The sequence below is a fragment of the Streptomyces yerevanensis genome (assembly GCF_000716805.1).
Lineage (GTDB): Bacteria > Actinomycetota > Actinomycetes > Streptomycetales > Streptomycetaceae > Streptomyces > Streptomyces flaveus.
The window spans coordinates 1-114,277 of record NZ_JNWJ01000045.1; the positions used below are offsets into that span (position 1 = coordinate 1).

The window sequence follows — 114,277 nt, forward strand, 5'->3', positions numbered from 1 at the left end:
TCGCGATCCTCGCTCTCGGCCTGGTCGCCCTGGTGCGCTGGCTCGGCTCCGGACGGCAGGGCTCCCTGCTGTCGGTCGAGAACACGGCAGGGGTCGCCAACCCCGGAGGCGAGACCGTATGACCACCGCCACCGCTCAGCTGACCGCCGCCACCGCTCAGCGGCACCTGCTGCTGAACATGACCGCCAACGGTTCGCTCGGCCCCGAGGGCGAGGACCTCCTCGTCGTCCAGCGGGGGGAGGGCCCGTACGTCGACGACGCGGACGGCAGGCGCTACATCGACGGCCTGTCGGGGCTGTACTGCTGCCAGCTCGGCTACTCCTACGGCCCCGAGTTCGCCGAGGCCGCCGAACGGCAACTGCGCGAGCTGTGCTACAGCCCGCTGTGGACCGGCTCCGCGCATCCGTCGGCGATCGAACTCGCCGAGCGGCTGTCCCGGATCGCCCCCGTGGACATCGAGCACACCTTCTTCTCGAGCGGCGGCGCCGAAGCCGTCGAGACCGCCTGGAAGATCGCCCGCCGCTACCACGCGCTGCGCGGCGAGCCGGGCCGCACCAAGGCCATCGCCCGGCGCGGCGCCTACCACGGGCTGACCATCGGCACCCTGTCGCTCACCGACGACCCGGGCCTGACGGAGCCGTACGGCCCGCCGGCGATCGACACCCGGTTCGTGTCGAACACCAACCGCTTCGGCCTCGCACCGGAGTACGCGGACGACGACCTGTACACGGCCCGGCTGCTCGCCGAACTGGAGGCCGCGATCCTGGCCGAGGGCCCGGAGACCGTCGCCATGCTCATCGCCGAGCCGGTGCAGAACCGCGGCGGCTGCATCACCCCGCCCAAGGGGTACTGGCCGGGTCTGCGGGCGCTGGCCGACCGGTACGGCTTCCTGCTCGTCGCCGACGAGGTGATCACGGCCTTCGGCCGGGTCGGCGAGTGGTTCGGCGGCGACCGCTACGGCGCCCGCCCGGACATCGTCACCGTCGCCAAGGGCATCACCGCCGGATACGCCCCCATGGGCGCAACTCTCGTCAGCAACCGCGTAGTTGACGTCATCAACCGGCCCGGCGCGGTCCTCAACCACGGCTACACCTTCGCCGGGCACCCGCTGAGCGCGGCCATCGCCCTGCGCAACCTGGAGATCATGGAGCGGGACCGGATCCTGGACAACGTCCACGGCCTCCAGGACCACCTCGCGAACCGCATGGCGTCCCTCACGGACCTGCCGATCGTCGGCGACGTCCGCGGCACCGGGTTCTTCTACTCCTGCGAACTCGTCGGCGACCTCGACGACGGCGGTTTCAGCGACCTTGCCCGGGCCGGCCTGATCGTCGACCTGATCCCGCGCAGGCTGCGCGAGGCGGGCCTCCTCGCCCGCGTCTACAACCGGTCCGCGCCGCTGGTCCAGATCGCGCCCCCGCTGATCAGCGACCGCGCCCTCCTGGACCGTATCGCCGACATCCTCGCGGTCACCCTCGCCGAGGCGTCTGCCCGCATCTGATCCGCATCTGATCCACGTATTCATGTATTGGGAAGGAACCCCATGTATTCCATCGGTCCGCTGACCGTCGCCCCCGGCGAGCGCGCCCAGGGCCTGATCCCGGTCGGCACCAGCAGCTACGGCGTGGAGCTCGGCATTCCGCTGATCGTCGTCAACGGCGTTCAGGACGGCCCGGTCCTGTGTGTGGACGCGGGCGTGCACGGCGACGAGTACGACGGCCAGGAGGCCATCCGGCGTGTGCTCGCCGAGATCGACCCGGCCACCCTGCGCGGCACCGTCGTCGGCATCCCCTGCCTGAACACCCCGGCCTTCGAGGCGGCCGCCCGTGCCAGCGGCATCGACCACCTCAACCTCAACCGGATCTTCCCCGGGGATGCGGAGGGCTCGTACTCCCAGCGGCTGGCCGCGACGTTCGTCGAGAAGGTCGTCCCCGCCGTCGATGCCGTGGTCGACCTGCACACCGGTGGTGCCTACGGCGAGATCGCCCCGCTGGTCATCCTCCAGGGCGGCTACGAGGACCTGGCCACCGACCTGGCGCTGGCGGCCGGTCACGAGCTGGTCTGGAAGGGCGGCAAGTGGGGCGGCACGGTCCGCCACCCCGTTCTCGCGGCAGGCAAGCCCGCCATCACCATCGAGGTCGGCGGCGGCACCTACCGCGAGGCCAATGTCGAGACGCACATGAACTCGATCCGCAACGTCCTGCGCAGCCTCGGCATGACCGACGGCGAGGCGGAGCTGCGGGACACCTACACCACCGTCTCCGGCACCTTCGCCCGCTCCGCCTCCGGCGGCTTCTTCGTCGCTCGCGCCGAGCCGGGAGAGAACTGCAAGGAAGGCGACCTGATCGCCACCATCACCGACCACTACGGCAACACGCTGGAAGAGGTCACCGCGCCGCAGGACGGCATCGTGCTCTGGGTCCGCCGGATCCGCACCGTCCGCCCCGGCGACGAAGTCGTCATCTTCGGTGAGGTCCTCGGAGAGATCCAGCCATGACCGACGAACTGCAGCTGACCGAGCTGCTCATCGACGGCAAGCAGGTCCCCGCCGCCGACGGCCGGTTCTTCACGGTCCTCGACCCCTCCGACGGGACGGCCATCGCCCAGGTGGCGCTGGCCGGCGAGGTGGACGTAAACCAGGCGGTGGCTGCCGCACGGGCGGCGTTCACCTCTCCCGAGTGGGCCGGGATGCGCGCCGCAGACCGGGGCCGGATCCTCTACCGGATCGCGGAGGCCATCCGCCACCAGGGCGAACGGCTGGCGCGTCTGGAGAGCCAGGACGTCGGCAAGCCGCTCCGCCAGGCGAAGGCCGATGTCGAAGCGGCGGCCCGCTACTTCGAGTTCTACGCGGGCGTCGCCGACAAGCTCGGCGGCACCACGATCCCCCTCGGGCCCGGCCTCATCGACTACACCGTTCGTGAGCCGATCGGCGTCTCCGGGCAGATCATCCCCTTCAACTACCCGCTGCAGAACACCGCGCGGGGTTCCGCCCCGGCACTGGCGGCGGGCTGCACGGTGGTGCTCAAGCCATCCCCGGAGGCGCCCCTCACCCCGCTGGAGGTCGCCCGGATCGCCCTGGAGTGCGGCCTTCCGCCGGGCGTCCTGAACGTCGTCCCCGGTGACGGCGAGACCGGCGCGGCCCTCGCCGGCCACCCGGACATCAACCAGGTCACCTTCACCGGCTCGGTGCCCACCGGCATCAAGGTCGCCCAGGCGGCCGCCGCCAACGTGGTGCCCTCCGTCACCGAGCTGGGCGGCAAGTCGCCGGTCGTCGTCTTCGCCGACGCCGACTTCGACCTGGCGCTCGGAGCCGTCGCCGCCTCGGCCTTCGGCAACGCCGGGCAGACCTGTTCGGCCGGTACGCGGCTGCTGCTCCAGCGCGGCGCCGAGGAGTTCCTCGAGAAGTTGGTCTCGCACGCCGCTTCCCTGCGCATCGGCCCCGGGCTCACCGACCCGGACATCGGCCCGCTCGTCGCCGCACGGCAGCGCGACCGGGTGCTGGGCTACCTGGACGTGGCCCGGCAGGAGGGCGCGACGGTCCGCGTCGGCGGCGCCCCATCGGACCCGGCCCTGGCCGACGGCTACTACGTCGAGCCGACCGTCCTCACGGGCCTGACCAACGACGCCCGGTGCGCCCGTGAGGAGATCTTCGGACCCGTCGTCACCGTCATCGAGTTCGACGACGCCGACGAGGCCCTGGACATCGCCAACGACAGCTCGTACGGCCTCGCTTCGTATGTCTGGACCCGGGACATCGACAAGGCGATGCGCCTGGCCGAGGGCATCCGGGCCGGCCAGGTCTACGTCAACGCCACCGGCGTCGGCACCGGCGTCGAGCTCCCCTTCGGCGGCTACAAGCACAGCGGCTGGGGCCGGGAGAAGGGCCTCGCAGCACTCGACAGCTACACGCAGACCAAGAACGTCTGCATCGGCTTCGGGAACCGGTCATGAGATACCGCACGCTCGGTGAACGCGGCCCGGCCGTCTCCGCGGTGGGCGTCGGCGGCAACAACTTCGGCTCCCGCCTCGACGAGGACGGCACGAAGGCCGTCGTCCACGCGGCCATCGACGCCGGGATCACGCTCTTCGACACCGCCGACATGTACGGCGGGTTCGGGGAGAGCGGCACCGGGCGCGGTGACGGCGAACGGCTCCTCGGTGCCGCCCTCAAGGGGCACCGCGACGAGGTCGTGCTGGCCACCAAGTTCGGTATGGAGATGGGCCGGGACGCGGACATGTACGGGCCGCGCGGGTCACGTGCCTACCTCCGGTACGCCGTAGAGGCGTCACTGCGCCGGCTCGGCACGGACCGGATCGATCTGTACCAGTACCACGAGCCGGACGGCGTCACTCCGCTGGAGGAGACGGTGGCCGCGCTCCGAGAGCTGGTCGACGAGGGCAAGATCCGGTACATCGGCTGCTCCAACCTCCCGGCCGAGGACCTCACCGACGCCTTCGTCTCCACCCAGGCGCGCTACCACCTGCTCGACCGCGGCGTGGAGCGGGACCTGATCCTGGCCTGCCTGCGCCATGGCGTCGGCCTGCTGCCGTACTACCCGCTGGCCAACGGCCTGCTCAGCGGCAAGTACCGGCGCGGCGAGCAGCCCCCACCCGGCAGCCGACTGTCCTGGCGGGAGGGCTGGCTCACCGACGCGGCCCTCGACAAGGTCGAGGCGCTCACCGCGTACGGCGTCGAACGCGGTCTGACCCTCCTCCAGGTCGCCGTGGGCGGACTGGCCGCGCTCCCCGCGGTCGGCTCGGTCATCTGCGGCGCCATGAACCCCGAACAGGTCGCCGCCAACGCGGCGGCGGCCGACTGGATCCCCGACGCGGCCGACCTGGCCGCACTGGACGCGATCGTCACCCCCGGCGAACGCGTCGTCTGAAGCCCCCACATCCTCTGGAAACCCGCGAAATAGAGGCTGAACACCATGCGAGAGATCGTCACCTTCGACGCCTACGCCACCCTCATCAACTTCGAACTCGGCCCCACGACCCTGAAGGTCCTCAAGGATCGGCTGGATCTGGACAACCTGGACGTCGACGAGTTCCTCGACGACTTCCGTGTCATGCGCTTCCAGGCCGTCCTGGAGGCCTACCGCCCGTACCACGAGATCCTGCACTCCAGCCTGCGCAACGCCATGCGTCTGCACGGCCTGGAGTATCGCGAGTCCGACGGTGACGCACTCGTCGAGGCCGTCCCCACCTTCGGCCCCTGGCCGGAGGTCCCGGACGCGCTGCGCGCCCTGAAGACCAAGTACGAGATCGCCATCATCTCCAACACCGACGACAACTTGATCGCGCGCAACGTCGAGAACATCGGCGTCGAGTTTGACTACGTCATCACCGCCCAGCAGGCCGGCGCCTACAAGCCGGACCGCCAGACCTTCGAGTACGCCTTCAAGACCATGGGCGTCGAGCCGTCCCAGGTCATCCACACCGCCCAGGGCTGGGAGTACGACCACATCCCGACCCGCGACCTCGGCCTGAAGCGCCGGGTGTGGATCAACCGCTACGGCCGCCTCGGCAGCGCCGACTACCAGCCGTACGACGAGCTGTCCGACATGTCGGGCCTGCCGGCGCTGCTCGGCTGCTGAGAACACCGGTACGACACGGACGATGTGAGGACGCACGCCATGAAGCAGATCCCCTACTGGCTCGACACCGCTCCCGCCCTGCCCGACCGGTCCGGAAAGGACCTGCCCGACGAGGCGGACGTAGTGGTCATCGGTGGCGGCCTCACCGGCCTGTCCACCGCCTACCACACCGCCCGCAAGGGCGCCCGGACCGTCCTTGTCGAGAAGGACAAGGTCGGCTCCGGCGCCTCCGGGCGCAACGGCAGCATGTGCACCCAGGGCATCACCATCAGCCCCGCCGAGGCGCGTAAGCGCTACGGCCAGGAGCGCGCACTCGAGCTGTACAACGCCTTCCGCGAGGCGGTCGACGTCGTCGAGGAGCTCACCCGCACCGAGAACATCGACTGCGACTTCAACCGCTCGGGGCGCCTCGGCGCGGTCTGCAAGCCCGGGCACTTCGACGGCCTGCGGGCCAAGCAGCGCGACCTGGCCGACAACTTCGGCCACGAGACGATCGTCCTGAGCAAGAGCGAACTGCGGGCCGAACTCGGCACGGACTACTACCACGGCGCCCTGCTCGACCCGCTCAGCGCGGGCCTGCACGTGGGCAAGTTCGTCGGTGGCCTGGCAGACGCCGCCGAGCGTGCCGGCGCCGAGATCCACGAGCGCAACGCCGCCACCGGCCTCACCCGCCTCCCCGGCGGCGGCTTCGTGGTGGAGACCATGAACGGCACCATCCGGGCCAAGCAGGTCATGGCGGCGACGGACGCCTACACCGACAAGTCGATGCCGTGGTTCCGCAAGCGGCTGATCAACGTCGGCAGCTTCATCATCGTCACCGAGCCGCTGGGGGAGGCACGCGCCAAGGAGCTGATCCCGAACGGCCGCCTGCTGGTCGCCCACAAGAATGTCGGCCACTACGTCCGCCTCACCCCGGACAACCGCCTCGCCTTCGGCGGCCGGGCCCGCTTCGCCCCCTCCAACCCGGCCTCCGACGTCAAGAGCGGCGACATCCTCAAGCGGGAGATGACGGAGATCTTCCCGCAGCTGGCCGGGACGCGGATCGACTACGTCTGGGGCGGCATGGTCGGCTTCTCCTGGGACCGCATCCCGCACGCGGGCGAGGTCAACGGCCTGTACTACTCCATGGGTTACTGCGGCCACGGCGTGCAGATGGCCACGTACATGGGCCGGGCGGTCGCCGAGATGATGGACGGCAAGCCGGAGGCCAACCCCCTGCGCGGCTTCGGCTTCCCGAAAGTGCCCGTCCCCTTCTACAACGGCACCCCCTGGTTCCTGCCGTTCGGCGGCGCCTACTACAAGGCCAAGGACCGACTGCGCTGAGGTGACGGTGCGGTGGTACGGCGGGGGCTTGCCGCGAAGTGGTCGCGGGAAGCCCCCGCCGTTCCTGTGACGATGGACCCGCCGACAGCGCCCGACCGGCCTTGACCTGCCGATCTGCCGTAGCGAAAAACCCGGTGCCCCGCCCGCGCCGAGTTACCTACACTCGCCGTGCAACGCGCGCTGCCACGACATGGCGGCGCGCCTCGTGATGAGCGAGACGAGTGAGGGGAGCCCGACCGTGCGGTACCGCACCGTTGTCGTCGTTCCCCGGTCGCTGTACGAGGTGATCCTCGTGTCTTCGGCTGCCCGGTGCCCGCTGCGCGGCCGGTACCGGATGACCGTGACGAACGCCTGACTCGGCACCACCTGACGCGGCAACGCCCGACTCGACGAGTCGGCTCGCACACCACCTCAACGCCTGGTCCCTGCCTGCCCGTTGCCGTCTCGACAGGCCAGTCTCCACAGGCTCGTTTCGTCCGGGAATCGCGCTGCCCCATTCTGGATCATCCCGAAAGGCCATGGGCCGTGCGCAACGACCTGCACCGTCAACTCACCAGTCCGCTCACCGCCGTTCGCAATCTGGGCATCCTCGCCCACGTCGACGCGGGGAAGACCACCATCACCGAGCGGATCCTGTACGCCACCGGAACCACCCACAAGCGGGGTGAGGTCCATGACGGCACGACCGTCACCGACTTCGACTCTCAGGAGCGCGATCGTGGCATCACCATCTTCGCCGCGGCGGTCAGCTGCGCCTGGGACGGCCACCGGATCAACCTGATCGACACTCCGGGCCATGTCGACTTCTCCGACGAGGTGGAACGCTCGCTGCGCGTGCTCGACGGCGCGATCGCGGTGTTCGACGCCGTCGCGGGAGTGGAGCCGCAGAGCGAGTCGGTGTGGCGGCAGGCCGACCGGCACGGTGTGCCACGGATCGCCTTCGTCAACAAGCTGGACCGCGCCGGTGCCGACCTCGACACGGCGGTCGAGTCGATCCGGGAGCGGTTGCATCCGGCCCCGTTGGTAGTCCAGTTGCCGATCGGCACGGAGGACGGTTTCACCGGAGTGGTGGATCTGGTGCGTATGAGGTCGCTGGTCTGGGCCGACGGCAGCGAGGCGGTCGACGAAGGTCCGGTTCCGGATGCCCTGCGGGATGAAGCACACCGGCGCCGACGGCAGTTGGAGGAAGCGGTGGCGGAAGTCCACGCGCCCGCACTGGAGGAGTTCTGCGCGCGGTCCACTCTCTCCACGCGGACGCTGACCGCCGCGCTGCGCGATCTGACCCGTACCGGTGACGGCGTGGTCGTGCTGTGCGGCTCGGCCTATCGCAACCGCGGAATCGAGCCGCTGCTGGAGGCCGTCGTCGCGTACCTGCCCTCGCCCCTGGACGTGCCCGCGATACGCGGCACTCAGGACGGCGCGGAGCAGGAACGGGCCGCCGACCCGGCGGCGCCGTTCGCGGCACTGGCATTCAAGGTGAACGCCACCGCCACGGGGCGGCTGACGTACGTACGTCTGTACTCGGGAACGATCGAGAAGGGAGAGACGGTGTGGGACGCGGGCGCACGCCGCACCGAGCGCATCGGGCGGATTCTGCGGGTCCAGGCCGACCGCCACGCGGAGCTGGACCGGGCCGTGGCCGGGGACATCGTCGCGGTGGTCGGGCTGAAGTCCGCCCGCGCCGGGGCGACCCTGTGCGCACCCTCGGCTCCCCTGCTTCTCGAACCGCCGACCGCCGCCGATCCGGTCGTCTCCGTGGCGGTCGAGGCGAGCAGGAGCACCGACACCAACCGCTTGGCGTCCGCGTTGACGCGGCTGGTCGAGGAGGATCCCTCGCTGGTGGTCAGGACCGACCCCGAGACCGGCCAGACCGTGCTGTCGGGGATGGGTGAGCTGCATCTGGAGGTGGCGGTGGAGAAGATCCGGCGCGCCCACGGGCTGGCCGTCGGCGTCGGCCGGCCGAGGGTGGCGTACCGGGAGACCCTCGTCCGTGGCGTGTCGGGGCTGGTGTACCGGCATGTCAAACAGGACGGAGGCGCCGGTCAGTTCGCCCATGTCGTCCTCGACGTGGGGCCGCTGGAGGCCGCCTCTGGTGCCGCCGGTTCCGATGGTGCCGGTGGCGCGACCGGCTTCGCGTTCCGGTCGGCCGTCGTCGGGGGCCGGGTGCCGAAGGAGTACGTACGAGCGGTCGAAGCGGGTTGCCGGGACGCGCTGGCCGAGGGACCGCTCGGCGGTCATCCGGTGACCGGGGTGAACGTCGTGCTGACCGACGGGGCGACCCATCCGAAGGACTCTTCGGAGATGGCGTTCCGGACGGCCGGCCGACTCGCGCTCCGTGACGCTCTGCGCGCCGGCGAGATGGCGCTCCTGGAACCGGTGGTCGACATCACGGTCACCGTGCCCGAGGACGCCATGGGCGGGGTGCTCGGCGACCTCGCGGCGCGGCGCGGCCGGGTCTCCGGCTCGGTCGCGCGGGCGGGCGCGGTGGTGATCACGGCGACCGTGCCGCTGGCCGAACTGTTCGGCTATGCCACGCGGTTGCGCAGCCGCACCCAGGGCCGGGGCACCTTCACCACCCGGCCTGCCGGGTACGCCCCGGCACCGAGCGCGGCGTCCGACGGGGTTCCGGCCCGGTAGCCCCAAGGACGGTGGCCGCAAAGACGGTCCCGCCCGTACGAGACGTACACGGGCGGGACCGTTCCGGGCTGCTGCGCATGGCCGGCCGCGTGCCCTACTGCTCGCGGCGGGCTATCAGGTCGTAGCCGGCCTCGTCCACGGCCTCGGCGACCGCGTCGTACGCCAGGCGCTCGCCGCTGGACACCGTCACGCGGCCGGTCTTCAGGTCGACCTCCACGCCCGTGACGCCGTCGAGCGCGCCGACCTCGGACGAGACGGCCTTGACGCAGTGGTCGCACGTCATGCCCTTGACCTCGTAAATGTCCTGCACCATGACTCTGCTCCTGTCGGTTCTTGTCTCTTCGCCTGTCTTCGCTTGTCTCTTCGCTTCGTGTCTCTGCTCGATGCGTCCCATTATACCCCTAGGGGGTATCTTCCCTGTCAAGAGCCCGCCGCCTGGAATCCCCGCAGGCGCAGGCTGTTGCCCACCACGAAGACCGACGAGAACGCCATCGCCGCTCCCGCGATCATCGGGTTGAGGAGGCCGGCCGCCGCGAGGGGGAGGGCGGCGACGTTGTAGGCGAAGGCCCAGAACAGGTTGGACCTGATGGTGCCGAGGGTCCGGCGCGAGAGGCGGATCGCGTCGGCCGCGGCGCGCAGATCGCCCCGTACGAGAGTGAGGTCGCCGGCCTCGATGGCCGCGTCCGTGCCCGTACCCATGGCCAGCCCCAGGTCCGCCTGCGCCAGCGCGGCCGCGTCGTTGACGCCGTCGCCGACCATCGCCACCGAACGGCCCTCCGCCTGAAGGCGCTTGACCACGTCCACCTTGTCCTGGGGGAGTACCTCGGCGATGACCTCGTCGATACCGACCTCGGCGGCGACGGACCGTGCGACCGCTTCGTTGTCGCCGGTCAGCAGGATCGGGGTCAGGCCGAGTGCCCGCAGCCGTGTGATCGCCTCGGGGCTGGTCTCCTTGACGGCGTCGGCCACCTCGAGAACCGCACGGGCCTCGCCGTCCCAGGCGACCGCGATCGCCGTACGTCCGGCCGCCTCGGCCTCCGCCTTGGCGCGCTCCAGGTTCACGGGCAGCCGAATCTCCCACTCCGCAAGCAGCTTTTCCCGGCCGACCAGGACCGCGTGCCCCTCGACGATGCCCTGGACGCCGAGGCCCGCGACGTTCGCGAAGTCCTCCGGGGTGGGCAGCTCGCCGACCTTCTGCGCGGCGCCCGAGGCCACCGCCTTCGCGATGGGGTGCTCCGAGGAGTGCTCCAACGCACCGGCCAGGCGTAGTACTTCGTCCTCGGTGGTGCCGTCGGCGGTGTGCACGGACAGGAGGGCCATCCGTCCGGTGGTCACCGTGCCGGTCTTGTCGAGGACGATCGTGTCGACCTTGCGCGTGTTCTCCAGCACCTCGGGGCCCTTGATCAGGATGCCGAGCTGCGCGCCGCGCCCGGTGCCGACCATGAGGGCGGTCGGGGTGGCGAGACCCAGGGCGCACGGGCAGGCGATGATCAGGACGGCGACCGCGGCGGTGAAGGCGGCGGTCAGCCCGGAGCCGTTGCCGAGCCAGAAGCCGAGGGTGGCCAGGGCGAGGCCGATGACGACCGGTACGAAGACCGCGGAGATCCTGTCGGCGAGGCGCTGGGCGGCGGCCTTGCCGTTCTGTGCGTCCTCCACCAGCTTGGCCATACGGGAGAGTTGGGTGTCGGCGCCGACACGGGTGGCCTCTACGACGAGCCGTCCGCCGACGTTGAGCGTGGCACCGGTGACGCCGTCGCCGGTCGCGACCTCGACCGGTACGGACTCGCCGGTCAGCATGGAGGCGTCCACGGCGGAGGAGCCCTGGACGACGACACCGTCCGTGGCGATCTTCTCGCCGGGCCGCACCAGGAAACGGTCGCCGACCTTCAACTCGGCGGTGGGGATGGTCTGTTCGCGGCCATCGGCCCGCAGGACCGTGACGTCCTTCGCACCGAGCTCCAGCAGCGCCTTGAGAGCCGCGCCCGCCTTCCGCTTGGACCGGGCCTCGAAGTAGCGGCCCGCGAGGATGAAGGCGGTGACTCCGGCGGCGGCTTCCAGGTAGATGTTCCCGGCGCCGTCGCTGCGGGCGATGGTCAGCTCGAAGGGGTGCGTCATACCGGGCGTGCCGGCCGTTCCGAAGAAGAGGGCCCACACCGACCACAGGAACGCGGCCGACGTACCGACCGAGATCAGCGTGTCCATGGTGGCCGCACCGTGCCGGGCGTTGGTCCAGGCGGCGCGGTGGAAGGGCCAGGCGGCATACGTGACGACGGGCGCCGCCAGTGTCAGGGACAGCCACTGCCAGTACTCGAACTGCAGGGTCGGGATCATCGCCATCGCGACGACCGGCACGGCGAGGGTGACGGCGGTGATCAGGCGCTCGCGGAGCGGCCGCAGTTCGTCGTACGCACCGGAACCGGGCCCCTCCTCGCCGCCGGTCGCGGGCTCGGGGCGTACGGGCGCGGGCTCGTGGGCGGTGTAGCCGGTGGCCTCGACCGTGGAGATCAGGTCCTGGACGGAGACGTCCTCGCCGCTGTACGTGACCTTGGCCTTCTCGGTCGCGTAGTTGACGGTCGCCTCGACGCCGTCCATGCGGTTGAGCTTCTTCTCGATCCGGGCCGCGCACGAGGCGCAGGTCATGCCGCCGATGGCGAGTTCGACCTCGGCGGCGCCGGGTGTGGTGGTGGCCATGTCCGCTCCTCGCAGCATGTTGGAAGTATACCCCCTAGGGGTATAAAGCTCTACGCCTCTATGTATACCCCCCACCCGTATTCGATTCAAGGGGTGATTCGACTTGACTATGTACCCCCTGGGGGTATGTTGGAAGACGTCGGTCGCCCCCGAACGGCGGCCCTTGAGACCTTTGAGAAGGGACCACGCCATGCACACCGCACTGAAGATCACGACCTTCACCGCCGCGCTCGCCGCGACCTTCGGCACGGCCTACGGGGTGGGTAACGCCCTCGACCCCGTGGTGTCCGACGACAAGACCACCGAGACCGCGCAGCACGACAGCCACGCGACGAGCACGAAGGACGACGGGGGCGGGGGAGGAGGCTCAGACACGGAGAAGGCCGGCGGGCACGCGGCGGAACTGCCCGGCGGGCTGCAGACCTCCGAGGGCGGCTACACGCTCGACCTGAAGACCTCGCGCATCGAGGCCGGCGCGGCCACCGAGCTGAGCTTCGCCATCGTCAAGGACAGCACCGGACGGAACGTGACCGCGTACCAGCGGGAACACGAGAAGGAACTGCACCTCATCGTCGCCTCACGCGACCTCACGGTCTATCGCCACCTCCACCCCACCCGTGCCGCCGACGGCACCTGGTCGATCCCGGTCGAGCTGCCGAAGGCGGGTGGTTACCGCGTCTTCGCAGACTTCACGCCCAAGGGCGCCGCAGAGGGCCTGACCCTCGGCTCCGACCTCGCGGTGTCGGGCCCGTACAAGCCGGCCGAACTGCCGAAGGCCGCCCCCGCCGCGATCGTCGACGACTACAAGGTCACGCTCAACGGCGAGCTCCGCCCCGGCACAGGCAGCGAACTGAAGCTGAACGTCACCAAGGACGGCAAGCCGGTGAAGAACCTCCAGCCCTACCTGGGCGCATACGGCCACCTGGTCGCCCTCCGCTCAGGAGACCTCGCCTACCTCCACGTCCACCCCAACGGCGAGCCCGGCGACGGCAAGACGAAGCCCGGCCCCGAGGTGTCCTTCACGGCAACAGCCCCCAGCAAGGGCGCGTACCGCCTCTTCCTCGACTTCAAGCACGAGGGCAAGGTCCGTACGGCGGCCTTCACGGTTCACGCGGGGGGCACGCCGGCGGCGGCGGAACCGACGACGGCGGAGCCGGGCGCGGACGGGCATGGTTCGGACTCGGGCCACGGGCACTGAAACGGTGGGCACCGCCCGCTCCTTGACCTGTCGGCGTGATTCGCGCGCGACGGTGCCAGGTGACCTGACGGTGCGTGAGACGATCCCTGATTCCAGACCAGGCATTACCCCCATGTGAGAGACCAGGTCACGAACCCGGCGCACGATCAGCCGGGCCGTGACCCGGTCGGCTGATCGTGCGGCTGGCGAACGCGGTGTACGCGGAGCGGTCTGCTTGCTGAGCACCCGGCTCTTGTGCGGTCAGCCGGCGGCGACGGCCTCAGCGGGGTCTGTCTCGTCCGCGACCGCGGAGGGCGTGTTCTTGGGGCCGCGGAAGGCGATGTAGACGAATAGGACGCCCATGACGGCGGCGCCTACCCACATGGACTGCTGCCAGCCGTCGACGAAGGACTGCTGGGCTGCGTGGAGCAGGTCCTGTGCGTGCGGGCCGGTACTGCCCGCCACCTCAACCGCATTGGCGACGCCCTCGCGGGCGGTGTCCGCGGCGCCTTGGGGGATGCCGTGCAGCCTGTCGTCGATGGCGCTGCGGTAGCCGGCGGACACGAGCGCGCCGAGCAGGGCGACGCCGAGTGCGGTACCGAACTCGCGGGTGACGTCGTTGAGGGCGGAGGCGACGCCCTGTTTCTCGCGCGGCAGGGAGGCGGTGATGGCCTCCGTGGACGGGGTCATCGACAGGCCCATGCCGACGCCCATGGCGAGCAGGCCGGGCAGGATGGACAGGTAGCCGCCGCCGACGGAGACGAACAGGGCCATGAGCGCCATGCCGACGCTGGCCATCGCAATGCCCACCACCATGGTCGAGCGAGCGCCGATGCGGGCGGCAAGCCTGGGGGCCAGGCCGGAGGCCATCATCATCATGACGGCCATGGGCATCATCGACACCGTGGACAGTAGGCCCGACCAGCCGAGTACGGCCTGGAAGAACGGGAAGAGGACCACGCCGATGCCCGCCTGGACACCGAAGACCACCAGCAGCGTGATCGAGCCGCCGGCCAGACCGCGCTCCCGGAACAGCCGCACGTCCAGCAGCGAGGCGTCGCGGCGGTGCAGCTCCCAAGCTACGAAACCGACAGTGGCGATGAGGCCGACGGCGAGGCTGATCAGCGTCTCGGGGGCGGTCCAGCCGCGTTCGGGGCCTTCCTGCAGGACGAAGATGAGGCCGACCACGGCGACGGTGGAGACCAGCGCGCCGACAGTGTCGAATCGGTGGGCCGAGGTCTCGCGGGAGTTCGGAACCGACGTCACCGTCATGGCCAGGGCCACGAGGACCAGGACCACCGGCAGGACGAACAGCCAGCGCCAGTCGGCGACGTCGACGAGGAGCGCGGAGAGGAACATGCCCAGGATGCCGCCACCTCCGGCGACACCGGTCCACACGCCGATCGCCTTGCCGCGCTGCTCTTCGGGGAAGGTGGAGGTGATGACGGCAAGCGTGATCGGCATGATCATCGCGGCGCCGATGCCGCTGGCCACGCGCGAGGCGAGCATCACTTCCGCCGTCGGGGCCAGGCCCGCGACAACGGTGGCGATGCCGAAGACACCCAGTCCGGCGATGAGCATGGGCTTGCGGCCCAGGCGGTCGCCGACGGCGCCGAGCGGCAGCAGCAGCGCGGCCAGGGCAAGGGTGTAGATGTTGATGATCCACAGGACCGTGCTCTGGGAGGCGCCGAATTCCACGGCCATGTGGGTCTGCGCGACGTTCAGCCCGGTCACCGAGGCGATGACCGCCATCAGGGCGATGGAGACGGCGATCAGGATCGTGCGCAGTTGACGCGCGTCGGGGGCACCTCCGCCGCTGGCTTGCACGGCCGGTACGGGCTGGTTCGTACTCATGGATTCCTCTCAAAATGGGCATGTCGAGTCAGCGCCGGAGCAGCGCCGGTCGCCGAGTGAAGGGGTGGGCGGGGCCCGGGCGCCGCGCGCATCGCCGGGTGCGGTCGAGCGGTGAGCCGGTGCCGTGCCGGGACGTCAGGCGGCGGGGGTCTCGCCCTGGGCTGCGGCGAGGGCCGCGTCGGTGTCCGCGGTGGCCAGCACAGCGTTGATGTGGGAGCCGGCCAGGGCGCCGGCCGCTGCGGAGGCGCCGACCTGGGCGGTGAGGTCGGTGGCGTTGCCGGCCACCCACACGCCCGGCACCTCGGTGGTGCCGGCCATGCCGGAGGCGAAGCGGCGGCCCATGTTGTCGGGCAGGTCCTCCATCGGCAGCTTCAGACCGTCCAGGCCCTCGATGCGGGCCTGCATCTGCGTGGCGACCGCGAGGACACGGCGGGCCACGACCTGGCCGTCGGTCAGGCGCACCCCGGCGAGGGTGCCGTCCTCGTTGTTGACGACCTCCTGCACCGGGGTGTCGACGATGCGGATGCTGCGGGCGGCGAAGCGGGCGCGGGTGTCCTCATCCAGGTGAGTGCCGTGGGCGAAGTAGGTCAAGTCCTCGGTCAGCTGCCGGAACAGGAGTGCGTGGCCGATGGAGGCCGGGCCGGTGGCGAGGATGCCGATGGGCTGATCGCGCACCTCCCAGCCGTGGCAGTACGGGCAGTGCACCACCCCGTGTCCCCAGTGCCCGGCGAGCCCGGGAACCTCGGGCAGCACGTCCCGCAGGCCGGTGGCCACCAGGACCCGGCGCGCGGTCACGCTCCGGCCGTCGGCCAGGGTGATGGTGAAACGCAGGTCCCCGTCAGCAGACGGGGCGGCGGGCTCGGCCGAGGCGACCTCGCCGAAGACGATGCGCCCGCTGTACTGGCGCACCTGCTCCCGGCCCCGCCGAAGGATCTCAAGGGGCGGGGTGCCGTCCAGGAGGATGAAGCCGTGCATGGCCTCGGCCGGCGCGTTGCGCGGGGAGCCGCTGTCGATCACGACGACCGAGCGGCGGGAGCGGGCGAGCATCAGCGCACCGTTCAGCCCCGCGGCGCCCCCGCCGATCACCACCGCGTCGACGGTTCCCCCGGGCAGTGCGTCGCTCGCGTACGGAGAAGTCGTCACAGCCATGTCCTCCCACCCTTTCCTCGTGCGTGGTCCCAGACGTTGCGGACCACCTGCACACGACGCTAACCCCGTATTGCATCAACGGCATACAATGTTGCTCATGACGCAAGAAGGTGGAGAGCTGGACAGCCTCGTACGCAAACGCATCCGCGCTCTGCGGGTGGCGCAGGGCTGGTCGCTGGAGGAACTGGCCACCCGCGCCCACCTCAGCCAGTCCTCACTGAGCCGCATCGAGAACGGCCAGCGCCGCCTCGCACTGGATCAGCTGGTCACTCTCGCCCGCGCCCTGGACACCACGCTGGATCAGCTCGTGGAGACCGCCACCGACGACGTAGTCACCAGCCCGACGATCGACAGCACCCACGGCCAGATGCGCTGGACCGTCAAGGCCGACCCCGGGATGAGCGTGGTGCGCCAGCGCATGACCGAACCACCACCCGAGAACCCGGCGCGCATGCGTGCCCACCCGGGGCACGAATGGCTCGTCGTCCTGTCCGGCACCGCGATCCTCATGCTCGGCCACCGCCGCTTCCGCCTCGAGACCAACCAGGCCGCCGAGTTCCCCACGATGATGCCGCACGCCATCGGCGCCGAGGGCGGGCCCTGCGAGATCCTGGGCATCTTCGACCGCGACGCCCGCCGCGGCCACCAGCGCGACGGCGGCGACGCTCAGGGCGCTCCCGAATGACGGCACGGGCCGCGCGACGGCCTCCGCAGCGGTGACCTCTTGCGCGTCGGGCAGCACCCCCGACCATCGTATTGCGTAAACGGGAAGATTTCGTGCCGCAGGCGCATAACCGTCTTAGCGTGAAGAGCATGAACCACGCACACACGCACACCCCCCACCACGGCGCTTCGCACGGTCACCACCACAAGCACGGAACCGCCGGCCAGGCGGAGATCCTCGACCTGGACGCCGAGGTCCTCGCCGAGCACACCGCCTCCATCACCGCATGGCTGCCACTGCACACCGGCCCACACCACATCGTGGACCTGGGCTGCGGCACGGGCGCGGGCACCTTCGCCCTCCTGGACCGCTTCCCCGACGCGCACGTCACCGCCGTCGACGCCTCCGCCGAACACCTTCAGCGCCTGCGCACCAAGGCGTGCGCCCGCGGCGTCCAGAAGCGCGTACGCACCGTGCAGGCCGACCTCGATGAAGCCGCCTGGCCCGACCTCGGCTCACCGGACCTGGTCTGGGCGTCGGCCTCGATGCACCACATGGCCCACCCCGACCGCGCACTGCGCACCGTCCACGACGCGCTCGCGCCCGGCGGCCTGTTCGCCGTCGTCGAACTGGCCGGCCACCCCCGCTTCCTGCCCGAAAGCGCCCCCAAGGACCGGCCCGGCCTGGAAGAGCGCGTCCACGCCGCGGCCGACCGCCTCCAAGCCGAACACATGCCCCACCGCGGCGCCGCCTGGGGCCCGATGCTGACCGCCGTCGGCTTCACAGTCGAGGACGAACGCACCATCGCCGTGAACATCGAAGGCTCCCGCAGCGGAGCGATCGGCCTCTACGCCCTCGGCATCCTGCAGCGCATCCGCAGCGTCATCGCCGAAAGGCTCTCCCCCGAGGACCTCACCGCGCTCGACCAGCTCCTCGACACCAGCAGCCCGCACAGCATCCTGCGCCGCGACGACCTGACGGTACGCACCGAGCGCACCGTCTGGGCCGCCCGCCGCACCTGACCCCGAACACGAGTGCCGGTTAAGAACGCTGTCACCAGTCGCAAATAAGGGGGTGTCACGTCCGGCGGGGTCGCGCTCAGCAACGCGTCGGGCGACTGCGTAGACGCCGGGTCGGGCGTACCGCCCCAGAGAGAAGCTCACCATCAAGACCGGCAAAAACGTCAGACCCGCTCGAACGGCTCCGTGTACTTGAAGACGCCCCGCAGCGTGGGGTCGTGGGCGGTCAGGGTGCGGACCTGGAAGTACTCGCCCCACGCGGGGTCCGGTGCGGTGATGCCGTAGGCCGTGCTGGTGCGGAAACCGTAGCGGCCGTAGTACGCGGGGCTGCCGAGGAGGGCGACGAGGGGCTCGCCCAGGGCATCCGCTGCGCCGAGCACGGTGTGGACAAGGGCGAGGCCGACGCCGCGGCGCTGGTGGTCGGGGTGCACGCTGAGCGGGCCGAGACCCAGGGCGGGGGCAGTGCCGACATGGCCCCGGGTGCAGACCACGTGGCCTACTACCTCGTCCTTGTCGCTGAGTGCCACGAGCGACAGTTCCGGCAGCCAGCCGTCGCAGGTGCGCAGCTCGTCGAGGAGGGTTACCTCCACCGGAACCGTAGTCTCCGGCTTGGCGAAGGCCGCCGCGGTGACGGTGCTTACGGAGGGGACATCGGCAGGCGTTTCGCGTCGGATCAGCACCGGCACAGTCTGGGCCCCGAGCTGCGGCGCCACAAAGGATTTCTGGGTACGCCCGGCCGCCCGCACCAGTAGCCGGTGAAGACGACGCGGTCGGGTGCGCCGCTCCGGTGGCGTGAGATTGGTCGCTGGCCCGGAGCCCTCCGCCTGGCGTGTGACGACACCCGTGACGAGGTCCTCATGTTCGACGTGAAGCATCCCGTTGTTCCGCTCGGAGGCCCTGGGCGGGACTACCCGACCGCGAGGGTTATGAACGCATCCCACTTGCCCCGGCCGACCCGCAGCACCGGCCCGCCACCCGCAATCTTCGAGTCCCGTACGTACACGGCGTCCAGGCCGGAAGCCACCTCCACGCAGTCGCCGCCGCCCGATCCGCTGTAGCTGCTCTTGAACCAGCGCAGCTCATCCACGCTCTCGGTTACCTGCCCCACGCTCATGTCTCTCCCGCCAGCCGTCCGATGAGCCGCGCAGACTCGACGCCGTTCAGAGCCTGCGATCGCAGCTTGCCATAGCGCAACCCGAAGACGCTGACCTCTGCTGGATCACGGACGACGCACCCGACCTCCTGGGACTCGATGTATCCGAGGTGCCGATGCTCCTTCGTCTCCAGCATCACGCGCCCGCGCGTACGCCTCCGTCTGCAACAGCCCCGGCACCAGCAGCGGATCGTACGAGAAGCGGCTCAAGACCTCCGCCTCGATGAGCGCGAAGTTGCGGAAGAACCGAGGGAGCTTGGCTCGATCCACCTTGTCCTGGAGGACCTCCAGGACCCCGCGCGCATCCAGCACCCGGTCCGCCGCCGTGGTGAACGCGGCCTTCGCCGGCCGCCGCCCCTGCTCGACCGAGGCGACCTGCTCCAGTGAGTAACCGATCGCCTCACCGAGCTCCTGCTGGCTCAACCCGGCCCGCATACGCAGATATTGGAGCAGTCTGCCGTACGCCGACCACGCACCCGGCAGGTCGCTCTCTTCCTTCGTCTTCACCGCGAGACTGTTCCGCGTCTCCCGCACCGCACCCACGTCCTCACGCCCTTCCGTCCCGGAGCGCACCTGCCTTCGCCACTACCCACAGCGCTCGTCAACCCCGCTGCGCCGGGGCCGTGTTCAACGCGGGCCGCGATCGCCGGGATACGGCTTCGGACCCGTACAACGCCCGTACAGGACCCGTACAACCAAGGCGAGCAACGACCGCGTACTCCGTACGACGAGGCCGACGTACGGCCGTTGCACCTGGTCACCGGCGCCCCGCCCACCCACGCTGACACCGTGACACAGCAACAGACCACCGACACCGGTGAACCCCGTACCCCCGCCCACCAGTTGACCCTCCACCTCAGCAGCACCAGGCGGGGCGCCCGGCTCGCACGCCAACTCGCCGTCCAGCAGTTCACCGAGTGGACCGGCCTCCCGCACGACTCCGATCCCGCCCGCACCGTCGCCCTCGTCACGGCCGAGCTGGCGTCCAACGCCATCACGCACGGCAACGTTCCCGGCCACGACTTCCGGCTGGCGCTGCTCCACCTGCCCCGGCCCACCGCCGTACGGATCGAGGTGACGGACACCCGCCCCGAGCGGTTGCCCCCCGATCCCGCCTCCCTCGCCCCGCCTGCCGACGCGACGTCGGGCCGCGGTCTGCTCCTCGTCCAGGCGTACGCGGACCGCTGGGGCTGCACTGTCCACGACGCGTACACCAAAACCGTCTGGGCCGAGGTGTCCCATAGCCGGCAAGAGCACGGCCAGCCTCGCCACAGCACTCAAGGCGGCCAAACCGGAAGAGTTCAGGCCGTTCGCGCAGGAGTCCGCGGCAGGCGCGTGCGACTGACCACACCGCTCAGCCGAACAGGACGGCGGAGCCGCTTCCAGGTCTTTGCCGCCCGCCCGGTGAGCCTGGTCTGACACCGAGAATGCGGCGGCACCCGCACCGGCGCGGCTCCAGCGGCTGTCGCAGTGGTGACGGTGGAGCACTCGGCGCGGATGATTCCCGGCTCTCCCGAACGTTTCCCCGCACTGCTCCGTCATTAAGGAAACGAGGAAGGACTGGCCATGGCGCGCAGCGCACGACGGGCCCATGAGAAGGACGATCCTCCAGGCTTGGCCGATGCGACAGAGGTCAGGCGGGTGCGAGCGGTTCTGGCCTTGGGTGGCGTGCCCTGGGACGCGCTGGACGACGGTGTGCAGCAGGTCAGGCTCAAGTTGCTTGAGGAGCAGGCCAAGCCGGCGCGGCCGGAGGTGCGCAATCGTTTGGCCTGGCTCACCGTTGTTGCCTCCCGTGTGGCGAGTGACTGGCACCGGTCACAGAGCAGAGACGCCGGACTGCGTCAGCGCCTGGCTGAGCGGTGGTCCCAGCCGCCGGCGGAGCACTCGGAGGAACACCGGGTCCTTGCCCTGGCGGTGGCGGAGGAGCTTGATTCGATGCCCGCGGCGCAGCGGCAGGTACTGGTGCTGCGCTACTACGCGGACCTGCCCATCCGCGAGATAGCGCTGCTCCTGCGCGTCCCCGAAGGAACGATCAAAAGCCGCCTGCACACGGCCCATGCGGCGATGCGGGCGCGGCTGCGCCAAGTGGAGGTGATCTGACATGACTCAGTTGACCGGCCCGGAGGAGCACCAGTTGCGCCTGGCTCTCGGCCTGATCGGCGAAGCGATCGGCGGTGAAGAACCCGCCACCCCGCTCCGTGCGCGCCCCGCCTGGCCGAAGCGTCCTGGCACCGTCGTCGGTGCCCTGGTCGCCGCGGCGTCCCTGGCTCTCGTTCTCCTGGCTTATGGGCTTGCGGACGGTGATTCAGGCGGAGCCCAGCAGGACCAGGGGCAGGCGCTGAGCCACATGGAGTGGATTGCCTGCTCGCCGATGATCGTCGAAGGGGACGTGGTGGCGGTACGCGACCACCCCGGACAGGACGATGCGGTCAAGGTGACCCTCACCGTTACGGAATGGATCAAGCCGAGCCAGGGCACTGAGCGGCAGATCCAGTTCATCACCATGAGCGACAAGTGGAAGGGCGAGCCCTCTTACGCGAAGGGCGAGCACATGCTGGTGGCCGTCAAGGACCGTCCCGACGAACCGGCCGACACCTTTCGCGTCGACGGGGCGGGGACGTCACGAACCCTGAAGTTCGAGCGCAACCGGATCGATCAAAACCTGGCAGCGGCAGCCAAGACGGAGTGCCCCGCCTTCTGGCGCAACAGAGACGACGACAGCGGCGGACGGGCGGACAACTGACCGTTCGTGGTGGTGTGGTCCAGCAGCGCCTCAGGCCGCCGCCGATCCTGCGTGGATAGGCGGCGGCCTGAGGTCCGGATCGCTGACACATACGCGATGCGTTCCAGCAAGCCAGGGACAACCTGGTTGATCCGGCGGTCGGTAAAGAGCGGCGAGGAACCGTGAGGCGTTCTGATTGAAGTCACGCGCGGTTTTCTCTATGCAGTTACATGGTCCTACCGGAGGCTACGGATCCTGCCGTGATCCGCTACACCCTCGACGAACTGGTCGCCCTGCCCGACGCTGCGAGTGCAGGAAGCGAGGAGGGCACGGAAGCCACGGAGGAGTAGGCCTCAGCGGCGGCAGGCTCGGCGGACTCGCGGAGCGTCACGTGGCCCTCCCGGTTCCTCCACAGCCAGCCGATGTCGCGGCCGAACGACCAGGTCAGCGAGCCCAGTGCCAGGACGACCGTCGCGAATGTCAGGACGTACGGCAGGATCCCCGCCCCCGCCACCAGCAGCGCGACCCCCTGGAGCGCCGCCACCGTCTTGCGGCCCGTGCTGGGGGGCAGGGCGGCGTTCAGCCAGGGCATGAAGCGGGCCGCCGCCACGAAGGCGTACCGCATTCCGCCGATCAGCAGGACCCAGGGGCCCAGCTGCGTGGAGACGTACACACTCAGGACCAGGATCAGGAAGGCGTCGACCTCCATGTCGAAGCGGGCGCCCAGGGCGGTCGAGGAACCGGTGCGGCGGGCGACCTTGCCGTCGACCGCGTCGAGGATCAGGGCGACCGTGGTCAGGGCGACCAGGAGGGTGACCGGCGGCGGGCTCTGGAAGGAGTCCGCGACCAGGGCCGTGACGCCGGCGACGAGCGTGGCGCGGCCGAGGGTGACGCGGTTGGCGGGGCCGAAGGAGCGGGGCCGGGTGCGGTGCAAGGCGCGGGCGAGCACGGCCCAGGTGGCGAACGCGAATGCCAGGCCCGTCAGCCAGCCCACCGGCCCCATGCCGATCGCCGTGCCGAGGACGGTCAGCAGGAGGAGCATCGCGCCCGCTCCCACGGCCGTCTCCTGCTGCACCTGCAAAAGCCTCGCGTCGTACGTGTTGTTCAGGGCCACCGCACATCCTCCGGCCAGATGACAAAGTCGATCACTGCCGCTTACGTTGTTCCGCGGCTTCGCAACGGTCGGTACGTGCACCGTCGCCGGAGCGTTCAGCCGGACTCAGCAGGTTCACAGCTTGGGCACGACTTTTTGCGTGACTTTGCAGCACGAATTTTCAGGAGGATGAGATGCCGATGAACCGCGTTGCACGCGCTTTCTGGCTGGAGTCTCCGGGGCACGGCGAGATACGGGACGCCGATCTGCCGAGCCCCGTCGAGGGCGAGGTTCTGGTGCGCACGCTCTTCTCCGGAGTGAGCCGCGGAACCGAGACCCTCGTCTTCCGCGGTGGCGTGCCGGAGAGCCAGTACGGCGCGATGCGGGCGCCGTTCCAGGAGGGCGATTTCCCGGGGCCGGTGAAATACGGGTATCTCAATGTGGGCCTGGTGGAGGAGGGGCCGGCGTCGCTCGTCGGGCGGACCGTCTTCTGCCTCTATCCGCATCAGACTCGGTACGTCGTTCCGGCCAGCGCCGTGACACCCGTGCCCGAGTCCGTGCCCGCCTCGCGTGCCGTCCTCGCCGGCACCGTGGAGACCGCGGTCAACGCCCTGTGGGACGCCGCACCGCTGATCGGTGACCGGATCGCGGTGGTCGGCGCCGGAATGATCGGCGCCAGTGTCGCCGCCCTCCTCGCCCGGTACCCCGCCGTCCGCGTCCAGCTCGTGGACGCCAACCCGGCACGCGCCGAACTCGCCCGGGCGCTCGGCGTCGACTTCGCGCTCCCGGCGGACGCCGCCGGCGACTGCGACCTGGTCGTGCACGCCAGCGCCACCGAGGCGGGACTCACCCGCTCCCTCGAACTCCTCGCCCCGGAGGGCACCGTCCTCGAGCTGAGCTGGTACGGCGACCGGCGGGTCAGCCTGCCGCTGGGCGAGGCCTTCCACTCCCGCCGCCTTGTCGTCCGCAGCAGCCAGGTGGGCACCGTGTCCCCGGCCAGAAGCGGGCGCCGTACGTACGCCGACCGGCTCGCCCTCTCGCTCGAACTGCTCGCCGACCCCGCCCTGGACGCGCTGATCACCGGCGCGTGCGCCTTCGAGGAACTGCCGGAGGCGATGGCCGCGCTCGCCGCGGGCGAGACGCAGGCGCTGTGCCACCTGGTTCAGTACGACACTGAAGGACACTGAAGGGGCCTGACCACCTCGGATCGGTTCGGGACTACGTCCGGTGACCGGTTCGCCGAACAACGTGTCCGAGCCACGCGTCTCAAACGAAAACCCGTCGAAACTTCCTCCCGTACCGCCTGAACACGGAGAACGGACCTGCCGTACTACACGGCACGCCCGGCAGAGGGATCAGACGTGCCGCACCTGGAGGGTCGTCCGTTGTTCAGCATCACCGTCCGCGATCACCTCATGATCGCCCACAGCTTCCGCGGGGAGGTCTTCGGACCCGCGCAGCGCCTGCACGGGGCGACGTTCCTCGTGGACGCCACCTTCCGCCGCGCCGAGCTGGACGACGACAACATCGTCGTCGACATCGGACTGGCCACTCAGGAACTGGGTGGAGTAGTAAGCGAGTTGAACTACCGCAACCTCGACAACGAGCCCGACTTCGCCGACACCAACACCTCCACGGAGTTCCTGGCCAAGGTCATCGCCGACCGCCTCGCGGAGCGGGTGCACAAGGGAGCGCTGGGCGAAGGCGCCCGCGGACTGTCCGGCATCGCGGTCACCCTGCACGAGTCGCACATCGCCTGGGCGAGTTACGAGCGTGGACTGTGAACAAGTACGCGGACATCATCCCCATGTCTCTTAGCGCCATGCACTTTGTGATGCCCGGCACAGTGGACGACCCGACCAAGCCCAGCGGCGGCAACACCTACGACGCCCGGGTGTGCCTCGACCTCCCCGCCTTCGGCTGGCAGGTCCACAAGCACGCGATCGACGGCAGCTGGCCCCAGCCCTCAGCCGCCGCCCGCGCCGAACTGGCCCGCACCCTCAGCGAGATCGCGGACGGCAGCCGCGTACTCCTCGACGGACTCGTCGCCTGCGCCGCCCCCGAGATCATCGCCGCGGAGACCGAGCGGCTGCGCCTGGTCGTCCTCGTCCACCTGCCGCTCGGCGACGAGACGGGTATCGACCCCGGCCTCGCGGCGGAACTGGACGCCCGCGAGCGCCGCACGCTGCGTTCCGTGCCCGCGATCGTGGCCACCAGCGAGTGGGCGGCCCGCAGGCTGGTCGCCCACCACGGGCTGGCCCCCGACCGGGTGCATGTCGCCGCGCCCGGCGCCGACATCGCGCCCCTGGCCGCCGGCACCGACGGCGTCTCGCGGCTGCTGTGCGTCGCCTCGGTCACCCCGCGCAAGGCGCAGCACCGCCTCGTCGAGGCCCTCGCCACCCTCACCGACCTGAACTGGAGCTGCGTCTGCGTCGGCGGTCTGGGCCAGGACCCCGAGTACGTCGCCGAAATCCGGGAGCTCATCGACCGCCACGGCCTCGGCGACCGGCTGCAACTCGTCGGCCCGCAGGCCGGAGCCGAACTCGACGCGAGCTACGCCTCCGCCGACCTCCTGGTGCTCACCTCGTACGCCGAGACGTACGGCATGGCCGTCACCGAAGCGCTGGCGCGGGGCATCCCCGTCCTGGCCACGGACGTCGGCGGGCTCCCCGAGGCGGTGGGCCGCGCACCCGACGGCGGGATGCCCGGCATCCTCGTACCGCCGGACAACTCGGCGGCGCTCGCGGCGGAACTGCGCGGCTGGTTCCTCGACACCGATGTACGACGCCGTCTGAGGGCCGCCGCGCGCGGACGCAGGGCCGCGCTGGACGGCTGGGCCGCGACGGCCCGGAGCCTGGCCGGTGTGCTGGGGCGACTTGGGCGGGACGCAAGGAAGGGGGCAGCGTGAGTACGAGCATGACACCACCCGAGCAGGCGACGCCGAGGGTCGCGGAGGTGGGAACGATTCGGCTGGGTGACCGCAGGCGCGGCGCCGCCGACACGGAGGCCGACGACGTGACGCGGTACGCCCCCGAGTGGCTGGAGCTGCGCGAGAGCGCCGACGCCGCCGCGCGGTCGGTCGATCTCCTCGATCCCTTGCGGATCCGGCTCGCGAACCTGCCGCGGCGGCACCACGGCCTGGTGATCCACGACCTCGGCTGCGGCACCGGCTCCATGGGCCGCTGGCTCGCTCCGCGACTCGACGGACCCCAGCACTGGGTCCTGAACGACCGCGACCCCTATTTGCTGCACTTCGCCGCCGTCGGCTCACCCCGCACGGCCGCCGACGGCAGCCGGGTCACCGTCGAGACACAGCGCGGCGACGTCTCCCGGCTGACCGCGGACGCGCTGAAGGGCGCCTCGCTGGTGACCGCCTCCGCCCTGCTCGACGTACTCACCGCCGACCAGATCGAGGCGCTCGCCAAGGCCTGCGCCGGAGCCGGCTGCCCCGCCCTGCTGACGCTGTCGGTGGTGGGGCGCGTCGAACTCACGCCCGCCGACCCGCTGGACGCCGAGATCGCCGAGGCGTTCAACGCCCACCAGCGCCGTGACGACCTGCTCGGCCCCGACGCGGTCACCACGGCCTGCGACGCCTTCGCCCGGCACGGCGCGACGGTACGGGTGCACCCCAGCGCCTGGCGGCTCGGCCCCGACGAGTCCGCGCTGATGGCCGAGTGGCTGCGCGGCTGGGTCGGCGCGGCCGTCGAGGAGCGCCCCGAACTCGCCCCGCGCGCGGGCGCCTATCTGCGAGGGCGTCTCGCGGCGTGCGAGGCGGGGGAGCTGAAGGTCGTGGTGCACCACAGCGATCTCCTCGCCCTCGCCCGTCCGACGGGAGGAGCGGCATGAGTGCGCAGGCGGTGGCAGCCGACGCGCAGCCACGCGCCGTCCGGGCCGAGCCGGCACCAAGGCCCGTCCTGGACGGCAGTGAAGAGCGGGCGAGCAGTGAAGAGCAGGTGATACGAGGCGCACGGGCGGCCCGGACACCGAAGCCGGTCCCGGACGCGCGCCGCACCCTTCGTACGCTCTGGTCCCGTATCGACTCCCGCGCCCTGCGCACCCACTTCGGCACTTTCGCGGGCGTCGCCATTCTCGGCGTACTCGTCTGGCGGATGGGCACCGGCGTCTTCGTGGACGGACTGCGCCGGGTCGACGGCCCCACCGTGCTGGCGGCCCTCGGGATCGGCGTGGTCACCACGGTGTTCAGCGCCTGGCGCTGGTGCCTGGTGGCCCGGGGCCTGAAGATCCGGCTGCCGCTGGGGCCTGCCGTCGCGGACTACTACCGCTCCCTGTTCCTGAACGCGGCGCTGCCCGGCGGCGTACTCGGCGATGTGCACCGCGCCGTACGGCACGGGCAGAGCGCCGGTGACCTCGGCAGGGGCGTACGCGCCGTGGTCCTCGAACGCGTGGCGGGCCAGGTGGCGCTCATGGCCGTCGGCGGGGTCCTCCTGCTGACGCTGCCCTCGCCGGTCCAGACACAGACCCAGCACCTCGTCGAGGCATCCGCCATCGCGCTGGCGCTCGCCGCGATGATCGCGGCCGTGGTCGCGGTACGGCTGAAGGGCTCGTCGCCCTCGTCGCGACGCATGCCCCGCCTGCGCAACGCGCTCGCCGAGGCGCGTGAAGGACTGGTGGCCCGCCACACCTGGCCAGGTGTCGTCGTCTCGTCGGCCGTAGTGCTGGCGGGCCACCTCGTGATGTTCGTACTCGCCGCCAGGGTCGCGGGATCCGACGCGTCCCCAGTCGTGTTGCTGCCCCTGGCGGTGCTCGCCCTGCTCGCCATGGGACTGCCGCTGAACGTGGGCGGCTGGGGCCCCCGCGAGGGCGCCACCGCCTGGGCCTTCGGCGCGGCCGGACTCGGCGCGAGCACCGGCTTCTCGGTCGCCGTCGTCTACGGAGTGCTCAGCCTCGTGGCCAGCCTGCCCGGCATCGGCGTCCTCGTCGCCCGGTGGGCCATGGGCGTGCGGCGGCGCCCCCGGCCCGCGTACGAGAAGAGCGCGCCGCAGCGCCACAACGGCCACGTCCCGCGCTCACCACCGGCGAACGCGGGACACGCGGCGGACCGTCAGGACCGGCTTCCCGTACTGTCCTGCCCGGCCCCCTTCTGTATGGCGTCCTCGGCGCCCGGAGCGGAATTCGCCGCTTCCGGCCTGAGGATCGAGAAATACGAACCGAAGCAGTCCACCAGGCCCGCCAGCAGCTCCTTGCCTTTTTCGGCGGTAGCCAGCGAAGGACGGCCGATGACACCGGACTCCGTGTAAGCGGACATATCGAGGGTGAGAAGATGCCGTCGGTCGTCGGCGAGGAAGTCGGAGGACTCATATCCGGGACGCACCATTTCCGGATGAGCGTGCAGCAGGACGGACGTCTCCAATTCCCCGGCATGCATATCGCTGAGCAACGAGGTCCGCACATCGGCCCGGACCCGCGCCTCCTCCCAGTCCTCCGGTGCCGGGAACAGCGCCATGCGCGTGCCGCTCCCTGCGGATTCCTGCACCACATTGCCCAGCACGTAGTTCCCGCCATGTCCGTTGACCAGTACCAGGGCGTCGATGCCCGAGCGACGAAGCGAGTCGGCTATGTCCCGTACCACCGCGTGGAGTGTCACCGCGGAAATACTGACCGTCCCCGGCCAGGCGGCATGTTCGTGCGAGCAGGCGATGGTCAGCGGAGGGAGGAGATGCACCGGATACGCGGCGGCGACCTCACGGGCGATGGTGCAGGCGATGACGGTGTCAGTGGTCAGGGGTAGAAAGGGCCCGTGCTGTTCGAAGCTGCCGATGGGAAGGACGGCGACGCCGGGCCGACGCGCCCTCACGTCCTCCGTGGTGTCCAGCGGCAACAAGCCGGGGGTGGTCAGCTGTGTTCCCGAACCGGTCATGGTGGTAAGGCCTTTCGTTCCGTAGACACCGACGAGAGCAGGCTAACGCGGCAACGGCAGATTGGATGCAGGAGAAAATGAAGGAAAGCAAAGGCGTGCTCGGTCGGAGTGCCGGCCCCAAGGCAGATGTCCAGTCGGGTGTCCAGCGTGTGGTGGATCTCCAACTGCACACCGTGTACGGAGATTTCTACGCCGTCGGCTATTTGGATCTCGAACGCGGGGATGAACAAGTGGCCCTCATATACGGCGATATCGACGGAACGGAGGACACGCTCACCCGACTGCATTCGGAGTGCCTCACCGGAGACGCCTTCGGGTCCACGCACTGCGAGTGCGGCGACCAGCTGTCGACCGCCCTGCGCACCATCGTGGCGGAGGGCCGCGGCATCCTCCTCTACCTCCGCGGCCACGAGGGCAGAGGAATCGGGCTCCTCGCCAAACTGCAGGCCATGAAGCTCCAGTCGGAGGGCCTGGACACGGTCGAGGCGAACCTCGCCCTCGGTCTCCCGGTCGACGCCCGCGACTACGGCGTCGCCGCGGACATGCTGCACGATCTCGGCGTGCCCTCCGTACGCCTGCTCTCCAACAACCCGGCCAAGAGCGAGGCCCTGCGGCACCACGGCATCGAAGTCGCCGAGCACGTCCCCCTGTTGATACCGCCGCGCGAGCACAACATCAGCTACCTGCGCACGAAGCGGGAGCGCATGGACCACCACCTGCCGCATCTGGACGCGGTGATCCACTGGTCCTGAACTGCTCCTGAGCTGGTCCTGACTGGTGCGGCGGCCCGGATCCCGGATAGGAACAAGGGATGACAGACACAGATGACGTCGTCCTTTACCTCTCCGGACACCAGGTGACGCAGCTGCTGAGCATCGACGCGGCCATCGCGTCCCAGCGCGTGGCCTTCACGGCGCTCGGCGACGGCACCGCCGACGTGCCCGGAAAGATCATGGAGCCGAGCGGGTTCGACGACAGTGTCGTGCTGGCGTACGTGGCGCGGCTGTCCGCGGACACCGGGGCCGTCGCCAAGTTCGGCAGCGTCAATCCGGGCAACGCGGCGGCCGGGCTGCCGACCGTGCATGCGGTGATCAACGCGCTCGACCCGGTGACCGGCCGCCTGGCCGCCGTCATGGACGGCACGGCGGTGACGACGCTGCGCACGGCCGCGGCCAGCGCGGTGGCCTTCGACGCGCTGGCCACCGCCGACAGCGCGGAACTGGGCCTGATCGGCTCGGGCACCCAGGCGCTGGCCCATGCGCGGGCGGTGGCCCGGGTGCGGGACCTGCGGGCGGTACGCCTCTGGAGTCCGACTCCTGCGCGCCGCGAGCGGGCGGCCGAGCTGCTGGCGGCCGAACTCGGTATCGCCGCCAAGGCCGTCGCCTCAGCCGAGGAGGCCGTGTCCGGGCTGCCCATGGTCGCGGCCTGCACGCTCAGCAGCACGCCCGTCGTACGCGGCGAGTGGCTGGCGCCCGGCTGCACGGTGGTGAGCGTGGGGTCCTTCGAGCGGACCCGCAGCGAGGTCGACGCCGAGGTCGTACGGCGGGCCGCGGCCGTGGTCGTCGACGACCCGGACACCGCGGCGGGCCACGCCGGTCCTGTGGTGGACGCGTTGCGTTCCGGGCTGCTCGCGGCCGAGGACCTGATTCCGCTCGGCGGTGTCCTCACGGGCCGACGCGAGGGACGTACGAGCCCCGACGACATCGTCTACTACAACAGCGTCGGCCTCGGCATCCAGGACGCCGCCGCGGCCTGGGCGGTGATCGACGCAGCCAGGAAGGCCGACCTGGGGTAGAGGGCTTCTGATGAGGCATGATCCCTTCGTGGACATCACCGCGCTGCGTGCCGAAAGGTTCGCCGCCGACGCCCCGCGACCGGAGGTCAACCGCGTATGACCGAGCTCCACCTGTGGCTGCGCCACGAGACCCGCACGACCGAGCGGCGCACCCCCATCGTGCCGTCCGACGCGCGGCGGCTCGTCGAGAACGGCGTGACGGTGACCGTCGAGCGGTCCCCGCAGCGGATCTTCCCCGTCGAGGCGTACGAGGCGGCCGGGTGCCGAGTCGTCGAGCCGCACTCCTGGACCGTCGCACCCCTCGACGCGGTCGTCGTCGGCCTCAAGGAACTCCCCGAGGAACCGGGCGAGTTGCGGCACCGGCATGTCTTCTTCGGGCACGCGTACAAAGGGCAGCCCGGGGCCGAGGCGCTGCTGCGCCGGTTCGTCGCCGGAGGCGGGGCGCTGTTCGACCTCGAGTACCTGGTGGACGACAACGGCCGCCGACTCGCCGCCTTCGGCTACTGGGCCGGCTATGTGGGCGCCGCCCTCGCTGTACTCCACCACCGGGGCAGGCTGACGGCCCCGCTGCGGCCGACGTCGAAGGACGAACTGGACGCCGAACTCCAACCCCGCCCGGACGACGCGCAGTTCAGCTCCCTCGTGATCGGTGCACTGGGCCGCTCCGGACGGGGCGCGCGGGCCGCGCTCATGGAGGCCGGGCTCGACCCCACGTGCTGGGACCTCGCCGAGACCCGCGACCTGGACCGACAGGCCCTGCTGGACCATGAGTTGATGGTCAACTGCGTGCTCAGCACCGGCCCCGTCACCCCCTTCCTCACCGACAAGGACCTGACCGAACCACGCCGGGGCCTGCGCACGGTGTGCGACGTGACCTGCGACGTCGGCTCCCCCTACAACGTCCTTCCGGTCTACGACACGGTCACCGACTGGACGGACCCCGTACGCCGCCTCCATGAACGGCCCGCCCTCGACCTCATCGCCATCGACAACCTGCCGTCGCTGCTGCCCGAGGAGGCGAGCACGGACTTCTCGGCGCTGCTGACGCCACAGCTGCAGGAGTTCGGGGTGGCCGGGGCGTGGGGGCGCTGTCTGGACCGGTTCCACGAGACGTGCCGTGAACTCGGCCTGGAGAACGGGGAGTCCGACCATGCCTGAGACAGCCGTCGTGCCCGCATCCGGCACCGTCCACTGGATCGGCGCGGGCCTGTCCACGGGCAGCGGCCTGGCCACCCTGTGCGACACCGCCGACCGCGTACGCCTGTGGCACCGCACTGAAGAGCGGGCGGCCCAGAGCCTGACGGCGCTCGGCCTCACCGGACGCGCCGAACCCCGCGCGTACACGCTCCCCGCACTCGCCGCCGAACTGGCACCCGGCGACATCGTGGTCTCCATGCTCCCGGCCCCGGAACACGGCCCGCTGCTGGCCACCTGCGTGGCGCACCAGGCCCACTTCGCCTGCTCGAGTTACGTGTCCGAGGCGGTCCTGGACCAGGTCCCCGCCGCGAAGGCCGCGGGCATCGTCGTCCTCACCGAGTCGGGCCTCGACCCGGGCATCGACCACCTCTTCGCACACAGCCTCATCGCCCGCGCCCGCACGGAGATCGGCGCCGACACGGCCGCCGAGGTCAGCCTCACCTCGTACTGCGGCGGCATACCCGCCGTCCCCAACGACTTCAAGTACCGCTTCAGTTGGGCCCCCGCAGGCGTCCTGAACGCCCTGCGCTCACCAGCCCGCTACATCGAGTACGGCGAGGAGACGACAGCCGCCAACCCCTGGGAAGCCACCCGCACCCATCTGGTGGACGCCGAACCCTTCGAGGTCTACCCGAACCGCGACAGCATCCCGTTCGTCGACCAGTACGACCTGCCTCAGACGTGGAAACCCCGGACATTCGTCCGCGGCACCCTCCGTCTGTCCGGCTGGTTCGAAGCCTGGCAACCCGTCTTCGAGGAACTGAGGCGCGGCGACGACGAGCGCATCGCCGCGCTCGCCCAGGAGCTGGCGGCCCGCTACCCGACCACGGACGCCGACCGCGACCGCGTCGTCCTGGCCGTCTCCCTCGACGTACACGCGGACTCGGGCCGGAACTGGTCGGGGCGCTACCTGCTGGACATGGAGGGAGACGCGAAGGAGAGCGCGATGGCCCGGTGCGTGTCACGCACGCTGGCGCTGGGCGTACGCAAGATCCTTGCCGGAACCCTGCCGCCCGGACTGAGCCGTGCGGCCGAGACACCGGAGCGGTCCGAGGAATGGCTGGCGAAACTGGGCCAGGACGGGATCGACTTCACTCTGGACAGCATGCGCGCCAAGAACTGACGGCCCGTGACCTCGTAGCCCTGCCACGGTCCGCCCCCGTCAGCGGACCTCGGAAGTGCTCGGCCTGTTCAACTCATCTCAGCCGACGACCACTTCGTGCACCAGCCGCCTGAGATCCGCGAACCACGTCGGCCCCGCCGTCGGTCGTACCTGAGTCAGGAACTGCACGGTCAGGTCGTGCCGCGGGTCGACCCAGAAGGTGGTGCCGGCCGCGCCGGACCAGCCGTACAGGCCGGGGCCGGCCGGTGACTCCGTACGAGCCGGGTCGATCACGACCGAGACGCCGAAGCCGAAGCCGACGCCCGCGTTGCCGGGGAAGTCGTGGACGGGGCTGCCGTAGGTGCGGAGGTCGGCGGGGAGGTGGTTGGAGAGCATCGTTTTCACGGTCTGCGAGGACAGGAGCCGGGTGCCGTCCAGCTCGCCGCCGCGGCGCAGGAACTCCATGAAGCGGTGGTAGTCGTGCGCGCTCGCGACCAGGCCACCGTTGCCGGACAGCAGACGCGGACGGCTGCGTCCCGGCTGCTCAGGGCTCCGTACGATGCCACCCTTACTGCCACCGTCCTCGTCGCCTCCGTCACTCTCGGCGTACAGAACGGCCAGCCGGTCCGCCCGGTCCTCGGGAACCCAGAACCCCGCGTCCGTCATTCCCAACGGCCGAAAGACCCGCTCGGAGAGGAACGCGTCCAGTGACATCCCGGACACCACCTCCATCACGCGCCCGAGCACCGTGGTCGCGACCGAGTAGTTCCACTGAGTCCCCGGCTCGAACTGGAGCGGCAGGCCCGCGAACAGCTCGCAGGCCTCGGCCAGGTCCGCGTCCTGCGGCTCCGCCCGTTCCACTCCGGCGGCCCGGTACGCGGCGTCCACGGGATGTGCGTGGTAGAAGCCGAACGTCAGCCCCGCGGTGTGGGTCAGTAGATGCCGGATACGGATGGGCCCCTCGGCGGGGCGGGTGCTGAGGTCCGGGCCGCTGCCGTCGACGTACACCCGGGGCTCGGCGAAGGCCGGCAGATGGCGGGCCACCGGGGCGTCGAGGTCGAGCAGGCCCTCCTCCTGGAGCATCAGCGCCGCGACGGAGGCGATCGGCTTGGTCATCGAGTAGATCCGCCAGATCGTGTCCGTCCTGACCGGCAGTCCGGCCTCCCGGTCTCGGAGGCCGTACGAAGTGAGATGTGCGACACAGCCGTGACGGGCAACCGAGATGAGGTACCCGGGCAACCGGCCGTCGTCGACGAGGCGGGCGAAGTGTTCGTCCAGCCGTCGCAGAGCCGCCGGATCAAGGCCGACCTCGGCCGGTTCCACCTCTTGTCGCAACTCGCTCATCGTCCGCTCCCGTTCGAGGAAGGAGATGTGGTTCCTGTGCTGTTCCAGTGAAACCTATCGCCGACCTGCGGATTCGCGAGGTCGACGACGACTACCCGCATACCGGAGGTGCTACACGGGCGCGTGTGACGCGTGAGGCGTCGCGGTGTGCGCCGGAGCGCTGAAGTGCGCCCGAAGACCGGATCCGCGAGGCCCGGGTATACGTCATAGAAGGCGGATGGATGCCCCATGCATGAAGTGAGCGGCCGAGCCGGACGGGGGCTTGAAGCCGAACGGCGCGATTGATTACACAGCGTGAAGCAACCATTCGACAGTTCGATTCGTATATCTCCGTGGAAGCCCAGCAGACCCGTCAGGCCCCGCGACGCCGGAGCGTCACGATCCGCTTGACCGGAAAGCACCGAGCAAGGAGAACCAATGCGACCGTTCGCGCTCAACTATGCACGTCCGGCCCAGCAGTTGGAGGTCAGCGTTCCGTACGCCTATGACTCCAGACTGCAGTTGAACGTCCTGCCCGACGGGCGGCTCGCCGCTCATGACTACGCCGTGTTGCGGGAACTGGGGGCCACGACGTCCACGGCGGGCTCGAAGACCCACTTCGACGACTGAAGACGGACCCGCGACGATGACGGTTCTGATCCTGACGTGCGAACAGGATGTAACCGCGGACATGGTGGTGGCGCGACTGGACGGGACGGGTGTCCCGGTCGTCCGCCTCGACCCCGCGGACCTGCCCGGAGGCGTGGCCCTGTCGGGAGAGTTCGTGCACGGCTCCTTCCGCGGCCATCTGTCCGCCGGTGGCCGGCTGGTGACCATGAGCGGTCTGCGGTCCGTCTGGGTCCGCAGGCCCGGTGTGCCCGCGACGCGGGTCGCCGAGCCGTCCGCCTGGCTCACCGAAGAGTCCGCGCAGGCGCTCTACGGCATGCTGCGTTCCACCGGCGCGCGCTGGATGAACCACCCCGACGCGGCCCGCCAGGCCCGCCACAAGCCCTGGCAGCTTCATCTCGCCCAGCGCTGCGGGCTTCCCGTGCCCGCCACACTGATCACCACGTTCCCGCAGGCCGCCCGCGACTTCGCGGAACGCTTCCCGGACCTGGTGGTCAAACCCGTCTCGGGCGCACACCCGCAGGAGCCACCGAGGGCGGTTCCGACCAGCAGGGTCGCACCCGAGACGGACTTCTCGGCCGTCGCCTTCGGCCCCACACTGCTTCAACGGCGCGTGGCCAAGCGCGCCGACATCCGGCTGACCTGCGTCGGCGACCGGTTCTTCGCCGCCCGCAAGGCGGTCGGCCAAGGCGCCGATCCGGGGGAGGTCGACGTCCGGTTCGCCACCTCCACCGAACCCTGGCTGCCGGTCGAGACACCGCCGCGGGTCGCCGCGAACGTGCACGACTATCTTCGGGAGGCCCAACTCGCGTACGGCGCATTCGACTTCGCCGAGGACGCCGACGGCATCTGGTGGTTTCTCGAGTGCAACCAGGCGGGCCAGTTCGGCTTTGTCGAGATAGAGACGGAGCAGCCGATCGCACGTGCCGTCGCCGACTGGCTCGCCGCCCCCGCACCGGACCCGGCGTCGCCCGACGAGCAGGTCTTCGTCGAATCGGTCACGTGCGAGTGAGCCGTACGGACAGACCGCGGGCGGTGAACACCGGCTCGGCTTCGTGGCCGTCGACCGTGATGCGGCCGAACCGGCCTTGCAGGACACGGGCGTCGATGACCGGAATCGTGCTGCCCGGCTTCGGTGGCCGTTGCTTGTCGAGCCGGATGACGAGCGTGCTGCCCCGGCCGAGGAGCACGCGCCGCGTCACCGCCAGGGCCGGTACGCCGTCGTCGGTGAGCGTCACGTCGAGGGTCGTACCGGATGCCTGGGTGTACGCGCCGCGCACTCGGAGCGCCGAGGCCGTACGCAGCGTGCCGCCCCGCACCTGTACGTCGCCGCACCCGAGCGCGTCCCGTGAACCGGTCGCGAGGACGCCCTCCTCCAGCGTGGTGCCGCCGGTGTAGCCGTTGGCTCCCGTGAGGGTCAGCGTGCCGGTGCCCCGCTTGACCAGCGCGCCCCGGCCGTCGATGTCGTTGCGCCAGGTGTCGGCGGCGGAGAAGCCGCCGTCGCCGGCGTTCATCGTGACGCGCACGTCCGAGTCGAACGTCCCGTATCCGTCGGCGGCGGCGAAGAGGTTCAGCCGGCCCCACCGCTCGAAGCCGTCCAGCAGGACGTATCCGGCGGGCAGCGCCGTCGTCCGCAGAACCTCGCGCCGCTGGGCGGCGGAGAGGTACGGCAGCCGCGTCTCGAGGAGGACCTCGGCGCCCTTCGGTACGGTCATGGGGTCGCGCGAGGGCCGCTTGGGCAGGACGTAGGCCAACTTGGGGGCGACATCTGCCGAGTTGAGCGCGGGGCTCGCGTACGGGTCCTCGTCCAGGCCCGCCGAGTGCGCGAACTCGTACAGCGTGTCGGCACTCGTGCCGGTCTCCTTCTGGAAGTAGGCCAGGGCCTGGGCGCGGGCCGCCGCCTTGAGGCCGGCGTTCTTCGGGTCGGCGAGCGCGGCGGCGGCGAGCGCCGTGGCGAGGATCCGGCCGCCGATCACGTCGACGGTGGAGTGCATGCCCGACACGATGCGCGTGTGGGAGACGTCGAAGGCGCGGGTCACCAACTCCTGGAACCGTTCGGGAACCGCGTACGCCATCGCCAGCGCCGCCAGGTGGAGCGCGTTGGTGTGCCCGCTGGGGAAGCCGCCGTCCTCGGCCGGGACCTCGGCCCGCTGCCTCAGCAACTGTGGGACGACCGCCACGTCGGACTCGTAGACCGGGTAGCCCAGCGCGTCCTTCTCGCCGGTGTCGACGACCTCGCTGTCCTTGTTCATCCGCCAGGGACGCGGGTACTGGTACGCGAACTTGCTGGGGTTGCCCGAGGCGAACGGGCCGCGCACGGTGTCGACCAGCTCCGCCACCTTGCCCAGGTCCGAGTCGTGGGAGCCCGCGCCGAGCGCGGAACCCGCGGGAGCGTCGGCCGGGATCGTGTCGTTGATCTTGCCCGCAGGGACGCCGTCCGGCGCGGACGTGATGCCGGTGACCGCCTTCGCACCCGCCTTGTAGAAGTCGGCGAGAGGGCCAAGACCGTCGATCACCGCGTAACTCTGGTGCTGGCGGTCGTGGATGAAGGCCAGCTTCGCCTCGGCGTCGGTGCGGTGGGTGGTGACGCGCACGCTGTAGCGGATGTTGGCGCGCAGGACGTCGGCCATGAGCGGCATGCCGCTGTCCCAGGCGGCCCCCGTCTTCCAGACCTTGGCGAAACCATCGAGGATGCGAACCGCCGCGTTGGTCTCAGCGGTCTGATTCGCAACGACGTTGGTGGTGTACGAATCGACAAAGGCGGCGGGGGAGTTGGCGGGGGAGCCTGCCGCCGCGGCCGGCCACGCGGCGGCCACGGGAGCGGCAACCAGCCCGGCCGAGACGCCCACGGAGTTACGCAAGAACACGCGCCGGTCGATGCCGTGCTGGAAGTGCGGGGTACGGGTGTGCTGCCCGGGCATGGAGGTGCCTCTCTGCGTGGCGTTTCGCCTTGGGTTGGATGGGGGGTGCATCGGCCTCTGGCGGAGGAGCGGTTCACCTCGGGCCGGTGGGGCTTGCGGCTGTGCCTCCCGCGAGCGCTCGCGCCCCGTAAGGGGCGCGGGGCTGTGTCAATGTGCGGCTCCGCCGCGCGGGCGCGACCAGCCACAACCGGCCCGCGGCCGAGGTGCGACCCAGGGGGCTGGGGGCGAAGCCCCCGCCCTTCAGGGGCGCGGGGCTGTGCCGATTTGCGGCTCCGCCGCGCGGGCGCGACCAGCCACAACCGGCCCGCAGCCGAGACTCGACCCGGGGGCCGGAGGCCAAAGGGGCCCGGGGGCGCAGCCCCCGTTGAACTGCGGCTACACAGACGGAAGTTGATACCTCGAAGCGTTCAGGAAGCCCCGGGACGGGCTTCAAATCGGCGCGGCAGGCGAGTACCGCATTGAGTTCGTTAGGAAGTTAACTAACGAAGTATGGTGCGTCAAGAGGCAGGGAATCCCATTGCCGTACAACCCTTGCGGACAGACCGCCGCGCCCCCGCGGAGACCACCGCAGCAGACCTGGGGAGAGCATGCATCTGAGCGAGAGCGCCCGCGCGGTGTTCGCCGTACTGGCCGCGGCCGGTACCGCCACCCGCCCCCAACTGGCAGCCGTCGCGCGCCTTTCCAAGCCGACCGTCTCCTCCGCCGTGGCCGAACTCGAGGCCGCCGAGTTGGCCGAGTGCTCGGGCACCGTCTCCGGCGCCACCGGCCGGTCCGCCGCCGTCTACGGACTCGGTCCCGCCGCCGGGGCCGTGCTCGCCGTCGACCTCGGGCCCGCCGTGACCCGGGTGCGCGGCTGTGCCCTGGACGGCACCCTGCTCGCCGAGGGGACGGGGACCCGGCCGGACGCCGCCGACGTCGTACGCCACGTCCTCAAGGAGCTGCCCACCGGCGCCCCGCTGCGCGCGGTCGTCGTGGCCGTCGGCGATGTCATCACGCAGGACGCGGAAGGCGCGGGCGCGCGTCCGGCGACCGCCAAGGCCGGCCCGCTCTTCGACGCCATGGCCGTCGCACTGCCGCCGGGCGTTCCCGTACACGTCGAGAACAACGTCAACTGCGCCGCGCTCGCCGAGCTGCACGAGGGCGCCGCCCGCGGCCGGGACACCTTCGGCTATCTGCGGATCGGTGTGGGCATCGGCCTCGGGGTCGTCATCGGCGGCCAGGTGCTGCGCGGAGCGAACGGCGCCGCCGGAGAGGTGGCCCGGCTGCCCTACCCGTGGGACGGGGACCGTGAACCCCGCCGCGAGGGCCTGGAGGAGCACATCGGTGCCCGCTCCCTGCTGCGCCGGGCGGCGGACGCCTGGCAGGACGCCGACGGCCCGTGCCCCCGCACCGCCGAGCGGCTCTTCGCCCTCGCCGGTGAGGGGCACGCCACGGCACGTACCGCCGTCGGCCGCCATGCCGCCGAGATCGGCCGACTCGCCGCAGCGGCGGCGGCCGTCCTGGACCCCGGCCTGATCGTGCTGGGTGGCGCCATCGGCGCGGACCCCCAGCTCCTGCCCGGTGTACGGGCGGAACTCGCCCGGCTGAGCTGGCCCACCGAGGTCGTGAACAGCGCGCTCGGCGAGAGCGGCACCGTGGTGGGGGCGGCCCGGCTGGCCGTGGCCCGGGGCATCGAGACAGTGACCGGCGGAGTGGAAGCCAAACCGCGACCGGAGAGTGGATTCCAAACCGTGACCGGAGGGGTGCGGGTGAAGCATTGACGGACTCCACCGGCTTCTGCCAATGTCCGGACAAGCGCTTTCTAAGTCGGTCGGGACGCCGGCTTGGGGCGAGCGTCCCGCCCGTACTCGACGTACGGCAACCGCACCAGGGCGTGCTTGTGCGGCGACGGCCACAGTGGCCGGGGACCCTCGCCTGTCAGGATGACGCGGCCGGGCGAGGCCGCGCCCTCGGGAAGCGAACTTTCTTGCACAATGCACCCGTGCCGCCTCCGTCGGCGCCGTGCTCCGTCCCCTACCACGAAAAGGGATCGAAGATGACCACTGTGGGTGTGCGGCGCTCCCGCCGACTCGGCCGCGGCGGCATACGCCGCCTGGTCCCCCTCGCTGCCGTGGCCACGGCAGGTGCCCTGCTGCTCTCCGCCTGCGGCGGGTCGGACTCCGGCTCGGGCGGGACCTCCAAATCGCTGACGTTCTGGATCTCCACGGTTCCGGGGCAGGACGCGGGCTGGAAGAAGATGGTGGCGCAGTACAAGAAGGAAACCGGCGTCGACGTCAAGCTCGTCAACAATCCCTACGACGGCTACGAGGCGAAGCTGCGCAGCGCCGCGCAGGCGAACTCCCTGCCCGACGCGGCGGCAGTGCCGAAGCTGGACCCAATCTGGGCGAACAAGCTGATCGACCTCAGCCCCATCGCCAACAAGAAGAGCAACAAGATCAACGGCAACTTCGTCGCCAAGGACTCGTCCGGGAAGGTGCTGTCCATCCCCTCGGACATCACCGCGTCCGGCATGTTCATCAACAAGTCGCTCTTCGAGAAGGCCGGTGTCGACTACCCGACCTCGCCCGACAAGACCTGGACCTGGACCGAGTTCATCAAGGCGGCGGACGAGGTCCGGGAGAAGACTGACGCCAAGTACTCCCTGACCTTCGACCAGTCGCCGTCCCGGCTCCGCGCCATGGTGTACGAGATGGGCGGGAAGTACGTCCAGGCCGACGACTCCGGCAAGTTCTCGGTGGACGCGGCGACCAAGAAGGCCGTGAACACCTTCGTCGGGTGGAACGACGACAAGACCATGCCGAAGTCGGTGTGGACCAGCGGCGCCGACCCGTCGGCCATGTTCCAGAGCGGTGACGTCGTCGCCTACTGGTCCGGCGTGTGGCAGGTCGCCGCCTACGCGGAGAGCATCACGAAGTTCGAGTGGGCGAGCGTCCCGACTCCCGCCGAGCCGGTGCAGGCCAGCGACGTCAACAGCGGCGGCATGACGGTGGGCTTCAACAACAACGCCGACGCGGCCGCCGCCGCGGAGAAGTTCCTGTCCTGGCTGTACGAGCCGGCCAACTACCAGGCGCTGTGCGAGGCGTCCGGGTTCCTGCCCGTCGAGACCGGTCTGAACCCGAAGTACCCCTTCAAGTCCGAGGCGGCGCAGGCGGCGTTCAAGCTGTACAACGAGTCGATCCCGCTCTACGACCCGATCTCCGGCTCCTTCAACACCGCGCAGACGGGCTGGGCGCTGAAGGGCAAGAGCCTCACCGAGGACCCGACCAAGATAGAGCTCGGCAAGGCGATCAACGGCCAACTGTCGGCCGACAAGGCCCTGGAGAACATCGTGGCCGGCTACGACCAGCAGGTCGGCGGCTGAGCGTAGGCCGAAAGGCCCGGGCGGCGGGGTCGAGACTCCGCCGCCCGGGCCTCTGGACCCCACGTGCATGCCAGGCTCATGGCCTGAGCGCACAGGAACCCATTCCACCAGCACGGAGTCAGGAAGATGACCAAAAGCGCCTCGGACGTGTCCGTGAGCCCGCCCAGGAGACGCAGCAAGTACACCGTCGCGCCGCTCGTCCTCATCGCGGGCAATGTCGTGCTCTTCGCGCTGTTCTTCGTCTGGCCGGCGGTGATCGGGCTCGTCTACTCCTTCACGAACTACACGGGCATAGGGGCGTTCCAGTTCGTCGGACTGGACAACTACCAGAACCTGTTCGGGGACTCCACCTTCTTCGACGCGCTGACCCGGACGCTGCTGTACACCGTGCTCTTCGTTCCGCTGAACTTCGCGCTCTCGCTGCTGATCGCCAACGTGCTGGTGAGCAAGCACGCCAAGGGCGTGTCGGTCGCCCGCGTCTTCTTCTTCATCCCGTGGCTTCTGTCGCCCATCGTCGTGGGTGTCCTGTGGCGGTGGCTGTTCGGTGAGAACTTCGGACTGGTCAACCACGTCATCGAGAAGCTCGGCGGAAGTGCCGTTCCGTGGCAGTCGAACGCGGACCTGTCGCTGATAGTGGTGGTGGTGGCGGCATCCTGGGCCTGGACCGGCTTCTCCATGCTGCTGTTCATCGCGGCGATCAAGAACGTACCGACGTCGTACTACGAGGCGGCCGCGCTCGACGGCGCCGGTCCGTGGCGCCAGTTCGTCAGCATCACCCTGCCGAGCATCGCGCCGACTTCCTTCATCGTCATCCTGCTCAACACGATCCACGGGATGAAGGAGTATCCGCTGTTTGCCTCCCTCAACAACGGCGGACCCGGAACGTCGAACAACCTGCTTGTCCAGTACATCTACCAGACCGGCTTCAAATCGGGCCAGATCGGCTATGCGAGCGCCGCGTCGTTCGTGCTCATGCTCATCCTGATGGTCGTGGCGATCATCCAGATGATGGTCAACCGGCGGGTGGAGAACCGATGACAACCACAGACATGCCACGCCCGGTCGACGCCGAGCCCGGACGGGCTGTTTCCAGGAAGCGGTCCCGCGGCGCGGCCGGCGGTGGGCTTCGGCGCGCGGTGCCCGCGACGACACTGCTGTGGGTTTTGGCGGCCGTCTACGGGTTTCCCGTGCTGTGGTTCGTCCTCAGCTCCTTCAAACCGGCGGGAGACTTGTTCACCTCGCTGGCACTGTTTCCGGACGACCCCACCCTGTCGGGCTACACGGCAGCATGGGGCAGCGCCAACTTCTCCCAGTACTTCATCAACACGACCATCGTGTGTGTGATCGCGACGATCCTCACGGTGGGAGTCAGCTGCTGCACGGGGTACGCGCTGGCCAAGTACGACAACAAATGGCTCAAGGCGTTCTTCGTCTGCATCCTCGCCACGACGATGCTGCCGGGCGAGGTCATGCTCGCCCCGCAGTTCCTGGTGGTCCGCGACCTGGGCCTGTACAACTCGCTCGCCGGCATCATCGTCCCGGCCTTGCTCACCGCGACCGGATGCTTCATGTTCCGCCAGTTCTTCCTGACGGTCCCCGACGAGCTCATCGAGGCCGCCCGCATCGACGGGGCGCGTGAACTGTCGATCTTCCTGCGGATCATGGTGCCGATCTCCCGGCCCATCATGCTGACCCTCGCCATCCTGTCGTTCCAGTGGCGATGGAACGACTACATCTTTCCGCTGCTGATGCTCAACGACCCCGACAAGTTCACCGTGCAGATCGGCATCCAGAGCCTCGTCGGCGCGCAGAACATCAACTGGTCGGTGGTGCTCGGCGGCTCGGTCATCACCATGATTCCGCTGATCGTCGTCTTCCTGGTGTTCCAGCGTTACGTCATGAACGCCGACATCAACGCCGGACTGAAGGACTGACCGTGCCCACCCCGCTCGACCACGAGTTCGTCCGCGCGGCGGCCCGCGCCGCCGACCGGCCGGCCGCCCCGCTGGCGGCCGACCCCGACGAGGAACCCGCGGGTGTGCCGCACCGTGGTCTGGCGCGCCGGGTGAAGACCCTGGTCGCGGCATACCGTTCCCCGGACTCGGCACTGCACGGCAGCAGGCAGGCCGTCGCCGCCGCGATGACCCACCTCCGCGCCCTGCGGGCCGCGCAGACCACCACCGGCCTCTTCGCCGGCGGCGACAACGTGCAGTCACCACCCGACTCCGCCTTCACCGTCAACGACGTGTGCGACGCGCACGTCCTCGCCGCCGGCGCGGGGCCGGAACTGCGCGACGTCACGGCCGCGCTCGCCGAGATCGCCGGCGCCGCCACCGGCAGTCTCCTGACCGGTGGGGTGCACACCCCGAACCACCGCTGGGAGCTGTGTGCGGCGCTCGCCCGGCTGCACCGGTCGTTCCCGGACGACCGGCTGCTCGACCGCGTCGAGGAGTGGCTCGCCGAAGGCGTCGACATCGACGCGGAGGGCCTGTACTCGGAACGGAGTGCCAACTACGCGGCCCATGTGTCCAACCCGTCGCTGCTGCTGCTGGCCGGCGTGCTCGGCCGTGCCGACCTGCTGGACGCCGTCGAACGCAATCTCGCCACGACCCTGGACCTCATCAGGCCGGACGGCACGGTGGAGACCGTCCACTCGCGACGGCAGGACCAGAACCACCCGTTCCCGCTGGCGCCTTACCTGCCGCACTACCGGCTGCTCGCCATCCGCACCGGTCGGGGCGACTTCGGCCGGGCGGCGCGGCTGGCGGCCGCCGGCGGCATCGACGACCCCGACCTGCTCGCCCAGACCCTCCTCACCCCGGACCTGTGCCGCGCCCTGCCTGCCCCGGCCGCACAGACACTTCCGCGCGACCGGTACATCACCACCGCACGCCTCGCCGCACACGCCTCGGCCGACGTGCACACGGTGGTGTACGGCGGCTCCGACGTGCCCGAGCACCGGCGCATCCGCTCGGGCCTCGCCTGCAACCCCACCTTCCTGCGCCTGTTCGCCGGCGACGCCGTCCTCGACGCGGTCCGTCTGACCCGGGGGTTCTTCGACCTGGGCCCGTTCCGCGCTGCCGGCATGCAACAGCTCGCCGACAACCGGTACCGGCTCACCGAGACCCTCACGGCCGCCTACTACCAACCGCTCCCGACGGACCAGAGGCGGGACGACGGCGGCTACCAGATGGCGGACGAGGGACGCTTCTCGGCCGCGATGGCCTTCCCGGACCGGCCTCGTGACGAGGTCTCACACACGACCCGCGTCGAGGCGGACCTGAGGGAAGACGGTGCCGACCTGCGGATCGACATCAGCGGACCACGGGTGCCCTGGGCCCTCGAACTGACCTTCCGGCCGGGCGGCGTGCCAGAGGGCGCCGTACCGATCGGCGACGGGCGCTGGTGCCTGACGACCGGGCCGATGACCTACCGGGTCGGTGACGACGAGATCCGGGTCGAGGCCGATGTCGAGGCAGGCGAACCGCTCGCCGGGCCGGACCGGAGCGACGTACTGCGGTACGACCCGGGTCAGGACTACACCGTGGCGGGCGGCACCGACGCGACGACCGGGAACCGCGTCTACATCGGTGGCCATGGCCCGCACACACTGACCGTCGCACTGCGTGCCCGCCGACCCGCACCTGTGGTGTGACCCTGGCGAACCACACCATGGCCACGCCACCCCAGGCATGAAGGCCTTCACGGCGGTGCTCGGCGAGCCCGACGCGCACGGCGAACCAGAACTGACGCTGGTTCGCCGTGCGCGTCGCTGACCGCTGTCCCTGACCTGGACCTGGAGCGAGGACTCAGGCGGTCACTTTGTCGCGGTCGGGCGCGTCATCCCGGGGCCGCTCGCCGAGTGACTCCGTCGGGACCTTGTGCGTCTCGCGCGCGGTGAGTGCGGCGATCACCGGCGGGACGCACAGCGCGGCGGTGAACAGGGCCACGGCCGACCAGTCGTCGCCGTCCGGGCCCGCGATCTGCGCGGCGAAGGTGACGGCGAACCCGGCGATCGCGAAGCCGATCTGGGTACCGATCGCCATGCCGGACAGGCGGACCCGGGTCGAGAACATCTCGCCGTAGAAGGAGGGCCAGACGCCGTTCGCGGCGCTGTAGACGACACCGAAGGCGACGATGCCGAGAACCAGGACCAGCGGGTACGAGCCCGTGGAGATGGCCCACAGGTAGGCGAACATCGTCACGGCGCTGCCCGCGGCACCGAGCAGGAAGACCGGACGGCGGCCGATGCGGTCGGAGAGGGTGGCCCACAGCGGGATCGCGGCAAGGGCGACGAGGTTGGCGAGGGCGCCCACCCACAGCATGGAGGTGCGGTCCATGCCGACCGCGTCGCTGGTCGCGTACGACAGTGCCCACACGGTGAAGATCGTGCTGACCGAGGCGACGAGCGCGGCCGCGACCACCCGCAGCACATCCGCCCAGTGCTCGCGCAGCAGCACGGCAAGCGGCATCTTCGGGACGCCCTCGGTGGCGGCCTGCTGGGTGAAGGTCGGGGTCTCGTGGAGCGTACGGCGGATGACGTAGCCGACGACGGCGACCGCGAAGCTCATCCAGAAGGGGATGCGCCAGCCCCAGGCCAGCAACTGGTCCTCGGGGAGCGCGGCGACCGGGATGAACACCAGGGTGGCGAGGAGCTGGCCGCCCTGGGTGCCGCTGAGCGTGAAGCTGGTGAAGAAGCCGCGGCGGTTCGGCGGCGCGTGTTCCAGTGACATGGAGTTGGCGCTGGCCTGCTCGCCCGCGGCCGAGATGCCCTGCAGGATGCGGCAGAGGACGAGCAGGACGGGGGCCAGTGTGCCGACCTGCTCCCGCGTGGGCAGACAGCCGATGAGGAACGTCGACAGGCCCATCAGCATCAGCGTGAAGACCATGATCTTCTTACGGCCCAGCTTGTCGCCGAAGTGACCGAGGAACAGCGCGCCGACCGGGCGGGCCGCGTACGCGACGCCGAAGGTGGCCAGCGACAGCAGGGTCCCGGTGGCCGGGTCCGACTCGTCGAAGAAGACGTCCGGGAAGATCAGCGCGGCGGCGCTGCCGTAGATGAAGAAGTCGTAGTACTCCAGGGCACTGCCGATCCAGGCGGCCGTGGCGGCTTTCTTAGGCTGGCCCGGTGGTGCGTCGAGCGGTGCGGCGGGGACGGACACGGCGTGCTCCTTCGAGGGAACTCCAACGTGAGCGGAGTGAGCGGGGAAGCGGCGAGGGGAGAGATGCCGGACCCTGGGGTGACGGGTCGGCTGCGCCGGGTGTGGGGGCTGGTGCTGGCCCGGCTAATTAACCCACTGGATAGTTAGTAGCGGTTGGCTACGGATGTTGCGCTCACGTTTCCCGGGTGTCAAGGGGTCGCGCCGGAGGATCTTTCCCGCTTGGCTCTGTGTCCTCAGTCCGTCGCGCGGTCGGCGGTCAGATACGCGATGACCATGTCGCCGAGCATCTTCCGGTAGTGCTCCCGCTGGTCGGCGGCGACCAGGTCGCGGCCGAAGAGTGCGCCGAAGGTGTGCCGGTTGGCGACCCGGAAGAAGCAGAACGAGCTGATCATCGCGTGCAGGTCCACCGCGTCGACATCGGCCGTGAACAGGCCTGACTCACGTCCCGCCGCCAGGATGCGGCCGATCACGTCGAGCGCGGGCGAGCCGATTTCGCCCAGTTCGGCGGAGGCGGCGATGTGCTCCGCCTCGTGGATGTTCTCGATGCTGACCAGGCGGATGAAGTCGGGGTGCGCCTCGTGGTGGTCGAAGGTGAGCTCGGCGAGCCGGCGGATGGCCGCGACCGGGTCCAGGTGCTCGACGTCCAACTGCTGCTCGGCCTGCCGGATCACGCTGTACGCCCGCTCCAGCACGGCCGTGAACAGCTGCTCCTTGCCGCCGAAGTAGTAGTAGATCATCCGCTTCGTGGTACGGGTCCGGGCGGCGATCTCATCCACCCTGGCCCCGGTGAACCCGGCCCGGGCGAACTCGTGAGTCGCCACGTCGAGGATTTCGGCCCTGGTGCGAGCGGCGTCGCGGATGCGGCCGTTCGGTCGTGCCGGTTCTTTGACGCTGGTCATCGGGTTCCTTCGGGTTCCTTCCGGCGAGGTGCCGTGCCGGAGATTGTAGAACCAGGCCTTCGTGCGGGGGCGGGCGGATCGTGGGCCGGGGGCTTTCCGGGAGTCCGCGATGCTGGTATAGCTAACGTACTAGTTCGTACATTAGTGAGCTGCCCGCTCACGCTCAGGAGGTCCCCGGTGCTGTCCAAGGACTCGTATCTCGTCGGACTGATCGGTTCCGGCATCGGCCCCTCGCTCAGCCCGGCGCTGCACGAGCGGGAGGCCGACCGTCAGGGCCTGCGTTATCTCTACCGGATCATCGACATCGACGCCCTCGGTGTCCCGCCCGAGGCGGTGGGGGACCTGGTACGGGCCGCCCGCGACCTGGGCTTCGACGGGCTGAACATCACGCATCCCTGCAAGCGGCTCGTCATCGAGCATCTGGACGCGCTGGACCCGCAGGCCGAGGCACTCGGGGCGGTCAACACCGTCGTCTTCAAGGACGGCCGGGCCGTCGGCCACAACACGGACGTCACCGGCTTCGCCGCCTCCTTCGCCCGCGGCCTGCCCGACGCGCGGCTGGAGCGGGTCGTCCAGCTGGGCGCGGGCGGCGCGGGTGCCGCCGTCGCGCACGCCATGCTCACGCTCGGCGCGGGGCACGTCACCGTGACGGACGCACTGCCGGAACGTGCGGTCGCGCTGGCCGCTGGGCTGAACCGGCGTTTCGGTGACGGTCGCGCCGCCGTCGCGACACCGGATCGGCTGGCCGCGCTGCTTGCCGATGCCGATGGGATCGTGCATGCCACGCCCACGGGTACGGCGGCTCATCCGGGGCTGCCGCTTCCGGCTCGGTTGCTGCATCCCGGGCTGTGGGTGGCCGAGGTTGTGTACCGGCCGCTGGAGACGGAGCTGTTGCGCACCGCTCGCGCGGTTGGCTGCGCCGCGCTGGACGGGGGTGGGATGGCTGTCTTTCAGGCTGCCGATGCGTTTCGGCTGTTCACCGGGCGGGAGCCGGACGCTCCGCGGATGCTGGCGGATATTGCTGAGTTGGCCGGGGCCGTGAGTGTCCGTGACTGAGCGCCGTGCGGATAGTGCTGTATGTCGGCTGCGGGTCGGTCGTGGCTGGTCGCGCAGTTCCCCGCGCCCCTGACGGGGCGCCCCCTGAACGGCGGCGCAAAAGCACCGCCAGAACTGTGAAGCCTCCAAGGAGTACTACGAATGCGTACTTCCATCGCCACCGTCTCCCTCAGTGGCTCCCTCACCGAGAAGCTCACTGCTGCCGCTCGGGCCGGGTTCGACGGTGTCGAGATCTTTGAGAACGACCTCCTCGCCAGTCCCCTCACGCCCGAGGAGATCCGCGACCGTTGCGCCGACCTCGGTCTGAGCATCGACCTCTATCAGCCGATGCGCGATATCGAGGCAGTGCCGGAGGACGAGTTCGAGCGCAACCTGCGGCGGGCCGAGCGTAAGTTCCAGCTCATGCGGCGGCTCGGGGCCGACACCGTGCTGGTGTGTTCCAGTGTGTCGCCGCTCGCCGTGGACGACGACGCGCTCGCCGCCCGGCAGTTGCGCCAACTTGCCGAACTGGCGCAGGAGTTCGGCATGCGTGTGGCATACGAGGCACTGGCGTGGGGCCGGCATGTCAGTACGTACGACCATGCCTGGCGCATCGTCGAGGAGGCCGACCACCCCGCGCTCGGCACCTGCCTCGACAGCTTTCACATCCTCGCGCGCGGTTCCGATCCCAAGGGCATCGAGGACCTTCCCGGCGAGAAGATCTTCTTCCTCCAGCTCGCCGACGCCCCGCTGCTCGCGATGGACGTCCTGCAGTGGAGCCGCCACCACCGCTGCTTTCCCGGCCAGGGCGGCTTCGACGTCGCCGGGTTGCTGCGTCATGTGCTGCGCACCGGTTACGACGGTCCGCTCTCGCTGGAAATCTTCAACGACGTGTTCCGGCAGGCCGAGGCCGGTCCGACCGCGGTGGATGCCCGCCGCTCCCTTCTTGTCCTGCAGGAGAGCGTCGGAGTGGCGTCGCTGCCCGCGCCCGTCGTCCCCACCGGCGTCGCCTTCGCCGAACTGGTCACGCCCGACGCGGAACCCCTCGCGGCGCTGCTCGGCGCGCTCGGTTTCGCCCGCACCGCACGACACCGCGGCAAACCCGTCGACCTGTGGCAGCAGGGCGAGGCCCGCATCCTGGTCAACACCGGACCGGCCGGACGCCGCGACCGCACCGGACTCGCCGCGCTCGGCCTGGAGTCACCCGACCCGGCGGGCGCGGCCCGGCGCACCGAGGCCCTGCTGGCACCGGTACTGCCGCGCCGTCGCGCACCACAGGACGTCGCCCTCGACGCGGTCGCCGCCCCCGACGGCACGGAGCTGTTCTTCTGCGCCACGAACCGGCCCGAACTCCCCAACTGGCTAACCGACTTCGAGGACCTCGAGCACCCCGCGGAAGCCCCGAACGTGCACCGCATCGACCACCTCGCCCTGACCCAGCCCTGGCACCACTTCGACGAGGCGGCCCTCTTCCACCGCAGCGTCCTCGGACTGGAGGCGCAGCAGAGCGTGGACGTCGCCGACCCGTACGGTCTGCTGCGCAGCCGCGCCGTCACCAACGCCGACGGCAGCGTCCGTATCGCCCTCACCGTCGGCGCGGCCCCGACGGACGACACGGTCCACGCCCAGCACATCGCGCTGGCCACGGACGACGTGGTCGCCGCGGCCCGCCGCTTCCGCGAGGCCGGAGGCCACCTGCTGCCGATCCCCGGGAACTACTACGACGACCTCGCGGCCCGATTCGACCTCAGCGAAGCCGAGTTGGCGACGTACCGCGAGCTGGGCATCCTCTACGACCGGGACGCGCACGGTGTCTTCCGGCACTGCTACACCCACACCGTCGGCCGCGTCTTCTTCGAGCTGGTCCAGCGCGACGCCGGCTATCGGGGGTACGGCGCCCAGAACGCGCCCGTACGTCTGGCGGCGCAGCACGCCGCGAAGGCGGTCACTGGCGGCTGACCGTCCGGGTCACGCCCGCGACGACCGCCGTGGCCAGGATCCAGCCGGTGAGGACCAGAACGTACGACAGGTACTGGTACCCGTCCTTCGGAGCGAACGCGCCCTCCTGGCCGAAGGAGATCACCGGGAGCAGCAGGTCGAGGGTGTAGAAGACCGGGTTGAAGGGCGGGGCCTCGTCCGGCTTCAGCGCCGGCGGATGGTGCAGGGCGTACGAGACCGAGCCGACCGCCAGTAGCGACAGCAGCCAGACCGCGGCGCGCAACGGGCGGAAGCCGTAGCCGACGGTCGCGTCCTGGACCTGGCCCCAGAGGCGGCCGTACCAGGGAAGCGTGCGCCGGTGGCGGCGCTGCTTGGCCAGCTGAACGAGACGGGCCGCGTCCTCGTCGCCGATACGGCGGTAGGCGGCGGTCAACTGCTCGTAGGCGTGCGGGACATAGGCGTCGTCGTCGCATTCCAGCATGGGCAGACGGCGCTCGGCGGGCTCGTGGGGCGTGAGGGTCGTATAGACGAGACCGTCGAGACGGACCGTGTCCGGCAGCTTCTCCGGCTCCACGAACAGGACCTCCACCTGGGCCCGGCGCAGGTTGAGGCCGCCGTCCAGAGGCTCGCCCCTGCGCAGCCACAGTTCCCCGACGGTGCAACTGGAGGCCCGCAGCGCCATGTCGCCGGGGTTCGACAGACGCGCGTACGACAGGTCGAGGCGGCCGGCGACACGGGCGCCCCGCAGCCCGATCCATCCCTCGACGTCCACCTGCCGCAGCAGGAGGTCGCCTTCCACGCCGAGCGTCACGGCGTCCAGGGCCACCTGGCCGGGGCGGCAGAGGCGGGCGTCTGTGAGATTGACCGAGCCGTTGACGGTGGCGCCGTTGAGCCGTATCTCCCCGTACGCCTTCAGTCCGGGGGCATGGAGGTCGTCGCCGACGGTCGCCTGGTTGAGCTGCAGCACCGGCTCCGCGGCATCCGGCGCGCTGAACTCGGCGCTCTCCATGTACAGGCTCCCCGCGATCTGCGCCCCGCCGAGCCGCACGGGCCCCCGGAACCGGGAGCGGGTCATCCGCAGCACGCCCTCCACCTGCACGGCGTGAGAGGTGAGCCCGGGCAGAACGGACTCGCTGAGGTTCAGCTCGCGGAGCCGGCAGGCGTAGAAGCGCGGAACCTCGTCGAAGTAACAGTGCCGCAGCTGGGCGGGGTGGTCGACCGTGGCGTGCTGGAGGTCGAGCAGCCCGGTGACACGAGCGCCCGCGAGACCGAGCGACGCTATCTCGCCGTCCTCCTGAGGGCCGTTGATAAGGAGCGTCCGCAACACGGCCGCGCGTACGGTCCGTTCCGGCCCCCAGCCGGCCCCGGCCGCCACGTCCTCGTCGGTTCCGGCGCGGAAGTCCACGGACTCCCCGCGGGAAAACGCCCGCCACACCCGCTCCTCGGCCGCCGTCAGATCGTTGATCTCCATCAGCGCGGACTCTGACGCGGTCCGCGGCAGGTGTCAACTCACCGGTTACGCCCTGGCGTTCCACTCCGCGACAACCGGCCACCCGTGCTCCGTCGACAGCCGGCTCAGCGTCCCCGTCTCCAGCCGGAACAGCCGCCCGTCGGACGGCGGCAACCCCAGCCGGCGGGCCGTCAGCACACGCAGGAAATGGCCGTGAGCCACAAGGAGCACATCACCTTCGGGTAGCACCGGGGCGACCCGCGACAGCACTCGGTCGGCGCGCTCGCCCACCTGCTCGGGCGATTCGCCCGGGTGCCCGTCCGGGCCGGTCGGCGTCCCGTCGGTCCACAGGTCCCAGTCGGGACGGGTGCGGTGGATCTCGGTGGTGGTGACGCCCTCGTAGGCGCCGTAGTACCACTCGTGCAGGTCCGGGTCCGTTGCGGCCCCGGACAGGCCCGCGAGTTCGGCGGTACGCACCGCGCGGCCGAGCGGGCTGGTGAGGACGAGCGCGAAGGCCCGGGTCGCCAGGAGCGGAGTGAGGGACTTGGCCTGTTCCTCGCCGCGCTGGGTGAGGGGCAGGTCCGTCCAGCTGGTGTGCTGCCCGCTCCGGCTCCACTCGGTCTCGCCGTGGCGGACCAGCAGAAGGTCGCCCATGACCGCTACTTCGCCGACTCGACGGAGTGACCGCCGAACTGGTTGCGCAGCGCCGCGATCATCTTCATCTGCGGCGAGTCGTCCTGCCGGGACGCGAAGCGAGCGAAGAGGGAGGCCGTTATCGCCGGCAGCGGCACCGCGTTGTCGATGGCCGCCTCGACGGTCCAGCGGCCCTCGCCGGAGTCCTCCGCATAGCCGCGCAGCTGCTCCAAGTGTTCGTCCTTGTCGAGGGCGTTGACCGCCAGGTCGAGCAGCCAGGAGCGGATGACGGTGCCCTGCTCCCAGGAACGGAAGATCTCGCGTACGTCGGTGACGGAGTCGGCCGCCTGCAGCAGCTCCCAGCCCTCGGCGTAGGCCTGCATCATGGCGTACTCGATGCCGTTGTGGACCATCTTCGAGAAGTGCCCGGCGCCCACCTTGCCCGCGTGGACGTAGCCGTACGGGCCTTCCGGCTTGAGCGCCTCGAAGATCGGCTGGAGCCGGTCCACGTGCTCCTTGTCGCCGCCGACCATCAGGGCGTAACCGTTCTCCAGGCCCCACACACCGCCGGAGACGCCCGCGTCGACGAAGCCGATGCCCTTCGCCGCCAGCTCCTCGGCATGCTTCTCGTCGTCCGTCCAGCGGGAGTTGCCGCCGTCGACGACCGTGTCGCCGGCTTCCAGCAGATCACCGAGTTCGTCGACGACCGACTGGGTCGGGCCGCCGGCCGGGACCATCACCCAGACCACGCGCGGGCCTTCGAGCCCGGCGACCAGTTCGGTCAGGCTGCCGACGTCGGATAGCTCGGGATCACGGTCGTAGCCGATGACGGTGTGCCCGGCCTGGCGGATGCGCTCGCGCATGTTCCCGCCCATCTTGCCGAGACCGATCAGGCCCAGTTTCATCGCTGTCATGCCCTTCCACTTCTTCCTGAACTGCGGTGGCCGCTGATCGCGGACGGTCTGTCAGACACGGGCGCTTCCCGCCCTGTCGCCACCGCGCAGGGCGATCGCGTACATCTCGTCCGCGTTCAGGCGGCGCAGTTCCTCGGCGATCAGCTCGGAGGTGGGGCGGACCTTCAGGGCGAGGGTGCGTGCAGGCTGGCCGGGCAGGGAGAGGGTGGCCAGCGGGTCCGTGGGGCGGTCGATACGGATCTCGCCGTTCATGGTGCCGAGCTGCACACCCGTGACGACAGGGCCGGGCGTGACCACGCGCTCGATCGGCACCCGCAGTCGGGCCTCAAGCCAGCGGGCCAGCAGCTCGGCGCTCGGGTTGTCGGCCTCGCTCTCGACGGCCCCCGAGATCACCTCCGTACGGGCCTGGTCGAGAGCCGCGGCCAGCATCGAGCGCCACGGCGTCAGCCGGGTCCAGGCGAGGTCGGTGTCGCCGGGCGCGTACGAGGCCACACGCTGCTCCAGGGCTACGAGCGGGGCCTCGACGGCGTACATGTCCGTGATCCGGCGCTGGGCCAGCGCCCCCAGCGGGTCCTTCGCGGGCACCTCGGGAGCATTCACGGGCCACCACACGACGACGGGTGCGTCCGGCAGCAGGAGCGGGAGGGCCACCGAGTCGGCGTGGTCGCCGGCCTCCCCGTACAGCCGGAGCACGACAGTCTCGCCGGTGCCCGCGTCCGCGCCGACCCGTACCTCGGCGTCGAGGCGGGACTTCGTGCGGTCGCGGGGCGTGCGGGAGACGCGCCTGATGACGACCAGGGTGCGCGAGGGGTGCTCGTGCGAGGCCTCCTCGGCCGCCTTGATCGAGTCGTACGCGTTCTCCTCGTCCGTCACGATGATCATCGTCAGGACCATGCCCACGGCTGGGGTGCCGATGGCGCGGCGGCCCTGCACGAGAGCCTTGTTGATCTTGCTTGCCGTGGTGTCGGTCAGGTCGATCTTCATGGCCTGCGCCAGCTCCGTCCGTTTCGCGTCCTGGATCTCCATTGTCGTGCAGCGACATGGCGACCGCGTGGGATCAACCACGCGCGGCGCCCGGGGATTCCCGACCGGAGACCGTGCGCGGACACGGAGAAGGGGCGGGCCGTTCGGCCCGCCCCTTGTGGGGGGTTTCCGGAGGTGGCGTTGGTGTCAGCCGGCTGACTGGAGTACCTGCACGTAGTCGACCACCATCGGGTGGCCGGGCTCGGTGGCGGCGTCCGGGCCGCCGCCGAACGCGTCCGGGAAGGCGCCGCCCATCGCGACGTTCAGGATGATGAAGAAGCCGTGGTCCGTGGCGTTGGTCCAGGTCGTCGCGTCGAGCTGGTTCTCGCGCACCGTGTGGTAGTTGTCGCCGTCGACGTAGAAGCGGATCTCCTCTATGTCGCTCGACCTGTCCCACTCCATGGCGAACGTGTGGAAGCCGGCCGTGCAGGCCGCGCCGGGACACGCGGTGGAGCTGCCGATGCCGGTGTTCTCGTTGCAGGGGCCGCCCGGGGCGGTGCCGCAGTGCATCGTGGCGAACACCGTGTTCTGGCCCTGGGTGTTCTCCATGATGTCCAGCTCGCCGACCATCGGCCAGTTCTGGTAGTTGCCGCGGTAGGGCTCGCCCAGCATCCAGAACGCGGGCCAGTAACCCCTGGCCGCGGCACCGGTGACGTTCGGCGTCTGGAGCCGGCTCTCGACGCGCAGCTTGCCTCCGGCGGGCGGCTCGAAGTCGGTGCGGTTGGTCTCGATGCGGCCGGAGGTCCAGTTGCCGGAGGCGTCGCGGCGGGGCGTGATGCGGAGGTTGCCGTTGCCGTCGAGGCCAGGCCCAGCGTGCTCAGTACGGCGATGAGCCATTGCCGGCGAGTTTTGCGCTTGCTGTGAGATCCACTCATGGGTGCCTCGCTCACGGTGGGGGGTGCGGGTGCGGGTGGAGAAGCGGGGGGGGCCTTCATTGAGAGCGCTCTCAATGAAGCCGCGCCGGACAATGTGCTCCCTGTCACTCCAGTCGTCAAGAGATAAAGCAGAGAAAGTGCTTGCGGGGGAGCGGAGTTCACGCCCTGAACGAGAGGGAGGAGTGGGCGCCCGGACGGTGAAGGCCCCGGTCGCAGGGACCGGGGCCGGGCCGGCGCGGGGCCGGGCGAAATCGGGGCAGGGCTGGGACTAACTGTTGCGGGTCATGACGTTGCTGACACCACCGACGGGGAGTTCGGTGTTCCGTGAGAGCTGCCAGGCGCCAGCGCTCGGCATTGTCCGACTTCAGTCAGGTACTCGCTCATCGCATCACGGTTGCGGATGAGTACGTCGATCCGCTCGGTGAGCCGGTCCCGCTCGGCGGCCAGCAAGGCCAGCATCTCCGGTGTTGCATCGGGAAAGTGGATCGATCGAGGTTTGTCCAGGCACGGAAGGATCTGCTTGATGATGCGAGTGGGGAGCCCCGCATCCAGCAGGCCGCGGATTTGGTTGACCCGGTCCACGTAGCGGTCGTCATACTCCCGATACCCGTTCGCGCCCCGATCCGGGACAATCAGCCCCTGCTCCTCGTAGTAGCGAAGTAGCCGACGGGACGCACCCGTCAGTCGCGACAATTCACCGATCCTCACACCCGCCGAAACTACTCGGCGCACCTCGACTTGACCATCACATCTATGTGAAGGTTCCAAGATTCGGGCCATGACCACCACGTCTTCTGACACGCAGTCTCGTACGCGACAGGTCGGCCTGCCATGGTCGGCGCTGTTGGCACTGGGGACTGCTGTCTTCATCACGAGCTTGACCGAAACTCTGCCCGCCGGTGTGCTGCCCGAGATGTCGGCCTCACTAGGCACCAGTTCGGGTGCTACCGGCCAGGCCGTCACCGTCTATGCGGCCGGTACGGCGTTGACCGCGATCCCGCTCGCCACGTCGACAGCATCTGTTCCGCGGAAACCACTGCTGCTCGGCGCCATGGCCGTCTTCCTGGTGGCCAACACGCTGACTGCGGCTGCACCGGGATACGTCGTCCTGCTTGCGGGCCGGTTCCTCGCCGGCGTGGCCGCCGGTCTGGCGTGGGCGATCCTCGCTGGCTACGCCCGTCGTATCGCACCTGCCGGCTTGGAAGGCCGCGCCATCGCAGTGGCGATGACCGGGATCCCTGTGGCGTTGTCCTTGGGAGTTCCGGCCGGCACGCTGATCGGTGAACAGGTGGGATGGCGGGCGGCGTTTGGCGCTGTCTCCCTGGTCACTCTTGCCGTCATCGGCTGGATCAGCGTGTCCGTCCCCGGCGTGGGACAACCCGCCATTGACCAGGCTGACATCGACCGTTCGGACCCCGCACCGGAATCAGCGAAGTCGCCCCTGCGGCAGACCCTGGCGGTGCCCGGTGTCGCGGCGATCATGGTCACGGTCACGACGTTCGTTCTCGGGCACACGATCATCTATGCCTACATCGCTCCCTACCTACAGCACGCCGGGCTCGGGTCAGCGACCGACGCGGTTCTCCTTGCTTTCGGTGCCGCATGCCTGGTGAGCATTTGGTACGTCGGACGCCATGTCGACCGCCGGCTACGGGCTCTGATGGTCACCGGCGCGGTGCTGTTCACTCTCGCCACCGCAGCTCTTGCCGTCACCACAACACACGCGATCGTTTGGGCCGCCGCTGTTCTTTGGGGCCTGGGGTGGGGCGGTGCCCCGACCTTGCTGCAAACCGCAGCCGGACAAGCCGGAATGCGACGCAGCAGCGCTGCCGCTGACACCGCGCAAGCGGTCCTCGTCACCCTCTGGAACGCCGCGATGGCCCTTGGCGGCATCATCGGTGGTCTCCTGCTGCAAAGCTCGGGCGTCACCGTGGTCGCCGTGTCAGCCGCCGCCCTCGGGGCAGTCAGCCTGCTCATCGTCGCAGGGGCCCGACACCACGCATTCCGCAACACTCAGGCCACGCCATGACACACGCCAACGCACCCTTGAGCGTTGAAGGACGCCGGCGTCTGGTCAAACGTTGCCGCACTCGGCCCATCGCGCACGTCGCCGCAGAGATGGGCATCTCCAGAGCGACCGCATCGAAGTGGGCCAATCGCTACCGCCACCACGACGAGCTTGGGCTACACGACAGAAGCTCGACGCCACATTGCCAACCGACTGCGACCGCGCCCGACATGGTCGCGAGAATCGAAAAGATGCGGCGTACCGACAAGCGGTCAGCGGCCCGCATCGCCCACGAACTCGCAGCAGATCAGACCCAGGTCTCCCGACGCACGATCAGCCGCCGCCTGGCCGACCTTGGACTCAACAGGCGCAAGTTCATCGACCCGAGCGGCGACACCAACCGTGAACCACAGAAGATCGTCGCCCGGCGGCCTGGCCACATGGTGCACGTTGATGTGAAGAAGGTCGGCAGGGTTCCCGACGGCGGTGGCTGGCGCGTCCACGGACCGGAAGCGCCAAGGCGAAAGACGCCGAGCGCTCGAAGAGGAAGACCAAGCGCGGCGGCTACGTCTACCTCCACTCCGCGATCGACAGCTACTCCCGCCTCGCCTACACCGAAGCCCTCCCGGACGAGAAAGCCGCTACCGCGATCGCGTTCATGCACCGAGTACGAGCCTGGTTCGCCGCCCACGGCATCACCCACAACGAGCGGATAGTCACAGACAACGGTGCCTGTTACCGAGCCGACGCGTTCGCCCGGGCTCTCCTGGGGACACGACATCAACGGATCACTCCATACACGCCCCGGCATAACGGGAAAGTAGAGCGCTACAACCGGATCATCTCCGAGGAGTTCCTCTACGCCCGCACCTGGACATCCGAAAACCAACGCCGGGAAGCCCTCGCGGCCTGGAACATCCACTACGACTACCGCCACCTCCACAGCACAGCGAACGGGCAACCGCCGGCATCACGGCTACGCGAAGGCGTCAGCAACGTCATGGCCTCCTACAACTAACTGTCAGGACCGTTTCGTCAGTTGAGGCTGAGGAGGCGGGGCCGCCGCCTCCTCATGGAGGCCGATGCGGTCGTGGGCGCGGCGCAGGGGACTCGGGGACCACCAGGCTCGGCGGCCCAGTCCGTCCCTGTGTCCGATGACCCCGGCGCACGTCCTCGTCGGCGAGAGGGATGTCGTCCATGTGGATCAGTGGGCGCGCCGGGTGGCGTTTGTTCCGTGAGACATAGTCATTTGTAGACTTCTGTAGTCATATATACTCAGAGCGTGAAGCTTTCTGAGTGGGCGCGTCAGCAGGGCGTCAGCTACCAGACCGCCTGGCGGTGGGTGAAGAACGGCACGATGCCGGTCCCCGTCCGCCAGACCGCCTCTGGTACCTGGCTCGTTGACGATGGGCCCGCCTCGACGCAGGAGCGGGTGGTGGCGTACTGCCGGGTCTCCTCCGTCGACCAGAAGGCGGACCTCGACCGGCAGGCCGTTCGCGTGGTGGAGGGCGCGAACCGTGTGGGCCTCGCTGTGGGTGAGGTCGTGAAGGAGGTCGGATCCGGGCTGAACGGACGCCGTCAAAAGCTGCACCGTGTCCTCGCCGACCCGAAGGCCGGCGTGATCGTGGTGGAGCACCGCGACCGGCTCGCGCGCTTCGGCGTCGAGCACCTCGAAGCAGCCCTGTCGGCGTCCGGGCGGCGCCTGGTGGTCCTCGATCCGCAGGAGACCACGGACGATCTGGTGCGGGACATCACCGAGGTACTGACCTCGATGTGCGCCCGCCGGTACGGGCGCAGGGCCGCGAAGAACCGCGCCGCGCGCGCCGCGGCCGTGATGACCAGCGAGGCCGCCGGGTGAAGAAATTCCAGCCACAGCCTGGTTTCGTGGTGCAGGCGTACCGGTTCGCCCTCGATCCAAACGCCGCTGAGGAACAGGCGCTCAGGTCGCACTGCGGTGCGGCGCGCGCGGCATACAACTGGGCGGTGTCGTGGGTGCGGGCCTCGTGGGCGCAGCGGGCGGCCGAGGCGACCTACGGGATCGGCGAGGCGGAGTTGACGCCGTGGCGGCCGTGGTCGCTCCCGTCGCTGCGGAAGGCGTTCAACGAGGCCAAACGCACCGACCCCCGGTTCGCCGGCTGGTGGGGGGAGAACTCCAAGGAGGCGTACAGCACCGGTCTGGCCAACGCCGCCGCCGCGTTCGACAACTACGCCAAGTCGAAGAACGGCAAGCGCAAGGGCAAGCCTGTGGGCGCGCCGCGGCGGAAGTCGAAGCGGAAGGCGCGCCTGGCCTGCCGGTTCACCACCGGCGCCATCCGCGTCGAGCCGGACGGCCGTCACGTCACCCTGCCCCGGCTGGGCACGATCCGTGTGCACGAACGCGCCGACGCCCTGCGTGAGCGCATCGCGGCCGGGACCGCCCGCATCCTGTCCGTGACCGTGCGGCACGAACGCGGACGCTGGTTCGTCTCCTTCCAGACCGAGGTCAAGCGGGACCTGGTCCGCGTCGCCCGCCCGGACGTGGCGGTCGGTATCGACCTCGGGGTGAAGCACCTGGCGGTCATGGCCGACAGCGCCGGGGAGATCCGCTACGAGCCGAACCCCAAGCACCTGGACGGCTCCCTGAAACTGCTGCGCCTGCACTCGCGCCGGGTCTCCCGACGGCAGGGCCCCGACCGGCGCACCGGACACAAACCTTCGAAGCGGTGGGAGAAAGCCGACCGCGAACGCAACAAGGTGCACCACCGGGTGGCGAACCAGCGCGCGGACGCCCTGCACAAGCTCACCACCAAGATCCGGGCCGAGTACGGCACCGTCGTGGTGGAAGACCTCAACGTCGCCGGCATGCTCAAGAACCGGCGCCTCGCGCGGAAGATCGCCGACGCCGGATTCGGGGAGATCCGCCGCCAGCTCACCTACAAAGGCCGGCGCAACGCCACCCACACCATCGTGGCCAACCGCTGGTACCCCTCTTCCAAGACCTGCTCGAACTGCGGCGCGGTGAAAGCCAAGCTGCCGCTGCACGTCCGAGTCTTCGACTGCGACGCATGCCCGCTCGTGATGGACCGGGACGAGAACGCAGCACACAACCTCGCCGCCCTCGCAGCGGCCGCAACAACAGGTACCGGAGTGGCCGGAGACCTGGACGCCGTCAAGGCGTCGAAGCCTTGTGGAGCCGACCGTAAGACCCGCACCACCCGTCCCGGCCGCACGGCCGGGACGGGGCGGGCAGGTGGCGCAACCCTGCCGCACCAGCGGCGGGAGGAAGCGAGAGACCGTACCCAAGCCGAAGCCCTCACGCTTTGGTGATGTGACGGACCATCCGGACCGTAAGGCCCGGATTGCTGAGATCTGATTACGGTCTCGGCAACGGCGTGGAGCAGAAGGAACGAGCCACGAGACGCGAATCAGACGGCGCGATCGAGCCGTGCATCAAAAAAATCAAGCCGAGCCGCACATGGTGGGAACCTTCAGGCCGTTTCTGACTTCCTACCGTGTGCCGCGTTGTGGCCCGAGTGTCCATTTCCTCATCTTCTTCATGGGCCACGGACGCCGCACACCACGCTCACTGACCACGCACAGGAGAACACGTATGCCCAGCCGCCGTCGCTTCCTCGCCGGGACCGCAGTCGCGCTCGGCGTCACAGGGGCGGCCACGGCCTGCGAGTCGGCCACGACCCCGGCCACCGACGCACTTCCGCAGGCCCCTGTCGTGCCCGCCGCCCAACCCCCGGCGAACGGGCTCAATTTCGTGGTGATCCTCGCGGACGACCTCGGATACGGCGAGCTCGGAGCGTACGGCCAGAAGCTGATCCGCACCCCGCGCCTGGACGCCCTCGCCGCCGAGGGCCTGCGCTTCACGGACGCCTACTCGGCGGCCCCGGTCTGCGCCCCCTCGCGCTGCTCCCTGCTCACCGGACTGCACAGCGGCCATGCGACCGTGCGCGAGAACCCGTGGGGGCCCGGTGGCCAGGCCCCTCTCACCGACCGCGACTTCACCTTCGCCGAGGCCCTGCACGCCCGCGGCTACCGCACCGCACTGATCGGCAAATGGGGCTTCGGACCCGAGGAGCCGAACCAGCCGAGCCACCCCAACGCCCGTGGTTTCGACGAGTTCTACGGCTACATCGCGCACCGGCACGCGCACGACTACTACCCGACGTACCTGTGGCGGAACGACGAGCGGGAGCAGATCCCGGAGAACGAGGGCGGGGCGAGACGGGCCTACGCCCCCGACCTCCTCGAGGCCCGCGCCCTCGACTTCATGGACGCGCACAAGGACGAGGCCTTCCTCCTCTGTCTCACGCCCACCCTGCCGCACGCGCCGAGCCGTGCGCCGGAGATGGGGGCGTACGGCGCCAGTCCCTGGTCGCGGCCCAACAAATTGCACGCCGCCCAGGTCAGCAACTTCGACGCCCTCGTCGGCAAGGTCACCGACCGGCTGGAGTCCCTCGGCATAGCGCAGCGCACCGTCGTGATCGTCACGAGCGACAACGGCCCGCACGAGGAGGGCCGTACCGACCCCGAACTCTTCGGTGCGAGCGGCGGACTGCGCGGCATCAAGCGCAATCTGTACGAGGGCGGCATCCGCGTCCCGCTCATCGCCTGGTCCCCGAAGCACGTCGCGTCCGGCACCACGGACCGGCCGACCCCGCTCACCGACCTGCTGCCGACCCTCGCCGAGCTCGCGGGCGCGCCCGCCCCTGCGGACATCGACGGACTGTCCATCGCCCCGCTGCTGCGCGGCGGCACGGACACCGCCCGCCACGACCACCTGTACTTCTACCGCAACCACAACGGCCAGTCCCCGGGCGCCAACGCCATCGACCGGGGCCGGGGCCGGCAGCTCGCCGAGGCGCTGCGGCGCGGCGATGTGAAGGCGGTGCGGTTCGCGCCGGGCCAGGACCGTCGCGCGCCCGACGACCAGTGGGACGTCGAGCTGTACGACCTCGCCAGGGACCCCGGCGAGCGGGACGACATCGCCGGCAAGCGGCCCGCCGAGGCCGACGCGCTGGTGCGGCTGATGCGTTCGTCGTGGGTGGACCGGTACGAGCGCAAGCCGTTCGGGGTTTCGCTCGATGTCGCTGCGCGCGGCGAGGCGTTCACCGTGACGGCCACGCTTGCGAACGGCTCCGCCAAGCCGTGGACGGCTGCCGGGCTCGAACTCCGGGCCCCGGGGGACTGGAGCGTGCAGGCGCTCGGCCCAGTGAACGCGGACTTCGTCGTCGCGGGCGGCAGGCTCACCGCGCGGTGGACGGTCACGCCCACCTCCGGGGACGGCTGGCTGAGCTGCGTGGGCACGGCGCGGCATGCGGGGGCGCCGGTGACGTACGCCGCGAGCGTCAACACTGCGGCTTAGCGCTCCGCGGGGTGCCTCCGGCGGTTGGGTGGCTGCGGGTTCGTTGTGGCTGGTCGCGCCGTTCCCCGCGCCCCTGGGTGGGTGGTGGGTGCGGGGTCGTGGGCCGGTGCGTCAGCCCGTCGCAGGGCGGGCGTACGACCCTGGCCTGGTACAAGGCCCTGGTTCTCCGAGGCAGAACCTAAGCGACGGGCATACGACGCACCGGCCCACGACCCCTCCCGCCGGAGGGCAGGGCGCGGGTTTCGTCGGGGTGCGGGCTTTCCCGGGGCGCAGGGTCTTCGGGGCGCGGAAAGGCGCGGGCTTTGGCTTTTTGGGCTCGGGCAGTCGCAGGCTTTTTAGGGGCGCGGGGAACTGCGCGACCAGCCACGACGCACCCGCAGTCGCCCACGAACCGAACCCACCACCCCCGTAGGCGCCCTGCTCAACCGCCGGAGGCAGGGGCGGCTCGGGTCGGCTGTTTGTCCGGCTCCGGCTGCCAGCCCAGTGCGCGTGAGATGCCGCGGGCCGCGAGTCGTACTGCCGGGATCAATGCCGGTACCTGGGCGTTGCGTTCGGGTACCACGACGGAGACGGCCGCGATGACGGAGCCGTCCGCGTTTCGGACCGGGGCGGCTACCGACAGGGCGTCCTCGGTGACCTGGCGGCTGCTCACCGCCACGCCGGAGCGGCGCACTTCGGCCAGTACGCGGCGCAGGGTGGCCGGGTTCGTGATGGTGTGCGGGGTGAAGACGGCCAGTGGCTGTGCGCAGTACGCCTCCTGGGACGCCGCGTCGCTGTAGGCGAGGAGCGCGAGCCCGACCCCGGTGGCGTGCAGTGGCCAGCGGGCGCCCACCCGGATGTGTACGCCGACCGCCGAGCGCCCGGAGATCCACTCGATGTAGACGACCTCGTCGCCGTCCCGCACCGCCATCTGCACGTTTTCGTGTGTGGCCTCGTACAGGTCCTCGAGATACGGGAGCGCGATCTGTCGCAGGGCCAGGCCGCGGGGTGCCAGTGCCGCGACCTCCCACAGGCGCAGGCCCACGTGGTACGTCCCGGCCGCGTCGCGTTCCAGGGCGCCCCACTCGCTGAGTGCGCCCACCAGGCGGTGGGCCGTGGTGAGGGAGAGTCCGGCCCGGCGGCTGATGTCGGTGAGGGAGAGCGCCGGGTGGTCGTGGTCGAAGGCGGAGAGTACGGAGAGGAGGCGGTCGGGCGCCGAGCGTACGGTCATCGGTTCCTCCCGGCTCATCTCAACTCGTCCACGGCTCAGCCGAGTTCGGACTCTGCTATCCGTTGCAGAAGCGTGTGCAGCGTGTCCCGGTCGGTGGCGTCGAGAGGGTGGAGCAGGGCGTTCGTCGCGCGCCGCCCCGCTTCGTGGGAGTCGCGCAGGAACGCCCGGCCGTCCTCGGTCAGGACGATGATCCGGCTTCGGCGGTCGTCCGGCGAGGGGCGGCGCTCGGCGAAACCGAGCTTCTCCAGGTCGTCGACCAGGCCGACGATCGCGCTCGGGTCGTAGCCGAGGCGTGCGCTCAGCTCCCGCTGGAGCGCGCCCTCGGTCGTGGTCAGGTAGCGCAGCAGCGCGTAGTGGCGCAGCCGTAGCCCGGACTCCTGGAGGAACGCGTTGAACAGCTGCCCCGAGCGCAGACCGATCCGGTACAGCAGATAGCCGGTGTCCGAGTGCAGCCCGCGCATCCATGGCTCCTGAGCGTCGATGGCGTCGGGGTTGGTCGCGTGCTGCTGGCCGGCGATGGCGGGCTCCCTGGTCGAGGCCCCGGACGGGGGCGGGGTGTGCGTGGTGCTCACAGCATGGCGCACGACTCGGCTCGCAACAACTATTGACGTCGACAATTATTGTCCTTAGCTTCGATCTCGTAGCCGCAGCTCTGACTCGACTCGCAGCCGCATCCGCTTCTCGAAGGGACCCCGTCGTGCCCAGCATCGATCTCACCGGCAAGGTGGCCGTCGTCACCGGCTCCGGCCGTGGCCTCGGCCTCGCCTACGCGCACGCTCTCGCCGCCGCAGGCGCCTCCGTGGTCGTCAACGACGTGGACGAGGCCGTCGCCGAGCAGGCCGTCAAGGCGATCACCGCAGCCGGTGGCAGCGCGGTCGCCGAGGTGGTCCCGGTCGGTACGTCCGAGGCCGCGGACCGGCTCGTCGCCCGCGCCGTGGAGGAGTTCGGGCGCCTCGACATCCTGGTCACGAACGCGGGCATCCTCCGGGACCGGGTCCTGTGGAAGATGACTGACGAGGACTTCGACGCGGTGATCACCACCCACCTCAAGGGCACCTTCACCTGCGCCCGCGCCGCCGCCATCCGCATGCGCGAGCAGGGCGAGGGCGGCACCCTGATCCTGGTCGGCTCCCCGGCCGGACAGCGCGGCAACTTCGGGCAGACGAACTACTCCGCCGCGAAGGCCGGTATCGCCGCCATGGCCCGTACGTGGTCGATGGAGCTGGCCCGCTCGGGCATCACCGTCAACGCGATCGTGCCGATCGCCGCCACCGCGATGACCGAGACCATCCCGGCCTTCGCCCCCTACGTCGAGGCCATGAAGCGCGGCGAGCCGCTGCCGGACTTCCTGCGCAAGGGCGAGGGCTTCGGCACCCCCGAGGACTGCGCCGCGCTGATTCCGTTCCTCGCTTCCGAGGCCGCCCGCGAGGTGACCGGCCAGGCCATCGGCATCGGCGGCGACAAGGTGTCCCTGTGGTCGCATCCGCAGGAGATCAAGGCGTCGTACGCCGACGGTGGCTGGGCCCCCGACACCCTCGCCGAGACCTGGTCCACCTCGCTGGGCGCCGAGCCCGAGACCGTGGGCGTTCCCGCGCCGAAGTTCCCGGAGGCGTGAACCATGACGAACCTCAACGTCGAGGAACTCGTCGCGATCGACGTCCACACGCACGCCGAGGTCTCCTCCAAGGGCAAGTCCTCGCTGGATGACGATCTGCACGACGCGTCCTCCGCCTACTTCAAGGTCGAGGGCAAGCGGAAGCCCACCATCGAGGAGACGGCCGCGTACTACCGCGAGCGGAAGATGGCCGCCGTGATCTTCACGGTCGACGCCGAGTCCGCGACCGGCACCGAGCCCATCGCGAACGAGGAGGTCGCCGAGGCGGCGGCAGCCAACCCGGACGTGCTGATCCCCTTCGCCTCCATCGACCCCTTCCGCGGCAAGGCGGGTGTGAAGCAGGCCCGCCGCCTGGTCGAGGAGTACGGGGTGAAGGGGTTCAAGTTCCACCCCAGCATCCAGGGCTTCTTCCCCAACGACCGGTCTGTTGCGTACGAGCTGTACGAGGTGATCGAAGAGACCGGCACGATCGCGCTGTTCCACACGGGGCAGACCGGTATCGGCGCCGGAGTGCCCGGCGGGGGCGGGATCCGGCTCAAGTACTCGAACCCCCTGCACGTGGACGACGTCGCCGCCGACTTCCCGCACCTGAAGATCATCCTGGCGCATCCGTCCTTCCCCTGGCAGGACGAGGCCCTTGCCGTGGCCACACACAAGCCGGGCGTGCACATCGATCTGTCCGGCTGGTCGCCGAAGTACTTCCCGCCGCAGCTCGTGCAGTACGCGAACACGCTGCTCAAGGACAAGGTGCTGTTCGGCTCCGACTATCCGGTCCTCACCCCGGACCGCTGGCTCGCGGACTTCGAGAAGCTGCCCATCAAGGACGAGGTCAGGCCGAAGATCCTCAAGGAGAACGCGGCCCGGTTGCTCGGACTGACGAAGCCGTAAGGGGCTACCGATGCGCAATGAGGGACTGGGGTCGTGGCCCGCACGCCGGGCTCGCAAGACTCCCCGACGCACCGCCCTGATCCACCACGACACCGAGGTGACGTACGCCGAGCTGTACGAGCGCACCACCCGCCTCGCACACGCCCTGCGCACGGCCGGCATCCGCCGCGGCGACCGGGTCGCCTACCTCGGCCCCAACCACCCCTCGTACCTGGAGACGCTGTTCGCGGCGGGCACGCTCGGCGCGGTCTTCGTGCCGCTCAACACCCGTCTCGCGGGGCCCGAGATCGCCTACCAGCTCGCGGACTCGGGCGCCAAGGCGCTCGTCTACGGGCCCTCCCATGCCGGGCTCGTGGCCGGAATGCCGGGCAGTACCGATGTGCGCTCGTACGTCGAAGTCGGCGCCGACTACGAGGAGTTGATCGCCGGGGCGTCCGCCGAGCCGATCGACCAGCCCGTCGGCGCCGACGACACCTGCATCATCATGTACACCTCGGGGACGACCGGCCGCCCCAAGGGCGCGATGCTCACCCACGGCAACCTGACCTGGAACGCGATCAACGTCCTCATCGACCACGACCTGATCGCCGAAGAACGCGCCCTGGTCTCCGCCCCGTTGTTCCACACGGCCGGCCTGAACATGCTCACCCTGCCGGTCCTGCTCAAGGGCGGCACCTGCGTCCTGGTCGAGGCCTTCGACCCGAACGCCACCTTCGACCTGATCGAACGGCACCGGATCACCTTCATGTTCGGCGTCCCGACGATGTTCGACCAGGTGGCGCGGCACGAGCGCTGGGCTGAGGCCGATCTGTCCAGCTTGCGGATCCTGACGTGTGGCGGCTCACCGGTACCGACCCCGCTGATCGCCAAGTACCAGGAGCGCGGGCTCACCTTCCTCCAGGGCTACGGCATGACCGAAGCGTCGCCCGGCACGCTCTTCCTGGACGCCGAGCACGCCACCAGCAAGGCGGGCTCGGCCGGCGTGCCGCACTTCTTCACCGACGTCCGTGTCGTACGGCCCGATATGGCGCCGGTCGAGGTCGGCGAGACCGGCGAAGTCGTCGTCCGTGGGCCCAACGTCATGCCCGGCTACTGGGGGCTGCCGGACGAGACCGCCGCCACTTTCAACGACGGGTGGTTCCGCACCGGGGACGCGGCCCGCGTCGACGAGGACGGCTACGCCTACATCGTCGACCGCATCAAGGACATGATCATCTCCGGTGGCGAGAACGTCTATCCCGCCGAGATCGAGGACCTGCTCCTCGCTCATCCGGACATCGTCGAGTGCGCGGTCATCGGCGTGCCCGACGACAAGTGGGGCGAGGTGCCGCGGGCGGTCGTCGTGCCACGGGAGGACGTGGAGCTCGACCCGGACCAAGTCCTCGCCTCCCTGGCCGGGCGTCTGGCCAAGTACAAGATCCCCAAGTCGGTCGTACTCGCGGAGGAACTCCCGCGCACCGCCTCCGGCAAGCTGCTGAAGTCCCGGGTCCGTAAGCGGTACGGGACCGACTCTTCCAACTCTTAGTTAAGGAACGGCATATGAGCATCACCGTGAACGGCATCGACGAGCTCAAGAAGCTTGCGGGGAGCGACCTCGGTACCAGTGAGTGGATCGAGGTCACCCAGGAGCGCATCAACACGTTCGCCGACGCCACCGGGGATCACCAGTGGATCCACGTGGACCCCGAGCGCGCCAAGGAGGGCCCGTTCGGCGCCCCCATCGCCCACGGCTACCTCACACTCTCCCTCTTCATCCCGCTGTTCACCGAGTTGCTGGACGTCGAGGGCGTCTCGACGAAGGTCAACTACGGGCTGAACAAGGTACGTTTCCCGTCGCCGGTGAAGGTGGGCTCGAAGATCCGGCTGGTCGGGAAGCTGGCGTCGGTCGAGGACGTTCCGGGCGGGGTGCAGATCACCGTCGACGGCACGATCGAGATCGAGGGTGGCGCCAAGCCTGCGGCCGTGCTGCAGAGCCTGTCCCGCTTCTACGCCTGAGTGCCGTAGCCGAAGAAGGGCGCGGGGTACTGCGGACCGGATGTGCCGGTCCGCAGTACCCCGCGCCCCTTCGCGCTGTCGCCGCTTGCCGGGTCAGCCGCAGCGGCCGGTGGTCCACTCGTGGGAGCGGAGCTTGTAGGTGCCGGCCAGGTTGCCGCCGTGCTGCTGACGGGTGCAGCCGGCGCGGTCGTCCCCGTTTGCGCCCTTGTAGTAGACGACGCCGGTGAAGCGGGATGACGTGCCCGCGTTCCAGACGGACTTCACGTTGTGCGTGGCAGACCAGGAGCACCGCACACTGCCGCCCCGCCAGTCCATGTCGGCCTCGTTCCAACTGCACTTGCTGCCGGTGAAGTTGGGGCCGGTCCAGAAGCAGACGTCCCCGCTCTGACAGTCGACCGCGGCGGGAGCCGCCTGGGCGGTGGAGGCCGGCAGGGCGAAGGACGCGACCGCCGCGACGCTCATCGCGAACGCGGCGGCCGTCGGACGGTTGCGCAGGATCTGGGGCACGAATCGGGCCACGAGCATGTCTCCTCTGAGGGGGGTGGTTCGTTCTGTGACGACCCGAGGCTGGCAACGGGGACGGGCCGGAACAAGGGAATCCTGGCTGGTGGGACGCTGGGACGGCGTCCCAGCGTCCTGCCTGCGGCGTCCTCAGGGCGCTGGGACGGCGCTGGGACACGTGGAAACGGACGCCGTCATCCGTTCCAGAAGTGGCTGGAGTTGGCCGAGTTGTGACGGGGATGTTTCTGGCACAGTGTGGCCGGGCGCGGGGACCGGGTGGGGGAAACCCGGGGCGCCCTCTCATCTACGTACAGCACCGCCGTTCACCACGGCCGAAAAGAAAATAGGGGGCCCCCGTGTCTTCGTGCACGGAGTCCGAGCGATTCGCAGCCTGCCTGCGATCGCTCAAGGAGAGATCGGGACTCAGTTACGCGGCTCTCGCCGCAAAGGCCGGAGCGAGCGGTTCCAGCGTGCACCGCTACTGCTCGGGGACCTCGGTCCCGCAGGACTACGGCACCGTGCACCGCCTCGCGGTGGCCTGCGGTGCCGCTCCGGAGGAGCTGCGCACGCTGCACAAGCTCTGGGCCCTGGCGGACGCCGCCCGGGAACCGGAGGCCGAACCGCCGGAGCGGGTCGTGGAGCTGCCGGAGCCGGTCGCGGAGGCGCCGGAACTCGTCGCGGGGCTGCCGGAGCCGGTCGCGGGGCTGCCGGAGCCCGTTGACCTCGGCGTTGGGAACGGCGCGGACGGTGACACCGCGGACATGGCGCGGGAGCCCTCGGACGGTTCCGGGGCCGTAGGGTGGCGCCGTCGGTGGGTCCGCGTCGGCATGGCCGTCGGCCTGGTGCTGCTTCTCGGCGTGTTGGCCCTGACTCTGCCGTCGCCGGGCTCGGACGAGGACGGCGGCGGCGGCGGCGGTGGCGCCGCGAGCGCCGAGGTCCTGCAGAAGAAGGACGCCCGGCTCCTGTTCACCTCCGCGTGCCGAGAGGTGGTGGCCATGGGCCAGCACGACGCGTGCGTCCGCGAGATACAGGAACTGCTGCACGGCAAGGGCGCGGTCATCGGCCTGGACGGTGACTTCGGACCGCAGACACTGCGCCGTGTGACCGCCTTCCAGGTGTACGCGGGGATCGAGCCCGCCAACGGGGTGGTCGGCGACGCCACGAAGAAGGCGCTCTACGAGTCAGAGGTGCGCCTGGCCACATGGTCGCAGGACGAGGTGCGGCGCCGTATCCGGGAGGTGTTCACCGAGGCACCGGACCGCGCGGTCGCGATCGCCGACTGTCAGTCCTTCCTCGACCCGCTGCACATCCTCCCGAACACCAACGGCACGCGGAACTGGGGCTTGTTCCAGATCTCCGACGCCCGGCTGCGGGAGCTGGGCGGTACGCCTCGCGAGGCGCTCGACCCGGAGTGGAACATCCTCGCGGCGAAGCGGTTGTGGAGTCAGGACCGGGACTTCAGTGACTGGCCGCACTGTGATCGGGCGTTCAGTCCGAGCCCCTCCGCCTCGCCGTAGGGGGTGAGGGGCGTGGGGACCTCCATCGCTGTGGAGCTGCGTATCGATACAGCCCCACGCCCCTGAAAACTCGATGCTCAACTTACGTCCACGAACACCGGGTTCGAGTAGAACCACGTGTCCGCCCACGGGTCGCCGTTGCCCGGCTCGTGCGGGATCGGGCCATGCGGGTCAACTGCCGCCCCCAGATAGCCCGTTCCGTTGCGGTTGCCGTCGCTGCCCCTCAGGCGGACGTAGAAGGACTCGTCGCCCGCTGTCAGGGGAATGCGCAGGGTGTACGTTCCCTTGCGGCCCGATACGTCCTTTGTGTGGACGACCTTTGTGTCGGGAGCCCGCCACTCGTCTCGGTCCGTCACCGGGCCGCGTACCGTGCCACGGATCACGTCGATGTGGGCCAACTCCGGGAGGGCTCCCTGGGAGTTGGGGCGGGAGGCGGTCGTCACCGTCACGTCCAGGGTGAGCTTCTCGCCCTTGCGTGCGCGCAGACGGCCGCCTAGCGTCACGCCGCGGCCGAAGTCGCGGTCCCGCTTCACGCGGACGTCGAGGCCGTCCAGCAGGTGCCCGTGGTCGAGCCAGACCCGGCCCGCGCGCAGGCCCGCCATCACCGCCCGGTAGCCGTAGCGGGTGACGCCCACGTGGGTGCGGCTGAACTGGCCGGGCCAGAAGTCGCCGCCGGGCTGGGGCTCGGTGGTGTTGACCGGGTCGGGCAGGTGGCCGGTGTTGTCGAAGTTCTGGCCGGGGAGCCAGTCACCGTTCTTCCAGGTGTCGAACACCACCCTGTGCACATCGGAGTTGGTGGTGATCGTGAACAGCCTGCCCTCGGCGAGCATGGCGTCCCACAGGCCTCCGACGGTGGCCGTCATCCAGTCGAAGCCGCCGTACGTGACGTACGCGTCGGCGGGATAGCCGGGCCAGGAGTTCTCCGAGGGCTTGTTCTCGTACTCGCCGCGGATCGAGGTCGGACCGCGCCAGCCGGGGATGCCGCCGCCCTGGGCGCCGGGCGCGCCCTCCACTCCGATCATGATTTCGGGTGCGGCGTCCCGCCAGTTGCGCATCTCGTGCGGGGAGTCGATGCCCAGGCGCAGTGGGTGGTTGGCGAGGACGAGCACGTCGTCGACGTAGCCGCTGCGGCGCTGCTCGGCGAGCCACTTGATGGCCGCGACGGCGTGTGCCTCGTTGCGGGGCGTGTCGGGGTGGGTGGGGCCGCCCGCCGTGTAACCCAGCAGCTTGCCGTCGTAGGCGAGCTCGAACTTCGTGAGGATGTCGACCTCGTGCGGGCCCGGTGCGGCGAAGACCGTGCAGTGCTCGGCGCCCGGGATGTACCACTCCAGGCCCTGGAAGATCAGTTGGCGCGGATTCGCGGCGCGTGTCTTGAGGATCTCCTCGTGCTCCAGCTGCGCGCCGTACTTCGCGTGCCCGAAGTTGGAGTGCTCGTTGAACACCATCCAGTCGACGCCGTACTCGGCAGCGGCCTGGGCGACCTGGGTGAACGTGTACTTGGCGTCGTGGCTGTAGACGGTGTGGAGGTGGTGGTCGCCGACGAGGTAGGCGAGCCGCGGGTCTTCACCGCCGAGCCGGGGGGCCCTCGCGGCTGCGGGAGTCGCGAGAGAACCGGCAGCGAAGGCGGCGCCGAACAGGCCGGCGCGGCGCATGAGCTGACGTCTGGAGAGGCCCTGCGGATCGAGGGCGGCGGGAGAGACGGACGGGTCCGCCCAACTGGGCAGTTGTTGCTCGGACATAGGGTGATCTCTTCCTTGAGGGGATCGGACACGCGTCGAGCATGGGGGGTGGATGGGTTTGAGGAGGATGGGGTTTGAGGGGTTTCAGCGGTTCATGAACGCCGAGACCGGCAGCGCCCGCTCGACGATCCGTACGTCACCGAGCCGCCCGTGCAGGATCTGGTCGATCTTTCCGGCGTACTCGTAGCCGCCGAGCAGCCACGGCAGGCCGAGCGAGGTGAGCCCGACAGAGCGCGCGGTGGGATTGCGCGCGACGGGGCAGCCCTGGACGTACAGCGTGGTGTGCGAACCGTCGTTGACGACGGCGACGTGCCACCACGCCTCCCGGGCCGTCTCGTCGCCCCAGTTGGTGGCGATGCCCTGCTGGTTGAGCGGCCGTACGGCCCACTGCGGGCCGGGCCCGTCGGACAGCGACAGCGTGGCGAGCGGCTCGTCCGGGTCGCCCTCGGTCTTGCCCGCGGCCCCGCCCGTACCGGTGCGGCTGATCAGCCCGCCCCAGGCGTTGCGCGACGGGTCCCAGTCGCCGGGCAGCTGGTAGAAGGCCTCGAAGGTGTAACCACCCCTGAACGTCGCCGAGTTGAGCGGTGCGTTCTCGGCCGTCCGCAGATAGGCGCCCCGTAGCGGCGACTTGTCGCCGTGGAAGTAGAGGCTGCCGTGACCCGGCTGGTCGGGGTGGTGCTCCGAGGACCAGGTGAGGGAGCCGTCGGCGACCTTGACCACGGTGAGGTCGTTGCCGCGCCCCGACAGGTCACGGACCGTGCCGTCCATGGCCGCGCCTTCCGCATGCCCGTCGAACCGCCAGTACGCCACCGTCCCCCGCACCAGCATCTCGGAGGCGGGCCGCGGCCTCCGCGAAGACACCGGGGCGAAGCCGGAGAAGCGCTTCTCGAAGTCGATCGCCACCGAGAACCGGTCCTGGGGACCGGTCAGTTCGATCTCCTGCCGCTCCAACTCGTTGAGCCCGTCGCCCGCCCGGCCCAGGATCCACGGGGAGATCGTCTCGACGTCGATGGTGTCCCGGTCGAGGTCGAAACGGTAGAGGCGGATCATCGCCGCGCCGCCGTAGTAACGGTTCTGGTAGTTCGTCAGGTGCAGATGTACGTCGTTCCCGGCCGCGTTCCTGCGGACGGCGCGGCCGGCCGGCCAGTTGTGCCCGTTGAGCGTGAGGAAGATCTGGTCGTGCTCCTTGACCAGCCGGTCCCAGAGCTGCTGCCCGTACGGGGACAGGGTGTCGGCCTCGTAGACCAGTTCATGCGTGGTGAGGATGACCGGCGTCTTCGGGTGCCGCGCGATGACGTCCTTGGCCCAGGCGTACCCCTGCGCCGACAGCCGCCAGTCCAGGGCGAGTACGAGCCACTGCCGGCCGGCCGCCTTGAAGAGGTGGAAGGTGTTGTAGCCGTCGGGCGAGGCGCCGCCGAAGGTGGGTTTGTCCTTGAACCGCTGCGGGCCGAAGGCGTCCAGATACGGGGTCGGGCCCCGCTGGTCGTCGGTGGAGGACTTCACGTCGTGGTTGCCCGCGAGCACGCTGTAGCCCACGCCCCGCCGGTCGAGCAGCCCGAACGCCTTGCTCGCGGCGGCGACTTCGGCCTGCGCACCGTTCTCCGTGAGGTCGCCCAGGTGCGAGAGGAAGACGATGTTGTCGTCCTCGCCCTGCTCCAGGATGTAGCGCAGCGATGCCTCGATCGGGGCGGGGTTGATGCTCGCTCCGTCGAAGAGGTACTGCGTGTCGGGCATCACGACGAGCGTGAAGCGGCTGCTGTCGGGGTCGGGTCTCCAGCGGGTCTTCGAGGCGGACACCGCAGGCACGGGCGCCGCCTGCGCGGTGGCCGTCGGTATCGCGACCGCCGCCGTTGCCGCGCCGATCAGCGCGGTCGCCCGCAGGAAGTTCCGTCTGCCGGCGCCCGCCTGTTCGGCCTCGGACTGGTCGTGCTCATGCGAAGTACAAGTACACACGTCTGCTCCGTGAGAAGGGGGACTGCTCCGGGAGAGGGGAGGGGGGTGGCGAGTTCAGAGCACGCGCAGGGTCCAGGCCCAGCGGTGGATGCCCGGCGCGATGAGGTACTGCGCCGAGGTGTCGGGCCCGCACGACGCCGTGCCCAGACCCCGGTGCGCGGCGTCGAGGTGCACGACGCAGCCGGGCCGCGGCACCAGCTCGTCGTGGTGCGTGGCGGCGGCCAGGTCCTCGGCGCGGTAGCGGGAGACCGAGACCTGGCTCGGTGCTCCCAGGCCCACGGCCAGTCCTGTGGCGTCCGGCGCCGACAGCGTGAACCGGCGCACGCCGTGCCGCCCGCCGCTCTCCTGGGGCCGCAGATAAGGGGTGAACAACTCGTTCACCGGGAGCGAGTGATGGCCGACGGGCGCGCCTGCGCTCCGGTCCGGATAGGAGTCCCAGGGGCCCTGCCCGTACCAGTCCAGGACATCGAGCCCGCCGACCGTCTCGAAGACCGTGCCGACCCGCGCCACATCGTCCAGCGCATCGGGTAGTTCAGCCGATTCCTCGATACGGAGACCACCGGCGACCGGGGTGATCACCTGCTCGTGGTGGACGATCCCGGCGCCGGTCGCGTACTCGGCCCGCACCGTCACGCGTGCGCCCTCGTGGTCCACGCCCACGACCTTGCGTACGAGCGCGTCCAGGCCCCAGTCGCGCCAGCGGGCCGCCATGCCGCCGATCTCGTCGTTGTCGGTGGGGGCCCGCCACAGGCTCAGGACGGGCGGCGAGGCCAGCATCGGGTGGACCAGCCGCCCCTCCCCGTCCACCTCCACGAACGCACCGGACACCGACTCCTGCGAGGGCGCCGCAGCGACCCCCGTACTCAGCCGGACCTGTGGCAGGCACACCTCCGTGCCGCTCGGCGCCCAGGCCTCGTCGCGCGCCGTCGTGACCCGCAGCGTCAGCCAGGCCTCGCCATCGGGCACCGGGAAGGGCATCGCGATCGCCTCCGTGCTGCCCGGCAGTACGTCGGGCAGCACGGCCGGTGCGGTCTGCGTGTCGCCGTTCTCGTGCACGAGACACCACTCGGCGTTCAGCCACTTCAGACCCCGGAAATGCTGCCGGTTCTGGACCAGGAACACCCCTCGGCAGTACCTCAGCCGCACCGGCGCCGCGATCTCCCGGTGCTCGTACATCGCCGGTTTCGGCGTGCGGTCCGGGAACACAAGGCCGTCCGCGCAGAACACCCCGTCGTTCGGGCTGTCCCCGAAGTCGCCGCCGTACGCCCAGCGATGGCCGGGCGCGGCGACACCCTTGTCATATAGCCCGGCGCCCGCGCGCCCGGCCGGTCTTCCGTCGCTCACCCGCTGGAGAATGCCGTGGTCCCAGAACTCCCAGATGAAACCGCCCTGAAGTCCTGGGATGGACTCGATGGCCGCCCAGTGGTCGGCGAGTGTGCCGTTGCTGTTGCCCATGGCGTGCGAGTACTCGCACTGGATGAGCGGCTTGATCTGCTCACCGGACAGTGCGTGCGCGACACAGTCCTCGATCGGCGCGTACATCGGGCAGGCGATGTCGGAGGCGACCGACGGACCGGCCCAGTCGAGCTTGGCCGCGCCCTCGTACTGAAGGGGGCGGGTGGGGTCGTGCCGGCGTATCCAGCCGGCCGCAGCGTCGTGGTTGGCGCCGTAGTCCGACTCGTTGCCCAGCGACCAGATGATGACGGAGGGGTGGTTCTTGTCGCGCAGCACCATGCGTGAGACGCGGTCGACGAAGGCTCCGAGGTAGCGGGGGTCGTCGGCGATCTCGTGGGCGTGGTCGTGCGATTCGATGTTGGCCTCGTCGACTACGTAGAAGCCGAGTTCGTCGGCGAGGTCGAGGAGGGTCGGGTCGTTGGGGTAGTGCGCGGTACGGATCGCGTTGAAGCCGAAGCGTTTCAGCAGGATGAGGTCCGCGCGCATGTCGGCGGCCGAGACGGTGCGTCCGGTGAGGGGGTGGAAGTCGTGGCGGTTGATTCCGCGAATGAAGATGCGCTCACCGTTGACGAGCAGGTTCGGACCGCAGACCTCGACGTCCCGGAAGCCGACCCGGTGGTGAGAAGTGTCGGCGACCGAGCCGTCGGCGCGGTGCAGCCGTACGGTCAGCTCGTACAGCTCGGGTATCTCGGCGGTCCAGGGGCGTACCGCGCGCACGGTCGCCGACAGCCGGACCTCACCGAGGAAGTCGGACACCCGCATGTCCTCGGCGTTGACCCGGTCGAACTCCGCGTCCTGGACGAGCAGTTGGCCACCCAGTGCCCCGGTGACGTACCAGCCCTCCGGCAGCGCGCCCGCCGCGTTCCGCACCTGGCAGTCGACCCGCAGCTCCCCGTCCTGGCGCGCCCGGACCGTCACGTCCGCGAGATGCAGCGGATCCGTCGCGTACAGCAGCACCGAGCGGGTGATCCCGGCGTGCCACCACTGGTCCTGGTCCTCGATGTGCGAGGCGTCCGACCACTTGATGACGGTCAGCCGCAGCGTGGCGGGATCCCCTGGGCGTACGACGTCGGAGAGGTCGAACTCGGCGGCGAGACGGGAGTCCTTGGAGATGCCGACCGGACGGCCGTTCACATGGACGAGGAGCACGCTCTCGGCCGCGCCCACCTGGAGCACGATCCGCCGGCCCGCCCACTCGGCGGGGATGTCCACGGAACGCTCGTACACGCCCGTCGGATTGGCGGCGGGCGAGGCGGGTGGGAACTCACCCCACGGCATACGGAAGTTGGTGTACTGCGGCAGATCGCCCAGGTCCTGCATGGTCCAGGCGCCGGGGACCTCGATCCGCGTCCACTCGCCCGAGCACCCGTGGGGAGTGGGCAGCAGCTGGAAGTGCCAGGAGCCGTCCAGGGACAGCGCGTCGCCGCGGCGGTCCACGGCGTTCATCGGCAGCCGCCCCCAGGAGGTCACCTCGGGTGTCTCCCAGGGGCGCAGCGCGATCAGCGGATCGCGTCTCATCAGCGGATGGCTCCCTTGCCGAGGTCCGCGATGATCTGCTTGGCGCCGATGGCGAAGACGATCAGGAGCGGGATGAGAGCCAGTACGGCGCCGGTCATGACCATCCCGTAGTCCGTGGTGCCGTGGACGCCGTTGAGCTGGGAGAGGGCGACCTGGAGCGTCACGTTGTCCGGGTTGGTGAGGGCGATCAACGGCCAGGCGTAGTCGTTCCACTGGCTCATGAAGGTGAAGATGCCGAGGAAGGCGAGGCCCGGCCGGACGACCGGCAGCGCCACATGCCAGTACTGGCGCATGAAGCCGGCGCCGTCGAGCTTCGAGGCGTCGAGCAGTTCGTCGTGGATCGCGCTCTTCATGTACTGGCGCATCCAGAAGATGCCGAACGCGTTGGCCGCCGCCGGGACGATCAGCGAGGTCATCGAACCGATCCAGCCGAGGTTCGCCATGATCACGAACTGCGGGATGGCCTGGAGCTGCGCCGGCACCATGAAGATCGCCATCATCACCGCGAACAGCACCCGCTTTCCGGGGAACTGGAACTTGGCGAAGACGAACGCGGCCAGCGAGTCGAAGAACAGGACGAGGAACGTCACCGTGGTCGCGACGAGCAGCGAGTTGAACATCGACCCGAAGAAATCGATGCTGTCGAAGAGCTTGCTGACGTTGTCGTCGAAGTGCGAGCCGGGCAGCAGCTTCGGCGGGTACGAGAAGATCTCGGTCGACGTGTGGGTCGACATGATCACGGCCCAGTAGAACGGGAAGGCCGAGAGCAGTACGCCGACGATCAGGGACACGTGGAGGGCGATGCCCCTGCGCCGGGTGCCCTCGATGAGCTTGGGCTTCGTGGGCTTGACGGGTTCGGCCTCGGCGGGCCTGGCTTCGGTGGTTGCCATGGTGACCGGCCTGCCTATTCTTCGTCCCGGCGCTGCACCAGGCGCCAGTTGATGATCGAGAAGAGGACGACGACGAGGAAGATGCCCCACGCCACGGCGGCGCCGTAGCCGAAGTCGTTGTTGTCGAAGGTCTGCTGGAAGAAGTAGAGGACCATCGTCCGGCCGGCGTGGTCGGGACCGCCCGAGAACGTCGACTCGTTGGCCGTGGTCTGCAGCAGCACCTGCGGCTCGGAGAAGCTCTGCAGTCCGGTGACCGTCGAGATGACGAGCACGAACAGCAGCACGGGCCGCATCAGCGGAAGGGTGATCCGGAAGAAGGTCTGCACGGGCCCGGCACCGTCGACGCGGGCGGCCTCGTACAACTCGCCCGGAATCGTCTGGAGACCGGCGAGGAAGATGATCGCGTTGTAGCCGGTCCACTGCCAGGTCATCAGGGTGGCGATGGCGACCTTGATGCCCCACGGAGTGTTCAGCCAGGCCACCTGGTCGAGACCGACCGCCTGCAACAGGGCGTTGATCAGGCCGAAGTTGGTGGAGAAGACCGAGCCGAAGATGATCGCGACGGCCACGACCGAGGTGACGTTCGGCAGGAAGTACGCGAAGCGGTAGAGGTTCCTGAAGCGGACCGCCGAGTTGAGCATCACGGCCGTGATCATCGCCAGGAAGATCATGGGGAAGGTGGCCAGCGCCCAGATGACGATGGTGTTGCCGATCGAGCTCCAGAAGTCGGTGTCGCTCAGCAGGTACTTGTACTGGTCGAGCCCCGCCCACTCCATCGAGCCGAGGCCGTCCCAGCGGTGGAAGGAGAGGTAGAGCGAGAAGCCGACCGGGATCAGGCCGAAGGCCAGGAAGAGCAGATAGAAGGGCGAGAGCGCGAGGTACAGCCGCCAGTAGCTGAGGATGCTCTTCTTCGGTTGCTCGGGCGGGGTCTCCACCACGGCCGCGGGGGGCCTTTCGACCACGGGTGCGGTCGCCATCAGACGCTCACCCCCAGGTGCTCGGCGATGCGGCGGCACTTGCTCATGGCGTCCTTCCAGGCCTTCTCGGGGTTCTTCCCGAGGGCGCCGACGTTCTTGATCTCGTCCTTGATGGGCTGCCCCAGCGCCACGTCGTACGGGCTGTTGTAGGCGACCGGGATCTTCTCGGCCGCCGGCCCGAAGACGTCCATCACGATCTGGTTGCCGAAGAAGGGATCGGGCTCCCGCAGCTTCTTCATCTCGTACGAGGCCGGCGTGGACGGGAAGAGCCCCGCGTCGATGAAGCCCTGCGCCTGGTTGTCGGCGTTGAGCATCCACGTGATGATCTCGAAGGCCCGCTCGGGCTCCCGGCAGGCCTTGGTGATCGCCAGGAACGAGCCGCCGTTGTTGGCGGGACCACCCGGACAGTTCGCGACCCGCCACTTGCCCTTGGTCTTGGGCAGGTTGAGCTTGAGGTCGCCCGCCGCCCAGGACGCGCCCAGCTGGCTGGGCAGCCGACCGTTCTCGGTGGCCGAGTTGGCGTCCGGGGTGCCGTTGACGATGCTGGACAGCAGCCCGCGCCGCTTGGCCTCGACGGCTCGGTCCCAGGCGACGCGGACGTGCTCCTGGTCGCCGATGAAATGCTTGTCCTTGTCGACGTACCGCTTGGTGCCCTGGTTGACCGAGTTCTCGTAGACGCTGAGGATGTCGATCAGCAGATACGCGCCCTTGATCCGCTTCTTGAGCTGTTCACCGGCCGCGAAGAACTTCTCCCAGGTGTCCATCTCTCGTGAGACGTCTGCTGGTTCGGACGCGAGACCGGCCTTCTCGAAGACGGCCGGCTGGTAGTAGTGCACGATCGGGCCGACATCGATGGGGAAGCCGATCAGGCTGCCGTCGTCGGCCACCGCCTGCTGCCACTTCCACTCCAGGTACTGCGGCTCGTACTTCTCCGCGCCCAGCGTCCGCAGGTCCACGAACTGGTCCGCGTTCGGCAGATACGACGCCATGTCCTCGCCCTTGAGCCCTGCGATGTCGGGAACATGGGCCTGCCCGGTCATCGTGGTGATCAGCTTGGAGCGGTAGTAGCCGCCGATCTGGATCGCGTCCAGGTCGACGGCGCTGTCGTAACGGGCCTTGGCCTGCTTGACGACCGTGTCGCTCAGCCCGCCGCTCCAGTACCACAGGACCATGTTCCGGCCGGTCGAACCGGTCGGAACGGCGCAGCCGGATGCCAGGCCGCCGAGCGCCGTGGCGGCCGTACCGGCCAGGCCCGCACGCAGGAGGCCCCTTCGTGAGAGCCGCACAGCTCCCACCGCCTTTCGGATCTGTTCACGTCTTCTTTGTTCGCGTCTTCGCATACGGGAGTTCAGTGCTGCCGGGCGGGTGCCGGCGGGGTCACGGGGGCGTGCCGGGTCGGCGGTCCCGGGTCCGCCGGCATGCGGTCGGCCAGGAAGCCGTACGCCCGCCGCAGTGCGGGATCACGGACGGACTGCCACCACTGGTGGATGCCGTACCAGCCGGGCGCGGCCAGGGCTCCGCCGTGATGGCGTACGGAGAGTCCGGCGGCCAGCACCGCGAAACGCAGCCGCTCTTCGAGAGGCCAGCCGCCGAGCGAGGCCGCGACGAAACTCGCGCCGAAGACGTCTCCTGCGCCCGTCGAGTCCAGGACGTCGACGTCGAGGGCGGGTACATCGGCGTACTCGCCCGTGGTCTGGTCGACGGCGACCGCACCCTCGCGGCCACGGGTGACCACGGCCACCGGCACCAGCTCGGAGAGCTTGCCGAGCGCAGCGGCAGCGGTGCCGGTGCGGGTGTAGGCCATCGCCTCGGTGTCGTTGGGCAGGAAGGCGTGGCACAGGGAGAGCTGGTCGAGGAGGTCGGAGGACCACTGCTGGGTGGGGTCCCAGCCGACGTCCGCGTAGATCTGCGTGCCGTTCGCCGCCGCTTTGGCGAGCCAGGCGCGGGGCTCGGCCTCGATGTGCACGAGGGCGGTGCGCGCCTCGGGCGGGTCGCCCATCAGCGTGTCCTGCGAGTACGGGGGTTCCTGGCCGTGGGTGACCAGGGCCCGGTCGTGGTCGTAGGCGAGCGCGACGGTGACCGGGGTGTGCCAGCCGGCCGCCGTACGGGAGAGCGAGAGGTCGATGTGCTCCTGGCCGGCGAGGACGTCACGGCAGTACGCGCCGTAGTAGTCGTCCCCGAAGACCGTGGCCAGGGAAGTGTTCAGGCCAAACCGGGCCGCCGCCACGGCCAGGTTCGCGATCCCGCCCGGGCCTGCTCCCATCCCCTCGGTCCAGATCTCCTCGCCAGGAGTCGGCTGCTTGCCCAGACCGGTCAGGACGAGGTCGTAGAAGAGCAGCCCGGTCAGCAGGACATCGGGCCGTTCGTCACCCACGCACGCTTCCTCTCGTCAAAAGCCTTCCATTTCCGTGCACAGGATCGTGCGCGCATCCAGCCACTTTGGCAAGAGTCGAGCAGAATCGAGCATGGAATTGATTGCGAATGACGAGTACTGTTCACGACGTGCTGGCAGAACGACGACACCAACTCATCCTGCGGTCCCTGCGTTCGGGCGGGCCCGCGGCCGTGACCGATCTCTCCGAACAGCTGGGCGTGAGCCCGGCCACGATCCGCCGTGACCTGGTGAAACTCGAGGAGGACGGCCTGCTCACACGGGTGCACGGCGGAGCCGTCGCCGAGGAGGGGGACCAGCCCTTCGCCGAGGTCGCGGAGGTGCGCGTAGCCGAGAAGGACGCGATCGCCGAGCGAGCGGCGACGATGATCGAGGACGGCCAGTCCGTACTGCTCGACATCGGTACCACCGCATACCGCCTGGCCAGACAGCTGCACGGCCGCCGCATCACCGTGATCACCAGCAATCTGGTCGTCTACGAGGAACTCGTGGACGACGAGGAGATCGAGCTGGTGCTCCTCGGCGGCATGGTCCGCCGCGAGTACCGCTCCCTGGTCGGCTTCCTCACCGAGGACAACCTGCGCCAGCTCCACGCGGACTGGCTCTTCCTCGGCACCAGTGGAGTGCGCCCCGGTGGGCAGGTGATGGACACGACGGTCGTCGAGGTGCCGGTGAAGCGCGCCATGATCGCGGCGGCCGACAAGGTCGTGCTGCTCGCGGACCGGGCCAAGTTCCCGGGTACGGGGATGGCGAAGGTCTGCGGACCCGAGGACCTGGACGTGGTGGTGACCAACGGGCCGACGGACGCCGGAACCAGGTCCGCGCTGGAGGAGGCGGGCGTACGCGTGGTGCAGACATGAACCGTGTGCTGCGGACATGAACGTGGAAAGGGTTGTTGCGTGAAGCTGACGATTCTGGGTGGCGGCGGATTCCGCGTGCCACTCGTGTACGGGGCGCTCCTCGGGGACCGCGCCGAGGGCCGCGTCACCGACGTCGTGCTGCACGACCTGGACGCGGGCCGGCTCTCGGCCGTCGCCCGCGTGCTCGCCGAGCAGGCGGCCGGTGTCCCCGGCGCACCCGCCGTGACCGCCACCACCGACCTCGACGAAGCGCTGCGCGGCGCCGACTTCGTCTTCTCCGCGATCCGCGTCGGCGGACTCGAAGGACGCGCGGCCGACGAGCGGGTCGCCCTCGACCAGGGCGTCCTCGGCCAGGAGACCGTCGGCGCGGGCGGTATCGCGTACGGACTGCGCACGGTGCCCGTCGCCGTCGACGTCGCCCGGCGCGTGGCCCGGCTCGCCCCCGACGCCTGGGTGATCAACTTCACCAACCCGGCAGGCCTCGTCACCGAGGCCATGTCCCGGCACCTCGGCAACCGCGTGATCGGCATCTGCGACTCACCGGTCGGCCTCGGCCGCCGTATCGCCCGCGTCCTCGGCGTCGCCAACCCGCGCGAGGCCTGGATCGACTACGTCGGCCTCAACCACCTCGGCTGGGTCCGCGGCCTGCGCGTCGCCGGACGCGACGAACTGCCGCGCCTGCTCGCCGACCAGGACCTGCTCGGCTCCTTCGAGGAGGGCAAACTCTTCGGCACCGAGTGGCTCCAGTCCCTGGGCGCGATCCCGAACGAGTACCTGCACTACTACTACTTCAACCGGGAAGCCGTACGCGCCTACCAGGAGGCCGAGAAGACCCGCGGCGCCTTCCTGCGCGACCAGCAGGCCCGTTTCTACGAAGCGATGAAGCGCCCCGACGCCGAGGCCCTCAAGACCTGGGACAGCACCCGGGCCGAGCGCGAGGCCACGTACATGTCGGAGAACCGGGACGCGGCGGGCGCCGGCGAGCGCGACGCCGACGACCTCTCCGGCGGCTACGAGAAGGTGGCCCTCGCCCTGATGCGGGCCATCGCCCGCGACGAGCGCACCACGCTGATCCTCAACGTCCGCAACCAGGGCACCCTCTCGGTGCTCGACACGGACGCCGTCATCGAGGTGCCCTGCCTCGTCGACGCCAACGGCGCGCACCCGGTCGCCGTCGACCCGCTCCCGGACCACGCGACCGGCCTGGTGTGCGCGGTGAAGGCGGTCGAGCGCGAGGTCCTCGCCGCCGCCGAGTCCGGCTCCCGTACGACCGCGGTGAAGGCCTTCGCGCTGCACCCGCTGGTCGACTCCGTGAACGTCGCCCGTCGTCTCGTCGAGGGCTACACCGCCGAGCACCCTGGCCTGGCGTACCTGAAGTAGTAGACCCTCTGAAGCAGCGCCTGAAGCAGAGCCCTCCGAGGAGACCCGCACATGCATGACGAACGCCGCAGGATCGAGGAGCGCGTCCAGCGCGTCCACGACCAGCGCATCAAGACCGCGATCTACGCCGCCTCCGTGCCCTTCGAGGTCGAGGCCTGGCAGGCGCCGGGGGAGCCTGTCCCCTTCGAGGAGGCCGCGTCGGCCTCGTACGCGCCCTTCGCGATGGACACTCCCTGGGGCCCGCCCTGGGGGACTACCTGGTTCCGGATGCGCGGACAGGTGCCCGCCGAGTGGGCGGGTCGGCGCGTCGAGGCCGTCATCGACCTCGGGTTCATCGGCGACTGGCCCGGCAACCAGGCCGAGGCGCTCGTCCACCTCGCCGACGGCACCCCGCTCAAGGCCGTCAACCCGCTCAACCAGTACGTGCCCATCGGCAACCCGGCAACGGGCGGCGAGGAGATCCACTACCTTGTCGAGGCCGCCTCCAACCCGGACATCCTCGCCGAGAACTTCTCGCGTCCGACCGTCATGGGCGATGTGCTGACCGCCGGCGACAAGCCGATCTACACCTTCCAGCGCGCCGACCTCGCCGTCCTGGACGAGGACGTGTTCCACCTCGACCTGGACCTCCAGGTGCTGCGCGAACTGATGGTCCACCTCGAAGAGCACGACCCGCGCCGCCACGAGATCCTGCACACCCTGGACCGGGCCATGGACACCGTGGACCTGGACGACGTCTCCGGCAGCGCCGCCGCGGTCCGCGAGGTGCTCGCGCCAGCCCTGGCCAAGCCCGCGCACGCCAGCGCCCACACCGTCTCCGGCGTCGGCCACGCACACATCGACTCGGCCTGGCTGTGGCCCATCCGCGAGACCAAGCGCAAGACGTCCCGCACCTTCTCCAACGTCACGGCACTGGCCGACGAGTACGAGGACTTCATCTTCGCCTGCTCGCAGGCCCAGCAGTACGAGTGGGTGCGCGACAACTACCCGCAGGTGTGGGAGCGGATCAAGAAGTCCGTCGAGAAGGGCCAGTGGGCGCCGGTCGGCGGCATGTGGGTCGAGGCCGACGGCAACCTGCCCGGCGGTGAGGCGATCGCCCGCCAGCTCGTGCACGGCAAGAAGTTCTTCATGGAGCACTTCGGCGTCGAGACCAAGGGCGTGTGGCTGCCGGACTCCTTCGGCTACACCGCCGCCTATCCGCAGCTCGCCAAGCTCGCGGGCAACGACTGGTTCCTGACCCAGAAGATCTCCTGGAACCAGACGAACAAGTTCCCCCACCACACCTTCTGGTGGGAGGGCATCGACGGCACCCGCATCTTCACCCACTTCCCGCCGGTCGACACCTACAACGCCCGGTTCAGCGGCGACGAGATGGCCCGCGCCGTACGCAACTACCAGGAGAAGGGCGGCGGCACGCGCTCGCTTGCGCCCTTCGGCTGGGGCGACGGCGGCGGCGGCCCCACCCGCGAGATCATGGAACGGGCACGGCGCCTCGCGGACCTGGAGGGCTCCGCGAAGGTCGTCGTGGAGCACCCCGACAAGTTCTTCGCGGACGCCCGCGAGGAGTACCCCGACGCCCCCGTCTGGGTCGGCGAGCTCTACCTGGAGCTGCACCGCGCCACCTACACCTCCCAGGCCCGCACCAAGCAGGGCAACCGGCGCAGCGAACACCTGCTCCGCGAGGCCGAGTTGTGGGCGACGACCGCCGCCCTGAACGCGCCGGGCTACTCCTACCCGTACGAGAAGCTCGACCGCCTCTGGAAGACGGTCCTGCTCCACCAGTTCCACGACATCCTGCCGGGCTCCTCGATCGCCTGGGTGCACCGGGAGGCGGAGGCGGAGTACGCGCGGGTCGCCGAGGAGGTCCAGGCCCTCACCGCCGAGGCCATGACCGCGCTCGGCCCGGGGGAGCCGCGGGTGTTCAACACCAGCCCGTGCGACCGCGCCGAGGTCGTACGCACCTCGGTCGGCGTCCCGATGTACACCGAGGTCCCCGCGAACGGAAACGCACCGCTCGGGGCGGGCGAACCCCCACAGCCGGTGAAGGTCACCGGCCGCGTCCTGGACAACGGCCTCGTACGCGTCGAGGTGGCCGAGGACGGAACCCTGGCCTCCGTACGGGACCTGCGGGCCGACCGCGAAGTCCTCGCCGACCAGGGCAATCTGCTCCGGCTGCACACCGACCTCCCGAACTACTGGGACGCCTGGGACATCGACAAGCACTACAAGAACCGCTACACGGACCTGCTGGACGCCGAGTCCGTCACCGTGATCGAGGCGGACCCGCTCCTCGGCGCCCTGCGCGTCGAGCGCGCCTTCGGCAAGGGCTCGCGCATCACGCAGACCATCACCGTCCGCGCGGGCAGCCCCCGTATCGACTTCGAGACGGAGATCGACTGGCACGAGACGGAGAAGATCCTCAAGGCGGCGTTCCCGGTGGACATCAGGGCCGCGCACTCCTCCGCCGAGATCCAGTTCGGCCACATCCAGCGGCCCACGCACACCAACACCAGCTGGGAGTCGGCCCGCTTCGAGGTCTGCAACCACCGCTGGGTGCACATCGGCGAACCCGGCTACGGCGTCGCGGTCATCAACGACTCCACCTACGGCCACGACGTCTCCCGCACGGTCCGCGAAGACGGTGGTACCACCACCACGGTCCGCCTCAGCCTGGTCCGCGCCCCGCGCATCCCCGACCCGGAGGCCGACCAGGGCAAGCACCGCTTCACCTACGCGCTGCTGCCCGGCGCGACGATCGAGGACACGGTCGCGGAGGGCTACGCGCTCAACCTGCCGCTGCGGGTGGCCGATTCGGCCGGTGCGGCCGAGCCGGTGGTGAGCGTCGAGGGTGCGGGCGTGACCGTCGAGGCGGTCAAGCTCGCCGACGACGAGTCGGGCGACGTCGTCGTACGCCTCTACGAGTCCCGTGGCGGACGCGCCCAGGGCACCCTGCGCACCGGCTTCCCGCTGGCCGGAGCCCAGGTCACCGACCTCCTGGAGCGGCCCCTCGCCGAGGCGGACATGGACAGCGGCGGAGTCGCGGTGTCGCTGCGCCCCTTCGAGGTGCAGACCCTGCGGCTGTCACGGCGGAATGACTGACCCCGTTTTCCATCAAGAATTAAGAAACGGGTAAGAGGCCTGGTCACGGCGGGTTTTTGGCCCGCCGTGACCACGGTCTGTTGCCTGTACGACACCTGGAGTTCGCTCGGTACCCCTGGGATGGCGCGGCAAAGCGAAGCAGGAGCAAAAAGAGGGGTGTCACCGTGCGGGACCCACGTATCTCGGCGATCCGCAAGGGCCTGAAGCGCCGCGGCAGACTGATGGCCCAGGCGGTGAGCCCGCCCCGCCGGAGCCTCGACGCCATGCCCGCACAGCGGACCCCGAAGGGTGCGTACGCCGCCCCGCCCGCCCCGCGCCTGGTCGACTCCCCGGTCTTCGTCCTGTCCTCGGTGCGCTCCGGCTCGACCCTGCTGCGCGTCCTGCTGAACAGCCACTCCCGGATCCGCGCCCCGCACGAGATGCATCTGCGCACCCTCCACGTCCACCTGGCCCGTGACTTCACGGCCGACGCCATGAAGGCGCTGGAGCTGGACAAGGACGAGCTGGAACACGTCCTGTGGGACCGCGTGCTCCATCTGGAGCTCATCCGCAGCGGCAAGGAGATCATCGTCGACAAGACGCCGCCGAACACCCTCATCTGGCCCCGGCTGCAACGATGTTGGCCCGACGCCCGCTACATCGTCCTGCTCCGCCACCCGGGCGCGGTCGTCACCTCCCTCACCAACCGTCGCGCCGACCCGGACCATGAACAGATCCGCCGCGAGGTCCTCGACTACAGCGAGAAGCTGGACGAGGCCCGCCAGCAGCTCACCGGCGCCCATGTGATCACGTACGAGGAGCTCACCGCGGACCCCGAGACGGTCACCCGGGGCCTGTGCGACTACCTCGAGGTCCCCTGGGAGCCGGGGATGCTCGAGTACGGCAAGAAGGACCACGGCACCTTCCGCCCCCAGCTCGGCGACTGGAGCGAGACCATCAAGTCGGGCCGCATCCAGTCGGCCCGACCGGCCGACCCGGGGGCCGAACTGCCGCCGCGGCTGGTCGAGTTGGCGCGTGAATGGGGGTACCCGGTCGACTGACCGGGTACCCAGACGCTCCGGACGAGAGGGCTCAGGCAGGGGTGGGAGTGGCGGCCGACTCCGTCGCGGGGGAGGGCGAGGAGGAGGGGACGGGAACGGCCGGCAGGGTGGGCTGGACGTCCTCCAGGCGTGGCTGCGGCAACGACACCACACCCACCGGGCGCGGACCCGCGACCACCGCGTAGTCCCGGCCGAGGAACGGCGGTACCAGCTCGCCCGGGTCCTCACCGAGCGCCAACCGCACGGCCGCCCAAGGAGCGTTGAGGCCGCACTGGGAGAGCTGGTGCAGACCGCCGGCCGGGCGCGTGTTGACGTCCATGAGCACCGGCTCGTCCTCGTACATACGGAACTGGATGTTGGTCAGGTAGTGCAGATCGAAGGCCCGGGCGATGTGCCGCGCCGGCTCGATGAAGGACGGCTGCAGCGTGAAGCCGCGCCGACGGCCGTTCTTGGTCCGGCCCACCGCCATCCGCACCCGCCCGTCAGGCCCCGTCAGACAGTCGACGGACACCTCCGGCTCCTCCAGGCGCGGCATCACCAGCCAGTCGACGGGGCCGTCGGCCTGCCGCAGCGCGTCGACGACGAGGTTCAGCGGCACGTACGGGCTGGGGAAGCCGTTGAGGTGCATGAGTGAGAAGGGGGTGCGCGTGATGATGCGGAAGCCGACTCCGCCCGCCCCCGCGGCCGGCTTGAAGCACGCCTTGTGGCCGTCGGCCTCCAAGGCGTCGACCGCCGCGACGAGTTCGTCCTCGGTACGCACCCGCCACCACGGCGGCACCGGCACCCCGAGCGCCTGCACCGCCTCGTACGCCGTCACCTTGTCGTGGAAGGTCGCCACGGCCTCGGCGGGCGGCGCCAGCAGGGCTGTACCGGCCGCGGCGAAGTCCTCGCGGTGCGCGGCGACCGCCGCCTGGTGCAGCACCGGTACGAACACGTCGATCGAGTGCCGGGCGCACTGATCGAGGGCGTACTCGACGTACGCGGCCGGAGACAACCCCTTCGGTTCCAGCTCCGCGGTGTCAGCAGCGGCCAGGATGGGAGAGTCGGGGTCACCGTGCGTCGCATGGATCTCGACCGGACGGCCGCTGGGATTCTCCCGCAGCTGATCCATGAAGAACACGTTCTCCGCGTACGTGCGGTTGAGCCAGACGCGTACGCGAGAGACCATGCAGGCCACCTTTCAGGGTTCGCGGGCACGGCGAAGCAGGCCGTGCCCGGCCAAGGAGTTTGGAGGTACACAAAACCGCCGTTCGAAAACGGTGAGCGCGCGGTTGTGTAGGGCCGATCATAGGGGTTCCGGCGCATGATCGCTGCTACGTCCATGTTACGGATTACGCCCTGCTGGGTACGCTGCGCCGCATTCTGCCGATGGAGGTCGGATCCAGTGATCGAGGAGTTGCTCCCGGACCCGGTCGTGACCGTGGAAGCGCACGGTGACGAGCCGACCGAGGGCGCGACGCTGTATCCCGGGGAACAGGCGCTGATCGCGCGGGCCGTGGAGAAACGACGCCGCGAGTTCACCGTCGTACGCACCTGTGCCCGGCGTGCGATGGACAAGCTCGGCGTTCCCCCGCAGGCCGTCCTGACCGGTGAGCGCGGGGCCCCGCAGTGGCCCGCCGGACTGATCGGCAGCATGACGCACTGCGAGGGCTACGCCGCCGCGGCGCTGGCCCGCGCCACCGACCTGGCCTCCCTCGGCATCGACGCGGAGCCCCATCTGCCGCTTCCGGACGGTGTGTTGCCCTCCGTATCGCTGCCCGCCGAGGACGGCCGGCTGCGCGCGCTCCGTGCCGAGCACCCCGCCGTCCACTGGGACCGACTCCTCTTCAGCGCCAAGGAGTCGGTCTACAAGGCCTGGTTCCCCCTCACCGGGAAGTGGCTGGACTTCACGGAAGCGGACATCGAGGTCGGCCTGACGCCCGGGCACACCACCGCGGGTGTCTTCCGCGCCCGGCTCCTGGTGCCAGGCCCGGTGGTGGACGGCCGCCGGGTCGACCACTTCGACGGGCGCTGGACGGTGGGCCGGGGGCTTGTGGCGACCGCGGTGAGCGTGGCGTACGACGGTGGCTGACGCCGGCTCGGGGACCGCCCGGTCGTGCTGCCCGCGCCGCCTTGGCCCGCAGGCTGGGTATCCATTTGGCCTACCTGACATCCCTGCTCCCCGACGAACCCGCAACTCCCGCGCCGCTGATGCCCGACGGCGGCCCGGAGCGCGAACAGCGCCGGGCCCACCAGGCTGCCGCCCAGGGCGGTCCGGTGCGCCGCAGGCGCCGGGCGATCGCGGTGGACGGAAAGTGCCTGCGCGGTGCAAGACGCCCCGACGGCAGCCGGGTCTTCGTGCTCTCCGCGGTCCGCCACGGCGACGGCATCACCCTGGCCTCGCGTGAGATCGGCGCGAAGACGAACGAGATCCCCGAGTTCCAGCCCCTGCTCGACCAGATCGACGATGCCGACCTCGCCGACACGGTCACCACCGCCGATGCTCTCCATGCCCAGCATTCCCATACCGCCTACCTGCGCGAACGCGACGCCCATTACCTCCTCACGATCAAGAACAACCAGCGCGGTCAGGCCCGCCGGCTCCACCGGCTGCCCTGGAAAGAGGTCCCTGTGATCCACCGTGACGACGCCCGCGGCCATGGCCGCCACGAGCAGCGTCACGTGCAGGTCGTCACCGTCAGCGGCCTGCTCTTCCCCGACCCCTCCAGCACCGGGGTCGAGGTCTTCGCCGAGGGCGGCGCCGTCACCCTCGACCACGTGCAGGCATGGCAGTTGAAGTCCATCTGGCGGTGACGAGCCGGGGGTCCGTGCGTCGGTCGCCAGGAGCGGCTTCCGGCGCGCGGCTCTCGGCGGGGCAGGCGCCGAGGAAGCGGCGTGAAAGCAGTCTCCGCGGGGCCGGTGCCCCCCTGTCCCTTCGCGGTGCACGTACCCTCTGGAGGCGCGCGGTCGACCGGGGACACGCCGGGCCTGTGCCCGAGGGATTGGACGAAGGGAACGTTCCGCTGTGACGCATGCTCACGAGGAAGAAGTCCTGGCTCGGATCGCCAAGGGGCTGATCTACACCGAGTCGGAAGCGGCCTTCCAGGCCCCTCGGCGCCGCACCGAGCAGATCTTCGAGTACAACCACACACCACCGAGCGAGCCGGAGAAGCGTCGATCGCTGCTCGTCGCGATCTTCGGCTCGGTCGGTGAACGCACGGTGCTGCTGCCGCCGTTCCACGCCGGGTTCGGCAGCAACGTCCACATCGGCGACGACTTCTTCGGGAACGTGAACCTCACGTTCGTCGACGACGTGGACATCCGCATAGGCGACGGTGTCATGATCGCGCCCAGCGTGACACTGACCACGACGGGACACCCGGTGCATCCCTCGCGACGCGCTGACTTCGGACGGTTCTCGGAACCGATCGTGATCGAGGACAAGGTGTGGATCGGTAGCAACGTGGTGGTCCTGCCCGGCGTTCGCATCGGATACGGGTCGGTCATCGGCGCCGGCAGCGTCGTCAGCCGCAGCATTCCCCCGATGACCGTCGCGCTCGGAACCCCTTGCCGGGTGGTCCGCCCCATCACGGACGAGGACCTCACCACCCGTACCGCCGGGCATTAGTGCTGGTTGCGGATCCCGCCACCCCTTCCCAGCCGCGCCGCGCGGGGCCTGGCTGCGGCTGGGCGAGCGCGCTTCGCAAGCACGATCAGCCGACATGGGCCCTGGCCGGCCTGTCCTGCCGCGCCGTCCAGGCGCGGCAGGACAGGCCGGCCAGCGAAGCAGAGCGCGGTGGGCCGTTCCGCCGCCGGTGCTCAACGCACGTCACGGATGCGTGGCCAGCGGATCGAGGAACGTCAGTACGGAGGCGTCCTCCTCGATCAGCGGGGTGAGGACAGCGTTGAACGGAGCGCCGTACGGGGCGGCCAGGTGTGTCTTGAAGGCGTCCTCGTCCCGGTAGACCTCGAAGATCCAGTAGGCGCGCGGGTTGGCCGCCTTGGTGTAGACGTCGAAGGCCAGGTTGCCTTCCTCTTCGCGCACCTTCAGGGCGTAGTCCCGGATCAGGCGGGCGACCTCGTCCTGAGCTCCCTCTCGGGCGGTGAACTCGGCGAGCAGGGTTTTCGTCATGGCTTCGTGTCCTTGTCAGTGGGTGGAGTCGCTGCTCTTCTCTTGGAACGCGGCGGCAGAACGGGCACGTTGCGGGCAGTCACTGAGCGGATTCGGGCGGGCGACGGCACGGGCGTTGCCGATTTGTGACGGGTGCAAGGCATTGACGTTGCCTGGAGACGGAGTCCATCATCCTGGCCAAGCAGTGTCAACGATGACATAAGTCAACGATGACACCTCGGGACGGCATGCCCCGATGCCGGCCGCTCGCCCGCAATCCCGCAGGAGTTGTTCATGTCACGCACCTCTCGTCAGCCCTCCTCCTTGCTCAGAGCCGCTACCTGCACGGGTGTCGCAGCCCTCGCCCTGACCGCCTGTGGATCCGGATCCGAATCGGGCACCGCGAGCGCCGGATCGGGCAGCGTCAAGGTCGGTCTGATCACCAAGACCGACACCAACCCGTTCTTCGTCAAGATGAAGGAGGGCGCGGAGAAGGCCGCCAAGGACAACGGCGCCGAACTGTCCACCGCCGCAGGCAAGTTCGACGGAGACAACGCCGGTCAGGTCACGGCCATCGAGAACATGGTCGCCGCCGGCGTGAAGGGCATCCTGATCACCCCGAGCGACTCCAAGGCCATCACGCCCGCGATCGAGAAGGCCCGCGCCAAGGGTGTCCTGGTCATCGCCCTGGACACCCCGACCGAGCCGGAGAGCGCGGTCGACGCCCTGTTCGCCACCGACAACGTCAAGGCCGGCGAGCTGATCGGCGAGTACGCCAAGGCGGCCATGAAGGGCAAGGACGCGAAGATAGCCACCCTCGACCTGGCGCCGGGCGTCTCCGTCGGCGTCCAGCGGCACAACGGCTTCCTGAAGGGCTTCGGCATCGAGGAGGGCGACCCCTCCATCGTCTGCTCCCAGGACACCGGAGGCGACCAGGCCAAGGGCCAGACCGCGATGGAGAACTGCCTCCAGAAGGAACCCGGCATCAACGTCGTCTACACCATCAACGAGCCCGCCGCGCTGGGTGCGTACACGGCGCTCAAAGCCAAGGGCCGGGAGAAGGACGTCCTGATCGTCTCCGTCGACGGCGGTTGCACCGGGACCGAGGCCGTCAAGGACGGCACGATCGCCGCGACCTCGCAGCAGTACCCGCTGAAGATGGCCGCTGAGGGCGTCAAGGCCGTCGTGACGTTCGCCAAGGACGGCAAGAAGGCATCCGGTTACACCGACACCGGCGTCACTCTCATCACCGACAAGGCGCAGGACGGGGTCACGTCCAAGGACACCGCTTATGGCCTGGAGAACTGCTGGGGCTGAGCCGCCCTCCAACTGCCGTCGTAGCTGCCGCCGTTCGAAATCCCTCAGCGGGGCGGCCGTCCCCTCCTCCCCGACCCGGGGACGGCCGCCCCCTCGTCCTCTTGCCGTCCGACAAGGACTGAGCTTCCCGTCCGACACGGACCGACAAAGACTTCTGTCTTCCGACAAGGACCTCGCATGACTGCCACGTCCACGCCCCCGAGCAAAACCTCGCCGTACGCGGAGCTCAAAGCACCGACGACGGCCCGCCAGCTGCTCACGGCACCGACCACCGGCCCGCTGGTCGCTCTCCTCCTGGCCTGTGTCTTCTTCTCCTTCTCGACCGACCAGTTCCTCACCGGCGGGAACTTCTCGCTGATCGTGCAGCAGGTCATGGTCGTCGGCACCCTCGCCATCGGCCAGACTCTGATCATCCTCACCGCGGGCATCGACCTGTCGTGCGGTGCCGTGATGGCGTTCGGCAGCATCGTGATCGCCAAGATGGCGGCCGAGGGCTCCCTGCCTCCGCTCGCCGCGATCGCGCTGGGCTTGGTCGTCTGCGGCGGCTTCGGCCTGCTCAACGGGGCGCTGGTGCAGAAGATCCCACTGCCGCCGTTCATCGTCACCCTCGGCATGCTCAACGTGGCCTTCGCGCTGACCCACATCTACTCCGAAGAGCAGACCGTCACCAACCTGCCCGGCCCACTGACGGCCCTCGGGCAGACCTTCCCGCTCGGCAAGACCGACATCACCTACGGCTCGCTGGTCACCATCGCCCTGTTCCTCCTCCTCGCCTACGCGCTGAGCAGCACAGGTTGGGGCCGGCACGTCTACGCCCTGGGCAACAGCCCTGAAGCGGCGCGGCTGAACGGCATCCGCACCTCCCGGCTGACCATCGGCGTCTACACCGCGGCCGGCGTCCTCTACGGCATCGCCGCCCTGCTGCTCATCTCCCGCACCGGAGTCGGCGACCCGCAGGCCGGGCAGACCGACAACCTCGACAGCATCACCGCCGTGGTCCTCGGCGGCACCAGCCTCTTCGGCGGACGCGGATCGGTCCTGGGCACGTTCATCGGCGTCCTCATCGTCGGCGTCTTCCGCAACGGCCTGCAGCTGATGGGCGTCGCCTCCATCTACCAGACCCTGATCACCGGTGTCCTGGTGATCCTCGCGGTGACCGTCGACCAGCTCTCCCGGAAGAAGGCCCGATGACCACCACCTCCTCCCCGACCCCTGTGCTGCAGGCCCGCGGTCTGGTCAAGCGCTACGGCCATGTCACCGCCATCGACGGAGCCGACTTCGATCTGCTGCCCGGCGAGGTGCTCGCCGTCATCGGCGACAACGGAGCCGGCAAGACCAGCCTGATCAAGGCCCTCACCGGTGCGGTGATCCCCGACGCGGGCGAGATACGGCTGGGCGGCAAACCGATCCAGTTCTCCGGGCCGCAAAGTGCCCGTGCTCACGGCATCGAGACGGTCTATCAGGACCTCGCCGTGGCCGCCTCCATGGACATCGCGTCGAACATGTTCCTCGGGCGCGAGCTCCGCCGCCCCGGCGTCCTCGGCAGCGCCTTCCGCATGCTCGACAAGAAGCGCATGCGCCAGGAGGCCGCCGAGCACATGGCCGACCTGAAGATCGGCCTGCGCTCGCTGACACAGTCGGTCGAGACCCTCTCGGGCGGACAGCGGCAGGCCGTGGCGGTCGCCCGCGCCGTCGCCTGGGCCCGCAGCGTCGTCGTCATGGACGAACCCACCGCCGCTCTCGGCGTCAAGGAGTCCGGCCAGGTCCTCGACCTCATCCGCCGCGTCCGCGACAAGGGCATGCCGGTCGTCCTGATCAGCCACAACATGCCGCACGTCTTCGAGATCGCCGACCGGATCCACGTCCACCGACTGGGCCGGCGCGCCGCCGTGATCAAGCCCTCCGACTACTCCATGGCGGAGGTCGTCGCCATCATGACCGGCGCGCTCACCGTCGATGAGGCCGGAGGTACGGTCGTAGCGGATTCCGAGGCGGCGAAGGCCGCAGGCGTCCAGGCCAACTGACGTACGACTGAAGTACTTACAGGTTCCGGCCGCGGCCCGCGGCCGGAACTGACGAGCAACAGGAGACCGTTTCCTCGATGGCAGCGAACCGCCGCCCCACCCTGGCCGACGTCGCACGAGAAGTAGGTGTCAGCGCCAAAACGGTCTCCCGTGTCGTCAACGAGGACGGACCCGTCTCGGAGCAGACACGGGAACAGGTACTCGCCGCGATGGCCAGGTTGGGCTTCCAGCCGAACCTCATGGCACGCAACATCCGCGTCGGCGGTCCGGACACCACCATCGGACTGGTCGTCCCCGACCTCGGCAACCCTTTCTTCGGAGCCGTGGCCCGCGGCATCGAGGACACGGTCCGCGAGCGCGGACTGACGCTGCTCATGGGCTCCTCCGCGGACGACCCCGACCGCGAACGCGCCCTGACGGCCAAGTTCCTCGCCCGGCGCGTCAGCATCCTGATCGTCGTGCCGTCAGTCGGCGCCGACCACTCCCAACTCAAGTCCCACCGTACGGCGGGGCTGCCCATCGTCTTCCTCGACCGACCAGGAGTCGGCCTGTCCACGGACAGCATCGTCAGCTCCAACCGTTCGGGGGCCCGGGACGGCGTCGCCCACCTGATCGCCCACGGGCACCGCCGCATCGGATTCGTCGGCGACCTGCCCGTCAAGCTGTACACCCGCCGCGAACGCCTCGCCGGATATCGCGCGGCCCTGCAAGAGGCCGACATCCCCTACGACCGCTCGCTGGTCGCCAGCGCACACGACCAGCAAGGGGCTGAGGCCGCGACCTCCCAACTCCTCGAACTGGCCGATCCCCCCACGGCCCTGTTCGCCGGAAACAACATCATGGGCCTCGGAACCGTCGCCGAACTCGCCCGCAGCAAGCGCAAGGACGTAGCCGTCGTCGCCTTCGACGACGTATCACTCGCCGAGGCACTGGAACCGGCCCTGACCGTCGTCGCCCAGGACCCCGAAGAAATCGGCCGCAGCGCCGCGGCCACCGCCCTGGCCCGCCTCGACGGCGACCGCTCCCGCGCTCGCACCATCACCGTTCCCACCCGGCTGATCGTCCGAGGCTCGGGTGAGCAACCCGCGCCCAAGCCGTAGGCGGTCACGTCCACGGACGTGGTGTACGGCGGGTTGTTGAGGCTGCCGCTCAATATCCGACGCTACCGTCACGGGGATCGTCACGGCTGAGGGCACCAGGCGTGCAGCAGGCGGAAGAACGCCTCCTCGTTGCCCGCGAGGCCCGCCGCCTCCAGCGCGCGCTCGGCCTCCGCGAGGGCGGCGGGCGGTACGACGACGGGGCGGGGCGCCGTGCCGGGCGGGTTGTCCAGTGCGGCTCGTACCGTGTGCAACAGGCGCAGATAGGCCTGCACGGCGGTGCGTTCGTGATCGGTCAGTACGGCGGTCGGCATCGGACGACTCTCCCGGTTCGGCTCGGCTCCTGCGTTCACGCGCCGTCGCACAGCGGTGGCGCTGGGTCCAGCTTGCCGTCCACCACTGACAATCAGGTCTGCGGCCGCGTACACCTGAACGGTGCGCGGCCGCAGACCACGGCGTGAACCCCGGCAGACCGGCACGTGGAGGATGGAGCGGGACCGCGACAGGAGTACCGGTGGGACCGGAAGCCGGAGAGGTCCAGGCCTGGCAGTGGGCTCGTACGTCTGGAATATTTGCCGGGCAGGGTCCGGCATGTGAGGAGTAGTCAGCAGATGCGTCGCCTTGTCACGCGGCTGGTCGGAGAGTTCCAGGCCGAGAAGGAGACGGGGCGTATCGACGCGTCACTGGGCAGCCGTCGGCCGCAGGTCTGAGCATGGACGCCTCCGCCTACTACTACATACCCGCGTTCGTCTGCTGGGCCGGACTGGGACTGAAGCTGCCCGGCCTGCTGAACGCGTGGCGCGACCCCTTGGTTCGGGCCGTCTGCTGGGTGATCTTTCTGGGCGGCGCCGGCTTCTTCCTCGCCGCTCCCCGCACCGTCGCCGGGATCAACGAAGCGACCGGCATCGCGAACTTCTCCGCCGCGCTGGTGTACGCGATGGTGAGCGCCTACAGCGCCAGCTGCCTGCTGCTGATCATCCACTGGCGTGGCGGGCCCGATGCGTACGTGCGCCGCCTCACCCTGCGCTGGAAGGCCGGCTATGCCGTCCTGGTCGCCGTACTGATCACCCTGTTCGTGCTGGGGGAGGCACCCAGCGAGCGGCTCACCGACTTCGACACCTACTACGCCACGACCCCGTGGATCGGGCCGATGATCGTGCTGTACCTGCTCGGCCATATGACGGCCGCCGTCGCCACCACCGTTCTGTGCGGGCGCTGGGCGCGGGAGGTGCAGGGATGGCTGCGGGCCGGACTGTGGCTGCTGGTCCTCGGCTGGCTGCTCAACCTGTCCTTCAGCGGTCTCAAGCTCACCGCGGTGATCGCGCGATGGACGGGCCGGGACTGGGACATGCTGAGCACGCTTCTGGCGCCCCGCCTCGTGGGCCTGGCGGCGGCCGTCACCACCGCCGGCTTCATCGTGCCGCTCCTCGGTCCGTGGGGGAGCGCCGTCTGGCGCACCGTGACGACATGGCGGCGGCTCGGCCCGCTGTGGCGGGAACTCGGTGGCGCCCACCCCGGCAGTCCGCTCTCCGCCCCGATTCCCTGGTACTCGTCGCCGTTCATCCGCCTCACCCGACGTGAGGCCGGAATCGAGGACGGGCTGCGGCTGATCCGTCCCTACCTCGACGACCAGGTCCGCTCACGTGCCCGGACAGCGGCCCGTGCCGCGGGCCACGGCGCCGACAGCGCCGCCCGCATCGGCCACGCGGCGATGGTCGCCGCGGCTGTACGCGCCTGCCGACGTGCCGGACCGGTCACACCGGCGGCCCTCTTGGAGAACGGCGAGAACACCGAATACGCCGTGCACACCGAGTACGCCGAGACCACCGAACTTCCCGCCACGCGCCCGTCCTTGATCGGTATCGCACACGCCTTGCGTACGTCCCCCATAGTGGCGGAAGCCCGTCGGGAGTCCGCCCGGCAAGCGGTCGCCAGCCATGACTGATGCGGCGGCGCAGCGCCTCGTATCGGGAACAACAGCTAACGGGAGCAACAGCAACAGAAGGAGTGTCCGACTTGTCTGACAGAACTGCCCCTCGTCGCACCGCGGTGGTGGTCGGAGGGGGGATGACGGGCATGCTCGCCGCCGCCGTACTCGCCGACCACGCCGACGTCACCATCGTCGAACGCGACCTGCTGCCGGACGAACCCCAGCCACGCAAGGGACTGCCGCAGGCTCGCCACGCCCACCTGTTCTGGTCCGGCGGCGTCAAGGCTCTCGAGGAGATCCTGCCGGGCATCACCGGCCGGCTCGTCGACCGCGGCGTCCGGAGAACCCGCGTCATGACCGACCTGGTGTCCCGGGCTCCGTCCGGCCAGTGGTTCCGGCGGTTCACCCATGCCCGGCACAGCTTCCTCGTGGGCAGCCGTGATCTGCTCGACGCCGTGATCCGCGCCGACGTGCTGCCGGACCGGCGGATCACCCTGCTGCAACAGACCGAACTGCTGGGCCTGGAAGGCAGCGCGGACCAGGTGACAGGAGTGCGGATACGCGAGGCGGAATCGGAGCGCACCCTCCCCGCCGACCTGGTCATCGACGCCAGCGGGCGCGCCAGCCGCGCTGCCCACTGGCTGGGGGACCTGGGGCTGCCGCCCGTCCACGAGCGCACCGTCGACGCCGGAATCGGCTACGCCAGCCGGATCTACCGCCCGCCGGCCGACGCCGTCGACCTCCCGATCTTCAACGTCCAGGCCGAGTCCCAGGCCAATCCGGCGCGGGGCGGCGTCATCCTCCCGATCGAAGGCGGCCGGTGGCTGGTGACCCTGTCCGGCAGCCGCGGCGGGCAACCCACCAGCAACAACGACGAGTTCGTGCCCTTCGCCATGAAGCTGGCCCACCCCCTCATCGGCGAACTCCTCACCAGGGCCGAACCCGAGACCGACGTCGTCACCACCCGCAGCACCGCCAACAAGCGCCGCTACTACGAGAAGGCCGCCCGCTGGCCCGAGGGCCTCGCCGTCCTCGGCGACGCCATCGCCGGCTACAACCCCATCTACGGGCACGGAATGAGCGCGTCGGCCCAGAGCGTCCTCGCTCTGCGCGGTGTACTGCGCGAGCAGGAACTCACCGCACCCGGCACGGCACGGCGCATCCAGAAGGCCGCGGCCCGGCCCGTCGACAACGCCTGGAGCCTGGCCGTGGGCCAGGACGTGTTCCGGCCGGGCGCCAGCGAACAGCCGCCCACCCGCCTGGAGAAGACGCTTGCCGCGTTCGTCGACAAGGCCGCCGACGCCGGTTCCCGCAATCCGCACGCCATGCGGATCCTGCTGGACGTGATGAGCATGGAGAGGGACCCGACGCGGCTGCTCATGCCCGACATGCTCGCCCTGGTCTATCTCGGCCGGAAGAAGCCCCGGTTGAGCGGACCCCCGCTGACCGCGAAGGAGGCCGCCGCGACGACGGGGGACTGACGCAGGGCGAGGGACATCCGTACCAGGTCGCGCGGCCCTTCGGTGGACGCGGGCGGAGCCGCGTCCACCGACGCCGAGCTGATGACCCTGCCCTCCGGGTCGGCGGCCCTGGCCCGCACCGCCGCCGTCACCATCGCCGCGTCGGCCTCCGCCTGCGCCTGGACGGGATCGGAGCCCGCGGCCACGGCCGCTTCGTAGGCGCCCGCACGGATCTCGGTGTCGAAGTACGGATACAGCGCGAGCATGCCGTCGTGGATGTCGGACTCCCGCTGGGTAACCTGGAGTTCGGCGGGCGACCACCACGAGATGCGTACGGCACGGTCCTTGGGCGGCGCGAGAGGCCTCAACTCGTGCCACAGCGGCCCGAGTCGGCGATAGGTGGACCAGGTGCTCCAGAGGTCCCCGAAGCGCTGGCAGACCGGCGGAAGACAGAAGCCGAGCGCGCTGAGCTGCATCCCGGCTGAGGCCATCGCGGGTGCCACGTAGGTGCTCAGGTCGTCCAGGTTCCCGCCGCTCCACCGGGCGACAACGGCGGCGAACTTGGTGACGGAGTAAAGGATGTTGCACAGAAAGCCGAGCGCGATGATCAGCAGCCCGGCCCGCAGCCAGCCGCGTACCTGAAGCGCCCAGCGCCAGCACATGACGTCCATCGCGACGCCCCCGACGGTGAGCGACACGAGGTAGAGCACGATCATCTCGCGGAGGAACGGCGTGTTGGCGTAGTACGTGTCGAGGTCCCGCAGCCGTTCCTCCGGAGCGTCCCCGAGGACGAAGAGCACGACCAGCGCCACGATCACCACGCCGTACCCGGTGATCCAGCGGCGGGCGGTCCGCCGGAGGCGACCCGGCGGACCGCCGCGCCAGTGGATGATCACTACCAGACAGGCGGCGCTGAGGGCGCCCAGCAGGCCGTAGACGAGCGGCGCCGAGGCGTTCGCGATGCCGGTGAGGCGGTTGACATCGGCGATCGTCGGCGGAGCGGCGAAGAAGAACACCAAGCCCGACAGGGCGATCAGCGTGCACACGGAACGCTGCAGCGGATCGTGCCAGGAGCGCAGCAACGCGGGTGTCTTGACGGCGAGCGCGATCGCCATCGCGAGAGCCGGTATGTAGTAGCCGGAGTCATCCATGGCGTGGCGGCTCAGCCCCGCGGCCCGCGGTAGCCGAGGGACGCCCCGATCCGGCCCGCGACCCCGTCCCGTGACACGGGCCCGCGCTGTGGCGAACCGGCAAGCCACGCACGGCACTTGCTGGCCAGCAGCAGCCCGAAGCCCTCCGCGTCCCGCTCGTCCGCGAGGTCGAACCGGGTCCTGGCGGCCACCTTCAGGACGGTCGCCTGCAGATCGGCGTCGTCGGACAGCAGACGGGCGGCGACGGCTGCGCCCTCCACATGGTGGGCGCAGTGCCCGGCCTTCATGTGCCACAGCTCATGGCCGAGGATGACCAACTGGTGGTCGGGCGCGGTGCGTTCCTCGATGACCACGAGGTCCTGGTCCGCCATGTCGAGCCAGAGCCCACTGGCGGTGCCGGGCGGGAAGGGGGCCATACGGAACTGCACCGGACGGCCGCGGCGTCTGCTCATGGCCCCGCACAGCGCGGCGTACAGGTCGGCGGGCTCCGCCGGTGCCGGGAGCGAGAGCTCGCCGATCAACTCGCCGCACAGGCGGCGCATGTCCCTTCCGATGCCCACTGTTCTCCCCCGGCTCACGACTCGGGCCGTTTGACGCTCTCCAGAAGCATGTCCAGCCATTCCGCGACCTTGTCCCGGTGCTGGTCCGTCGGCAGCTGCGCGGCGCGCCAGGCGATGCCCCGCACTCCGTGGTCCTGGAGCAGCTGCTCGAAGGGGTCGTCCGCACTCGCGGCCGCCGCGGCTCTCTCCCGGTCGGCTCTCTCGCGGTCGGCGAGCTGCTGGAGCAGCTCCTGCTCGGAGCGCTGGAGGGCGCCGGCCAGCGCCTCGGGGTCCTCGGCCGTCAGGAACCCGGCGTGCACTCTGAAGAAGCGCTGAATGGCGTCGCAGTGCTCCATGGTGGGGCGCCGGTCCCCGTTGATCAGAGCGCCCGCCTGCTGGCGCGACATACCCGCGCCGTCGGCGATCTCCTGCTGGGTGTACCGGCGGCCGTTCGGCTTCAGACGCGTACGGCGCAGCAGGTCGAGGCGCTGCAGGAAGCGGGTCTGCAGATCCGGCTCACCGGCGGCGGGCCTGCCGCTCAGCAGCGCCTGGACCACGACCTCCGGCACACCGGACGCGACGGACAGCCGCCGGACGTCGAACACCTGGCGGTGCGGCACACCGAGCCGGTCGGCGAGGGCGGCGACCCGCCCCACGACGGCCGGCAGCAGACCCGTCGCCGTGGCGCCCGGAACCTCGAAGCCATCCGTCACCGACAGATCTCCCACGTTTCTCGACCGGCCGTGTACCGCGCGATACACGGTGAACTGCCCGGAGGTTAGCCCCTGGTTCGAACTCGCATCCAGCTCTCGCCACAACTGTGGCGCGATTCGTTCGTCGACGGGCGGCAAATGCCACGATAGTTGACGCCACGGAGCCGGGGATAGCAGGATCGCGACGCCGCGTGTAAGGCCGCAGAGGCAAGAGGGGTGACCTCCCGATGGAGTACCAGGCAGGAGGGCAGCGGCCGCGGCCGCGACCCGCCCCCGAGAGTCTGAGGGCCCAGGCCTATTTGCAGGATTACGCCGCATTGCTGGAGGCCGTCCCCTTCCCCTCCGTCGTCTTCGACCACCGCTGGGACGTCGTCCTCACCAACGGCGCATTCGAGACACTTTTCCGCGGTGTGGGCCCCCATCCCACGGCCATGCCGAGAGACAACTTCCTCCGGTTCGTCCTGTTCCATCCGGATGCGGGCACGGTCCTCGCCGAGCACGAGTCGAGCTGGTGCCTGCCGATGCTGGCCCACTTCGCCGCGGCGATGGAACGGCACGACCAGGACCCGGTGCTGCGGTCCATCCTCCGGGACATCGCGCAGGACCCGATCATGGACGCCGCGTACCGGCACGGACTGCCGCACTGGATCCGCTCGGTCGGCCCCGACGTCCTCGAACACGACGGCGCGGTACGGCCGTTGTGGCACCCGGACCCCCGGTGGGGCCGTACCGACTGCCGGATCGTCGGCGAGACCCCCAAGACCCTCACGGACATGGGCTATACGCGCATGACGCTGGTCCTGCGGGACGCTCGCCGCTCGGCGGGACCGGTACGAACTGCTGCGCGCGTGCGGCGGGCTACGAGTCACCTCAGCGTGGTGCCTGCCGCCGAGGCGTGACGCTCCGCTGGGTGGGGCGGTTCCAAGGTGCGTTCCTTGACTGCGGGTTCGTCGTGGCTGGTCGCGCAGTTCCCCGCGCCCCTGAAAGGGAGCCTGCGGCCCCCTTTCAGGGGCGCGGTACCGCGCTACGGAGCGCCGCCAAGGCCGCTCAGGGATCAGTGAGTTGGTGGCGTGTCCGCCTTCATGTCCTTCGCGTCCTCCAGGTCCGCCGCCCTGCCGCGCTTCGCCGCCTGGATCTGCTCGTACACATGCGTCCTCAGCTCGGCGAAGCGTGGGGCCACCCGGGTGTGCAACTGGTCGCGCTCGGCGGGCAGATCGACCTTCAGCTGCTCCTGGACGACGGTCGGGGAGGCGGAGAGGATCAGCACCCGCTCGCCGAGGTACACCGCCTCGTCGATGTCGTGCGTCACGAAGAGGATCGTGATGCCCCGCTGCTGCCAGAGCCCGCGCACCAGATCCTCCAGATCGGCACGGGTCTGGGCGTCCACCGCCGCGAACGGTTCGTCCATGAGCAGCACATCCGGCTCGTACGCCAGCGCGCGGGCGATCGCCACCCGTTGCTGCATACCGCCCGACAGCTGCCACGGGTACGCGCCCGCGGCGTCGGAGAGGCCGACCGACTCCAGCGCGTCGGCGACCAGCTCACGCCGCCTGGAAGTGGTCAACTTCTTCTGCTTCAGCGGGAGTTCGACGTTGTCCCGGACCCGCATCCAGGGGAAGAGACTGCGCCCGTACTCCTGGAAGACGAACGCCATCCCAGGGGGCGGCCCGGTCACCGGGCGCCCGCCCAGCAGGACTTCACCCGACGTGGGCGTCAGCAGTCCGCTCATGCACTTCAGCAGCGTCGTCTTGCCGCAGCCCGACGGCCCGACGAGACAGACGAGTTCGCCCGCGTCGACGGTGAACGTGAGGTCGCGCACCGCTTCCACGCGGCGCCCGGAACCCTCGTAGACCTTCTTGAGGCCTCGTACGTCCAGCATGGACTGCCCTTTCGCAAGCGTCACGACGACCGCCGGGAGGTGTCGCGCAGACCGTGGTACCAGCCGAGCGCCCGTCGCTCGACCAGTCGGAAGAGTACGGAGAGGACGAAGCCGAGAAGGCCGAGCAGCAGGATGCCGGTCCACATTTCGGGGATGGCGAAGTTGCGCTGGAACTGGACGATGGTGTAGCCGAGCCCGTTGCTGGACACGGACATCTCGCTGATCACCATCAGGATGATGCCGATGGACAGGGCCTGCCGCAGCCCGGCGAAGATCTGCGGGCTCGCCGACCGCAGGACCACGTGACGCAGGCGCGCCGGACCCGTGATGCCGTACGACCGGGCCGTCTCCGTCATCACCGAGTCCACCGCCCGCACGCCCTCGACCGTGTTGAGCAGGATCGGCCAGACACAGCCGCTCGCGATCACCGCGATCTTCATTGTGTCGTCGATGCCCGCGAACAGAATGATGACCGGCACGAGCACGGGCGGTGGCACCGCCCGCAGGAACTCCAGGACCGGTTCGCACACGGCCCGTACGCGGCGGTACGAGCCGATGACCGTGCCCAGTACGACCCCCACGACGGCCGCCGCCGCGTAACCGGCCAGCAGGCGCAGCAAACTGGGTAGGACGTCGGCGCGCAGCTGCTCACCCGTCCACACGTCCGGGAACGTGGTGAGGATCGTGCGCAGCGGCGGCCAGTACACGTCGGTGCTGCCGTCGGAGGCGAACCACCAGGCGGTCACCAGCAGCAGGGGCAGCGCGAGGACGAAGAACAGTTGCAGGGCAAGGCGCTTCACACCGCCACCTCCCCGCGCACCGACTGGTGCCAGGCCAGCGCCCGGCGCTCCACCGTGCGCGCGCCCACGTTGATCAGCAGCCCGAGCACCCCGGTGACCACCACCAGCGCGTACATCTCCGGCACCGCCTGCGAGCTCTGGGCGACAGCGATGCGTCGGCCCAACCCCGGTGCGCCGATGACGAGTTCGGCGGTCACCGCCAGGATCAGAGCGACCGCCGCGGCCAGCCGGACACCCGTCATGACGTACGGCAGGGCCGTGGGCCACAGGACGTGGCGGACCCGGGCCCAGGTGCCGAGGCCGTAGGAGCGGGCCGTCTCCATGGCGACCGGGTCGACGTCCTGGACGCCGTACATCGTCTGGATCAGCACCTGCCAGAACGACGCGTAGACCACCAGCAGGAGCACCGACTGCAGTTCCGTGCCGTAGAGCAGGACCGCGAGCGGGATCAGCGCGACCGACGGGATCGGGCGCAGGAACTCGATCGTGGACGCGGTCGTCTCGCGCAGGAACGGCACGACCGAGATCACGACTCCGGCGAGGATCCCGGCCGTCACCGCGATCACGAGCCCCAGCCCCCAGCCGGTGAGCGTGTCCCCGAGCGCGGTCCAGAAGGCCTGGTCGCCGAACTCGGTGACCAGCGCGTCGGCGATGCGGGTGACCGGGGGGAAGTAGTCCTCGGAGACGATGCCGAGCCGCGGGACCGCCTCGCACAGTACGAGGAAGCCCGCGAGCCCGGCTGTGCCCAGCAGGGCGTTCTCGGCTTTCACGGCAGCAGCGCGTCCAGGTCCGGGGACTCCTTCAACTGGCCGTCCTCCTTGGCCAGTTCGGCCAGCCGCTCGATGGAGGCGCGGTTCGGCTCGGCCGGCCAGTTCGGCAGGGTCAGCTTCTCCAGCAGGGTGGCGGGGATCTTCGTGTACGTGGCGACGATCTCGCGGACCTCCTCCGGGTGGCTGTTGGCGTACTCCAGGGACTCGGCGGTCGCCTCCTGGAACTTCTTCACCAGCTCCGGGTTCTTCTGGGCGTACTGCTGGGAGGTGAAGTACATGGCCACGGTGAGGTTCGGATCCACGTCGTAGAAGCTCGCCGCGATGGCTGTGCCGCCGGCTGCCTTGACGGTGGAGAGTGCGGGTTCCGGTGTGCAGGCGGCATCGACCTGGTCGTTCTCGAGCGCGGCGGACATCTGGTCGAAGGGCATCTCGACGAACTGGAGCTTGGAGGGGTCGCCGCCGTCCTTGCGGACCGACTCCTTGATCGAGGTGTCGCAGATGTTGTTGAGCGCGTTGACCGCGACCTTCTTGCCCTCCAACTGCTTGGCGGACTTGATCGGGCTGCCCTTCTTCACCGTGGTGCCCATGAAGTCGGCACCTTCCTCGGCGGTGGAGGCGACACCGTTCGCCACGACCTTGACGGGCACCTTCTTGGACTGGGCGACCAGCAGCGACGTCGTGTTGCTGAAGCCGAACTGGAACTGGCCGGAGACGACACCGGGCACGATCGCGGCCCCGCCCTGGGCGGGCGTCAGCTCCAGCTTGAGACCGCGCTCGGAGTAGAAGCCCTTCTTCTGGCCCAGATAGACGGGGGCGACGTCCAGGATGGGAATGATCCCGACCTTGACGGTGGTGGTGCCGTCGGACGCGGTTTCCCCGGCCGACTCGGTGGAACCGGACGAGCCACAGGCCGACGCGGTGACGAACACCGCTGAGACCGTCAGGCCGATGAGCAGGCGACGCATGACTCCCCCTAATGGGACAGTGCTTGGAAGAAGGGCTGTGCGCAGACCGCACAGTAGTGCTCATCGGGAACGTAGAGCGCCGCCACAAGAATGGTCAATGCCCATGACGCGCACGTCGTTGACAGTTGCCGAAGCGTGCTCTTAGCGTGCGCACAGCGCACTCTCGTGCGTACAGAACGCACCGCAGTGCGTCCTATGGAGGCGATAATGCCTGCTGCAGCCCGCGAGCCGCACTTCGTGCAGTCCTTCGAGCGTGGCCTCGCGGTCATCCGCGCCTTCGACGCCGACCATCCGGAACTGACCCTCAGCGACGTGGCACGCGCCTGCGAACTGACCCGCGCCGCCGCCCGCCGCTTCCTGCTCACTCTCGTCGACCTGGGATACGTCCACACGGACGGGCGGATGTTCCGGCTCACCCCGCGCGTCCTGGAACTCGGCTACTCGTACCTGTCCAGTTTCACCCTCCCGGAGATCGCCGAGCCCCATCTGGAGCAACTCGTCGCGCAGATACGGGAGTCGTCGTCCCTGTGCGTCCTCGACGACGACGACATCGTCTACGTGGCGCGCGTACCCACGCGCCGCATCATGACCGCGACGATCACCGTCGGCACCCGCTTCCCGGCGTATGTCACGTCGGTGGGCCGGGTGATCCTCGCGCACCTGCCGGACGAGGAGATCGACGCCCGGCTCGCCCGCGCCGACCTGCGGCCCTTCACCGCCCGCACGATCGTCTCGGCCGGGCCGCTGCGCGCCGAACTGCGCCGCATACGCCGTCAGGGGTACGCGATCGTCGACCAGGAACTGGAGGAGGGGCTGCGCTCGGTCGCCGTCCCGGTGCGTGACCGGGACGGCGAGGTCGTGGCGGCGGTCAACGTTCCCGTGCACGCCGCCCGCAACTCCGTCGAGTCCGTACGCCGTGACCTGCTGCCCCATCTGCTGGCCACGGTCGCCCGGATCGAGGCCGACCTGCGGGTCACCGGCCTCACAGGTCCAGCACGAGACGCTTCCCGGCACACCGGGACACACAGATGAGCATGGTCTCCCCGGCCTCCCGCTCCTCGTCGGTGAGGACGGAGTCACGGTGGTCGGGGGTGCCCTCGATGACATCGGTCTCGCACGTTCCGCAAGTGCCCTCGGTGCAGGAGTAGAGCACCTCGACGCCGGCGGCTCGTACGGTGTCGAGCACGGAGACGTCCGCGGGGACGGTCAGGGTGTGGCCCGACCGCTCGAGCACCACCTCGAACTCGGTGTTCTCGCCTGCCTCTTGGGCCTTCGGCTCGAAGCGCTCGACGTGCAGCGCCCCCTTCGGCCACACCGAGCACCGCTCCTCGACCGCGTCAAGGAGCGGGCCGGGTCCACAGCAGTAGACGAGCGTGTCCCCGTCCGGGTCGGCGAGAGCCGTGTCGAGGTCCAGCAGTCCCGTCTCGTCCTGCGGAGCGATCCGCACCTTGTCCCCGTACCGCGCCAACTCCTCGGTGAACGCCATGGAGTCACGGGTGCGCCCGCCGTACAGCAGCGTCCACTGCGCGCCCGCCGCCTCGGCCGCGGCCAGCATCGGCAGGATCGGGGTGATGCCGATGCCGCCCGCGACGAAGCGGTAGCGGGGGGCGGCTGCCAGGGCGAAGTGGTTGCGCGGGCCGCGGACGCGGACCTTGTCGCCCTGACTCAACTCCCCGTGGACGTAGGCGGATCCACCGCGCCCATCGGGTTCCCGGAGCACCGCGATCCGCCATACGTGCCGGTCGGCCGGGTCGCCGCACAGCGAGTACTGCCGCTCCAGGTCCGGGCCGAGCAGTACGTCGATGTGCGCGCCCGGCTCCCAGGCGGGGAGTTCCTCGCCCAGCGGATGGCGCAGGGTCAGGGCGAGTACGCCGTCGGCCGCCACATCCCGGCGGTCGACGACGAGTTCGGCTTCGTACACGGTCATGAGCTGTTTCCTTGCGGCTCGTGGCCTTGCGGGTGGGCGAGCATCCACTCCCACATCTCGATGGGGTCCTGGGCGGTGTGCTCGCGGCCGCAGTGACAGGTGCCGTGCAGGATGTCGGTGCCCGGCAGCCAGTCGATGCGGTAGATCTCGCCGGTGGGACTGCTCACTGGACCTTCTCCACGGGCTTGGCGCCCTCCTCGACCAGACGGGCGAGGATACGGCGGGCGGCCAGGCCGCCGGTGTCGATGTTGATGCTCAGTTCCTGGTACCCCGTACGCTCCGAGCCCAACGTCTTCTGCAGCAGGTTGAGCGCGGTCACGTCCTGCATGACGACCGTACGGTTGTTGCCCGCCAGGAACTCGGTGACCTCCTCGTCGTCGATCGCCCAGTCGCGCGAGACCGCCCAGAAGTCGTACACCTTGCCGTCGCCGGACGGCGTGATGCAGTACGTGATCTCGGTGTGGAAGCCGCCCGGGTCGCTGCCGTCCGCCTCGGGCAGCACACCGACCGGGGCGACCCGGCTGTGCAGCAGATAGAGGCACGGCGCGTGGTACTCGATGTCCTGCCAGCGCATGATCCGGCCCTCGATGCCGGTCGACTTGGCGTAGAACGGCGGACATTCGGCGTCGTCCATGTGCCGGCTCACGCGCACGATGCCCGCACCCTCGTCGACCTCGGTGGTGATCGGCGTCTCGGCGACCTCCGGGGTGCCGATGTACCCGCCGTGCAGATACGTCTCGTGCGAGAGGTCGAGGAGGTTGTCGACGAGGAGGCCGTAGTCGGCGTCGATGGGCTCCATGCCGCGGACGGTGGTCCAGCCGGGGGAGTCGAGGTGCTTGGCCCGCGGGATGGTCTGCGCGTCGGCGAGGTCGGGGTCACCGATCCACACCCAGATCAGGGAGTCCTGCTCGACGACGGGGTACGAGGCGACGCGCGCGGTGCGCGGCACGCGTTTCTGACCGGGCACGTACACACAGGTGCCGGTGGTGTCGTACGTGAAGCCGTGGTAGCCGCACACGATCTTGTCGCCGTCGAGGCGGGTCGGGGCCTCGGACAGCGGGTAGCGGCGGTGCACACAACGGTCGTGCAGGACGACGGGCGTCCCGTCCTCCTCGGTGCGGTAGAAGACGAGCGGCTCACCGAGGATCGTACGGCCGAGCAGATCCCGCCCGACCTCGTGCGAGTAGGCGGCGACGTACCACTGGTTCCTGGCGAAGGCGGTCATGTGCGGCATCTTTGCGGCTCCCGTCTCTGGTGGTGGTGGCATCGTCCGGGAGGACGCCACGGGACCGCAACGCCACTTCCGCCTCGCGGAAGAAGTCCCATAAACCCGCTGTTCAGAGCGGGTTCACGGGGCCGGGCGGGCTACGGCAGCAGTACGATCTTGCCGCCGACGTGTCCAGCGCGGCTCAGGTCGAGCGCGGCGGCCGCCTCCGCGAGGGGGAACGTGCGCCAGACCGGGACGTGCAGCCGTCCTTCCTCGATGAGGGGGAGGATGTCCTGCAGGGCCCGGACGCCGTTCCCGCTCGCGCCGTCCGTGTGGACCTGGACGCCCAGGCTTGCGGCGTCGAAGGCCACCAGGGTGAGGACGCGCTCGGGGCCTCCCGCGAGTTCGACGGACAGCGGGATCTCGCCGCGGCCGGAGGCGTCGAGTACGGCGTCGACTCCCTCGGGGGCGATCTCCCGCACCCGGTCGGCGAGCCGTTCGCCGTACGCGACGGAGAGTACGCCGAGCGAGCGCAGCCGCTCGTGGTTGGACTCGCTCGCGGTGCCGATCACGCGCGCTCCACGGGCCACGGCGAGCTGGGCGGTGAACGTGCCCACGCCACCGGAGGCGGCATGGATCAGCAGGGTCTCGCCCTGGGTGACCTTGAGGCGGTCGAGGACCGTCCACGCGGTTCCGCCCGAACCCGCCAGAGCTCCGGCGACATCCCAGGGAACTGTGGCCGGCTTGGTGACCAGTGCGGCGGCGTCGGCGACGGCGCTCTGGGCGTAGGCCGGGGTGAGTGAGGTGCCGAGGACCTCGTCGCCGACGGCGAAAGCGGTCACTCCCTCCCCGACCTGGTCCACCACACCGGCTATGTCGTACCCGAGGCCCGCGGGCAGATCGAGAGGCATCATCTGGCTCATGAACCCCTGCATGATCTTCCAGTCGAGCGGATTGACGCCTGCCGCCCGCACCGCGAGCCGCACTTGGCCGGGGCCCGGGGCTGGCGCCGGAACGTCCACGACGCGCAGCACCTCGGTGGTGCCGTATTCGGAGAACTGCACTGCCAGGGACATCTTGATCAGCTCCACATTCTTGCCGGGGTAAACGGTTCGGGTGAGCGCATCGGGCAAGCGGTTCGGGGATGGGGATGGGGATTTGGGCGAGGGCGGCGGTCGCCGTGGTGTCACTGGCCGCAGGAGCCGGAGTGGTCGCAGTGCGGCTGCAGTTGACTGCTCCCGCAGCCGCACAGCACCGCCCTGGTCTCGGCGTGCGTACCTTCCTGCGTGTCCAGCGACAGTTCGCCGCGCACGACCAGCTGTCCGGCAGGGGTCCGAGTGATGCGGGTGGGCCGGTCGGGAGTCTCTCCTCCGCCTGCTGCCAGTTCGTACTGCAGCGCCCCCGAGGGGCAGCGGCGTACCACTTCGGCCAGCCGATCGGCCGGGGCGGCACCGGGTTGAATCCATGGACGCCTGCTCGGGTCGAAGACCTCGGGCAGGCCCCTGATGCACTCGGTGGCGTGCAGACAGCGCCTCGCCTCGAAGGTCACGGTGATCTCCGGCGCCTCGTAGGCCTTCTTCTGGGGTCTGCCGCTCATACGGGTCTCCCTCACTGGGGTCTTCGCCCGGGCCGGCCGCGTCAGTCGCTGACCTTGCTCCGGGCCTGGTACAGCAGGTCGGTGTACTCGGGGTGGCGGCCGATCCAGCCTGCGTAGAAGGGGCAGGTGGCCAGCACTCTCAGCCGCGCGGCGCGGGCCTCGTCGAGGGAGGTGCGAACGAGCGCGGAACCGATCCCCTGGCCCTCGTGCCCCGGTGCCACCTCGGTGTGGACGAACGCGATGAGTTCCGATGTGCGGATGTACTGCGCGTAGCCCGCGAGCGCGGGTTCCCCGTCCACGCGTGCCTCGTAGCGGCCTGCTTCCGGTACGTCGATCACCTTGACGGTCACTTGTCCTCCTCGGGAACCTCGTTGATGCATCCACAGAGTAAGCCTAAAAAGGTTGATGCGTCAACCTTTAATGAGTGGCGACGGTGGCGGAGGGCTCGCTCGGAGTGGCTCTGGGGCAGGGTGTGGCCTGCGGCTTACCGCGCCGCCGTCTGCTCAGCCGCAGCCCTTGTCCAGCTCTTCGAGGATGCGGTTGGAGACCTGGGCGAGCATGGCGAGCTCTGTCGGGCTGAGCGGGTCGATGAACAGATGGCGCACTGCTTCGACATGGCGAGGAGCCGCCGTCGCGAGGGCCTCGCGGCCGACGGCGGTGACGCAGACCAGCGCCACGCGTGCGTCGGTGGGGCAGTCCTCCCGGACGACTAGACCGCGCTTGGCCATCCGGTTGACGTGGTGGGACATCCGGCTCTTCTCCCACTCCACAACCCTGGCCAGCTCCAGGACGCGCAGCCGGCCCTCGGGGGCTTCGGTGAGGTGGACAAGTACCCCGTAGTCGGCGACGGACAGGCCGGACTCGGCCTGCACCCGGCGGCCCAGCCGGCCGGCGAGCTTTTCCTGCATCCGCACGAAGCTGCGCCAAGCGTGTTGCTCGGGCTCGGAGAGCCAGTGCGTTGTCTCGGTCATGCATGTCAGTGTAAACGGATTGTTGATGCATCATCAATGGAGTGTCGAGGCGGCGCTTTCGGTCGTGGCTGGGAGTTTCAGGTCCAGGCGCGGAAGGATCTCGAGAAGGTTGACGCGTCATCGTGCTCGGCATTAGGTTCTGGTTGACGCATCAACTTCAAATCTTCGGACAGGAGCAGTAGCTATGAGTGAGCAGAAGATCATCGCGGTCGCCGGAGCGACGGGCGCCCAGGGCGGCGGCGCCGCGAGGGCGATCCTCGCCGACCCGGATTCGGGCTTCGCGGTGCGCGCGCTCACCAGGAACCCCGACTCGCCCGCCGCCCGGGAACTCGCCGCGCTCGGGGCCGAGGTCGTCCAGGCGGACTTCTACGACGAGCCGAGCGTGCACAAGGCGTTCGAGGGTGCCTACGGCGCCTTCCTGGTCACCAACTTCTGGGCGCACGGCTCGGCGGAGAAGGAAATCGAGGAGATCAACGTCCTGGTGCGGGCCGCCAAGGCCGCAGGACTGAAGCACGTGGTGTGGTCGACGCTGGAGGACACCCGCGAGCTGCTGCCGCTGGAGGACGGCCGTATGCCGGTCCTGCAGGAGAGGTACAACGTGCCGCACTTCGACGTCAAGGGTGAGGCCAACGAGCTGTTCCGCCAAGCCGGCGTGCCGACCACCTTCCTCAACACCACCTTCTACTTCCAGGGCTTCCTCAGCGCCTTCCTCCCTCAGCGCGGCGAGGACGGCGTGCTGACGGTGACCCTGCCGATGGAGGACGGCAAGCTCCTCGCCGGGGTGGACGTGGAGGACATCGGCCGGACGGCCTTCGCCGTCCTCAAGGGCGGCGCGCCGTTCATCGGCCAGACCGTGAGCCTGGCCGGCGACCATCTGACCGGTGCGCAGTACGTGGAGAAGCTGGGGGCCGTGCTCGGCGAGCCGGTGCGCTTCCAGTCCGTGCCCTACGACGTCTTCCGCTCCCTCGACATCCCGCTGGCCGAGGAGCTCGGCAACATGTTCCAGTACTACGGCGACTTCGACCAGGAGTTCACCGGCTCCCGCGATCTGAACAAGGTGCGGGAGATCAACCCGGCGCTCAAGAGCTTCGACGCCTGGCTGGCCGAGAACGCCTCGAAGATCAAGGCGGGCTGAGCGAGTCCCGCTCTCGCAGGCGCCGCGGGCACCGAGTAGTTGAAGGAGACGGCGGGCGGACCTTCGCCCGCCGTCCGGCGCTGTCGAGAAACCCGTTCAAGGAGATCCCTGGTGCGTAATCCGACCGTGGCACAGCAGTTGATCGATGTTCTGCGACAAGCAGGGGTGGAGCGGATCTACGGCGTCGTCGGCGACAGCCTCAATCCCGTCGTGGACGCGATCCGCCGTACCGACGGCATCGAGTGGATCCACGTACGCAACGAGGAAGCGGCGGCGCTGGCTGCCGCGGCCGAGGCGCAGCTCACCGGGCGGCTCGCGGTGTGCGCGGGCAGTTGCGGCCCGGGCAACACCCACCTGATCCAGGGCCTGTACGACGCGAACCGCACCGGGGCCCCGGTGCTCGCGATCGCCTCCCACATCCCGTCGAAGCAGATCGGCACCGGATTCTTCCAGGAGACGCACCCGGAGCGGCTGTTCACCGAGTGCAGCCAGTACTGCGAAATGGTGAGCCAGCCGTCACAGATGCCCCGCATGGCGCGGATCGCCATACAGCGCTCGCTGTCCGACAACGGGGTGTCGGTGCTCGTCGTGCCCGGCGACCTGTCCCACGCACCCGCCACCCACCCCACCGGATCGAGCAACTTCGTCACCGCTCGCGGCCGGGTCGTACCGCCGGCCGAACAGGTTCAGGAACTCGCGGCGAAGCTCAACGCGGCAGAGAAGGTGATGGTCTTCTGCGGTGCCGGCGTACGGGACGCGCACGCCGAAGTGATGGAACTCGCGGGCCGGGTGCACGCGCCGGTCGGGCACACGCTGCGCGGCAAGGAATGGGTCCAGCACGACAACCCGTACGACGTCGGCATGAGCGGGTTGCTCGGCTACGGCGCCTGCTACGACGCGATGCATGAGGCCGACCTGGTGGTCCTGCTCGGCACCGATTTCCCGTACGACGACTTCCTGCCGCAGGCCCGCACCGTACAGATCGACCATGACGCGGGGCGGATCGGGCGGCGGACCTCACTGGAGCTGGGCGTGCACGGCGACGTGGGCGAGACGCTGCGCGCGGTGCTGCCGCTGCTCGAGGCCAAGCGCGACCGCTC

General features: G+C 69.8%; 100 protein-coding genes and 4 pseudogenes (1 of these 104 cut by a window edge). 58 read left to right on the forward strand and 46 right to left on the reverse strand.

All coding sequences use genetic code 11. The annotated features are described in order from the left end of the window. Positions 1-118 precede the first annotated feature (118 nt). The 7 genes from OP79_RS34975 (at position 119) to fusA (ending at position 9,557) form a co-directional block, all read left to right on the forward strand. The gene (locus OP79_RS34975; protein WP_033325952.1) at positions 119-1,501 is read left to right on the forward strand and encodes an aminotransferase class III-fold pyridoxal phosphate-dependent enzyme; all 1,383 of its coding nucleotides are present in this window, start codon (positions 119-121) and stop codon (positions 1,499-1,501) included. 42 nt (positions 1,502-1,543) lie between these two features. Next, entirely contained in the window at positions 1,544-2,497 is a 954-nt protein-coding gene (locus OP79_RS34980) for a succinylglutamate desuccinylase/aspartoacylase family protein (RefSeq protein WP_033325953.1), read from the forward strand. After that, a complete protein-coding gene (locus OP79_RS34985) occupies positions 2,494-3,951 on the forward strand; it encodes an aldehyde dehydrogenase family protein (protein ID WP_033325954.1) in 1,458 nt (485 codons plus the stop codon). Before OP79_RS34980 ends, OP79_RS34985 begins: the two co-directional genes overlap by 4 nt. Beyond that, positions 3,948-4,886 (forward strand): aldo/keto reductase, encoded by a 939-nt coding sequence (locus OP79_RS34990; protein WP_033325955.1) that lies wholly within the window; start codon positions 3,948-3,950, stop codon positions 4,884-4,886. Before OP79_RS34985 ends, OP79_RS34990 begins: the two co-directional genes overlap by 4 nt. Before the next feature lie 45 nt (positions 4,887-4,931). Next, positions 4,932-5,597, forward strand: coding sequence for a haloacid dehalogenase type II (locus tag OP79_RS34995; RefSeq protein ID WP_033325956.1), 666 nt, complete (start codon positions 4,932-4,934; stop codon positions 5,595-5,597). A 39-nt stretch (positions 5,598-5,636) separates the two neighbouring features. After that, positions 5,637-6,920 (forward strand): NAD(P)/FAD-dependent oxidoreductase, encoded by a 1,284-nt coding sequence (locus OP79_RS35000; protein WP_033325957.1) that lies wholly within the window; start codon positions 5,637-5,639, stop codon positions 6,918-6,920. A gap of 525 nt (positions 6,921-7,445) precedes the next feature. Further along, positions 7,446-9,557, forward strand: coding sequence for an elongation factor G (gene fusA, locus OP79_RS35010; RefSeq protein ID WP_033325960.1), 2,112 nt, complete (start codon positions 7,446-7,448; stop codon positions 9,555-9,557). A 94-nt stretch (positions 9,558-9,651) separates the two neighbouring features. Here the strand turns inward: fusA and OP79_RS35015 are convergent, their stop codons facing one another. Both OP79_RS35015 and OP79_RS35020 read right to left on the reverse strand, forming a co-directional pair. Next, positions 9,652-9,870 (reverse strand): heavy-metal-associated domain-containing protein, encoded by a 219-nt coding sequence (locus OP79_RS35015; protein WP_033325961.1) that lies wholly within the window; start codon positions 9,868-9,870, stop codon positions 9,652-9,654. Between the two features lie 107 nt (positions 9,871-9,977). Then, entirely contained in the window at positions 9,978-12,248 is a 2,271-nt protein-coding gene (locus tag OP79_RS35020; protein WP_033325962.1) for a heavy metal translocating P-type ATPase, read from the reverse strand. A 190-nt stretch (positions 12,249-12,438) separates the two neighbouring features. On the opposite strand from OP79_RS35020, the gene OP79_RS35025 reads away from it, so the two are divergent. Continuing rightward, complete coding sequence (locus OP79_RS35025; protein WP_033325964.1) at positions 12,439-13,446, forward strand: hypothetical protein; 1,008 nt, start codon at positions 12,439-12,441, stop codon at positions 13,444-13,446. A gap of 240 nt (positions 13,447-13,686) precedes the next feature. Here OP79_RS35025 and OP79_RS35030 read toward each other — a convergent pair whose 3' ends face one another. Both OP79_RS35030 and OP79_RS35035 read right to left on the reverse strand, forming a co-directional pair. Beyond that, complete coding sequence (locus OP79_RS35030) at positions 13,687-15,279, reverse strand: MFS transporter (protein ID WP_033325965.1); 1,593 nt, start codon at positions 15,277-15,279, stop codon at positions 13,687-13,689. Positions 15,280-15,414: 135 nt separating this feature from the next. Then, positions 15,415-16,428, reverse strand: a complete 1,014-nt coding sequence (locus OP79_RS35035; protein ID WP_033325967.1) for an NAD(P)/FAD-dependent oxidoreductase — start codon at positions 16,426-16,428, stop codon at positions 15,415-15,417. Positions 16,429-16,525: 97 nt separating this feature from the next. Between OP79_RS35035 and OP79_RS35040 the strand changes: the two genes are divergently transcribed. Both OP79_RS35040 and OP79_RS35045 read left to right on the forward strand, forming a co-directional pair. Further along, complete coding sequence (locus OP79_RS35040; protein ID WP_211270919.1) at positions 16,526-17,113, forward strand: helix-turn-helix domain-containing protein; 588 nt, start codon at positions 16,526-16,528, stop codon at positions 17,111-17,113. 128 nt (positions 17,114-17,241) lie between these two features. Beyond that, positions 17,242-18,114 (forward strand): class I SAM-dependent methyltransferase, encoded by an 873-nt coding sequence (locus OP79_RS35045; RefSeq protein WP_033326137.1) that lies wholly within the window; start codon positions 17,242-17,244, stop codon positions 18,112-18,114. 161 nt (positions 18,115-18,275) lie between these two features. On the opposite strand, the gene OP79_RS35050 is transcribed toward OP79_RS35045, so the two are convergent. From OP79_RS35050 to OP79_RS35060, 3 genes are all read right to left on the reverse strand, one after another. After that, positions 18,276-18,791, reverse strand: coding sequence for a GNAT family N-acetyltransferase (locus OP79_RS35050; RefSeq protein ID WP_033326139.1), 516 nt, complete (start codon positions 18,789-18,791; stop codon positions 18,276-18,278). Between the two features lie 227 nt (positions 18,792-19,018). Beyond that, positions 19,019-19,225 (reverse strand): DUF397 domain-containing protein, encoded by a 207-nt coding sequence (locus tag OP79_RS35055; RefSeq protein ID WP_033325971.1) that lies wholly within the window; start codon positions 19,223-19,225, stop codon positions 19,019-19,021. Between the two features lie 105 nt (positions 19,226-19,330). Further along, the gene (locus tag OP79_RS35060; RefSeq protein WP_342669570.1) at positions 19,331-19,771 is read right to left on the reverse strand and encodes a Scr1 family TA system antitoxin-like transcriptional regulator; all 441 of its coding nucleotides are present in this window, start codon (positions 19,769-19,771) and stop codon (positions 19,331-19,333) included. Between the two features lie 282 nt (positions 19,772-20,053). Between OP79_RS35060 and OP79_RS35065 the strand changes: the two genes are divergently transcribed. The 3 genes from OP79_RS35065 (at position 20,054) to OP79_RS35075 (ending at position 22,007) form a co-directional block, all read left to right on the forward strand. Then, on the forward strand, positions 20,054-20,683 hold the full coding sequence (locus OP79_RS35065) for an ATP-binding protein (RefSeq protein WP_211270920.1): 630 nt from the start codon (positions 20,054-20,056) through the stop codon (positions 20,681-20,683). A gap of 147 nt (positions 20,684-20,830) precedes the next feature. After that, entirely contained in the window at positions 20,831-21,364 is a 534-nt protein-coding gene (locus OP79_RS35070) for an RNA polymerase sigma factor (protein WP_033325972.1), read from the forward strand. 1 nt (position 21,365) lies between these two features. Further along, positions 21,366-22,007 (forward strand): hypothetical protein, encoded by a 642-nt coding sequence (locus OP79_RS35075; protein ID WP_033325974.1) that lies wholly within the window; start codon positions 21,366-21,368, stop codon positions 22,005-22,007. A gap of 247 nt (positions 22,008-22,254) precedes the next feature. Here the strand turns inward: OP79_RS35075 and OP79_RS35080 are convergent, their stop codons facing one another. Continuing rightward, positions 22,255-23,100 carry a CDP-alcohol phosphatidyltransferase family protein gene (locus OP79_RS35080; protein ID WP_078492194.1) on the reverse strand — a complete coding sequence of 282 codons (846 nt, stop codon included), beginning with the start codon at positions 23,098-23,100 and terminating at the stop codon, positions 22,255-22,257. 179 nt (positions 23,101-23,279) lie between these two features. Between OP79_RS35080 and OP79_RS35085 the strand changes: the two genes are divergently transcribed. The 5 genes and pseudogenes from OP79_RS35085 to OP79_RS58310 all read left to right on the forward strand — a co-directional run. Continuing rightward, the gene (locus OP79_RS35085; protein WP_033326146.1) at positions 23,280-24,266 is read left to right on the forward strand and encodes a zinc-dependent alcohol dehydrogenase; all 987 of its coding nucleotides are present in this window, start codon (positions 23,280-23,282) and stop codon (positions 24,264-24,266) included. A gap of 198 nt (positions 24,267-24,464) precedes the next feature. Continuing rightward, on the forward strand, positions 24,465-24,863 hold the full coding sequence (locus tag OP79_RS35090) for a 6-pyruvoyl trahydropterin synthase family protein (protein WP_033325976.1): 399 nt from the start codon (positions 24,465-24,467) through the stop codon (positions 24,861-24,863). A 23-nt stretch (positions 24,864-24,886) separates the two neighbouring features. Next, the gene (locus OP79_RS35095; RefSeq protein ID WP_078492203.1) at positions 24,887-25,987 is read left to right on the forward strand and encodes a glycosyltransferase family 4 protein; all 1,101 of its coding nucleotides are present in this window, start codon (positions 24,887-24,889) and stop codon (positions 25,985-25,987) included. A gap of 8 nt (positions 25,988-25,995) precedes the next feature. Then, complete coding sequence (locus OP79_RS35100; protein WP_425428652.1) at positions 25,996-26,925, forward strand: class I SAM-dependent methyltransferase; 930 nt, start codon at positions 25,996-25,998, stop codon at positions 26,923-26,925. Continuing rightward, positions 26,922-27,989, forward strand: a pseudogene (locus OP79_RS58310) (lysylphosphatidylglycerol synthase transmembrane domain-containing protein); the annotation flags it as partial. The gene OP79_RS35100 and the pseudogene OP79_RS58310, both read left to right, overlap by 4 nt. A 152-nt stretch (positions 27,990-28,141) precedes the next feature. Here the strand turns inward: OP79_RS58310 and OP79_RS52480 are convergent. Beyond that, complete coding sequence (locus OP79_RS52480) at positions 28,142-28,957, reverse strand: creatininase family protein (RefSeq protein ID WP_078492195.1); 816 nt, start codon at positions 28,955-28,957, stop codon at positions 28,142-28,144. A gap of 77 nt (positions 28,958-29,034) precedes the next feature. Here OP79_RS52480 and ribA point away from each other — a divergent pair, with 77 nt between their 5' ends. The 4 genes from ribA (at position 29,035) to OP79_RS35125 (ending at position 33,072) form a co-directional block, all read left to right on the forward strand. Next, complete coding sequence (gene ribA, locus OP79_RS35110; RefSeq protein WP_033325981.1) at positions 29,035-29,709, forward strand: GTP cyclohydrolase II; 675 nt, start codon at positions 29,035-29,037, stop codon at positions 29,707-29,709. A gap of 59 nt (positions 29,710-29,768) precedes the next feature. After that, on the forward strand, positions 29,769-30,752 hold the full coding sequence (locus OP79_RS35115) for an ornithine cyclodeaminase family protein (RefSeq protein WP_033325983.1): 984 nt from the start codon (positions 29,769-29,771) through the stop codon (positions 30,750-30,752). A gap of 96 nt (positions 30,753-30,848) precedes the next feature. Then, a complete protein-coding gene (locus OP79_RS35120) occupies positions 30,849-31,910 on the forward strand; it encodes a saccharopine dehydrogenase (RefSeq protein ID WP_033325985.1) in 1,062 nt (353 codons plus the stop codon). After that, on the forward strand, positions 31,903-33,072 hold the full coding sequence (locus OP79_RS35125; RefSeq protein WP_033325986.1) for a saccharopine dehydrogenase family protein: 1,170 nt from the start codon (positions 31,903-31,905) through the stop codon (positions 33,070-33,072). Before OP79_RS35120 ends, OP79_RS35125 begins: the two co-directional genes overlap by 8 nt. A gap of 78 nt (positions 33,073-33,150) precedes the next feature. Here the strand turns inward: OP79_RS35125 and OP79_RS35130 are convergent, their stop codons facing one another. Further along, positions 33,151-34,395 (reverse strand): serine hydrolase domain-containing protein, encoded by a 1,245-nt coding sequence (locus OP79_RS35130; protein ID WP_033325988.1) that lies wholly within the window; start codon positions 34,393-34,395, stop codon positions 33,151-33,153. Between the two features lie 417 nt (positions 34,396-34,812). Between OP79_RS35130 and tgmA the strand changes: the two genes are divergently transcribed. Together tgmA and tgmB are read left to right on the forward strand one after the other, a co-directional pair. After that, the gene (gene tgmA / locus OP79_RS35135; RefSeq protein WP_033325990.1) at positions 34,813-35,004 is read left to right on the forward strand and encodes a putative ATP-grasp-modified RiPP; all 192 of its coding nucleotides are present in this window, start codon (positions 34,813-34,815) and stop codon (positions 35,002-35,004) included. A gap of 16 nt (positions 35,005-35,020) precedes the next feature. Continuing rightward, complete coding sequence (gene tgmB, locus OP79_RS35140) at positions 35,021-36,013, forward strand: ATP-grasp ribosomal peptide maturase (protein WP_033325992.1); 993 nt, start codon at positions 35,021-35,023, stop codon at positions 36,011-36,013. Here the strand turns inward: tgmB and OP79_RS35145 are convergent. After that, positions 36,000-37,922: a phosphatase PAP2 family protein gene (locus tag OP79_RS35145; RefSeq protein ID WP_051745154.1), complete on the reverse strand. Its 1,923-nt coding sequence runs from the start codon at positions 37,920-37,922 to the stop codon at positions 36,000-36,002. The genes tgmB and OP79_RS35145 overlap by 14 nt on opposite strands. Before the next feature lie 587 nt (positions 37,923-38,509). Between OP79_RS35145 and OP79_RS35150 the strand changes: the two genes are divergently transcribed. From OP79_RS35150 to OP79_RS35170, 5 genes are all read left to right on the forward strand, one after another. Next, a complete protein-coding gene (locus OP79_RS35150; RefSeq protein WP_051745155.1) occupies positions 38,510-39,682 on the forward strand; it encodes an ROK family protein in 1,173 nt (390 codons plus the stop codon). A gap of 275 nt (positions 39,683-39,957) precedes the next feature. After that, positions 39,958-41,283 carry an ABC transporter substrate-binding protein gene (locus OP79_RS35155; RefSeq protein WP_033325994.1) on the forward strand — a complete coding sequence of 442 codons (1,326 nt, stop codon included), beginning with the start codon at positions 39,958-39,960 and terminating at the stop codon, positions 41,281-41,283. Between the two features lie 126 nt (positions 41,284-41,409). After that, entirely contained in the window at positions 41,410-42,321 is a 912-nt protein-coding gene (locus OP79_RS35160) for a carbohydrate ABC transporter permease (RefSeq protein ID WP_033325996.1), read from the forward strand. Further along, complete coding sequence (locus OP79_RS35165; RefSeq protein ID WP_033325998.1) at positions 42,318-43,217, forward strand: carbohydrate ABC transporter permease; 900 nt, start codon at positions 42,318-42,320, stop codon at positions 43,215-43,217. The genes OP79_RS35160 and OP79_RS35165 overlap by 4 nt, the downstream gene beginning before the upstream one ends. A 2-nt stretch (positions 43,218-43,219) precedes the next feature. Then, complete coding sequence (locus OP79_RS35170; protein ID WP_033325999.1) at positions 43,220-44,938, forward strand: hypothetical protein; 1,719 nt, start codon at positions 43,220-43,222, stop codon at positions 44,936-44,938. 154 nt (positions 44,939-45,092) lie between these two features. Here OP79_RS35170 and OP79_RS35175 read toward each other — a convergent pair whose 3' ends face one another. Then, complete coding sequence (locus tag OP79_RS35175; protein ID WP_033326001.1) at positions 45,093-46,445, reverse strand: MFS transporter; 1,353 nt, start codon at positions 46,443-46,445, stop codon at positions 45,093-45,095. A 233-nt stretch (positions 46,446-46,678) separates the two neighbouring features. Next, positions 46,679-47,344 carry a TetR/AcrR family transcriptional regulator gene (locus tag OP79_RS35180; RefSeq protein WP_033326002.1) on the reverse strand — a complete coding sequence of 222 codons (666 nt, stop codon included), beginning with the start codon at positions 47,342-47,344 and terminating at the stop codon, positions 46,679-46,681. Between the two features lie 180 nt (positions 47,345-47,524). On the opposite strand from OP79_RS35180, the gene OP79_RS35185 reads away from it, so the two are divergent. Both OP79_RS35185 and OP79_RS35190 read left to right on the forward strand, forming a co-directional pair. Further along, positions 47,525-48,400 (forward strand): shikimate dehydrogenase, encoded by an 876-nt coding sequence (locus OP79_RS35185; RefSeq protein ID WP_033326154.1) that lies wholly within the window; start codon positions 47,525-47,527, stop codon positions 48,398-48,400. A 141-nt stretch (positions 48,401-48,541) separates the two neighbouring features. Continuing rightward, entirely contained in the window at positions 48,542-50,338 is a 1,797-nt protein-coding gene (locus OP79_RS35190; protein ID WP_033326004.1) for a bifunctional sugar phosphate isomerase/epimerase/4-hydroxyphenylpyruvate dioxygenase family protein, read from the forward strand. On the opposite strand, the gene OP79_RS35195 is transcribed toward OP79_RS35190, so the two are convergent. From OP79_RS35195 to OP79_RS35220, 6 genes and pseudogenes are all read right to left on the reverse strand, one after another. Continuing rightward, positions 50,325-51,788, reverse strand: coding sequence for a hypothetical protein (locus OP79_RS35195; protein ID WP_033326006.1), 1,464 nt, complete (start codon positions 51,786-51,788; stop codon positions 50,325-50,327). The two genes, OP79_RS35190 and OP79_RS35195, sit on opposite strands and share 14 nt — an antisense overlap. Before the next feature lie 45 nt (positions 51,789-51,833). Then, positions 51,834-52,421 (reverse strand): histidine phosphatase family protein, encoded by a 588-nt coding sequence (locus OP79_RS35200; protein WP_033326007.1) that lies wholly within the window; start codon positions 52,419-52,421, stop codon positions 51,834-51,836. Between the two features lie 5 nt (positions 52,422-52,426). After that, complete coding sequence (gnd, locus tag OP79_RS35205; protein ID WP_033326156.1) at positions 52,427-53,305, reverse strand: phosphogluconate dehydrogenase (NAD(+)-dependent, decarboxylating); 879 nt, start codon at positions 53,303-53,305, stop codon at positions 52,427-52,429. A 60-nt stretch (positions 53,306-53,365) separates the two neighbouring features. Further along, positions 53,366-54,298: a glucose-6-phosphate dehydrogenase assembly protein OpcA gene (gene opcA, locus OP79_RS35210; RefSeq protein ID WP_033326158.1), complete on the reverse strand. Its 933-nt coding sequence runs from the start codon at positions 54,296-54,298 to the stop codon at positions 53,366-53,368. Positions 54,299-54,487: 189 nt separating this feature from the next. Further along, a pseudogene (locus OP79_RS35215) lies at positions 54,488-55,138 on the reverse strand (glycoside hydrolase family 16 protein); the annotation flags it as partial. A gap of 356 nt (positions 55,139-55,494) precedes the next feature. After that, on the reverse strand, positions 55,495-55,920 hold the full coding sequence (locus tag OP79_RS35220) for a MerR family transcriptional regulator (RefSeq protein ID WP_106972557.1): 426 nt from the start codon (positions 55,918-55,920) through the stop codon (positions 55,495-55,497). Between the two features lie 70 nt (positions 55,921-55,990). Between OP79_RS35220 and OP79_RS35225 the strand changes: the two genes are divergently transcribed. From OP79_RS35225 to OP79_RS35245, 5 genes and pseudogenes are all read left to right on the forward strand, one after another. Next, positions 55,991-57,241, forward strand: coding sequence for an MFS transporter (locus OP79_RS35225; protein WP_033326009.1), 1,251 nt, complete (start codon positions 55,991-55,993; stop codon positions 57,239-57,241). Then, a pseudogene (locus OP79_RS49950) lies at positions 57,238-58,238 on the forward strand (IS481 family transposase). Before OP79_RS35225 ends, OP79_RS49950 begins: the two are co-directional and overlap by 4 nt. A gap of 264 nt (positions 58,239-58,502) precedes the next feature. After that, on the forward strand, positions 58,503-59,078 hold the full coding sequence (locus tag OP79_RS35235) for an IS607 family transposase (protein ID WP_033326011.1): 576 nt from the start codon (positions 58,503-58,505) through the stop codon (positions 59,076-59,078). Between the two features lie 26 nt (positions 59,079-59,104). Then, on the forward strand, positions 59,105-60,526 hold the full coding sequence (gene tnpB, locus OP79_RS35240) for an IS607 family element RNA-guided endonuclease TnpB (RefSeq protein ID WP_245685557.1): 1,422 nt from the start codon (positions 59,105-59,107) through the stop codon (positions 60,524-60,526). 283 nt (positions 60,527-60,809) lie between these two features. Further along, positions 60,810-62,576: a sulfatase-like hydrolase/transferase gene (locus OP79_RS35245; protein ID WP_033326012.1), complete on the forward strand. Its 1,767-nt coding sequence runs from the start codon at positions 60,810-60,812 to the stop codon at positions 62,574-62,576. Positions 62,577-62,997: 421 nt separating this feature from the next. On the opposite strand, the gene OP79_RS35250 is transcribed toward OP79_RS35245, so the two are convergent. Continuing rightward, the gene (locus OP79_RS35250; protein ID WP_078492205.1) at positions 62,998-63,786 is read right to left on the reverse strand and encodes an IclR family transcriptional regulator; all 789 of its coding nucleotides are present in this window, start codon (positions 63,784-63,786) and stop codon (positions 62,998-63,000) included. A 35-nt stretch (positions 63,787-63,821) separates the two neighbouring features. Further along, positions 63,822-64,247: a MarR family winged helix-turn-helix transcriptional regulator gene (locus tag OP79_RS35255; RefSeq protein WP_033326166.1), complete on the reverse strand. Its 426-nt coding sequence runs from the start codon at positions 64,245-64,247 to the stop codon at positions 63,822-63,824. 236 nt (positions 64,248-64,483) lie between these two features. Between OP79_RS35255 and OP79_RS35260 the strand changes: the two genes are divergently transcribed. The 4 genes from OP79_RS35260 to OP79_RS35275 are packed head-to-tail and all read left to right on the forward strand — an operon-like array spanning position 64,484 to position 68,284. Then, a complete protein-coding gene (locus tag OP79_RS35260; RefSeq protein WP_033326016.1) occupies positions 64,484-65,401 on the forward strand; it encodes an SDR family NAD(P)-dependent oxidoreductase in 918 nt (305 codons plus the stop codon). A 3-nt stretch (positions 65,402-65,404) separates the two neighbouring features. Beyond that, entirely contained in the window at positions 65,405-66,289 is an 885-nt protein-coding gene (locus OP79_RS35265) for an amidohydrolase family protein (RefSeq protein WP_033326018.1), read from the forward strand. A gap of 10 nt (positions 66,290-66,299) precedes the next feature. Continuing rightward, the gene (menE, locus tag OP79_RS35270; RefSeq protein ID WP_033326020.1) at positions 66,300-67,814 is read left to right on the forward strand and encodes an o-succinylbenzoate--CoA ligase; all 1,515 of its coding nucleotides are present in this window, start codon (positions 66,300-66,302) and stop codon (positions 67,812-67,814) included. A gap of 14 nt (positions 67,815-67,828) precedes the next feature. Further along, positions 67,829-68,284, forward strand: a complete 456-nt coding sequence (locus OP79_RS35275; RefSeq protein ID WP_033326022.1) for a MaoC family dehydratase — start codon at positions 67,829-67,831, stop codon at positions 68,282-68,284. A 93-nt stretch (positions 68,285-68,377) separates the two neighbouring features. Here OP79_RS35275 and OP79_RS35280 read toward each other — a convergent pair whose 3' ends face one another. Next, positions 68,378-68,803: a peptidase inhibitor family I36 protein gene (locus OP79_RS35280; protein WP_033326168.1), complete on the reverse strand. Its 426-nt coding sequence runs from the start codon at positions 68,801-68,803 to the stop codon at positions 68,378-68,380. A 338-nt stretch (positions 68,804-69,141) separates the two neighbouring features. Between OP79_RS35280 and OP79_RS35285 the strand changes: the two genes are divergently transcribed. Beyond that, on the forward strand, positions 69,142-70,302 hold the full coding sequence (locus tag OP79_RS35285) for a helix-turn-helix domain-containing protein (protein WP_033326024.1): 1,161 nt from the start codon (positions 69,142-69,144) through the stop codon (positions 70,300-70,302). Between the two features lie 77 nt (positions 70,303-70,379). Here the strand turns inward: OP79_RS35285 and OP79_RS35290 are convergent, their stop codons facing one another. The 7 genes from OP79_RS35290 to OP79_RS35320 form a co-directional block, all read right to left on the reverse strand. Further along, positions 70,380-72,041, reverse strand: coding sequence for a CehA/McbA family metallohydrolase domain-containing protein (locus OP79_RS35290; RefSeq protein ID WP_033326026.1), 1,662 nt, complete (start codon positions 72,039-72,041; stop codon positions 70,380-70,382). An 84-nt stretch (positions 72,042-72,125) separates the two neighbouring features. Then, entirely contained in the window at positions 72,126-73,994 is a 1,869-nt protein-coding gene (locus OP79_RS35295; protein WP_033326027.1) for a LamG-like jellyroll fold domain-containing protein, read from the reverse strand. Between the two features lie 54 nt (positions 73,995-74,048). Beyond that, positions 74,049-76,967: a glycoside hydrolase family 2 TIM barrel-domain containing protein gene (locus OP79_RS35300; RefSeq protein WP_033326029.1), complete on the reverse strand. Its 2,919-nt coding sequence runs from the start codon at positions 76,965-76,967 to the stop codon at positions 74,049-74,051. Then, positions 76,967-77,857, reverse strand: coding sequence for a carbohydrate ABC transporter permease (locus OP79_RS35305; RefSeq protein WP_078492197.1), 891 nt, complete (start codon positions 77,855-77,857; stop codon positions 76,967-76,969). The genes OP79_RS35300 and OP79_RS35305 overlap by 1 nt, the downstream gene beginning before the upstream one ends. A gap of 14 nt (positions 77,858-77,871) precedes the next feature. Beyond that, positions 77,872-78,834: a carbohydrate ABC transporter permease gene (locus tag OP79_RS35310; RefSeq protein WP_033326032.1), complete on the reverse strand. Its 963-nt coding sequence runs from the start codon at positions 78,832-78,834 to the stop codon at positions 77,872-77,874. Then, complete coding sequence (locus OP79_RS35315; protein WP_033326033.1) at positions 78,834-80,120, reverse strand: extracellular solute-binding protein; 1,287 nt, start codon at positions 80,118-80,120, stop codon at positions 78,834-78,836. Before OP79_RS35315 ends, OP79_RS35310 begins: the two co-directional genes overlap by 1 nt. Before the next feature lie 62 nt (positions 80,121-80,182). Further along, a complete protein-coding gene (locus tag OP79_RS35320; protein WP_033326035.1) occupies positions 80,183-81,208 on the reverse strand; it encodes a carbohydrate kinase family protein in 1,026 nt (341 codons plus the stop codon). A gap of 128 nt (positions 81,209-81,336) precedes the next feature. On the opposite strand from OP79_RS35320, the gene OP79_RS35325 reads away from it, so the two are divergent. The 4 genes from OP79_RS35325 to OP79_RS35340 all read left to right on the forward strand — a co-directional run bounded on the left by OP79_RS35325 (position 81,337) and on the right by OP79_RS35340 (position 87,605). Continuing rightward, positions 81,337-82,086 (forward strand): DeoR/GlpR family DNA-binding transcription regulator, encoded by a 750-nt coding sequence (locus OP79_RS35325; protein ID WP_033326172.1) that lies wholly within the window; start codon positions 81,337-81,339, stop codon positions 82,084-82,086. Between the two features lie 39 nt (positions 82,087-82,125). Further along, a complete protein-coding gene (locus OP79_RS35330; protein WP_033326037.1) occupies positions 82,126-83,466 on the forward strand; it encodes a 6-phospho-beta-glucosidase in 1,341 nt (446 codons plus the stop codon). A gap of 51 nt (positions 83,467-83,517) precedes the next feature. Next, positions 83,518-86,565 (forward strand): alpha-mannosidase, encoded by a 3,048-nt coding sequence (locus OP79_RS35335; protein ID WP_033326039.1) that lies wholly within the window; start codon positions 83,518-83,520, stop codon positions 86,563-86,565. A 164-nt stretch (positions 86,566-86,729) separates the two neighbouring features. Continuing rightward, positions 86,730-87,605, forward strand: a complete 876-nt coding sequence (locus OP79_RS35340; RefSeq protein WP_033326041.1) for a sulfotransferase family protein — start codon at positions 86,730-86,732, stop codon at positions 87,603-87,605. Positions 87,606-87,636: 31 nt separating this feature from the next. Here OP79_RS35340 and OP79_RS35345 read toward each other — a convergent pair whose 3' ends face one another. Next, the gene (locus OP79_RS35345; RefSeq protein ID WP_033326043.1) at positions 87,637-88,773 is read right to left on the reverse strand and encodes an ATP-grasp domain-containing protein; all 1,137 of its coding nucleotides are present in this window, start codon (positions 88,771-88,773) and stop codon (positions 87,637-87,639) included. Between the two features lie 216 nt (positions 88,774-88,989). Here OP79_RS35345 and OP79_RS35350 point away from each other — a divergent pair, with 216 nt between their 5' ends. The 3 genes and pseudogenes from OP79_RS35350 to OP79_RS35360 all read left to right on the forward strand — a co-directional run bounded on the left by OP79_RS35350 (position 88,990) and on the right by OP79_RS35360 (position 91,212). Then, the gene (locus OP79_RS35350) at positions 88,990-89,676 is read left to right on the forward strand and encodes a 4'-phosphopantetheinyl transferase family protein (protein WP_033326045.1); all 687 of its coding nucleotides are present in this window, start codon (positions 88,990-88,992) and stop codon (positions 89,674-89,676) included. Between the two features lie 107 nt (positions 89,677-89,783). After that, positions 89,784-90,302 (forward strand): annotated as a pseudogene (locus OP79_RS49955) (ISAs1 family transposase); the annotation flags it as partial. Between the two features lie 307 nt (positions 90,303-90,609). Continuing rightward, complete coding sequence (locus tag OP79_RS35360; RefSeq protein ID WP_033326047.1) at positions 90,610-91,212, forward strand: sugar O-acetyltransferase; 603 nt, start codon at positions 90,610-90,612, stop codon at positions 91,210-91,212. A 201-nt stretch (positions 91,213-91,413) separates the two neighbouring features. Here the strand turns inward: OP79_RS35360 and OP79_RS35365 are convergent, their stop codons facing one another. Continuing rightward, entirely contained in the window at positions 91,414-91,716 is a 303-nt protein-coding gene (locus OP79_RS35365) for a putative quinol monooxygenase (RefSeq protein ID WP_033326048.1), read from the reverse strand. 273 nt (positions 91,717-91,989) lie between these two features. On the opposite strand from OP79_RS35365, the gene OP79_RS35370 reads away from it, so the two are divergent. From OP79_RS35370 to OP79_RS35385, 4 genes are all read left to right on the forward strand, one after another. Then, positions 91,990-93,012: a sugar ABC transporter substrate-binding protein gene (locus tag OP79_RS35370; protein ID WP_033326050.1), complete on the forward strand. Its 1,023-nt coding sequence runs from the start codon at positions 91,990-91,992 to the stop codon at positions 93,010-93,012. Positions 93,013-93,189: 177 nt separating this feature from the next. Beyond that, entirely contained in the window at positions 93,190-94,203 is a 1,014-nt protein-coding gene (locus OP79_RS35375) for an ABC transporter permease (protein ID WP_033326052.1), read from the forward strand. Then, positions 94,200-95,036: an ATP-binding cassette domain-containing protein gene (locus OP79_RS35380; RefSeq protein WP_033326054.1), complete on the forward strand. Its 837-nt coding sequence runs from the start codon at positions 94,200-94,202 to the stop codon at positions 95,034-95,036. Before OP79_RS35375 ends, OP79_RS35380 begins: the two co-directional genes overlap by 4 nt. Positions 95,037-95,113: 77 nt before the next feature. Next, positions 95,114-96,136: a LacI family DNA-binding transcriptional regulator gene (locus OP79_RS35385; RefSeq protein WP_033326056.1), complete on the forward strand. Its 1,023-nt coding sequence runs from the start codon at positions 95,114-95,116 to the stop codon at positions 96,134-96,136. Positions 96,137-96,216: 80 nt separating this feature from the next. Here OP79_RS35385 and OP79_RS35390 read toward each other — a convergent pair whose 3' ends face one another. Beyond that, positions 96,217-96,447, reverse strand: coding sequence for a hypothetical protein (locus OP79_RS35390; protein WP_033326058.1), 231 nt, complete (start codon positions 96,445-96,447; stop codon positions 96,217-96,219). 398 nt (positions 96,448-96,845) lie between these two features. Here OP79_RS35390 and OP79_RS35395 point away from each other — a divergent pair, with 398 nt between their 5' ends. Continuing rightward, positions 96,846-98,078, forward strand: a complete 1,233-nt coding sequence (locus OP79_RS35395; RefSeq protein WP_033326060.1) for an MAB_1171c family putative transporter — start codon at positions 96,846-96,848, stop codon at positions 98,076-98,078. A gap of 71 nt (positions 98,079-98,149) precedes the next feature. Continuing rightward, on the forward strand, positions 98,150-99,544 hold the full coding sequence (locus tag OP79_RS35400) for an FAD-dependent oxidoreductase (protein WP_033326062.1): 1,395 nt from the start codon (positions 98,150-98,152) through the stop codon (positions 99,542-99,544). Here OP79_RS35400 and OP79_RS35405 read toward each other — a convergent pair. Genes OP79_RS35405 through OP79_RS35415 form a run of 3 tightly spaced genes read right to left on the reverse strand, consistent with a single transcriptional unit; the run spans position 99,466 to position 101,926 of the window. Continuing rightward, entirely contained in the window at positions 99,466-100,674 is a 1,209-nt protein-coding gene (locus OP79_RS35405) for an MAB_1171c family putative transporter (protein ID WP_051745157.1), read from the reverse strand. The two genes, OP79_RS35400 and OP79_RS35405, sit on opposite strands and share 79 nt — an antisense overlap. 11 nt (positions 100,675-100,685) lie before the next feature. Next, positions 100,686-101,216 (reverse strand): hypothetical protein, encoded by a 531-nt coding sequence (locus OP79_RS35410; RefSeq protein ID WP_033326175.1) that lies wholly within the window; start codon positions 101,214-101,216, stop codon positions 100,686-100,688. A gap of 32 nt (positions 101,217-101,248) precedes the next feature. Next, complete coding sequence (locus tag OP79_RS35415; RefSeq protein WP_033326064.1) at positions 101,249-101,926, reverse strand: helix-turn-helix domain-containing protein; 678 nt, start codon at positions 101,924-101,926, stop codon at positions 101,249-101,251. A 227-nt stretch (positions 101,927-102,153) separates the two neighbouring features. On the opposite strand from OP79_RS35415, the gene OP79_RS35420 reads away from it, so the two are divergent. Further along, the gene (locus tag OP79_RS35420) at positions 102,154-102,825 is read left to right on the forward strand and encodes an MmyB family transcriptional regulator (protein ID WP_033326066.1); all 672 of its coding nucleotides are present in this window, start codon (positions 102,154-102,156) and stop codon (positions 102,823-102,825) included. 155 nt (positions 102,826-102,980) lie between these two features. Here the strand turns inward: OP79_RS35420 and OP79_RS35425 are convergent, their stop codons facing one another. The 4 genes from OP79_RS35425 to OP79_RS35440 are packed head-to-tail and all read right to left on the reverse strand — an operon-like array spanning position 102,981 to position 106,340. Next, the gene (locus tag OP79_RS35425; protein WP_033326068.1) at positions 102,981-103,805 is read right to left on the reverse strand and encodes an ABC transporter ATP-binding protein; all 825 of its coding nucleotides are present in this window, start codon (positions 103,803-103,805) and stop codon (positions 102,981-102,983) included. Positions 103,806-103,825: 20 nt separating this feature from the next. Beyond that, entirely contained in the window at positions 103,826-104,605 is a 780-nt protein-coding gene (locus tag OP79_RS35430) for an ABC transporter permease (RefSeq protein WP_033326070.1), read from the reverse strand. After that, a complete protein-coding gene (locus OP79_RS35435) occupies positions 104,602-105,375 on the reverse strand; it encodes an ABC transporter permease (protein WP_033326072.1) in 774 nt (257 codons plus the stop codon). The genes OP79_RS35430 and OP79_RS35435 overlap by 4 nt, the downstream gene beginning before the upstream one ends. Continuing rightward, on the reverse strand, positions 105,372-106,340 hold the full coding sequence (locus OP79_RS35440) for an ABC transporter substrate-binding protein (protein WP_033326074.1): 969 nt from the start codon (positions 106,338-106,340) through the stop codon (positions 105,372-105,374). Before OP79_RS35440 ends, OP79_RS35435 begins: the two co-directional genes overlap by 4 nt. Positions 106,341-106,547: 207 nt before the next feature. Here OP79_RS35440 and OP79_RS35445 point away from each other — a divergent pair, with 207 nt between their 5' ends. Further along, on the forward strand, positions 106,548-107,372 hold the full coding sequence (locus OP79_RS35445) for an IclR family transcriptional regulator domain-containing protein (RefSeq protein WP_033326076.1): 825 nt from the start codon (positions 106,548-106,550) through the stop codon (positions 107,370-107,372). Here OP79_RS35445 and OP79_RS35450 read toward each other — a convergent pair. From OP79_RS35450 to OP79_RS35475, 7 genes are all read right to left on the reverse strand, one after another. Further along, positions 107,323-108,267, reverse strand: a complete 945-nt coding sequence (locus OP79_RS35450) for a PDR/VanB family oxidoreductase (protein WP_033326078.1) — start codon at positions 108,265-108,267, stop codon at positions 107,323-107,325. The two genes, OP79_RS35445 and OP79_RS35450, sit on opposite strands and share 50 nt — an antisense overlap. After that, positions 108,264-108,434 carry a hypothetical protein gene (locus tag OP79_RS56155; RefSeq protein WP_169786235.1) on the reverse strand — a complete coding sequence of 57 codons (171 nt, stop codon included), beginning with the start codon at positions 108,432-108,434 and terminating at the stop codon, positions 108,264-108,266. Before OP79_RS56155 ends, OP79_RS35450 begins: the two co-directional genes overlap by 4 nt. Further along, positions 108,431-109,501: an aromatic ring-hydroxylating oxygenase subunit alpha gene (locus OP79_RS35455; RefSeq protein WP_211270921.1), complete on the reverse strand. Its 1,071-nt coding sequence runs from the start codon at positions 109,499-109,501 to the stop codon at positions 108,431-108,433. Before OP79_RS35455 ends, OP79_RS56155 begins: the two co-directional genes overlap by 4 nt. Positions 109,502-109,632: 131 nt before the next feature. Beyond that, complete coding sequence (locus tag OP79_RS35460; protein ID WP_033326178.1) at positions 109,633-110,550, reverse strand: NADP-dependent oxidoreductase; 918 nt, start codon at positions 110,548-110,550, stop codon at positions 109,633-109,635. 110 nt (positions 110,551-110,660) lie between these two features. Continuing rightward, complete coding sequence (locus tag OP79_RS35465) at positions 110,661-111,071, reverse strand: (4Fe-4S)-binding protein (protein ID WP_033326079.1); 411 nt, start codon at positions 111,069-111,071, stop codon at positions 110,661-110,663. A gap of 41 nt (positions 111,072-111,112) precedes the next feature. Beyond that, positions 111,113-111,421, reverse strand: coding sequence for a GNAT family N-acetyltransferase (locus tag OP79_RS35470; RefSeq protein ID WP_033326081.1), 309 nt, complete (start codon positions 111,419-111,421; stop codon positions 111,113-111,115). A 153-nt stretch (positions 111,422-111,574) separates the two neighbouring features. Then, entirely contained in the window at positions 111,575-112,042 is a 468-nt protein-coding gene (locus OP79_RS35475) for a MarR family winged helix-turn-helix transcriptional regulator (protein WP_033326083.1), read from the reverse strand. A gap of 184 nt (positions 112,043-112,226) precedes the next feature. On the opposite strand from OP79_RS35475, the gene OP79_RS35480 reads away from it, so the two are divergent. Both OP79_RS35480 and OP79_RS35485 read left to right on the forward strand, forming a co-directional pair. After that, the gene (locus OP79_RS35480; protein WP_033326085.1) at positions 112,227-113,177 is read left to right on the forward strand and encodes an NmrA/HSCARG family protein; all 951 of its coding nucleotides are present in this window, start codon (positions 112,227-112,229) and stop codon (positions 113,175-113,177) included. 111 nt (positions 113,178-113,288) lie between these two features. Then, positions 113,289-114,277, forward strand: the 5' portion of a protein-coding gene (locus tag OP79_RS35485) for a pyruvate dehydrogenase (RefSeq protein ID WP_033326087.1). Its footprint extends 751 nt past the window's final position; only the first 989 of its 1,740 coding nucleotides appear in the window; it begins with the start codon at positions 113,289-113,291; its stop codon lies off the right edge, out of view.

What these genes read in the sequence shown, in the direction of transcription:
- OP79_RS35335 (WP_033326039.1), top strand. Translation starts at nt 83,518, where the DNA reads ATGCATGACGAACGCCGCAGGATCGAGGAGCGCGTCCAGCGCGTCCAC.
- OP79_RS35250 (WP_078492205.1), bottom strand. Translation starts at nt 63,786, where the DNA reads ATGACCGTACGCTCGGCGCCCGACCGCCTCCTCTCCGTACTCTCCGCC.
- OP79_RS35115 (WP_033325983.1), top strand. Translation starts at nt 29,769, where the DNA reads ATGACAGACACAGATGACGTCGTCCTTTACCTCTCCGGACACCAGGTG.
- OP79_RS35480 (WP_033326085.1), top strand. Translation starts at nt 112,227, where the DNA reads ATGAGTGAGCAGAAGATCATCGCGGTCGCCGGAGCGACGGGCGCCCAG.
- OP79_RS35460 (WP_033326178.1), bottom strand. Translation starts at nt 110,550, where the DNA reads ATGTCCCTGGCAGTGCAGTTCTCCGAATACGGCACCACCGAGGTGCTG.
- OP79_RS35035 (WP_033325967.1), bottom strand. Translation starts at nt 16,428, where the DNA reads ATGGCTGTGACGACTTCTCCGTACGCGAGCGACGCACTGCCCGGGGGA.
- OP79_RS34985 (WP_033325954.1), top strand. Translation starts at nt 2,494, where the DNA reads ATGACCGACGAACTGCAGCTGACCGAGCTGCTCATCGACGGCAAGCAG.
- OP79_RS35370 (WP_033326050.1), top strand. Translation starts at nt 91,990, where the DNA reads ATGTCACGCACCTCTCGTCAGCCCTCCTCCTTGCTCAGAGCCGCTACC.
- OP79_RS35155 (WP_033325994.1), top strand. Translation starts at nt 39,958, where the DNA reads ATGACCACTGTGGGTGTGCGGCGCTCCCGCCGACTCGGCCGCGGCGGC.
- OP79_RS35475 (WP_033326083.1), bottom strand. Translation starts at nt 112,042, where the DNA reads ATGACCGAGACAACGCACTGGCTCTCCGAGCCCGAGCAACACGCTTGG.
- OP79_RS35440 (WP_033326074.1), bottom strand. Translation starts at nt 106,340, where the DNA reads ATGCGTCGCCTGCTCATCGGCCTGACGGTCTCAGCGGTGTTCGTCACC.
- OP79_RS35425 (WP_033326068.1), bottom strand. Translation starts at nt 103,805, where the DNA reads ATGCTGGACGTACGAGGCCTCAAGAAGGTCTACGAGGGTTCCGGGCGC.
- OP79_RS35275 (WP_033326022.1), top strand. Translation starts at nt 67,829, where the DNA reads ATGAGCATCACCGTGAACGGCATCGACGAGCTCAAGAAGCTTGCGGGG.
- OP79_RS35160 (WP_033325996.1), top strand. Translation starts at nt 41,410, where the DNA reads ATGACCAAAAGCGCCTCGGACGTGTCCGTGAGCCCGCCCAGGAGACGC.
- OP79_RS35045 (WP_033326137.1), top strand. Translation starts at nt 17,242, where the DNA reads ATGAACCACGCACACACGCACACCCCCCACCACGGCGCTTCGCACGGT.
- OP79_RS35055 (WP_033325971.1), bottom strand. Translation starts at nt 19,225, where the DNA reads ATGAGCGTGGGGCAGGTAACCGAGAGCGTGGATGAGCTGCGCTGGTTC.
- OP79_RS35365 (WP_033326048.1), bottom strand. Translation starts at nt 91,716, where the DNA reads ATGACGAAAACCCTGCTCGCCGAGTTCACCGCCCGAGAGGGAGCTCAG.
- OP79_RS35385 (WP_033326056.1), top strand. Translation starts at nt 95,114, where the DNA reads ATGGCAGCGAACCGCCGCCCCACCCTGGCCGACGTCGCACGAGAAGTA.
- gnd (WP_033326156.1), bottom strand. Translation starts at nt 53,305, where the DNA reads ATGAAACTGGGCCTGATCGGTCTCGGCAAGATGGGCGGGAACATGCGC.
- OP79_RS35380 (WP_033326054.1), top strand. Translation starts at nt 94,200, where the DNA reads ATGACCACCACCTCCTCCCCGACCCCTGTGCTGCAGGCCCGCGGTCTG.
- menE (WP_033326020.1), top strand. Translation starts at nt 66,300, where the DNA reads ATGCGCAATGAGGGACTGGGGTCGTGGCCCGCACGCCGGGCTCGCAAG.
- OP79_RS35095 (WP_078492203.1), top strand. Translation starts at nt 24,887, where the DNA reads ATGTCTCTTAGCGCCATGCACTTTGTGATGCCCGGCACAGTGGACGAC.
- OP79_RS35100 (WP_425428652.1), top strand. Translation starts at nt 25,996, where the DNA reads ATGACACCACCCGAGCAGGCGACGCCGAGGGTCGCGGAGGTGGGAACG.
- OP79_RS35420 (WP_033326066.1), top strand. Translation starts at nt 102,154, where the DNA reads ATGGAGTACCAGGCAGGAGGGCAGCGGCCGCGGCCGCGACCCGCCCCC.
- OP79_RS35265 (WP_033326018.1), top strand. Translation starts at nt 65,405, where the DNA reads ATGACGAACCTCAACGTCGAGGAACTCGTCGCGATCGACGTCCACACG.
- OP79_RS34980 (WP_033325953.1), top strand. Translation starts at nt 1,544, where the DNA reads ATGTATTCCATCGGTCCGCTGACCGTCGCCCCCGGCGAGCGCGCCCAG.
- OP79_RS35125 (WP_033325986.1), top strand. Translation starts at nt 31,903, where the DNA reads ATGCCTGAGACAGCCGTCGTGCCCGCATCCGGCACCGTCCACTGGATC.
- OP79_RS35000 (WP_033325957.1), top strand. Translation starts at nt 5,637, where the DNA reads ATGAAGCAGATCCCCTACTGGCTCGACACCGCTCCCGCCCTGCCCGAC.
- OP79_RS34995 (WP_033325956.1), top strand. Translation starts at nt 4,932, where the DNA reads ATGCGAGAGATCGTCACCTTCGACGCCTACGCCACCCTCATCAACTTC.
- OP79_RS35015 (WP_033325961.1), bottom strand. Translation starts at nt 9,870, where the DNA reads ATGGTGCAGGACATTTACGAGGTCAAGGGCATGACGTGCGACCACTGC.
- OP79_RS35410 (WP_033326175.1), bottom strand. Translation starts at nt 101,216, where the DNA reads ATGCGCCGCCTGTGCGGCGAGTTGATCGGCGAGCTCTCGCTCCCGGCA.
- OP79_RS35465 (WP_033326079.1), bottom strand. Translation starts at nt 111,071, where the DNA reads ATGAGCGGCAGACCCCAGAAGAAGGCCTACGAGGCGCCGGAGATCACC.
- opcA (WP_033326158.1), bottom strand. Translation starts at nt 54,298, where the DNA reads ATGAAGATCGACCTGACCGACACCACGGCAAGCAAGATCAACAAGGCT.
- OP79_RS35120 (WP_033325985.1), top strand. Translation starts at nt 30,849, where the DNA reads ATGACCGAGCTCCACCTGTGGCTGCGCCACGAGACCCGCACGACCGAG.
- OP79_RS35030 (WP_033325965.1), bottom strand. Translation starts at nt 15,279, where the DNA reads ATGAGTACGAACCAGCCCGTACCGGCCGTGCAAGCCAGCGGCGGAGGT.
- OP79_RS35245 (WP_033326012.1), top strand. Translation starts at nt 60,810, where the DNA reads ATGCCCAGCCGCCGTCGCTTCCTCGCCGGGACCGCAGTCGCGCTCGGC.
- OP79_RS35145 (WP_051745154.1), bottom strand. Translation starts at nt 37,922, where the DNA reads ATGCCCGGGCAGCACACCCGTACCCCGCACTTCCAGCACGGCATCGAC.
- OP79_RS35290 (WP_033326026.1), bottom strand. Translation starts at nt 72,041, where the DNA reads ATGTCCGAGCAACAACTGCCCAGTTGGGCGGACCCGTCCGTCTCTCCC.
- OP79_RS35395 (WP_033326060.1), top strand. Translation starts at nt 96,846, where the DNA reads ATGGACGCCTCCGCCTACTACTACATACCCGCGTTCGTCTGCTGGGCC.
- OP79_RS35130 (WP_033325988.1), bottom strand. Translation starts at nt 34,395, where the DNA reads ATGAGCGAGTTGCGACAAGAGGTGGAACCGGCCGAGGTCGGCCTTGAT.
- OP79_RS52480 (WP_078492195.1), bottom strand. Translation starts at nt 28,957, where the DNA reads ATGACCGGTTCGGGAACACAGCTGACCACCCCCGGCTTGTTGCCGCTG.
- OP79_RS35200 (WP_033326007.1), bottom strand. Translation starts at nt 52,421, where the DNA reads ATGGGCGACCTTCTGCTGGTCCGCCACGGCGAGACCGAGTGGAGCCGG.
- OP79_RS35345 (WP_033326043.1), bottom strand. Translation starts at nt 88,773, where the DNA reads ATGGTCTCTCGCGTACGCGTCTGGCTCAACCGCACGTACGCGGAGAAC.
- OP79_RS35070 (WP_033325972.1), top strand. Translation starts at nt 20,831, where the DNA reads ATGGCGCGCAGCGCACGACGGGCCCATGAGAAGGACGATCCTCCAGGC.
- OP79_RS35040 (WP_211270919.1), top strand. Translation starts at nt 16,526, where the DNA reads ATGACGCAAGAAGGTGGAGAGCTGGACAGCCTCGTACGCAAACGCATC.
- OP79_RS35025 (WP_033325964.1), top strand. Translation starts at nt 12,439, where the DNA reads ATGCACACCGCACTGAAGATCACGACCTTCACCGCCGCGCTCGCCGCG.
- OP79_RS35085 (WP_033326146.1), top strand. Translation starts at nt 23,280, where the DNA reads ATGAACCGCGTTGCACGCGCTTTCTGGCTGGAGTCTCCGGGGCACGGC.
- OP79_RS35300 (WP_033326029.1), bottom strand. Translation starts at nt 76,967, where the DNA reads ATGAGACGCGATCCGCTGATCGCGCTGCGCCCCTGGGAGACACCCGAG.
- OP79_RS35455 (WP_211270921.1), bottom strand. Translation starts at nt 109,501, where the DNA reads ATGCCGCACATGACCGCCTTCGCCAGGAACCAGTGGTACGTCGCCGCC.
- ribA (WP_033325981.1), top strand. Translation starts at nt 29,035, where the DNA reads ATGAAGGAAAGCAAAGGCGTGCTCGGTCGGAGTGCCGGCCCCAAGGCA.
- tgmA (WP_033325990.1), top strand. Translation starts at nt 34,813, where the DNA reads ATGCGACCGTTCGCGCTCAACTATGCACGTCCGGCCCAGCAGTTGGAG.
- OP79_RS35190 (WP_033326004.1), top strand. Translation starts at nt 48,542, where the DNA reads ATGCGTACTTCCATCGCCACCGTCTCCCTCAGTGGCTCCCTCACCGAG.
- OP79_RS35405 (WP_051745157.1), bottom strand. Translation starts at nt 100,674, where the DNA reads ATGGATGACTCCGGCTACTACATACCGGCTCTCGCGATGGCGATCGCG.
- OP79_RS35445 (WP_033326076.1), top strand. Translation starts at nt 106,548, where the DNA reads ATGCCTGCTGCAGCCCGCGAGCCGCACTTCGTGCAGTCCTTCGAGCGT.
- OP79_RS35195 (WP_033326006.1), bottom strand. Translation starts at nt 51,788, where the DNA reads ATGGAGATCAACGATCTGACGGCGGCCGAGGAGCGGGTGTGGCGGGCG.
- OP79_RS35310 (WP_033326032.1), bottom strand. Translation starts at nt 78,834, where the DNA reads ATGGCGACCGCACCCGTGGTCGAAAGGCCCCCCGCGGCCGTGGTGGAG.
- OP79_RS35305 (WP_078492197.1), bottom strand. Translation starts at nt 77,857, where the DNA reads ATGGCAACCACCGAAGCCAGGCCCGCCGAGGCCGAACCCGTCAAGCCC.
- tgmB (WP_033325992.1), top strand. Translation starts at nt 35,021, where the DNA reads ATGACGGTTCTGATCCTGACGTGCGAACAGGATGTAACCGCGGACATG.
- OP79_RS35180 (WP_033326002.1), bottom strand. Translation starts at nt 47,344, where the DNA reads ATGACCAGCGTCAAAGAACCGGCACGACCGAACGGCCGCATCCGCGAC.
- OP79_RS35375 (WP_033326052.1), top strand. Translation starts at nt 93,190, where the DNA reads ATGACTGCCACGTCCACGCCCCCGAGCAAAACCTCGCCGTACGCGGAG.
- OP79_RS35255 (WP_033326166.1), bottom strand. Translation starts at nt 64,247, where the DNA reads ATGCGCGGGCTGCACTCGGACACCGGCTATCTGCTGTACCGGATCGGT.
- OP79_RS35165 (WP_033325998.1), top strand. Translation starts at nt 42,318, where the DNA reads ATGACAACCACAGACATGCCACGCCCGGTCGACGCCGAGCCCGGACGG.
- OP79_RS34990 (WP_033325955.1), top strand. Translation starts at nt 3,948, where the DNA reads ATGAGATACCGCACGCTCGGTGAACGCGGCCCGGCCGTCTCCGCGGTG.
- OP79_RS35225 (WP_033326009.1), top strand. Translation starts at nt 55,991, where the DNA reads ATGACCACCACGTCTTCTGACACGCAGTCTCGTACGCGACAGGTCGGC.
- OP79_RS35020 (WP_033325962.1), bottom strand. Translation starts at nt 12,248, where the DNA reads ATGGCCACCACCACACCCGGCGCCGCCGAGGTCGAACTCGCCATCGGC.
- OP79_RS35075 (WP_033325974.1), top strand. Translation starts at nt 21,366, where the DNA reads ATGACTCAGTTGACCGGCCCGGAGGAGCACCAGTTGCGCCTGGCTCTC.
- OP79_RS35450 (WP_033326078.1), bottom strand. Translation starts at nt 108,267, where the DNA reads ATGACCGTGTACGAAGCCGAACTCGTCGTCGACCGCCGGGATGTGGCG.
- OP79_RS35150 (WP_051745155.1), top strand. Translation starts at nt 38,510, where the DNA reads ATGCATCTGAGCGAGAGCGCCCGCGCGGTGTTCGCCGTACTGGCCGCG.
- OP79_RS35390 (WP_033326058.1), bottom strand. Translation starts at nt 96,447, where the DNA reads ATGCCGACCGCCGTACTGACCGATCACGAACGCACCGCCGTGCAGGCC.
- OP79_RS34975 (WP_033325952.1), top strand. Translation starts at nt 119, where the DNA reads ATGACCACCGCCACCGCTCAGCTGACCGCCGCCACCGCTCAGCGGCAC.